At 52.8% G+C, this 115343-nt stretch carries 101 protein-coding genes, 1 other RNA gene and 9 pseudogenes (2 of these 111 running past the window's edge); 16 read left to right on the plus strand and 95 right to left on the minus strand.

The features are described 5' to 3' along the window. Nucleotides 1–99, plus strand: partial view of a prolyl oligopeptidase family serine peptidase gene (locus RJD28_11915; GenBank protein ID WNV57002.1) — the final stretch only. It extends 849 nt beyond the left edge of the window; only the last 99 of its 948 coding nucleotides appear in the window; its start codon lies off the left edge, out of view; it ends in the stop codon at nucleotides 97–99. A gap of 3 nt (nucleotides 100–102) precedes the next feature. On the opposite strand, the gene rseP is transcribed toward RJD28_11915, so the two are convergent. The 11 genes and pseudogenes from rseP to RJD28_11970 all read right to left on the minus strand — a co-directional run bounded on the left by rseP (nucleotide 103) and on the right by RJD28_11970 (nucleotide 13977). Then, a complete protein-coding gene (gene rseP / locus RJD28_11920) occupies nucleotides 103–1149 on the minus strand; it encodes an RIP metalloprotease RseP (protein WNV57003.1) in 1047 nt (348 codons plus the stop codon). Nucleotide 1150: 1 nt separating this feature from the next. After that, nucleotides 1151–2293 (minus strand): 1-deoxy-D-xylulose-5-phosphate reductoisomerase, encoded by a 1143-nt coding sequence (dxr, locus tag RJD28_11925; protein WNV57004.1) that lies wholly within the window; start codon nucleotides 2291–2293, stop codon nucleotides 1151–1153. Nucleotides 2294–2310: 17 nt separating this feature from the next. After that, entirely contained in the window at nucleotides 2311–3117 is an 807-nt protein-coding gene (locus RJD28_11930) for a phosphatidate cytidylyltransferase (GenBank protein WNV57005.1), read from the minus strand. A 2-nt stretch (nucleotides 3118–3119) separates the two neighbouring features. Further along, entirely contained in the window at nucleotides 3120–3827 is a 708-nt protein-coding gene (locus RJD28_11935) for an isoprenyl transferase (protein WNV57006.1), read from the minus strand. Nucleotides 3828–3906: 79 nt separating this feature from the next. Then, nucleotides 3907–4459, minus strand: a pseudogene (gene frr, locus RJD28_11940) (ribosome recycling factor). A 16-nt stretch (nucleotides 4460–4475) separates the two neighbouring features. Beyond that, a complete protein-coding gene (gene pyrH / locus RJD28_11945; GenBank protein WNV57007.1) occupies nucleotides 4476–5171 on the minus strand; it encodes a UMP kinase in 696 nt (231 codons plus the stop codon). A 223-nt stretch (nucleotides 5172–5394) separates the two neighbouring features. After that, nucleotides 5395–6829 (minus strand): annotated as a pseudogene (gene purB / locus RJD28_11950) (adenylosuccinate lyase). 60 nt (nucleotides 6830–6889) lie between these two features. Continuing rightward, a complete protein-coding gene (gene purF / locus RJD28_11955) occupies nucleotides 6890–8341 on the minus strand; it encodes an amidophosphoribosyltransferase (GenBank protein WNV57008.1) in 1452 nt (483 codons plus the stop codon). A gap of 83 nt (nucleotides 8342–8424) precedes the next feature. Next, on the minus strand, nucleotides 8425–9180 hold the full coding sequence (locus tag RJD28_11960) for a hypothetical protein (protein ID WNV57009.1): 756 nt from the start codon (nucleotides 9178–9180) through the stop codon (nucleotides 8425–8427). A gap of 18 nt (nucleotides 9181–9198) precedes the next feature. After that, nucleotides 9199–10470 carry a DUF5716 family protein gene (locus RJD28_11965; GenBank protein ID WNV57010.1) on the minus strand — a complete coding sequence of 424 codons (1272 nt, stop codon included), beginning with the start codon at nucleotides 10468–10470 and terminating at the stop codon, nucleotides 9199–9201. Between the two features lie 18 nt (nucleotides 10471–10488). Next, nucleotides 10489–13977, minus strand: a complete 3489-nt coding sequence (locus RJD28_11970; GenBank protein WNV57011.1) for a DUF5717 family protein — start codon at nucleotides 13975–13977, stop codon at nucleotides 10489–10491. 412 nt (nucleotides 13978–14389) lie between these two features. Here RJD28_11970 and RJD28_11975 point away from each other — a divergent pair. Further along, nucleotides 14390–15506, plus strand: a pseudogene (locus RJD28_11975) (threonine-phosphate decarboxylase). 592 nt (nucleotides 15507–16098) lie between these two features. Here RJD28_11975 and sigG read toward each other — a convergent pair. From sigG to mraZ, 21 genes and pseudogenes are all read right to left on the minus strand, one after another. Continuing rightward, the gene (sigG, locus tag RJD28_11980) at nucleotides 16099–16878 is read right to left on the minus strand and encodes an RNA polymerase sporulation sigma factor SigG (GenBank protein ID WNV57012.1); all 780 of its coding nucleotides are present in this window, start codon (nucleotides 16876–16878) and stop codon (nucleotides 16099–16101) included. A gap of 185 nt (nucleotides 16879–17063) precedes the next feature. Continuing rightward, a complete protein-coding gene (locus RJD28_11985; protein ID WNV57013.1) occupies nucleotides 17064–17942 on the minus strand; it encodes a Fic family protein in 879 nt (292 codons plus the stop codon). A gap of 114 nt (nucleotides 17943–18056) precedes the next feature. Next, a complete protein-coding gene (locus RJD28_11990) occupies nucleotides 18057–18308 on the minus strand; it encodes a YlmC/YmxH family sporulation protein (protein WNV57014.1) in 252 nt (83 codons plus the stop codon). 46 nt (nucleotides 18309–18354) lie between these two features. Beyond that, nucleotides 18355–19956 carry an MBL fold metallo-hydrolase gene (locus tag RJD28_11995; protein WNV57015.1) on the minus strand — a complete coding sequence of 534 codons (1602 nt, stop codon included), beginning with the start codon at nucleotides 19954–19956 and terminating at the stop codon, nucleotides 18355–18357. Nucleotides 19957–20097: 141 nt separating this feature from the next. After that, complete coding sequence (sigE, locus tag RJD28_12000; protein ID WNV57016.1) at nucleotides 20098–20838, minus strand: RNA polymerase sporulation sigma factor SigE; 741 nt, start codon at nucleotides 20836–20838, stop codon at nucleotides 20098–20100. A gap of 16 nt (nucleotides 20839–20854) precedes the next feature. Beyond that, complete coding sequence (locus tag RJD28_12005) at nucleotides 20855–21691, minus strand: sigma-E processing peptidase SpoIIGA (protein ID WNV57017.1); 837 nt, start codon at nucleotides 21689–21691, stop codon at nucleotides 20855–20857. Between the two features lie 266 nt (nucleotides 21692–21957). Beyond that, complete coding sequence (gene aroD, locus RJD28_12010; GenBank protein WNV57018.1) at nucleotides 21958–23241, minus strand: type I 3-dehydroquinate dehydratase; 1284 nt, start codon at nucleotides 23239–23241, stop codon at nucleotides 21958–21960. 252 nt (nucleotides 23242–23493) lie between these two features. Beyond that, nucleotides 23494–24720, minus strand: coding sequence for a cell division protein FtsZ (gene ftsZ / locus RJD28_12015; protein ID WNV57019.1), 1227 nt, complete (start codon nucleotides 24718–24720; stop codon nucleotides 23494–23496). A gap of 114 nt (nucleotides 24721–24834) precedes the next feature. Beyond that, a complete protein-coding gene (locus tag RJD28_12020; GenBank protein ID WNV57020.1) occupies nucleotides 24835–25518 on the minus strand; it encodes a cell division protein FtsQ in 684 nt (227 codons plus the stop codon). Nucleotides 25519–25572: 54 nt separating this feature from the next. Then, a complete protein-coding gene (locus RJD28_12025) occupies nucleotides 25573–25977 on the minus strand; it encodes a hypothetical protein (protein WNV57021.1) in 405 nt (134 codons plus the stop codon). Nucleotides 25978–26054: 77 nt separating this feature from the next. Beyond that, nucleotides 26055–26474: pseudogene (locus tag RJD28_12030) on the minus strand (UDP-N-acetylglucosamine 1-carboxyvinyltransferase). Beyond that, entirely contained in the window at nucleotides 26401–26745 is a 345-nt protein-coding gene (locus RJD28_12035) for a hypothetical protein (protein ID WNV59616.1), read from the minus strand. The pseudogene RJD28_12030 and the gene RJD28_12035 overlap by 74 nt, the downstream one beginning before the upstream one ends. A 165-nt stretch (nucleotides 26746–26910) precedes the next feature. Beyond that, nucleotides 26911–28009: pseudogene (locus RJD28_12040) on the minus strand (putative peptidoglycan glycosyltransferase FtsW). 223 nt (nucleotides 28010–28232) lie between these two features. Further along, nucleotides 28233–29645, minus strand: a complete 1413-nt coding sequence (gene murD, locus RJD28_12045; GenBank protein ID WNV57022.1) for a UDP-N-acetylmuramoyl-L-alanine--D-glutamate ligase — start codon at nucleotides 29643–29645, stop codon at nucleotides 28233–28235. Between the two features lie 17 nt (nucleotides 29646–29662). Then, on the minus strand, nucleotides 29663–30619 hold the full coding sequence (gene mraY / locus RJD28_12050) for a phospho-N-acetylmuramoyl-pentapeptide-transferase (GenBank protein WNV57023.1): 957 nt from the start codon (nucleotides 30617–30619) through the stop codon (nucleotides 29663–29665). A gap of 45 nt (nucleotides 30620–30664) precedes the next feature. Next, nucleotides 30665–32341 (minus strand): penicillin-binding transpeptidase domain-containing protein, encoded by a 1677-nt coding sequence (locus tag RJD28_12055; GenBank protein ID WNV59617.1) that lies wholly within the window; start codon nucleotides 32339–32341, stop codon nucleotides 30665–30667. 122 nt (nucleotides 32342–32463) lie between these two features. Next, nucleotides 32464–34602, minus strand: coding sequence for a penicillin-binding protein 2 (locus RJD28_12060; GenBank protein WNV57024.1), 2139 nt, complete (start codon nucleotides 34600–34602; stop codon nucleotides 32464–32466). A gap of 116 nt (nucleotides 34603–34718) precedes the next feature. Next, nucleotides 34719–35048 carry a hypothetical protein gene (locus tag RJD28_12065; GenBank protein ID WNV57025.1) on the minus strand — a complete coding sequence of 110 codons (330 nt, stop codon included), beginning with the start codon at nucleotides 35046–35048 and terminating at the stop codon, nucleotides 34719–34721. A 49-nt stretch (nucleotides 35049–35097) separates the two neighbouring features. Continuing rightward, nucleotides 35098–35241: a hypothetical protein gene (locus RJD28_12070; GenBank protein ID WNV57026.1), complete on the minus strand. Its 144-nt coding sequence runs from the start codon at nucleotides 35239–35241 to the stop codon at nucleotides 35098–35100. Nucleotides 35242–35336: 95 nt separating this feature from the next. After that, complete coding sequence (gene rsmH, locus RJD28_12075) at nucleotides 35337–36281, minus strand: 16S rRNA (cytosine(1402)-N(4))-methyltransferase RsmH (protein ID WNV57027.1); 945 nt, start codon at nucleotides 36279–36281, stop codon at nucleotides 35337–35339. A gap of 78 nt (nucleotides 36282–36359) precedes the next feature. Then, complete coding sequence (mraZ, locus tag RJD28_12080; protein WNV57028.1) at nucleotides 36360–36791, minus strand: division/cell wall cluster transcriptional repressor MraZ; 432 nt, start codon at nucleotides 36789–36791, stop codon at nucleotides 36360–36362. 538 nt (nucleotides 36792–37329) lie between these two features. Here mraZ and RJD28_12085 point away from each other — a divergent pair. Continuing rightward, nucleotides 37330–38118: a DUF6612 family protein gene (locus RJD28_12085; protein ID WNV57029.1), complete on the plus strand. Its 789-nt coding sequence runs from the start codon at nucleotides 37330–37332 to the stop codon at nucleotides 38116–38118. 38 nt (nucleotides 38119–38156) lie between these two features. Here RJD28_12085 and RJD28_12090 read toward each other — a convergent pair whose 3' ends face one another. From RJD28_12090 to RJD28_12205, 24 genes and pseudogenes are all read right to left on the minus strand, one after another. Beyond that, nucleotides 38157–39197 (minus strand): DUF5067 domain-containing protein, encoded by a 1041-nt coding sequence (locus RJD28_12090; protein WNV57030.1) that lies wholly within the window; start codon nucleotides 39195–39197, stop codon nucleotides 38157–38159. Between the two features lie 120 nt (nucleotides 39198–39317). Next, nucleotides 39318–40190, minus strand: coding sequence for a prolipoprotein diacylglyceryl transferase (gene lgt, locus RJD28_12095; protein ID WNV57031.1), 873 nt, complete (start codon nucleotides 40188–40190; stop codon nucleotides 39318–39320). Between the two features lie 13 nt (nucleotides 40191–40203). Next, nucleotides 40204–41301, minus strand: a complete 1098-nt coding sequence (gene ychF / locus RJD28_12100) for a redox-regulated ATPase YchF (GenBank protein WNV57032.1) — start codon at nucleotides 41299–41301, stop codon at nucleotides 40204–40206. Nucleotides 41302–41438: 137 nt separating this feature from the next. Beyond that, a complete protein-coding gene (locus tag RJD28_12105; GenBank protein ID WNV57033.1) occupies nucleotides 41439–42800 on the minus strand; it encodes an MATE family efflux transporter in 1362 nt (453 codons plus the stop codon). Between the two features lie 237 nt (nucleotides 42801–43037). Beyond that, nucleotides 43038–43433 carry a hypothetical protein gene (locus tag RJD28_12110; protein ID WNV57034.1) on the minus strand — a complete coding sequence of 132 codons (396 nt, stop codon included), beginning with the start codon at nucleotides 43431–43433 and terminating at the stop codon, nucleotides 43038–43040. A gap of 46 nt (nucleotides 43434–43479) precedes the next feature. After that, the gene (locus RJD28_12115) at nucleotides 43480–44199 is read right to left on the minus strand and encodes a thiamine diphosphokinase (protein ID WNV57035.1); all 720 of its coding nucleotides are present in this window, start codon (nucleotides 44197–44199) and stop codon (nucleotides 43480–43482) included. 81 nt (nucleotides 44200–44280) lie between these two features. After that, nucleotides 44281–44946: a ribulose-phosphate 3-epimerase gene (rpe, locus tag RJD28_12120; protein ID WNV57036.1), complete on the minus strand. Its 666-nt coding sequence runs from the start codon at nucleotides 44944–44946 to the stop codon at nucleotides 44281–44283. Nucleotide 44947: 1 nt separating this feature from the next. Beyond that, a pseudogene (gene rsgA / locus RJD28_12125) lies at nucleotides 44948–45833 on the minus strand (ribosome small subunit-dependent GTPase A). A 4-nt stretch (nucleotides 45834–45837) separates the two neighbouring features. Beyond that, the gene (locus RJD28_12130; protein ID WNV59618.1) at nucleotides 45838–48192 is read right to left on the minus strand and encodes a PASTA domain-containing protein; all 2355 of its coding nucleotides are present in this window, start codon (nucleotides 48190–48192) and stop codon (nucleotides 45838–45840) included. Next, nucleotides 48186–48872, minus strand: a complete 687-nt coding sequence (locus tag RJD28_12135) for a Stp1/IreP family PP2C-type Ser/Thr phosphatase (protein ID WNV57037.1) — start codon at nucleotides 48870–48872, stop codon at nucleotides 48186–48188. The genes RJD28_12130 and RJD28_12135 overlap by 7 nt, the downstream gene beginning before the upstream one ends. Nucleotides 48873–49017: 145 nt before the next feature. Further along, a complete protein-coding gene (gene rlmN / locus RJD28_12140; protein WNV57038.1) occupies nucleotides 49018–50058 on the minus strand; it encodes a 23S rRNA (adenine(2503)-C(2))-methyltransferase RlmN in 1041 nt (346 codons plus the stop codon). 12 nt (nucleotides 50059–50070) lie between these two features. Next, nucleotides 50071–51425 (minus strand): annotated as a pseudogene (gene rsmB, locus RJD28_12145) (16S rRNA (cytosine(967)-C(5))-methyltransferase RsmB). Continuing rightward, nucleotides 51418–52122, minus strand: a complete 705-nt coding sequence (locus tag RJD28_12150) for a zinc metallopeptidase (GenBank protein ID WNV57039.1) — start codon at nucleotides 52120–52122, stop codon at nucleotides 51418–51420. The pseudogene rsmB and the gene RJD28_12150 overlap by 8 nt, the downstream one beginning before the upstream one ends. Further along, entirely contained in the window at nucleotides 52123–53064 is a 942-nt protein-coding gene (gene fmt, locus RJD28_12155) for a methionyl-tRNA formyltransferase (GenBank protein WNV57040.1), read from the minus strand. It abuts the gene before it with no gap. Between the two features lie 27 nt (nucleotides 53065–53091). After that, a complete protein-coding gene (def, locus tag RJD28_12160) occupies nucleotides 53092–53553 on the minus strand; it encodes a peptide deformylase (protein WNV57041.1) in 462 nt (153 codons plus the stop codon). A gap of 50 nt (nucleotides 53554–53603) precedes the next feature. Further along, a complete protein-coding gene (priA, locus tag RJD28_12165) occupies nucleotides 53604–55847 on the minus strand; it encodes a primosomal protein N' (GenBank protein WNV57042.1) in 2244 nt (747 codons plus the stop codon). 1 nt (nucleotide 55848) lies between these two features. Further along, nucleotides 55849–57310 (minus strand): annotated as a pseudogene (locus RJD28_12170) (UDP-N-acetylmuramoyl-L-alanyl-D-glutamate--2,6-diaminopimelate ligase). 429 nt (nucleotides 57311–57739) lie between these two features. After that, nucleotides 57740–58672, minus strand: coding sequence for a carbamate kinase (arcC, locus tag RJD28_12175; protein ID WNV57043.1), 933 nt, complete (start codon nucleotides 58670–58672; stop codon nucleotides 57740–57742). A gap of 290 nt (nucleotides 58673–58962) precedes the next feature. Then, nucleotides 58963–59499, minus strand: a complete 537-nt coding sequence (locus RJD28_12180) for a PTS glucose transporter subunit IIA (GenBank protein WNV57044.1) — start codon at nucleotides 59497–59499, stop codon at nucleotides 58963–58965. Between the two features lie 198 nt (nucleotides 59500–59697). Continuing rightward, a complete protein-coding gene (gene carB, locus RJD28_12185; GenBank protein ID WNV57045.1) occupies nucleotides 59698–62895 on the minus strand; it encodes a carbamoyl-phosphate synthase large subunit in 3198 nt (1065 codons plus the stop codon). Next, a complete protein-coding gene (locus tag RJD28_12190) occupies nucleotides 62882–63967 on the minus strand; it encodes a carbamoyl phosphate synthase small subunit (GenBank protein ID WNV57046.1) in 1086 nt (361 codons plus the stop codon). Before RJD28_12190 ends, carB begins: the two co-directional genes overlap by 14 nt. Before the next feature lie 507 nt (nucleotides 63968–64474). Next, a complete protein-coding gene (locus RJD28_12195; protein ID WNV57047.1) occupies nucleotides 64475–65320 on the minus strand; it encodes an ATP-binding protein in 846 nt (281 codons plus the stop codon). Next, nucleotides 65301–65942, minus strand: coding sequence for a hypothetical protein (locus RJD28_12200; GenBank protein WNV57048.1), 642 nt, complete (start codon nucleotides 65940–65942; stop codon nucleotides 65301–65303). The genes RJD28_12195 and RJD28_12200 overlap by 20 nt, the downstream gene beginning before the upstream one ends. Next, nucleotides 65939–66620 (minus strand): annotated as a pseudogene (locus RJD28_12205) (response regulator transcription factor). Before RJD28_12205 ends, RJD28_12200 begins: the two are co-directional and overlap by 4 nt. 402 nt (nucleotides 66621–67022) lie before the next feature. On the opposite strand from RJD28_12205, the gene RJD28_12210 reads away from it, so the two are divergent. Beyond that, nucleotides 67023–68147, plus strand: coding sequence for a carbohydrate kinase family protein (locus tag RJD28_12210; GenBank protein ID WNV57049.1), 1125 nt, complete (start codon nucleotides 67023–67025; stop codon nucleotides 68145–68147). A 97-nt stretch (nucleotides 68148–68244) separates the two neighbouring features. Here RJD28_12210 and RJD28_12215 read toward each other — a convergent pair whose 3' ends face one another. Next, nucleotides 68245–69066 carry a 4Fe-4S binding protein gene (locus RJD28_12215; protein ID WNV57050.1) on the minus strand — a complete coding sequence of 274 codons (822 nt, stop codon included), beginning with the start codon at nucleotides 69064–69066 and terminating at the stop codon, nucleotides 68245–68247. A 167-nt stretch (nucleotides 69067–69233) separates the two neighbouring features. Here RJD28_12215 and RJD28_12220 point away from each other — a divergent pair, with 167 nt between their 5' ends. Further along, nucleotides 69234–69935, plus strand: coding sequence for a Crp/Fnr family transcriptional regulator (locus RJD28_12220; GenBank protein WNV57051.1), 702 nt, complete (start codon nucleotides 69234–69236; stop codon nucleotides 69933–69935). Between the two features lie 2 nt (nucleotides 69936–69937). Here the strand turns inward: RJD28_12220 and RJD28_12225 are convergent, their stop codons facing one another. The 4 genes from RJD28_12225 to RJD28_12240 form a co-directional block, all read right to left on the minus strand. Beyond that, entirely contained in the window at nucleotides 69938–70510 is a 573-nt protein-coding gene (locus RJD28_12225) for an isoprenylcysteine carboxylmethyltransferase family protein (protein ID WNV57052.1), read from the minus strand. Nucleotides 70511–70582: 72 nt separating this feature from the next. After that, nucleotides 70583–70897: a TfoX/Sxy family protein gene (locus RJD28_12230; GenBank protein WNV57053.1), complete on the minus strand. Its 315-nt coding sequence runs from the start codon at nucleotides 70895–70897 to the stop codon at nucleotides 70583–70585. Between the two features lie 221 nt (nucleotides 70898–71118). After that, complete coding sequence (locus RJD28_12235; protein WNV57054.1) at nucleotides 71119–72054, minus strand: Fic family protein; 936 nt, start codon at nucleotides 72052–72054, stop codon at nucleotides 71119–71121. Between the two features lie 187 nt (nucleotides 72055–72241). Then, nucleotides 72242–73015, minus strand: coding sequence for an EFR1 family ferrodoxin (locus RJD28_12240; protein ID WNV57055.1), 774 nt, complete (start codon nucleotides 73013–73015; stop codon nucleotides 72242–72244). A 161-nt stretch (nucleotides 73016–73176) separates the two neighbouring features. Between RJD28_12240 and RJD28_12245 the strand changes: the two genes are divergently transcribed. Beyond that, nucleotides 73177–73440, plus strand: coding sequence for an aldo/keto reductase (locus RJD28_12245; GenBank protein WNV57056.1), 264 nt, complete (start codon nucleotides 73177–73179; stop codon nucleotides 73438–73440). A gap of 15 nt (nucleotides 73441–73455) precedes the next feature. On the opposite strand, the gene RJD28_12250 is transcribed toward RJD28_12245, so the two are convergent. Continuing rightward, nucleotides 73456–74307: an SDR family oxidoreductase gene (locus RJD28_12250; GenBank protein WNV57057.1), complete on the minus strand. Its 852-nt coding sequence runs from the start codon at nucleotides 74305–74307 to the stop codon at nucleotides 73456–73458. Between the two features lie 175 nt (nucleotides 74308–74482). Between RJD28_12250 and RJD28_12255 the strand changes: the two genes are divergently transcribed. Beyond that, a complete protein-coding gene (locus RJD28_12255) occupies nucleotides 74483–75424 on the plus strand; it encodes a LysR family transcriptional regulator (protein WNV57058.1) in 942 nt (313 codons plus the stop codon). On the opposite strand, the gene RJD28_12260 is transcribed toward RJD28_12255, so the two are convergent. From RJD28_12260 to RJD28_12285, 6 genes are all read right to left on the minus strand, one after another. Next, nucleotides 75349–75777 (minus strand): SUF system NifU family Fe-S cluster assembly protein, encoded by a 429-nt coding sequence (locus tag RJD28_12260; GenBank protein ID WNV57059.1) that lies wholly within the window; start codon nucleotides 75775–75777, stop codon nucleotides 75349–75351. The two genes, RJD28_12255 and RJD28_12260, sit on opposite strands and share 76 nt — an antisense overlap. Further along, on the minus strand, nucleotides 75767–76993 hold the full coding sequence (locus RJD28_12265) for a SufS family cysteine desulfurase (protein WNV57060.1): 1227 nt from the start codon (nucleotides 76991–76993) through the stop codon (nucleotides 75767–75769). The genes RJD28_12260 and RJD28_12265 overlap by 11 nt, the downstream gene beginning before the upstream one ends. After that, nucleotides 76986–78053, minus strand: coding sequence for a SufD family Fe-S cluster assembly protein (locus tag RJD28_12270; GenBank protein ID WNV57061.1), 1068 nt, complete (start codon nucleotides 78051–78053; stop codon nucleotides 76986–76988). The genes RJD28_12265 and RJD28_12270 overlap by 8 nt, the downstream gene beginning before the upstream one ends. A 19-nt stretch (nucleotides 78054–78072) precedes the next feature. Further along, the gene (gene sufB / locus RJD28_12275; protein ID WNV57062.1) at nucleotides 78073–79548 is read right to left on the minus strand and encodes a Fe-S cluster assembly protein SufB; all 1476 of its coding nucleotides are present in this window, start codon (nucleotides 79546–79548) and stop codon (nucleotides 78073–78075) included. Next, nucleotides 79508–80251 carry a Fe-S cluster assembly ATPase SufC gene (sufC, locus tag RJD28_12280; GenBank protein WNV57063.1) on the minus strand — a complete coding sequence of 248 codons (744 nt, stop codon included), beginning with the start codon at nucleotides 80249–80251 and terminating at the stop codon, nucleotides 79508–79510. Before sufC ends, sufB begins: the two co-directional genes overlap by 41 nt. 84 nt (nucleotides 80252–80335) lie before the next feature. Continuing rightward, nucleotides 80336–80605, minus strand: a complete 270-nt coding sequence (locus RJD28_12285) for a hypothetical protein (GenBank protein WNV57064.1) — start codon at nucleotides 80603–80605, stop codon at nucleotides 80336–80338. A gap of 134 nt (nucleotides 80606–80739) precedes the next feature. Between RJD28_12285 and RJD28_12290 the strand changes: the two genes are divergently transcribed. Both RJD28_12290 and RJD28_12295 read left to right on the plus strand, forming a co-directional pair. After that, nucleotides 80740–81147, plus strand: a complete 408-nt coding sequence (locus RJD28_12290; GenBank protein WNV57065.1) for an RrF2 family transcriptional regulator — start codon at nucleotides 80740–80742, stop codon at nucleotides 81145–81147. Between the two features lie 192 nt (nucleotides 81148–81339). Further along, complete coding sequence (locus RJD28_12295) at nucleotides 81340–81969, plus strand: hypothetical protein (protein WNV57066.1); 630 nt, start codon at nucleotides 81340–81342, stop codon at nucleotides 81967–81969. Here the strand turns inward: RJD28_12295 and RJD28_12300 are convergent. Continuing rightward, nucleotides 81964–82299 (minus strand): hypothetical protein, encoded by a 336-nt coding sequence (locus tag RJD28_12300; GenBank protein ID WNV57067.1) that lies wholly within the window; start codon nucleotides 82297–82299, stop codon nucleotides 81964–81966. The genes RJD28_12295 and RJD28_12300 overlap by 6 nt on opposite strands. Before the next feature lie 115 nt (nucleotides 82300–82414). Here RJD28_12300 and RJD28_12305 point away from each other — a divergent pair, with 115 nt between their 5' ends. Together RJD28_12305 and RJD28_12310 are read left to right on the plus strand one after the other, a co-directional pair. Then, nucleotides 82415–82867, plus strand: coding sequence for a sigma-70 family RNA polymerase sigma factor (locus RJD28_12305; protein ID WNV57068.1), 453 nt, complete (start codon nucleotides 82415–82417; stop codon nucleotides 82865–82867). Beyond that, nucleotides 82860–83531: a hypothetical protein gene (locus RJD28_12310; protein ID WNV57069.1), complete on the plus strand. Its 672-nt coding sequence runs from the start codon at nucleotides 82860–82862 to the stop codon at nucleotides 83529–83531. Before RJD28_12305 ends, RJD28_12310 begins: the two co-directional genes overlap by 8 nt. 142 nt (nucleotides 83532–83673) lie before the next feature. Here the strand turns inward: RJD28_12310 and RJD28_12315 are convergent, their stop codons facing one another. From RJD28_12315 to gap, 13 genes are all read right to left on the minus strand, one after another. Then, nucleotides 83674–84399 carry a DNA alkylation repair protein gene (locus RJD28_12315; protein WNV57070.1) on the minus strand — a complete coding sequence of 242 codons (726 nt, stop codon included), beginning with the start codon at nucleotides 84397–84399 and terminating at the stop codon, nucleotides 83674–83676. Between the two features lie 36 nt (nucleotides 84400–84435). Further along, entirely contained in the window at nucleotides 84436–85533 is a 1098-nt protein-coding gene (locus RJD28_12320; protein ID WNV57071.1) for a hypothetical protein, read from the minus strand. A gap of 80 nt (nucleotides 85534–85613) precedes the next feature. Continuing rightward, nucleotides 85614–85956: a transfer-messenger RNA gene (ssrA, locus tag RJD28_12325) on the minus strand. 109 nt (nucleotides 85957–86065) lie between these two features. Beyond that, nucleotides 86066–86533, minus strand: a complete 468-nt coding sequence (smpB, locus tag RJD28_12330) for an SsrA-binding protein SmpB (GenBank protein WNV57072.1) — start codon at nucleotides 86531–86533, stop codon at nucleotides 86066–86068. Beyond that, on the minus strand, nucleotides 86534–88672 hold the full coding sequence (gene rnr, locus RJD28_12335) for a ribonuclease R (GenBank protein ID WNV57073.1): 2139 nt from the start codon (nucleotides 88670–88672) through the stop codon (nucleotides 86534–86536). A gap of 83 nt (nucleotides 88673–88755) precedes the next feature. Further along, the gene (gene secG, locus RJD28_12340) at nucleotides 88756–88995 is read right to left on the minus strand and encodes a preprotein translocase subunit SecG (protein WNV57074.1); all 240 of its coding nucleotides are present in this window, start codon (nucleotides 88993–88995) and stop codon (nucleotides 88756–88758) included. Nucleotides 88996–89094: 99 nt separating this feature from the next. Then, the gene (gene eno, locus RJD28_12345; GenBank protein WNV57075.1) at nucleotides 89095–90390 is read right to left on the minus strand and encodes a phosphopyruvate hydratase; all 1296 of its coding nucleotides are present in this window, start codon (nucleotides 90388–90390) and stop codon (nucleotides 89095–89097) included. Between the two features lie 70 nt (nucleotides 90391–90460). Then, on the minus strand, nucleotides 90461–91510 hold the full coding sequence (locus RJD28_12350) for a polysaccharide deacetylase family protein (GenBank protein WNV57076.1): 1050 nt from the start codon (nucleotides 91508–91510) through the stop codon (nucleotides 90461–90463). After that, nucleotides 91485–91610, minus strand: a complete 126-nt coding sequence (locus RJD28_12355) for a hypothetical protein (protein WNV57077.1) — start codon at nucleotides 91608–91610, stop codon at nucleotides 91485–91487. The genes RJD28_12350 and RJD28_12355 overlap by 26 nt, the downstream gene beginning before the upstream one ends. Nucleotides 91611–91859: 249 nt before the next feature. After that, nucleotides 91860–93401 (minus strand): 2,3-bisphosphoglycerate-independent phosphoglycerate mutase, encoded by a 1542-nt coding sequence (gene gpmI, locus RJD28_12360; protein ID WNV57078.1) that lies wholly within the window; start codon nucleotides 93399–93401, stop codon nucleotides 91860–91862. 121 nt (nucleotides 93402–93522) lie between these two features. After that, complete coding sequence (gene tpiA / locus RJD28_12365; protein WNV57079.1) at nucleotides 93523–94275, minus strand: triose-phosphate isomerase; 753 nt, start codon at nucleotides 94273–94275, stop codon at nucleotides 93523–93525. A 32-nt stretch (nucleotides 94276–94307) separates the two neighbouring features. Continuing rightward, nucleotides 94308–95498 (minus strand): phosphoglycerate kinase, encoded by a 1191-nt coding sequence (locus RJD28_12370; protein WNV57080.1) that lies wholly within the window; start codon nucleotides 95496–95498, stop codon nucleotides 94308–94310. A gap of 92 nt (nucleotides 95499–95590) precedes the next feature. Beyond that, on the minus strand, nucleotides 95591–96607 hold the full coding sequence (gene gap / locus RJD28_12375) for a type I glyceraldehyde-3-phosphate dehydrogenase (protein ID WNV57081.1): 1017 nt from the start codon (nucleotides 96605–96607) through the stop codon (nucleotides 95591–95593). A 239-nt stretch (nucleotides 96608–96846) separates the two neighbouring features. Between gap and RJD28_12380 the strand changes: the two genes are divergently transcribed. Further along, nucleotides 96847–97656: a histidinol-phosphatase HisJ family protein gene (locus RJD28_12380; GenBank protein WNV57082.1), complete on the plus strand. Its 810-nt coding sequence runs from the start codon at nucleotides 96847–96849 to the stop codon at nucleotides 97654–97656. A 141-nt stretch (nucleotides 97657–97797) separates the two neighbouring features. Beyond that, nucleotides 97798–99675 carry a sensor domain-containing diguanylate cyclase gene (locus tag RJD28_12385; GenBank protein WNV57083.1) on the plus strand — a complete coding sequence of 626 codons (1878 nt, stop codon included), beginning with the start codon at nucleotides 97798–97800 and terminating at the stop codon, nucleotides 99673–99675. A 21-nt stretch (nucleotides 99676–99696) separates the two neighbouring features. Here RJD28_12385 and RJD28_12390 read toward each other — a convergent pair whose 3' ends face one another. The 7 genes from RJD28_12390 to RJD28_12420 form a co-directional block, all read right to left on the minus strand. Continuing rightward, on the minus strand, nucleotides 99697–100722 hold the full coding sequence (locus tag RJD28_12390; GenBank protein ID WNV57084.1) for an EAL domain-containing protein: 1026 nt from the start codon (nucleotides 100720–100722) through the stop codon (nucleotides 99697–99699). Then, complete coding sequence (locus RJD28_12395; GenBank protein ID WNV57085.1) at nucleotides 100694–101611, minus strand: diguanylate cyclase; 918 nt, start codon at nucleotides 101609–101611, stop codon at nucleotides 100694–100696. Before RJD28_12395 ends, RJD28_12390 begins: the two co-directional genes overlap by 29 nt. A gap of 62 nt (nucleotides 101612–101673) precedes the next feature. Next, nucleotides 101674–102435, minus strand: coding sequence for a diguanylate cyclase (locus RJD28_12400; GenBank protein WNV57086.1), 762 nt, complete (start codon nucleotides 102433–102435; stop codon nucleotides 101674–101676). Nucleotides 102436–102469: 34 nt separating this feature from the next. Continuing rightward, nucleotides 102470–103234 (minus strand): hypothetical protein, encoded by a 765-nt coding sequence (locus RJD28_12405; protein WNV57087.1) that lies wholly within the window; start codon nucleotides 103232–103234, stop codon nucleotides 102470–102472. Between the two features lie 104 nt (nucleotides 103235–103338). Further along, on the minus strand, nucleotides 103339–103554 hold the full coding sequence (locus tag RJD28_12410; GenBank protein ID WNV57088.1) for a DUF3006 domain-containing protein: 216 nt from the start codon (nucleotides 103552–103554) through the stop codon (nucleotides 103339–103341). 126 nt (nucleotides 103555–103680) lie between these two features. Beyond that, nucleotides 103681–104577, minus strand: coding sequence for a ComEC/Rec2 family competence protein (locus RJD28_12415; protein WNV57089.1), 897 nt, complete (start codon nucleotides 104575–104577; stop codon nucleotides 103681–103683). A gap of 158 nt (nucleotides 104578–104735) precedes the next feature. Continuing rightward, nucleotides 104736–105095, minus strand: coding sequence for a hypothetical protein (locus RJD28_12420; protein ID WNV57090.1), 360 nt, complete (start codon nucleotides 105093–105095; stop codon nucleotides 104736–104738). Between the two features lie 216 nt (nucleotides 105096–105311). On the opposite strand from RJD28_12420, the gene RJD28_12425 reads away from it, so the two are divergent. Together RJD28_12425 and RJD28_12430 are read left to right on the plus strand one after the other, a co-directional pair. Beyond that, nucleotides 105312–105551, plus strand: coding sequence for a hypothetical protein (locus RJD28_12425; protein WNV57091.1), 240 nt, complete (start codon nucleotides 105312–105314; stop codon nucleotides 105549–105551). 133 nt (nucleotides 105552–105684) lie between these two features. Beyond that, nucleotides 105685–107838 (plus strand): MMPL family transporter, encoded by a 2154-nt coding sequence (locus RJD28_12430; protein WNV57092.1) that lies wholly within the window; start codon nucleotides 105685–105687, stop codon nucleotides 107836–107838. Nucleotides 107839–107865: 27 nt separating this feature from the next. Here RJD28_12430 and RJD28_12435 read toward each other — a convergent pair whose 3' ends face one another. Beyond that, on the minus strand, nucleotides 107866–108297 hold the full coding sequence (locus tag RJD28_12435) for a hypothetical protein (GenBank protein ID WNV57093.1): 432 nt from the start codon (nucleotides 108295–108297) through the stop codon (nucleotides 107866–107868). A gap of 251 nt (nucleotides 108298–108548) precedes the next feature. Between RJD28_12435 and RJD28_12440 the strand changes: the two genes are divergently transcribed. Beyond that, the gene (locus RJD28_12440; GenBank protein ID WNV57094.1) at nucleotides 108549–109880 is read left to right on the plus strand and encodes a sensor domain-containing diguanylate cyclase; all 1332 of its coding nucleotides are present in this window, start codon (nucleotides 108549–108551) and stop codon (nucleotides 109878–109880) included. Between the two features lie 71 nt (nucleotides 109881–109951). Here the strand turns inward: RJD28_12440 and RJD28_12445 are convergent, their stop codons facing one another. The 5 genes from RJD28_12445 to nifS form a co-directional block, all read right to left on the minus strand. Further along, nucleotides 109952–111850: a TRAP transporter permease gene (locus RJD28_12445; protein ID WNV59619.1), complete on the minus strand. Its 1899-nt coding sequence runs from the start codon at nucleotides 111848–111850 to the stop codon at nucleotides 109952–109954. 275 nt (nucleotides 111851–112125) lie between these two features. Further along, nucleotides 112126–113133 (minus strand): TAXI family TRAP transporter solute-binding subunit, encoded by a 1008-nt coding sequence (locus RJD28_12450; GenBank protein ID WNV57095.1) that lies wholly within the window; start codon nucleotides 113131–113133, stop codon nucleotides 112126–112128. 331 nt (nucleotides 113134–113464) lie between these two features. Continuing rightward, on the minus strand, nucleotides 113465–114553 hold the full coding sequence (gene mnmA, locus RJD28_12455) for a tRNA 2-thiouridine(34) synthase MnmA (GenBank protein ID WNV57096.1): 1089 nt from the start codon (nucleotides 114551–114553) through the stop codon (nucleotides 113465–113467). Nucleotides 114554–114556: 3 nt separating this feature from the next. Further along, complete coding sequence (nifU, locus tag RJD28_12460) at nucleotides 114557–114994, minus strand: Fe-S cluster assembly scaffold protein NifU (protein ID WNV57097.1); 438 nt, start codon at nucleotides 114992–114994, stop codon at nucleotides 114557–114559. 17 nt (nucleotides 114995–115011) lie between these two features. Next, nucleotides 115012–115343, minus strand: the 3' end of a protein-coding gene (gene nifS, locus RJD28_12465; protein ID WNV57098.1) for a cysteine desulfurase NifS. The gene runs 850 nt beyond the window's last position; 332 of the gene's 1182 nt are visible here — the last part of the coding sequence; the start codon falls outside the window, past its right edge; the stop codon is at nucleotides 115012–115014.

Genomic DNA, 115343 nt, shown 5'->3' on the forward strand with positions numbered 1-115343 from the left:
GTCCAATATCAAGAATACCCAGACATTGGCCACTGGATCTGGCTCAATGCCTGGGATGAACCCGGCCTTCTCGACTGGTTGTTTTCTGTTTCCAAATAATTTTTACCAGAAAATCTGGCGAATGTCGTTGAACATGACGAATACCATCAACGCCATGAGCGCTACCATACCGACCATATGGACAAAGCCTTCTTTTTCCGGGTCGATGCCCTTTCCACGGATGGCCTCAAGGACGAGAAAGACCAGACGGCCGCCATCCAGCGCCGGGATGGGCAGCAGATTCATGACGCCCAGGTTGGCCGACAGCAGGATCGCGATGTTGAGCATATTCAGCCACACGTAAAAGGCTCCGTCCGAACGGCTCTCCTCATACGTATCGCCGATATAGTTCACGATGCCCACCGGGCCGGACACCTCATTGGCCCCCACCTGCCCATCAAAGAGCATCCCCAGGCTTTTCAGCGTGGTGCTGATCCAGTATTTCACCTCGTAGGCACTGTATTTTAACGTGGTAACCACGCCGCCCCGGGTACGGATGCCGGAGCCGGTAAACCCAAGATAGTAATTGCCGTTCTCTGCCTGTCGGGGTGTCAGTGTCACCGTCCGTTTCTCCCCGGTCTCGCCATCCCGATAGGTCACCTCCACCGGCGCATCTGCATTTTTCTGATTCAGCTGAACGAACAGCGTCACCTCCCGGTAAACGTGGATGTTCGTGTGGTTCAAACGAAGGATCGTATCCCCTGCCTCGATGCCCGCCTCCTGTGCCGGGAACCCATCTGTCACCTTCCACACCACCGGTGCGTCATAGCCGATGCTTCCCACAATAAACAGGGAAAGGATAAAGGCAAGGATAAAATTGAAAACCGGCCCGGCTGCCACCACAGCGATCCGTGCGCCCACCGGTTTATTGTTAAACGCATTGACGTCGTCGCTGTCCTCGTCCTCTCCCACCATGAGGCAGGAGCCGCCGAAAGGAAGCAGCTTGATGGAATAGCGCGTCTCTCCCCACACATGGGAAAGGAGCCGCGGGCCCATCCCCAGGGAAAATTCCGTCACGGTAATGCCGTTTTTCTTGGCCAGCAGAAAATGTCCCAGCTCATGGAACACCACGATCAGGCTGAAAATCAGCAATGCCAGTATGATTTTCAATCTACCACCTGCTTTCTATTCTTTCATATACTTCCCGCTCCACGCCAAGAATATCCTCCACGGAAGGGGAAGTCAGCGTCAGATGACTGTCCATGCAGTCCTCGATGATATCCGTGATATCCAGATAACGGATCTTGCCGTCCAAAAATAAGCTCACCGCTTTTTCATTGGCCGCATTGTACACGGTAGGCATGGAACCGCCCTCCCGCAGGGCACGGTAAGCCAGCGTCAGGCCCCGGAACGTCTCTGTATCCGGCTTTTCAAAGGTGATCTGGGAAAGCTTCCAGAAATCCAACCGGTCGCCGGGCAGATACCGCCGCTGAGGATAATACAGGGCATATTGAATAGGAAGCTTCATATCCGGTGTGCCCAGCTGGGCGATCACCGCACCGTCATCAAATTCCACCATGGAATGAATGATGCTCTGAGGCTGCACCACCACCTGGATCCGCTCGGGATCCACGTCAAACAGCCACTTCACTTCCATGACCTCCAGACCTTTGTTCACCAGGGTAGAGCTGTCAATGGTGATCTTCCGGCCCATAGACCAGTTGGGATGCTTCAGGGCATCCTCCGGCCGGATATGCTCCAGCTCCTGACGTTTTTTCCCGCGGAAGGGGCCGCCGGAAGCCGTCAGCAAAATTTTCGAAATATGATTCTGCCGTTCCCCGTTCAGCGACTGAAAAATCGCACTGTGCTCGCTGTCCACCGGTAAAATGGACACCTTGCGCTCCTTTGCCAGCGGCATGATGATATGGCCCGCTGTCACCAGCGTCTCTTTATTGGCCAGCGCAATATTTTTCCCTGCACGGATGGCCGCCACTGTCGGACGGATGCCGATCATGCCCACAATGGCCGTCACCAGAATCTCCGATTCCGGAATCTGGGCCACCTCCAGAAGGCCTTCCATGCCCCAGACGATTTTCGTCGGCAGATCCCGCACCATGAGCCGCAGCTGTTTGGCATTCTCCTCACTCCATACGGCCGCCAGTTTTGGCCGGAACTCTCGGATCTGCTGCTCCAGCAGCCGGATATTGGAGCCTGCTGCCAGCGCCACCACCTTGATGTCCCGGTTATTGCGCACCACTTCCAGTGTCTGCGTTCCGATGGAACCCGTAGATCCCAGAATCGCAATTTTCTTCATGCTTTATCCGTCCTTTCCTACAGTAAAAACGATGCCAGCGTGAAAATGATCGGCGCCGTCACAATGATACTGTCAAACCGGTCCAGAATGCCGCCGTGGCCCGGAATGAGCGTCCCGTAATCCTTAATGTCATGATTGCGCTTGATGGCAGAAGCCGCCAGGTCGCCGATCTGGGAGATCACCGCACCTGCCGCACAGCAGATAAAAAATGCCAGCACCACCGACTGCTCTGATTCCACCAGGCCGATACGCTCTCCCACCGCGCCGTAAGCCGCACCCAGAAGGGCAGAGCCCACGATACCGCCGATGCCGCCCTCCACGGATTTCTTCGGGCTTAAGATGGGCGCCATCTTATGTTTTCCAAACAACATGCCCACCACGTAGGCACACGTATCACAGCCCCAGGCACAGAAAAATACCAGCCCCGTCAGGTACGCGCCGTTCTCCAGGCCCCGCAGCTGATACAGATAAGACAGCATGAACACCACGTACACCACGCCGAACAGCGCTTCCATAATGTCCTCCGTCCGGTATTTCGGATAGTCAAACACGTACACCGTCAGCAGGCAGATGAGAAAGCCCAACAGCAGCTCCTCGATATAGCCCTTACCGCCCACATACAGCACGGCATAGTACACGGCAGTGAACAGGTATCCCAAAATACCCAGGATATTTTTTTCCATATGAAATACCCGGTACAGCTCATACAGACCGATGAAAGAGATGGCCGCCACCACGGCAAACATCACATTGCCGCCCAGGATAATGGAGGCCGCCGCCACGATCACAAGCACAATGCCGCTGATCAATCTGGTTACAAACACCGCTACTCCTCCTTTACCCCGCCATATCTTCTGTCCCTGCTATTATATTTCTCAATGGCCTCCGCCAATTCCTCTTTTGTAAAATCCGGCCAGGGCGTATTCGTAAAATAAAACTCCGTGTAGGCCAGCTGCCACATAAGGAAGTTGGACAGCCGCAGCTCCCCGCTGGTGCGGATGAGCAGATCCGGATCCGGAATGCCTGCGGTATCCAGATAATTGGAAATGGTTTTCTCCGTCACCGAGGTGGGATCCAGTTTCCCCGCTGCCACATCCTCCGAGATGTGCCGCACCGCCCGGGCGATCTCATCCCGGCTGCCATAATTGATGGCAATGGTAAAATTCAGGCCATCGTTGTCTTTGGATGCCTCCTCCAGCTCCCGGATCCGTGTCTGGATATCGGGATCCAGACCGGTCTTGTCACCGATGACCCGCACCTTCATCCGGTTCTTCTTCGCGGTGTTCAGGCAGGTCTTCATATAATTGCGAAGCAGCGTCATCAGCGCGTCCACTTCTCCCTTGGGCCGGGACCAGTTTTCCGTGGAAAACGCATACACCGTCAGGTATTTGATACCCATTTTGTAAGCATCCTCACAGATGCGTTCCACGTTCTTGCTTCCCTGGGCGTGCCCGTAATTGCGGGGCATTCCCTTGCTCTTGGCCCAGCGGCCGTTTCCATCCAGAATAATCGCAACATGCTGCGGTACATTCATGTCTTTCTCCTCCTCATCCCTGCAATCGAAAACAAGGGGGCAGCGCATGTGTGACTGCCCCCTTACGATCTGTTCTGTCCTATACGGTCATGATCTCCTTGGATTTCTCTTCGATCTCTTTGTCGATATTGGCAATGAACTTGTCTGTCATCTTCTGCAGCTGTCCCTCCAGATCCTTGATCTGATCCTCGGAAACCTCTGTTCCCTTCAGCTTCTTGAAAGCATCGTTGCCGTCACGACGGATGTTGCGGACTGCAACCTTGGCAGCCTCACCCTTCTTCTTCACATCCTTTGCCAGCTCTTTTTCTGCGCTCCTCGGTGAGCTCCGGGAAGATCAGGCGGATCACCTTACCGTCATTGTTCGGGTTGATGCCGATATCAGACGTCATGATCTCCTTCTCAATGGCTTTGATCAGACTGGACTCCCAGGGCTGGATCTGGATCATTCTTGCCTCCGGCACAGTCACATTCGCCAGCTGCTGGATCGGTGTGGGGGTTCCGTAATAATCAACTCTGAGCTTGTCCAGCACGTGAGGGTTCGCACGTCCTGCACGGATCGCTGCGAATTCCTTCACCAATCCGTCATAGGTCTTCGTCATCTTGCTCTCATATACCGCTAACTTCTCATCCATAATAAGTCCTCCTGTTTTACACGGTCACCTTGGTTCCCGTAAATGTGCCTTTCACTGCATTGACAATGCCGTCCTCGGCGTTCAGGCCGAATACGTACATCGGCATGTGGTTCTCCATACACATGATGGACGCCGTCATATCCACCACCTGAAGCTTCTTGTCGATCACTTCCTGGATGGATACCTCGTCATACTTCTTCGCATCGGGGTTCGTCTTCGGGTCACTGTCGTACACGCCGTCCACTGCTTTGGCAAGATAGATGGCCTCCGCCTCGATCTCGATGGCCCGCAGCACTGTGGTCGTATCCGTGGAAAAATACGGATGTCCCGTGCCGCCTGCAAAGAAGGTCACGATGCCTTTCTCAAAATACTTCATCACACGATCCTTGGAAAACAGCTTCGTCATCGTACCGCATTCAAAGGGGGTGAGGATCTGGGTCTTCATGCCCACATACCGGAAAATCTCCGACACATAAATACAGTTCATCACCGTTGCCAGCATACCGATCTGGTCTGCCTTCGTCCGGTCGATGGTCTGGCTGGAACGACCTCTCCAGAAGTTGCCGCCGCCGATGACGATGGACACCTCCATGCCGTCATCCACCAGCTCTTTCACCTGCTTCGCAACGCCGATGACCGTCGCCTCGTCAAATCCTGTCTTCTTATCTCCTGCAAGCGCTTCACCGCTCAATTTCAGTAAAATACGTTTCATTTGAACAATTCTCCTGATTCTGTCATTTAATAGTTTTATTTTACCATATATTCGGAAAATTTCAACCCGCCGGAACGATTAATTGTTCATACCTGTTTTCAGGAAATCCCAACTGTTTTCCTTCCACCTGATCGTGATCGGATCATTAAAAAATCCCCGCCAGCCGCCTCTGGTTTTCACCAGTCCACAGCCATCGGGGATTTTCTTTTTTGTATCGCTTTGTTTATACGTTGATCTCTGCCTTGACGCCCAGCAGTTCTTTGTTCTCTTCCAGCACCGGGCGGACAAAGTTCTTCAAATATGCGTCTACCTGCACCTGGGATCTGCCGGTGTATTTGGACGGATCCATGGTCTTGGCCAGCTCTTCCTCGGTCATGCGGAAGGCCGGATCTGCGGCGATGAGCTCCAGCAGGTTGTTGTCGCCGCCGTTGACTTTGACGTTCTTGCCTGCTTCCATGGACAGGGTACGGATCTTCTCGTGCATTTCCTGACGGTCGCCGCCTGCTTTCACCGCATCCATCATGATGTTCTCGGTTGCCATGAAGGGCAGCTCGGCGCGGAGGTGTTTCTCCACAACCTTCGGATATACCACCAGACCGTCTACCACGTTGAGGCACAGATCCAGGATGCCGTCGATGGCAAGGAAGCCCTCAGCGATGCTCAGCCGCTTGTTGGCGGAGTCGTCCAGTGTCCGCTCAAACCACTGGGTTGCGGAGGTGATGGCCGGATTCAGGGCGTCGATCATGACGTAGCGGGACAGGGATGCGATCCGCTCGCTGCGCATGGGGTTGCGCTTGTATGCCATGGCGGAGGAACCGATCTGGTTTTTCTCAAAGGGCTCTTCCACCTCTTTTAAATGCTGTAACAGACGGATGTCGTTGGACATCTTGTGGGCGCTGGCTGCGATGCCTGCCACCACGTTCATGACGCGGGTGTCCACCTTCCGGGAGTAGGTCTGGCCGGATACCGGATAGCAGGCGGTGAAGCCCATTTTCTGTGCGATCATGGGATCGATCTTATCAATTTTTTTCCTGATCGCCGTCAAACAGCTCCAGGAAGCTTGCCTGGGTGCCGGTGGTTCCCTTGGAACCCAGCAGCTTCAGGCTGCCCAGCACATAATTCAAGTCATCCAAATCCATCATAAACTCATTGAGCCACAGGGTGGCACGTTTTCCCACGGTGGTGGGCTGTGCAGGCTGGAAGTGGGTGAAAGCCAGGGTGGGCTGTGCCTTATATTTGTCTGCAAAGTTTGCCAGCTCAGCGATGACGTTGACCAGCTTTTTGCGCACCAGCTTCAGCGCCTCTGCCATGATGATGATGTCGGTGTTGTCTCCCACGTAGCAGGAGGTTGCTCCCAGATGGATGATGCCCTTTGCCTTGGGGCACTGCACGCCGTAAGCGTATACATGGGACATGACATCGTGACGCACCAGTTTTTCCCGCTCCTGGGCCACTTCATAGTTGATGTCCTCGGCGTGGGCCTTCAGCTCCTCGATCTGCTCCTCTGTGATGGGCAGTCCCAGCTCCCGCTCGGTCTCTGCCAGGGCGATCCACAGTTTTCTCCATGTACGGAACTTCATATCCGGGGAAAAAATGTACTGCATTTCCCGGCTTGCATACCGCTCAGAAAGCGGGCTTACATATCTGTCTTTCATCATCCATTCTCCTTCTATCGTCTCATTTTCACATCAGGTCTCTTCCCGACTACTTTATCTTTCTTATCGCTGGTACTCGCCCCGGATATCTTCCGTCGGCGGTTCCATGGGATATTTTCCTGTGAAACATCCGGTACAGATGCCTCTTCCTTCCACCATCTCGCTTAAGCGCTCTACCCGCAGGTACCCCAGGCTGTCTGCGCCCAGGATCTGGCGGATGTCCTCAATGGAACGGTTGTAGGCGATGAGCTGCTCCCGCTCCGGGATGTCTGTGCCAAAGTAGCAGGGCCATAGGAACGGCGGTGAACTGATCCGCACATGCACCTCAGTGGCGCCGGCTTTTTTCAGCATGCTGACGATCTGGTCGCTGGTGGTGCCCCGGACGATGGAATCATCGATCATGATGACCCGCTTGCCGTCCACGGCTTCCTTCAACACGTTTAATTTCACGCGGACACTGGATTCCCGGCTGCTCTGCTTGGGCTTGATGAACGTTCTGCCCACATAGCTGTTCTTGACGAAAGCCGTGCCGTAGGGAATACCGGACTGCTGGGAATAGCCGAGCGCCGCCGCATTGCCTGACTCCGGTACGCCCACCACCAGGTCTGCGTCCACCGGGGAATCCATGGCCAGGTATCTGCCCGCCATGATCCGGGTGTGGTACACACTGATGCCGTCCATGATCGTATCCGGTCTTGCAAAATAAATATATTCAAACACGCAGCGCGCCTGTTTTTCCCGGTCGATGCGCAGGCTGAAATCAGACTGGATGCCGCCATCCGGGGAAATGGTCACGATCTCTCCCGGCTCCACGTCCCGGACGAATTCTGCACCCAGCGTATCCAGCGCACATGTCTCGGACACGATGAAATACGCATTGTCCCGCTTGCCGATGCAAAGGGGCTTGAATCCAAAGGGATCCCGCACGCCCATGAGCTTTCTGGGGGACATGATGACCAGGGAATAGGCGCCCTTGATCTTCTTACAGGCTCTGGACACCGCCTCCTCCGCCGTCTTGCTGGTGACACGCTCTCTGGCGATGTGGTAGGCGATCACCTCCGAGTCGATGGTCGTCTGGAAAATCGCACCGGAATATTCCAGCTCCCGGCGAAGCTCCGGCGCATTGATCAGGTTGCCGTTGTGGGCCAGACCCAGCGTTCCCTTGATGTAATTGAGCACCAGCGGCTGGGCATTTTCCCGGGTACTGCTGCCCGCTGTGGAATAGCGCACATGGCCGACACCGATGTTGCCCTTAAGGCCCGCCAGGATCTCCGGCGTGAACACTTCATTTACCAGTCCCATATCTCTGTGGGAAGACACCTTTCCCTTCGGACCGCTGGTGTCGCTCACCGCGATACCGCAGCTCTCCTGCCCTCTGTGCTGCAGGGCAAACAATCCGTAATAGATGGAAGAGGCCACATCATTGCCGTCAAAATCATACATGCCGAATACGCCGCACTCCTCATGCAGTGCATCCGAATACTCCATCTGCTCGTAAATCTGCTCTTTTTTCATTCTAACCAATGCCCTTTCGTAACGTCTCCGCAATGTCCAGTTTACGCAAATTATATAATAACTTTTTTCAAAAAGCAACAGGTTCAGCTGTTCTCCCTGTCATACTCCCGTTTCAGTTCTACCACGGGCAGGCTTTTTTTCTCCGGCACAATGGCTTCCGCCTCCCCGAGAAACGAGAAGATCTCTCCCTCCGAAAAGCCCTCGAAGGCCGCCCGCTTCGTAAACTCCTCCCGGGGGACCATCAAGTAAAGTGCCCCCAGCAGCGCCTGTCCCGACGCCTCGCTCCGGAGCTCCTCATGGGCCTTTTTCATACAGGAAAACGCCTCATCAAACAGGTACAGGGCGGCGTAGGCCAGCCCCTTATTGTTCCACACATTTCCGTAAAAATCACCGGTCAGCTCCTGGTTTTTGCGCATCCCCAGGATCTGGTTGTACATGCCGATGGCCCGGCGGTATTTCCGGTCGCCCAGAAAATAATCGCCTTTCTGTTTCAGCCGCTCCATCTCCGACACATGCTCCATGCCGTCCAGAAACCGGGTCAGCTGCTCGATCTCCGCCCGGGTGCAGTACCCGGTGTTGGTCAGCAGGATCTCCATAAAATTCCGCAGGGATTTTCCCCGGTAATACTCCGCATAGAGAAGCTTGGCAAGCCGGGGCATCAGAAGCTGCCTGTCCACCCAATCGCACAGATCCTCGCAGAAAAAGCCGCTGTCCAGCAGCCACACATAGCTGCTCACATAGTAGCACAGCTCCTCGATGGTCCAGATCCGGATGCCCACTGCTTCTATATAATAAGGCCTGGCGGCCTTTTTTTCATGGCATAAAATATATCCGCTCATCCACCCATTCCTCCTGTGCTACAGCTTCAGCCGCTCTGTCCATGTGAAATCCGAGGCCGGGAACCATTCCCCGAAGCCGCAGTCCTTCACGTCGATCCGGCACTCCCGCACGCCCGTAAAGGTGATGGACAGCCGCAGGCGGGTCGTTTTATTGGGCCGCTTGGGCAGGCCGTCCAGGGGCACCCGGATCTTTCGCGTCTCCGACCGGTCGATGGTCTGGATGCACAGCTCGATGCTTTCTTCCTTGTCCAGCAGGAACTCACAGCTCCCTTTGGCCTCGAACCAGTTCACCCCGGCGGAAATGATGCCGAAATATTCCTTTCGCCCGTTGCGGAACACGTCCATACCGATATTGTGGGTGATCTTGTGTTTGCCCATGAAGAGAAATTCCATGCCTCTGGCGGCATTGGCCTCATCCATGGCCCGGTAACAGGCGCCCTTGACGTACAGGTTTTTCCCGGAGAACACCCGCCTGCCCCGGCAGAGCAGCTTCAGCGACTGGGCATACCAGTCCGTGTCGAAGCCGTCCCCGGTGAGATATACCGTCGAAAAAATATTGGAGCGGAACATTTCCTCGATGAAATGCAGAAACGCCGCATCCTTCTCCCGATCTGCTGCCTCGCCCCGGCTCATGACGCTCTTGTCCTCCGGCACAAAGGACAGCTCCCCGGCCGGATGCACCGTCACCACCTTGGGGAAAGATTTCCGGTGCACGAACAGATCATAGGCCTCCAGATGATCCTTCTCACAGTGAAACAGCGCCACATGATACGCCCGCAGCTCCTGCTTCTGATGAATGACATAATAATAGAAGCTTTCCTGATAATCCTGGAGGCTGGCCTGCTCTTCGGAAAAGCCCAGCAGCCGGATGACCTCCTCCATGACAGAAATGATGCCCGGATGGAGATCCGGCAGGGTAAATACGATCCGGCTGATGTTTTCCGGTGTACAGTCTGTGCTCACCAGCCGCAGCGACCGGCGGATGAACAGCGCCAGCAGCTCCTTGGGATCGCCCCCCAAGGGATGCTCCTCCCCCCGGCAGCTCATCATGGCCTCGATGATCAGATTGTCCAGCAGCACGCCCCGGCCTTCCCTGGCCGCACGAAGCGCCTCCTGGCCGCACACGTATCCTTCCGTCCCCGGCAGCTTTAAGAGCACCGCCGGGATCTGAAACTTTTCCAGTCCCAGAGAAAGATCCGCCGACTCGGGCTCCTTCATTTTTGCATTATAGAAGCTGATCTGCGCCGCCTGGGCCGTCAGCTCATATCCGATGATCCACGATTCTGCCATCCGTGTCCGTCTCCTTTTTTATCGTTTCCCTGTATCTTCTGTCTTTCTGATCTGGAAGAAATGCTTCACCAGCGCCTCCTGCCCGGCGTACTGCTCCAGCAGCTCCCGGCCGGTCAGCTCGTCGTGCAGATCCTGGCAGATGAGCATGTCGTTAATGAGGTGGTATTTGTCCCGGCCGCCGCTTAAGAACACGTCGTCCCGGCACACATGGGTCTCTTCTGTCTTCTTCTCCGGCTCTCCCGGGATTTCTTCCGTGATAAAATAGTCCAGCACATCCCCGTAGAACAGGGTGAATTCCCGGTTGTAAACACCGCCGAAAACCTCCGGCAGCCGTTCCTTGCCATAGGTCTCCTGCTGCTCCGCCCCCACGGTGTTCAGCCGGAAATGCACGTACACCTGCCGTCCCGGCGCGGTGCGGTATTCCACAAAATATTTATCCGAAATGAAATAGGGCTCCAGCAGATGTCCCGGCAGCTTCTGATAGAAGGCAAACCGGTATTCCCCGCAGGCCATCTGCTCCAGCAGCTGACGCACGGCCTCCTCCTGCCGGAAGATCATGCCCGGATGCTCCGCATAATATTTGAGCAGCGCCAGGCGGCACACATCAGTAGAAAGCCCCTGCTCCCGGTACCGGGTCTCCAGCTGCTCGAACAGCCGCCGGTCCGGGTGTTTGCGATCCAGAAAATATTCCCAGGAAAGATAGGAAAGGTAGGCCCGTTCCACCATGCCGTGACCGCCCTGCTGCAGGTACTGCTTCAACAGGTCAAAGTCCGCCATATCCGCCGTCCCGGTGAACAGCCGCTGCATGAGGATCCGCTCCGTCAGGAAAAAGGTCTGCAAGTCAAAATTTTCCCCGGCATCCCGGATGCACAGCAGTTCTTCCATGCTGCCCTCGAAATAATCGCACAGATACTGGAGCACCGTCTCGTCGTATTTGTGCTGCAAAAATGCCCCGTGGCACAGCGCCGTCAGATAGGCATCCTTTTCGTATTCTTTTCGCCGGATGAGCCGCATGCACAGGCGCACCAGCAGCTTGGGAGAAACTTTTTCATAGCCGTATTCTTTTACCAGCTCGTAGGTCCGGTCGTACATGCCTCTGGAAATGTAGATCTCCACCAGGCGCACCCGGTCCGCAGCGTTCAGAGACGCCGGTGCAATATCAAACAGGCTCTCCTCCAGAAGCTCCGCGTCATAGTTTTCATAACAGTAGGCCAGAATGTCCCCCCGGATCTTTTCCCGGAATTCCGGTTCCAGGAAGGGCAGCTTCACCAGCTTTGTAAACTGCATGATATTGTCGCTGTTGATGACATAATATTCGCTTTTCCCACAGCAGCGGTACATAAGGATCATGCCGTCCTCCGGGAAAAAGGATTCACACACCGGCAGAAACCGCTCGGTATCCAAAAGCTGCCGCAGTTCGTACTCTTCCTCGTCCACGTAGATCTCCCCGTGTTCGTCAGTGAATACCAGCTTGCAGTCTTCCATATACATGTTCACATAGGCCCGCTGCTCCTGCACCGGTACCGTCTGCCAGGTGTCCACAAACTTGTGCACCGCCGTCACCCTGGAAAAATGCCGTCCCCGGCACACCACCTCGTGGAGGAACAGCATGCCTGTCAGGGAACGGGCCAGCTCCTTGGTGAGCATTTCCTCGTGGAGGAACACATTGTAAAGAAACGCCAGATTCCGGTCAATGTGCTGTTCCATGAGCTGTTCCGTGACAAATTTGTCGATCTGGGGTTCAAACTGCTGATAAATGTTGCCGTAGGACTTCCGGTACCGGTACAGGTTCGTGTAAAGGAACGCCTTGCGCCGGTAGTCCAGCGTGTTGTTGTACTGGAAATACATGACCAGCGGCAGCGGCAACCGGGAACGCACATGATCCCCCACCGTATATATGTAATACTCGTACAGACCGGCGATGTTCAGATTCCGCTCCACGCCCTCCTTATACCAGCTGAAATATTTCCGCTGCCGGAAGCCGCCCCGCATGAGGCAACTGATGATGGCACCCAGCAGCGTCTCGGAAGGAAATTTGTCATACAGGCCGGTAAGCAGCCGGATCATGGCCCGGTCGTAGTACCGGCTCTGCTGGGCCAGCGTGCCCAGCTGCATGGCCATCTGCTCGTCCACCAGGCCTTCCTTTAACGCCCAGAGGTAGATCCGCACCTCCAGCCGCGTCAGCTTTTTCAAAAGCTCCGGTTCCTTTTTCAGCAGAAAAAATCCCTCCGCCAGCAGCAGGGGACTGGCACAGCCATAGGCGATCTGCTCCCGGATATCCTCCAAAATGCGGGCAGCGCCTGCCTTTCTGTACTCCGGCATCTGCAGCAGGATCCACAGATACTGCCAGCACTCCCGATCCCGGTCATGCTGGTTCAAAAGATCGCTGCACGCTTTTTTCCGCTCTTCCTCCGAGCCGTGCCTCTGGCTGAGCCACGTATGGGCTGCTGCCAGCAGCGGATCCTTCATCCGCTTCGGGTCCTGGGCCACCCCGGAAAGGATCCGGGCCGTCTGCTCCTTCTCCCCGGCCAGATCTAGGAAAAATGCCTGTAACAGGGGATCTGCGCCCCGCAATTTTCCACCGGCTGCCAGCTCATTCATCCCTTTTTGCATCTGTTCCAGCATATGCTCTTTGGAGGATTTGCCGGTGCGGTAATCCAGCCACTGCTCCGTCATGGAAAGCCGCAGGGCAGAGAGCGTTCTTCTCTGGGCCCGGGCCTTTTTGTGCTGTTCCTCCTCCGCTTTTCTTGCCTTTACGGTAAAGGTCAGCTCCTGGGTCTTGGTGCGGATGGTGATGGAGCCGCAGTTTAACCCCGCGTGGAGACGGGACACCTCCACCAGGAACGGAAAATCACAGTATTTTCCCACAAAATCCTCGGAGGTTACGGTTTTTTTCCGCAAAATCAGAAACGGCGCATCCACAGAAATGTCCCCGTGAAGATATCCCCAGTTCTCTTTTTCCAGCGGGATGCTGCCCTGGAGCGTCTCCTTCATATCGTTCAGTTCCAGGCAGTCCTTACCCAGCCGCAGGCTGCAGCGCTTCTTTTTATGTACGCCGATAAGAAATTCCTCCATGGCCGCTCGGGTCAGCCCCGTGCGTTTCAGGCACCGATACAGCGTCTTCTGGTCATCTTCATTTTCCGAAAAAATCTGTTCAAAAGAATCGGAAATAAAAATCCGGTAGGCTTCCTCATAATCAGAGTTGGCCAGATTCGTAAAATGGAACAGATTACGCACATTTCCCATGGAGGAATCGCTTCCCAGCCGCAGGATTTTCACGAAAAACGGAACCTGCACCTCTCCGGCGTCCGTCACCAGCGTCAGGTTCCCGTTCAGCTCCTCCCCGGCATCCAGACCAAAGCTGCAGATCGTGTAGATGATCTGTGCCTGATCCTCGGTGAGGATGCTCTCCTTGATCTTCACCCGGGGTGTCGAGCTGTATACGCGGCCGTGAAGTGCCTTGTGGTTGCGCACTTCCAGCGTGATGCTCCCCCTCGTAGATCTCATTTTTGCCCATGCGGACAGAAATACACGCGTCCTCTGTATTCAGTTCGGGCCTTTCATATAGAAACTGCCCCTTCGCCAGCTGTTCTACTACCTGTCTCATCTGTTTGCTTTCCCTGCCAATTCCTGATTTGCCGATTGCTTTTTTCTTGCGTTGTGTATAAAATATGTAGATATACCATACGAATTGCTACATACTCCGTATTCTCGCAATTCTGCTCACCATTCGGATATCGTGTGGCATACGCCCCACTTTTATCCTCATATTGAGCAAGTCGCTAAGCCTCTCAATCACTTCTATGCAAGCATATCGTGATTTCAGGCTTCCGACTTTTGGTATCGTACTAGTATAACACTTTTTCCCACTGCCGCGCAACACTATATGCAATGGGACGAAAGAAATGGAGGTTTTTCTATGAGCGAACAGACACCCGTCATTGAACATAAAGACCATTTTCATGGCAGTGATCTGGAAAAGATCGAAGAAATTTACGGCATCAAAAAAGAAGATATCACCAGTTTTTCCGCCAATGTGAACCCGCTGGGCATTTCTCCGAAGCTTAAGGAAGCGCTGGCAGAGCACATCGATGTGATCACGTCCTACCCGGATCGGGAGTACACCTCTCTTCGCAAGAGCATTGCCCGGTATACCCACACCGACGCGTCCCACATCATCGTGGGCAACGGCGCCACGGAGCTGATCTCTCTTTTTATCCAGATCGAGCATCCGAAAAAAGCGCTGATCATCGGCCCCAGCTACTCGGAGTACGAGCGAGAAATTGAACTGGGCGGCGGCACGGCGCTGTACTATCCGCTGAAAGAGGCCAATGATTTTGCCCTGGATGTGCCCCATTTTCTTGGCAAGCTCAACGAAACCATTGATCTGCTGGTGATCTGCAATCCCAATAACCCCACCTCCACCGCCATCAACCGGGCAGATATGCGCCGGATCCTGGACGAGTGCAAGAGCTATGGCATTTATGTTATGGTGGATGAGACGTATGTGGAATTTGCGCCGGACACGGATGCCCTGACCTCCATCCCGCTGTCCCACATTTACAGCAACCTCATCATCCTGCGGGGCATTTCCAAGTTCTTCGCCTCCCCCGGGCCTGCGGCTTGGCTATGCGGTCACCGGTAACCAGGATCTGATCAAGGAGATCAATGGCCGGAAAAATCCGTGGACCATCAATTCTCTGGCCGAAGTGGCCGGGGAGCTCATGTTCTCCGATGAAGATTACATCCGGGAAACCCGGGCACTCATTGCAGAGGAGCGCACGCGCATCTACGGCATCCTCTCCGGCATGGATACACTCAAGGTGTACGAACCCACCGCCAACTTCCTGCTGGCCCGCATTTTAAAACCCGGCGTCACCGCCCAGGATCTGTTCGACCACGCTATCCGCAAGGGACTGATGATCCGGGACTGCTCTTCCTTCCCGTTCCTGGACGCCAGCTACTTCCGTTTCTGTTTTATGAGCCCGGAAAAGAACGATGAACTCATCGCCTGCATCAAAGAGCTGTTGGCATAAGATACAAAAATACACATGGCAGATTGGGCACTTTGCCTTTTCTGCCATTTTTTCATGCTCGTTTTGGTTAATGTATCTAAATTTATACATGTTTTTTGTTCATATTGACTACAACAATTTTTCATTTTTTCTTTTTTGACGGTAAATGGGAGAAAGGTTGGCACAGGTATTGCTTAGACCCCTTGTCTGTGATAGGATACAGGTGTCAAGAGAAATAAGACAAAAACAAAAAACAAACAATCGAAAGGAGAAATGAACAATGACGATTATCGAAAAGATCTGGGAAAGCTTATGTGCATTATCTGAGGAGATCTACGAAGAGAACTATCGCTAGTTCTGGTAGACTCCCGGTTCGATAGGCTACCGAGCCGGGAGGAAGTGACAGCCCGAAATTGCAAAGACGCAATGTAACAGGAAGATTGATGATTCAGGAAAGAATCCTCAATCTATTTTTTTGCATTTTTCTTCCAATTATTATCCTATCCCGTCAGGAATCCTTTCACGCAATCCGGTTATATTCTATCTGGATGCGTTCGATTTGGTTCCGTTCGGTCTGATCTTGTTCCGTATCACTATGTTTCTCCTGTTGTTCCTAGCTTTCTAAATACTGCCGCATCACTTTCAGTGCGTTTTTCTCCAGACGGCTCACCTGTGCCTGAGAAATCCCCACCTCTTTTGCCACTTCCATCTGGGTTTTCCCCTCAAAATACCGCAAGTTGATGATATGAGCTTCCCGTTCTCCCAGCCGCTTCATCGCCTCGCTCAACGACAGATCCTCCACCCAGCTCTCTTCCTTATTTTTCTTATCGCTGATCTGATCCATCACATAAAGCGTGTCCCCGCCCTCCGTGTAGACGGGCTCAAACAGGCTCACCGGGCTCTGGATGGCGTCCAGCGCCGTGGTGATATCCTCGCTGCTGATGCCGATCTCCGCCGCGATCTCGTTGATGGTGGGCTCCCGCAGATTCTCTTTCGTCATATGTTCCCTGGCATAAATCGCCTTGTAGGCCGTGTCCCGCAGCGACCGGCTCACCCGGATGGAATTGTTGTCCCGCAGATACCGGCGGATCTCCCCGATGATCATGGGCACTGCGTATGTGGAAAACTTCACCTGCAGTTCCACGTTGAAATTGTCAATGGCTTTGATCAGACCGATGCAGCCGATCTGAAACAGGTCGTCCACATTTTCATTACTGGAGGAAAACCGCTTGATGATGCTAAGAACCAGCCGCAGATTCCCTTCAATGAAGATCTGCCTGGCCTCTTTGTCCCCGCGGATGATCCTCTGAAACAGGGCGTCCTTCTCCTCGTTGGTCAGAAGCGGCAGCTTTGCGGTGTTCACTCCACAGATTTCGACTTTATTCACAGCCATGACAGCATCCTCCTCGTATGTTTTATGATGTATACAAGAAGGATTCTCACTATCCTCATGGAATATACGAAGGGCTGAAAAATTTCATAAAATTTCAGCCCTTGACAATTCTAACTTATGCGGTTTTTCTGAGCCAGTCATGTTACACGACATATGACCTGGTTCGCAGCTTATCGCTCCTCTCTTTATCCTCTTTTCACATACCTCTGATTTCTGCTGTTCGGTTTATCCGGGATAGTCATCTGAATGCAATTCATTTTCAGTGCCGGGCAAAGATAATTTCTTCGAAATCCTTCCTTTGCTTTTAATCCCAGTTTTTCCATCAGCGCATTGCTCGTATAGGGAATATCATATTCCATCACTTCAAGCAGTTTTTGGACGGTTTCAGGAAGATACGCATTTGTTTCATTCATTTGCGAAGAAACATCATCCAGAATTTTATCTATCTGCGCCAGCATAAATTCAATAAAAATTGTAGACTCACCGGCAGCATGGCATCTGGAAATAGCCTCATAATATTCATCCTGGAATTTCTCGATCTGGCTTTCAATAGGAATAAATTCAAATACCGGTTTCCATTTGGACAAAATAGCCGTATGCCACAACCTTGCCATTCTGCCGTTTCCATCAGAAAAAGGATGGATAAATACAAACTCATAATGAAAAACACTGCTCAAAATCAACGGATGAACATCGTCCTTCGCTTCCCTCATCCAGTCAAACAGCTCTTCCACCAGCTGCGGTACCAACCGTGCGGGCGGTGCCATGAAAATACATTGCTCTCCATTGAAAACGCCCTCTTCTCCTGCGCGAAACTCCCCGGATTCCTCCACGAGATATTTTGTCATAATCCCATGGAGCTGCTTCAACTGCCGCATGTCATACGGATCCATTCCCGAAATCCGCTCATAGGCAGCATATGCATTCTTTACTTCCTGAATTTCCTTTTGCGCACCAAGCACGATCTTTCCATTGATGACATCCCGCACCTGTCCCATCGTCAGCGAATTTGCTTCGATCTTCAAGGAAGCGTGAATCGACTTGATCCTGTTGTTCCGCCACAAATGCGGCTTTGCTTCCAGATTTCAAGTCAAAATGCAATACGACATTCGTAATAGATCAAGTGCATTTTGAACGGCAACTTTTGATTTGTTCTACTATATTTCAATTTCATTAGTCTAAAGCTTATGCTTCGCCTTTTCCGGATCCACATCCACAAGGATGATATCCGGCCCGATCTGGCAGATGCATTTCCAGGGGATGACGTATTCGAAATCATACCCAAAGATACAGAAACGGACCGGCCCCGGCACGATCAGTGCCAGGACACAGCCCGTCTTACAGTCAATGTCCAGGTCTTCCACAAAGCCCAGTCTGCAGCAGTCCTTCGCATTGACAACTTCTTTTTCTTTCAGCTCACACAGACGCATGTACGCCTCCGCACCCTTTGTTCTTCTTACCTATAATATATGACGCCTATCTGTCCCACTTGTCGCACAGAGCATGGATCTGGTTCATGAACTTGGTGAGATCCTTATTGGTGCCGCCCTCGTTGTGGGTGATGACTAGCATCAGACGCTTGCCGGCCTCAACCAGCCTTGCGTAAACATCGGATCTGTGGCGTTCCACAGGCTTCTCGCTCTTGACGTAGACCTTGATGCCTTCTTTCTCCCAGCAGGCATTGGCCAGATCGTAGATGGCGCCGCTGAACGGAGCTTCCGCGTCCAGTCCGTGTTCCTCTTTCAGGCATTTGACGAAGGATTCGCACACCAGATCTTCGCCGTGGACAACGAATACCTTCTGCGGCTTCGGGGTGAAGTGGTTCACCCATTCCAGCAGACCATTCTTGTCGGCGTGGCCGCTGATGCCGGACAGCTTGCGGATCTCCGCCTGGACTTCGATGGTCTCACCGAAGAGCTTCACATAGTTGGCACCCTCTGTCAGCGCACGGCCCAGGGTACCTGCGCCCTGATAGCCGACGAAGAGCACAGTACACTCTTTCCGCCACAGGTTGTGCTTCAGATGATGCTTGATCCGGCCGGCGTCGCACATGCCGGAGGCGGAAATGATAACCTTGGGCTCCATGTCAAAGTTGATGGCACGGGATTCATCGGAGCTGACAGCCAGATTCAGGCCGTCAAACTTGATGGGGTTGATGCCCGCGTTGATGAGCTTCATGGCATCTTCATCAAAGCATGCCCGGAAGTTCTTGTTGAACACGTTGGTGGCCTCGATGGCCAGCGGACTGTCCACGAATACCTTGAAGCAGCCGTGTCCGGTGACCAGACCTTTTTCCTTGATCTCCCGGATGAAATAAAGCATCTCCTGGGTACGGCCCACCGCAAATGCCGGAATGACCACGTTGCCGCCCCGGTCGAAGGTCTCCTGGATGATGTTGGCCAGTTCGGTCACGTAATCCGGCCGCTCTCCGTGGGTTCTGTCGCCGTAGGTGGACTCCATCACCACATAATCCGCTTCTGACAGATACTCGGGATCCTTGATCAGCGGCTGGTTCGTATTGCCGATATCGCCGGAAAATACGATCTTCTTGGATACGCCGTCCTCGGTGATCCATATCTCAATAGATGCGGAACCCAGCAGGTGTCCCACATCCGTGAACCGGATGGAAATGCCCTCCGTCAGTTCGATCTTCTGGTTGTAATCGCAAGGATGGAACAGCTCTACAGCCCCCAGCGCGTCATCCATGGTGTACAGCGGTACAAATTCTTCCTTACCTGCACGGCGGCCCTTCCGGTTGCGCCATTCTGCCTCGAATTCCTGAATGTGGGCGCTGTCACGCAGCATGATGCTGCACAGGTCGCTGGTGGCAAAGGTGCTGATGATCTCCCCCCGAAAACCATTCTTGAACAGCAGCGGCAAAAGCCCGGAATGATCGATGTGTGCATGGGTCAGCAGCACATAGTCAATCTGACTGGCCGGAACCGGGATCTCCACGTTCTCAAAGACATCCTTGCCCTGTTCCATACCGCAGTCTACCAGAAACCGTTTTCCGCAGGCTTCCACATAATGGCAGCTGCCGGTTACCTCATGATCCGCCCCGATAAAATATAATTTCATTCTGCTCTCCCCTTCCCGGATACAGATGTATCGTTTTCTTAGCATTATTTTAACACGTTCCCCCGGGGAGTTCAATTCATTTTGCCGAATATTTTTACTTATTTAATCTATTTTTTATACAATTTTACTAATATGTCGTTTTTATTCGAATCGCACGATTTCCTTGCGCAGCCGCTTCATGATCTTTTTCTCCAGACGGGAAATATAGGACTGGGAAATGCCGAGAAGATCCGCCACCTCCTTCTGAGTTTTCTCCTCCCCGTCGCCGCCGTTTAAGCCAAACCGCAGCTCCACGATGGTGCGCTCCCGATCGGAAAGCTTGCAGATGGCCCGGTTTAACAGCTTGTGCTCCACCTCCTGCTCCATATCCCGGTAGATCACGTCCTCGTCGGTGCCGAGAATGTCCGAAAGAAGCAGCTCATTGCCATCCCAGTCCACGTTCAGCGGCTCGTCGATGGACACCTCCATGCGTGTTTTGCTGTTGCGCCGCAGATACATGAGGATTTCGTTTTCGATACAGCGGGAAGCGTAGGTGGCCAGCTTGATGCACCGATCCGGATTGAAGGTGTTGATGGCCTTGATAAGGCCGATGGTGCCGATGGAGATCAGATCCTCCACGCCCACGCCGGTGTTGTCAAAGCGCTTGGCAATGTAGACCACCAGCCGGAGGTTGTGCTCGATGAGCAGCGACTTGGATTCCTGATCCCGCTCTGTCCCCAGCCCGTTGATGACTTCCTGCTCTTTTTTCGGCTCCAGCGGTGCCGGAAGTACCTCTGCCCCGCCTATGTAATGAATGTCGCCGCTTCTGGAAAACAGGACATTATGAAGATTCGAAACCGACTTTAATTTAAAATGCCCGGGCATAGATACTTTCATTAACATGTTTGACTCCTCCTACTCACTGTCTGAATTTTTCATGCAGTATCATCTGGTATGCTTTCTCTGTCGATACTGTCCCTCTGCTGATGCCGATGACCGGTGCCTGGATGACCTGCTCGCCGTCCGTCCCCTCGATGACCATACGGGTGAAAACAAGGCCGGTGAGCACGCCGGACGGGCAGCCCACGGAGCTGTATGGGATCATGTGGAACTTTAACGTTTCTGCCAGAGATTTTCCCAAAAGCTCCTCCACAGAAAACGGCAGCGCCCCTTCCTCCAGAATGCTCACAGGCCGGTGCAGCCACGGATCCTGCAGCCGGTTGCCTGTGTCCCGCAGGGCCATGACCCGCCACTGGGTATCGCCTATGTAGAGCCGCACCGGGCAGAGATCCATCTGCCGGTGTTTTGCCGCGGCAAAAAGCTTGCATCCTGCCTGTAAAACGGCATATGCCGCAAAGACGGCCAGCCAGAACCGGAAGAACATCCGCTGCCAGAAGGGATGCAGTGCCTGCAGCAGGCCCGATAACAGAAATGCCGCTGCTGCAAAGGTGATCCACAGCTGCAGGCGATCTGCCAGGCTCCGGTGCCGTCCCCTTTTTCCCGGAAAGGCGATTCCTGTCATGACCGGGATCAGCAGCCAGCCCAGAACCGGCATTGCTCCACCGCAGAAATGCCAGCCGGACAACACCCCGGCCGCCAGCAGCGCCACATGCGCCAGAGCGCCCGCCGCCGCAGCCAGCGCCGCCCTTGCGAACCGCACGCCTGTCCCGACGATCCTGGCCGTCAGCAGCACCACACACAGGTTCAGCACCCACTCCGTCAGAAACTGCACATCCAAATAGATCTTTGCCTGCATGAGGCACCCCCCTCACCTGTCCCTCACCTGTTCTTGCATTGGGTAGCCTCATTATACGTTCCCATCCCCGCAGAACCTGTCGGATTCCCGGCGCATTTTCGCATTTTTCATCATAAAAAAAAGACAGGAAAAGAACCGTTGTGACACGATTCTCTCTCTGTCTTTTTTATCTCCTGAACTGTCTATCCTTGCGTAAGCTTTAAAAAAATCCGTGATAACAGGATAGTTTTGCAGTGCCTCTCCTGTTCCGTCACCGGAATTTTCTGTCACTGCACTTCCTTTTCTGTCAGTTTCTGTAAAATTTCCCGACAAATGTCGTCTACCTGCCGCCCGTCGGTGCACACCACCACATCTGCGGCCGCCTCGTAGAAGGGCCTGCGCTTTTCCATCAGCTCCGCGATATACGCCTCGTTCATATGCCCGTTGAGGATGGGCCGCTCTTCACTGTCCTTCACCCGGCTTAAGATCTCTGCCGGACTGGCTGTCAGCAGCACGGTATAGCCGCTCTCCTTCATCAGGTGTACGTTTTCCTGGCGCATGGGCACTCCGCCGCCGCAGGATACGAGATAGCCGCCGGTATCCGCGATGAGCTTTAACAGGGCTGTCTCCACCCCCCGGAAATAGTCTTCCCCGTCCTGGGCAAAGATATCCGCGATGGGCCGGTTCTCCATGCGGACGATCTCCTCGTCCATCTCCATCTCCCGCATCCGGGTGTTGCTGCCCAGGGCATGGGAAATGGTGCTCTTGCCGCAGCCCATGAAACCGATGAGATAAATGTTGGGCTTCTTTTTCTTCTTGCCTGCCAGAAGGGACAGGATGGTGCGCAGCTCTCCCACCGGCAGCTGACCCGGTGCAGAAGCCGCAGAAGCGCTGCCAAAGGTCACGGCACTGCCTGTCAGCTCCCCGGAGATCCGGCTCACCAGCCCCAGTTTTCCCATGGACATGGTAATATAAGGGCGGTCTGCATAGCGTTCTTTCATGGCCGTGGATACGGACAGCAACCTGGTCACATCCTCGCTGTCGTGGGGCATCACTGCCAGCTTGGTAATGTCAGCGTTTGCTTTCTGCATCCGCACCAGCTTCTGCAGCATCTCCTCCGCTGCCGGTGTCCGGTCAAAGTTGTGATGGGAAAGAACGGTCAGTACCCCTGCTTTTCTGGCTGCCTCGACCAGCGTACGCACCGTCTGTTCTCCCCGCTCATACTCCACATCAATGAGCTGTGCCAGACCGAGAGACATCAGGTCTTCATACAGCGCCACGTAATCAGAGGCCGTGATGGCCTGCTCACCGCCTTCCTCTTTCGTGCGGAAGGTAAGCAGAATGGGCCGCTCGCCCAGCACCTGCCGAAGGGACGGCAGAAACTTCGATGCCGAGAACGGATCCTCCAGCCAGTCCAGCCGCCACTCCACCAGATCTGCCGGAAGGGCACTGATCTGTCTTGCCTGTGTCAGCACCTGTTCCTCATTTTTCGCCACGATCGGTACGCAGATCTTCGGGATGCCGTCCCCCAGCACCACATTTCCTGCCTTCACACTCTGCCATCTGCTCATACTTCTTTCGTCTCCCCTCTGTCACCAATATCTGCATTTCGTTTCAGTCTCGACCAGTGCATAACAAACATCACTGACACCTGCATCCTACAAATCACTCTGTTATTCACAGTGCATTCCATCACGAAGGATTCCCTCCTGTGCCATGGAAATCTGCGCCTTCGTTCAAATATCCTGCAATCAAGAGAAGGGCTGCCCTGTACATCTCGGACAGCCCTTCCCAGGGTCTGAATCTATTCTCGTTCTGTTCTCTTATTTCTTTCTTGTCAGGAAGGACGGAATCTGGATATCATTCTCCTGCACGTTGCTTCTGGGCGCTGCGGGCTTCTGGATACCCGGAATCGGTCTGGTTGCCTGCTGCGGCATACCCTGTCCCACATTCTGGGAAGGCATGGGCATTCCCTGCTGGGGTGCATGCTGCTGCATCATCGGTCTTCCGCCCTGCATACCCTGTGCGAACTTGCCCGCATTCGGATATGTAAAGTTCGGAACAACTTTACCAAGGGAAGGTGCTGCCTGCTTCTCCTCCACATCATGAAGGCCGGTTGCGATCACGGTGATTCTCGCATAGTCTGTATTCTCCGCATCGTACATGGCACCGAAGATGATATTCGTATCCTCGCCTGTCAGGTCACGGATGTAGCTTGCTGCATCGTTGGCATCCATCAGGCTGATATCACCGGAAATGTTGATGATGACATGGGATGCGCCGCTGATGGTCGTCTCAAGCAGCGGGCTCTCTACTGCCTGCTTCACAGCCTCCAGTGCCTTATCGTCACCCTTGGCCTCACCGATACCAATGTGTGCGATGCCCTTATCCTTCATAACGGTCTGTACATCTGCGAAGTCCAGATTGATCAGTGCCGGCAGGTTGATCAGGTCTGTGATACCCTGTACAGCCTGCTGCAGAACCTCATCTGCCTTCTTCAGTGCCTCGGGCATGGTCGTTCTGCGGTCAACGATCTCCAGCAGCTTGTCGTTGGGGATCACGATCAGGGTGTCCACGGACTCCTTGAGCTTCTCAATACCGGCAATGGCATTGTTCATACGGGTTCTTGCCTCAAACTTGAACGGCTTGGTCACAACGCCGACGGTCAGGATTCCCATATCCTTGGCAAGCTTGGCCACAACGGGAGCTGCACCGGTACCGGTACCGCCGCCCATACCGCAGGTAACGAATACCATGTCTGCGTGCTTGAGCACTTCCTTGATCTCCTCAGCGCTCTCCTCGGCTGCCTTCTCACCGATCTCCGGCTTTGCGCCTGCGCCCAGGCCCTTGGTCAGCTTCTCACCGATCTGCAGAGCGGTGGGGGACTTACAGAGCTTCAGCGCCTGGCTGTCTGTATTAATACCGACGAATTCCACGCCGGCGATCTGTTCATCAATCATGCGGTTCACTGCATTGTTGCCGGCGCCGCCGACACCGATTACAATAATCTTTGCAGCAGATTCTGTTTCATTTGTCATAATCTCTAACAAGGTAGTTCCTCCTTTATATATAAACCTATCCGTATTTGTCGCAATTTTCGTTAATATACTCTACTTATAATAGTATTTTTTCACCGATTAATCAATAGCAAATTTGATTTTTTTTTACCCGTCATCCCCGTCAAAGATGAGATTCTGGGTATCTTCGGTAAAGTTTTCCATATGAAGCGTTCCTTTGCGCTCTTTCAGGTCATCAACAAAGGAGGCCAGGTTGGCGATTTTCTCATCCATCATATCTTCCGTGCCGAATAGCACCCGGGCCTCGCCGAACCACAGGGTGATGCTTAAGTTGTCCGCAAACGCGATCCGATCCGGGTGGACGTCATTCTTGTCCAGCGCCTGGGTCAGATTGAGAATGATCCGAAACACATCCGGCTTGCTCACCGGCAGCTGCTCATACAGCGTCACCTCGGAAAATTTCAGCCCCGAGATCTGCGGTACCCCGTCCAGCACCTCGGTGGAGCTCTCCACCACCATACCGTCCTTGTCAAAATAGAGGTTTGTCCCCATGTAGGACACGTAACCCACGATGGTCTTCTCATATACCCGGATCCGGATGTGGCCCGCCGACAGGGCTTCCACCTCCAGGGTACTGATAAAAGGGATATTTCCGAACCCTCCGGAACGGCTCTTGGCCATCAGGAGCAGCGTATTGGAGTATCCCTCGCCCAGCACCAGCTGTTCAATCTCCGCATCCGTATACCGCTCATTGCCTTCCACCGTCACATCCCGGACAGCAAATGCATTGAAAAATATGGCCGCGCCCAGCACCAGCAGTCCCAGTACCACGGCGACGGCGATCCATTTTCTGTTTTTTTCTCTTCCTTTTCTCTTCCAAAGGCGTCACCTTTTCTCTATGTGCGCGCCCAGGGCAGACAGCACCCGCTCCGGCTGCTCGTATCCCCGGGCAATATATCCCTCATCCAGGACGGTGGTTGTTCCCCGGGCAAAAATGCCCGCCAGCAGCAGTGCCGCCCCGCCCCGCAGCTCATGGGACTCTACCACAGCGCCCGCCAGACTTTCTGTGCCGTGTACGGTGCAGTCCTGCCCGCAGATGTCCACCTGCCCACCCAGCTTCCGAAATTCTTCCGCTGCCCGGAACCGGGATTCAAAAATCGTTTCCCGCACCCGGCTGGTACCCCGGGCCCGCAGCAGCACCGCCAGCAGCTGAGACTGCAGATCGGTGGGAAATCCCGGATATTCCGCCGTCTGTACAAAGGGCAGCGCCGGAAAATGCGGTTTTCCCACAACAGACAGGGGTTCCCTTTTTCTTCCCGGACTTCCATTTCCAGCTGCCGCAAAATGCCAAGCAGGGCGTCCAGCTGGCCCACCGGCGGATTTTCAATGGTGAGGCGTCCACCGCTTCCGGCGGCTGCCAGAAGATAGGTACCGGCCACGATCCGGTCCGGCATGACCGTCACCCGGGCATCGTGAAGGCGCTTCACCCCACACACCCGGATCACCGGTGTCCCCGCCCCGGAAATGTCCGCGCCCATCCGGCCAAGCAGACGGCACAGTTCCCCGATCTCCGGCTCCATGGCCGCGCCCCGGATCACCGTGACACCTTCCGCCAGCACCGCCGCCAGCAGCACGTTTTCCGTGGCGCCCACGCTGGATCTTGCAAAGGAAATGGTCTGCCCGGTCAACCGGGATGCCGACACGTCCAGCCAGTCATCTTCCTGGGTGACCGCTGCGCCCATCTGCTCCAGCGCCGACAGATGCAGGTCGATGGGCCGCCTGCCAATGACACAGCCGCCGGGATAGCATAGCCGGGCTTTGCCCTTTCTGCCCAGCAGCGCCCCCCAGAAGCATGACGGAGGATCGCATCCGTTTGGCTTCTTTTTCCGGTACGGTCACCGAACGGATCTCCTGTGCATCAATGATCAGCGTGTGTCCTTCCCAGTTCACCGTGCAGCCCAGTTTTTCCAGGATCCGCACCATGCACTGTACATCCGAGATCACCGGGCAGTGCTCCAGCACCACCGTTCCCTGATGCAGTACCGCTGCCGCCATCATGGGCAGCACCGCATTTTTAGATCCCCTGTATGCTGACCTCGCCCACCAGCGGTCTTCCTCCGTCTATTTCATACCGTTCCACCGCCAACCTCCCTCTGAAAGCCTGCTCTTCCCTGCATCTGTTATAAATTATCATATGCAGAGACGCCTTCCTTGGTGCTTTGGCTACAGCTTTGTCCGGGCGGATACGCTTAAGGCAATGCCCATTTCCGCCAGCAGAAAACAGACTGAGGTGCCGCCGTAGCTGACGAAGGGCAGCGTGATCCCGGTATTGGGGATGGAATTGGTCACCACCGCAATGTTCAAAATGACCTGGATGGCGATGTGGCCCATGATGCCCGCTGCTAGCAGCGCCCCGAACAGGTCTTCCGCGTGCATGGCAATGACCATGAATCGCCAGATCATCAGGGAAAACAGTAGGATCAGCGCCAGGGCGCCCACCAGACCCAGCTCCTCACAGATGATGGAAAAGATCATATCATTCTGCGCCTCCGGCACGAAGCCCAGCTTCTGCATGCTGCTGCCCAGCCCCTGGCCGAAAACACCGCCGGAACCGATGGCGTACAGTCCCTGGATCGTCTGGTAGCCCTTCTCATAATTTTCCGGATGCCGCCAGATCATGAGCCGCTCCAGGCGGTAGCTTTCCATGCCGAGAAAAACCGCCACCAACCCTGCGCCTGCGGCCCCCATGAACACAAAGGGCACATACCGGGGCGTGGAAAGAAAAATCAGCAGAAACCCGATGCCCAGGATGATGACGGCGGTGCTTAAGTTGTTCGTTCCCACCAGCGCCACGATGGGCAAAAGCAGAAGCAATACGCCAATCAGAGAGCGCATTTTTTCCATCCGTCCCTTTTTTCGGTCCACCGCCCAGGCCAGCAGCAAAATCACCGCTACCTTTGCAAATTCCGCCGGCTGGAAGGACAGCGGGCCCAGGGCCAGCCACCGCTTGGAGCCGTTATACTCCCGGCCAACCACCAGCACCAGGGAGCTTAACACCAGCGACAGCCCATAGGCCGGGACTGCCAGGAACCGCAGCAGCCGGTAATCCAGCCGGGAGACCGCCACCATGGCCGCCAGCCCCAGGCTGGTGGCAAACAGCTGTTTTTTTCACATAATAACCGGCATCCCGGAACTTCACATAGCCGTTCCAGGCGCTGGTGCTGGCCAGCATCACCAGCCCGAATGCGGTAAGTATACAAACCAGCACGAACAACACGGTGTCCCGGCTTCCTCTGTGCTTCGCGTAAAACTCCGGCCGCATACGCATCCCGCTTTCCCTTATTTTAATAATGTTAGGAACAAAAACCTCGACTTTGATGCCTACGGATTGTTCCGTGCTACGCACTCCCGCAATCCTCCCCACTATTCGCATATCGTGGGATTGTCATCCCACTTTTATGCTCATATCGGGGGCGGGTCCCAAGGTCTTTCGCCCACTGATGAACAAGTTCATATGGGCTTAGACCTTTTGACCCTGGCATCATTTAAATGGACTTTACAAAGTCCTTGAACACTTTTCCGCGTTCCTCATAGTTCTTGAACATGCCCCAGCTGGCGCAGGCCGGTGACAGCAGCACCGCATCCCCGGGCTGTGCCCGGTCCTTGCACCAGGTGATGGCTTCTTCCAGGGAATCCGCATAGGCGCAGGCAGTGAACCCGCAGCGCTCGGCTGCCGCACGGATCTTCTCCCGGGTGGCACCGATGAGCACCAGTCCTTTTACCTTGCCATCAAAGGCCTGGATCCACTCCTCATACTCGGAGTTCTTGTCATAGCCGCCGCCGATGAGCCAGGTGGGCCGTGTCATGGCCTGGATGCCCTTGATGGCCGCATCCGGGTTGGTTCCCTTGGAATCGTTGTAATAGGCCACACCGTTTTTCTCTGCCACGAACTCGATCCGGTGCTCCACCGCCGTGAACCGGCGCAGAGTGCCGCGGATGCTGTCCATGGGCACACCCAGCTCCAGAGAAATGGCAACGGCTGCCATCACATTTTCATAATTATGCCGGCCCAGCAGATTTAATTCCGAAATATCGCACACTTTCTCTGTCTGCCCATCCCGGCGGATGAAAATGCTCTTACCGTCAAACCAGAGGCCTTCCTCCAGCGGCTGTACCCCGGAGAACCAGATCACCCTGGTTTTCAGCGTCTGTCCGAAAGCGCGCAGCACCTCATCCTCGTAGTTGAGGACGCAGGCATCCGCCGTGCCCTGGTTTTTCGTGATATCTTCCTTGGCCTTTATGTAGTTTTCCATGGTGTGATGCCGGTTCAGATGATCCGGCGTGATGTTGAGGATGGCGCTGACCTGGGGATGGAAGGTGTCAATGGTCTCCAGCTGGAAGCTGGAAATCTCCGCCACCGTCACAGAATCCGGACGGGTCAGGGCTGCCGTGCTGGTGTAGGGAATGCCGATGTTGCCCACCACAAACACGCTCTCGTAATAATCCTTCATGATCTCGCCGGTGAGGGCTGTGGTGGTCGTCTTTCCGTTGGTGCCGGTGATGGCCGCGATCCGTCCTCTGGCAAACCGGTATGCCAGCTCTACCTCGCCCCAGATGGGCAGGTGGGCTGCCAGCGCCGTGACAAAGGGCAGATCGGTGGGCACGCCGGGGCTTAACACCACCAGAGACAGCTCCGCCTCCCAGTCCGCCGCAAAATCCCCGAGACGGACCGCAAAGCTGCCCTCTCCCACCGTTTTTTCCGGGATCCCGGCCGCTTTTTCTGCTTCCAGCAGGGCCGCTTCCTCTGCCTGTACCTTTTCTGTCAGCGTCTGGACATCCAGACTGCCGTTTCCGTCATACAGGATCACCTGTTTTCCCTGGGATAAGAGCAGGGCCGATGCCGCAATGCCGCTCTTTCCGCCGCCTACCACCAGGACTTTTTTCTCAAATACATCCATGGAACCTTTTCCTCCTTTTACATTGCAAGAAGCGCTGCGAGACACAGCAGCGCTGTGATGATCGAAAATACTGCCACCACCCGGGTCTCTGACCAGCCACACAGCTCGAAATGGTGATGGATGGGCGCCATCTTGAAAATCCGCTTGCCGTGGGTTGCCTTGAAATAGCTGACCTGGATGACCACAGACAGCAGCTCCACCGCATAGATAAAGCCCACGATGGGGATAAACAGTGGCATCTGCATCATGTACGCCGTACCTGCCACAAAACCGCCCAGCGCCAGGGAACCCGTATCTCCCATGAACACGCTGGCCGGGTACACATTAAACAGCAGGAAGCCCAGCAGGCCGCCGGCCACCGCACAGGTGATGGGATGGATGCCGCTGTTGGTACCGATAGCCACCACGCTGAAAAAGGTAGCCACCAGAACGGTGACGCTGGAGGACAGGCCGTCCAGTCCGTCCGTGAAATTTACTCCATTTACCGTAGCAAGTACGACGATGAACAGCATGGGAATGGCAAGAATGCCAATGTTCCAGTAATAGCCGTGGGAAAACGGCACCAGCAGTGTCAGCTCCACATCGGTGTAGTGAATGAGGTAATAAGCGAAGATCGCTGTCACCACGATCTCCCCGATGAGCTTCTGCCAGGGCAGCAGACCGTCGGAGCGCCGGAGCACCACTTTCAGGTAATCATCCAGAAAACCGATGATGCCAAAGCCCAGCGTCAGGAACAGCACCGGCACGATCTTCGGATACTGCCGCAGGTAAATAAGGCAGGTGACCGTGATGCCGATGAGAAACAGGATGCCGCCCATGGTGGGGGTTCCCGCCTTCTTCAGATGGGATTTGACGCCCAGCTCCCGCTCGGTCTGGGATAATTTCAGATTCCGCAGAAACGGGATGAGCACCGGGCCTAACACCGCGCTGACCACAAAGGAGATAAATACCGGAAGGATAAATGAATAATTCATGTCGCACCTCTTATTTCTTTCGTTTTTTGTCAGTATAAAACTTTTTTATTTCTGAATGCAAGCCACCCCGAGATAGGGAAGGATATTTTCAAAAATCTCCCGCAGCACCGGGGCCGCGATGGTTCCGCCGTAATAGATGCCCTGGGGGTCGTGGATCACCACCAGCCCCGCCACTATTGGGTCATCCGCCGGGGCAAATCCCACAAAAGAGGAAATGTAGCGGTGGGCGCTTCTGGGCAGCGTCTGGGAGGTAGCGGTCTTGCCGCCGATGGCGTACCCTTCGATATAGGCGTTTTTTCCGGTGCCCTCAGACACCACCTTTTCCAGGATCGTCCGCATGGTGGCCGACGTCTCTTCGGACAGGATCTGCCGGTCGGTGTCCCAGTCAAATACCTGCTGCACCTCCCCGTCCCGGTTTTTCACACTGCAGGCCAGGTGGGGTGTCACCAGACGGCCGCCGTTCACAAGGGAACTGACCGTGGTCAGCAGCTTTAACGGAGTGATCTGGAAGGACTGGCCAAAGGAAATGGTGGCCAGCTCCACCTGCCCGATGGCATCCTTTTTGTGCATGATGGTACCCGCCTCGCCGGGCAGGTCCACGCCGGTCTTTTCCAGCAGGCCAAATTTCTGAAAATAATCATACATCCGCTCCGGCCCCAGCCGCAGCCCCACCTCCATGAAAACCGGGTTGCAGGAATTCATCGTTCCCTGGATGAAATTTTCCGAGCCGTGGCCGCCCACCTTGTGGCAGCGGATGCGCCGGTCCTCCACGATCTTGTAGCCCGGGCAGAAGAAAGCGTCCGAGGTGGACACCACCCCTTCCTCCAGTCCCGCCGAGGCGGTGATGACCTTGAAGGTGGAGCCCGGCTCGTAGGTATCGTTGATGCAGGCATTGCGCCACATCTGGTTCAAAAGATCCTGCCGCTCCTTTTCCGTCAGGGACGGGTGGGCGTCCAACGTCTCCTCCGACAGGGTGAAGGGATCATTGAGATCAAACTCCGGCACGTTCACCATGGCATAGATTTCCCCGTTCTGCGGGTTCATGAGCAGCACCGACACCCGTTCTGCCTGTTTTTCTTCCATGACCTTCTCTGCCGCCTGCTGAGCGTAGGCCTGGATGTTGCTGTCCAGGCTGACGTACAGGTCATACCCGGGCACCGGCTCCGTCCGCGCCTCGGCGGCGTTTTCGATCTCCACGCCCCGGGCATCCGTCAGTGTTCGGATCTGGCCCGCCGTGCCTTTCAGGTATGATTCATAGGCAACCTCCAGGCCGATGATGCCCTGATTGTCGCTGCCGGTAAAGCCCAGCACCTTGGAGGCCAGCTCCCCCAGCGGATAATACCGCTTGTAGTCCTCATCCACCTTTACCCCTTCATAGTGAAAAGCCCGGATGCGGTCGCCGGTCTCTTTGTCCACGTTGGAACGGATCAGCTCCCGGGAACTGACCTTTTCCACTTTTTTGCGGATGACGGCCTCGTCCATCCCCAGATTTTCCGTCAGCATGTGGATAACCCCCTCTGGATCCTTTACCTGACTGTGGATCACAGAAACGGTACACACCGGCCGGTTGTCTGCCAGCACCACGCCTGCCGCATCCACGATCCGCCCTCTGGCGGCCTTGATGTCCCGTTCCCGCTCATGCAGACGGACGGCTTTTCCCGCATAATCCTCCGCATCAAAAAGCATCAGATATGCAAGCCGTCCGCATAATCCTATCATCATGGCCAGCAGGATCAGAAAAGCTGCCAGAATCTTTTTCCGGTTCCAGGTTTTGTTTTTGTGCACTGCATATCCCCGACTTTGATATCCATACAGTGTATGCACCTTGGAATAAGTTTATGACTTTATTCCCCGGTCATGGCCGCTTCCTCGCTCTTGGTCACCGTGTCTTCCTCGCTGTCCGCCGAACCGGTGTAGCCATCCGGCAGCACGGATTCCTGATCCAGGGATTCTCCGGTGTTGGGATCCAGATTGTTGGCCGCTGCGTACTCGGGATCAATGTGCATGCCGTCGATGACCCGGCCTGTCTCTGTGACAATGACCTTGTTGTCGTTGGCGGTGTCTTCTGCCGTATCCTCCGCCGCAGTATCCTCTGCCGTGGTATCACCCTCCGCAGTGTCCTCCGGTGTGGAGGTGACTGCCTCTGTGGGATAAATGTTCATGTAGGGCAGCATTTCCTTCATGATGCTGCTGAAAATCTCCTGGGCGTAAGTACTGTGGGACTGTTCCGCCACGTTGGGCTCATCCACCACCACATACAGAACGACCTGGGGATTGTCAATGGGAGCCGCCCCCAGGAAGGAAACAACGTAATTTTTCTTGTCTCGGGGAATCTTCTCCGCCGTACCGGTCTTGCCGCCGATCTTGTAGCCTTCCACGCCTGCCGCACTTCCGGTACCGGTCATAACGCCGTCCCCGGCAATAACGTGATACAGATAAGTCCGCAGCGTCTCCGCTGTCTTCTGGGACACGGTGCGCTTCATCACCTGGGGCTGGATCGTCTCCACGGTGGCGCCGCTGCTGTCCAGAATCTTCTTCACCACATGAGGCTGATAGTAGGTGCCGCCATTGACAATGGAAGAAAAGGCGGAAACCATCTGGATCATGGTGGTGTTAAAGCCCTGTCCGAAGGAGTTGGCCGCCAGGTCGGTGATGGTCATGGCGTCCGCATCCAGCACCAGACCGGCTGCCTCGCCCGGCAGGTCAATGCCCGTGCGGTTTCCGATGTTGAAGATCGTCATATATTTTCGGAAATCGTCCACACCGATGCGCATACCCATGGTCATAAGGGCCGCGTTGCAGGACTTCATCAGCGCCTGATCTGTCGTCAGATAACCGTGGCCGTACCGGTTGGAGCAGCGAATGTCGTGCTCACCTACGTGAAGAATTCCCACACAGGTAAAGCCGTCGCCGTCCCGCACCTTGCCCGTCTCCAGACCGGCTGCAATGGTCATGGGCTTCATGGTGGAACCCGGCTCGAAGCCATCGGAAATACAGTGGTTTCGCCAGATACTGTAATATGCCTCGCCCAGCGCCTTGTCATCCATGGCCGCGATCTCTTCGTCTGTATAGAGGCCGGTCACCGAAAGATCCCGGGGATTGTTCAGGTCAAAATTGGGATACTCCGCCATGGCCAGCACCGCCCCGGTGTTGGGATCCATGACGATTGCCGCACTGACCTTACTGCCCAGACCTTCTCTCGCCTCATTGGCATGCTGCTCATTGAATTCCCGCAGCTTCGTCTCCACAATGGTCTGGATGTTGGCGTCAATGGTGGACACCACGGTCTTGCCGTCCTGGGCGGATTTTACTGTCCGTTCCAGCTCGGAATTCTCATTCAGATACCCGTATTCCCGGCCATTTACTCCATTTAACGTACTATTATAGTATTCCTCGATGCCCCAGACGCCCTGATTGCCGGACACGGTAAAGCCCAGCAGATCACTGGCCAGCGTGCTGTACGGGTAGCGGCGCACGTAATCCTTCTCGAACCAGACGCCGCTGATGTCAGGATTGTTTTTCTTATCTGCCATCAGTTCTTCAAAGGCGCTGATCTGATCCTTGGTCAGCTTCTTGGCCGCCACATAGTACTGGTTGTCCGGCTTGTCCGCCACATGCTGCCGGATGGCTGCAATGTCAATGGTGGCACCGGTGCTGTCTACCGTATCCCCGAAGCACTGGGACAGGGCTGCCAGGGTAGGTTCCAGATAGGAATCTTTCTCCAGCATCTGCTTGGCGTCAATGATCAGATTGTAGACCTCCTCGCTGGTGGCAAGGATCGTGCCGTTGGTATCGGTGATGTCTCCCCGCTTGTACGGAAGGGTGGAGCTGGAATAGCCCCGCCGGGAAAGCACCTGCTTGGCATACTGTTCTCCGTTTTCCCGCTGGATCCGTGTGATCTGATAACCTAAACCAAGCAAAGCCAGCAAAATCACGAAAAAGGTGACTGCCAGCTTTCTCTTCATTTTTCCTGTGAATTTCAAAGGTTCCCTTCTTCGCCGGGGACGCCTGCCGGATCCGTCCATCCGCTGCGGGCGCCTCCCCCGACGATGATCGTATCTGTCATCTCTGCTCACTGTTCAACACTCCTGTTTCCTGCTTACTTTCCGAAAAGTGCTGCCGCCTTGCTCTTGACGCCGCTTTCTGCGGATGTCTTCGGCACATCCTGATACTGCCGCACATAGTCCGTATCCTTGCTGTCATACAGGACAACCTGGTTCTCGTCCGCATACACCATGCCCAGTTCCTCTGTGGCAATCTTGCGGACTGTCTCCAGATCCACGGAAGACATGACCCGGTTGTACTCCGCGTCATTCTCTGCCTTCAGATCGTTCAGCGTGCTCTCCAGCTTGTTGATGTTCTCCATGGAGGCGGTCACCCGGGACTGGATCTGCAGGTACCGCACACAGCCAAACACCAGCAGGCCCATGATGCATGTCAGAAATGCCGCATACAGGGCATGCGTCCGGGTCTTCTGCTTATAGCGGACAGCGGAATGTACCTTTGCCTGTCTTCTCTTTTTTTCTTCTGACTGCCGGTTCCTCCTGCGGCAGTGTCTCTATGGTACGGACGGTGTTGCCGTCCACATAGGTGTCATAATAGCTGGTCTTTCTGGATGCCAAGATCCCACTTCCCATCTTCTTATTTTCTAAATTATTTTTATGGAGTTCTTCTCTGTTTCTCTTCTATCATTTTCCACAATACATGCTGTTGTATTCTACTTCTCTGTCCTGCGTTCGAAAATACGCAGCTTCGCACTCTTGCTTCTGGAATTGTTCTCCAGCTCTTCCTCCGACGGGAGGATCGGTTTTCTCGTGATCACTTTTCCCTTGGATTTCCGTCCGCATACGCACACCGGAAGGTTCTTCGGGCAGATGCACGGATCTTCGTTCTTGCGGAAGATCGTCTTGACGATCCGGTCTTCCAGGGAATGGAAGGTGATGATGCAGATCCTGCCATCCTCGTCCAGTAGATCGATCATATCGTCCAGCGTATCTCGCAGCACGTCCAGTTCCCGGTTCAACTCAATGCGGATGGCCTGAAAGGTACGCTTGGCCGGATGGCCGCCGGTTCTTCTGGCTTTCATCGGAATGGATTCCTTCACGATCTCCGCCAGCTCCAGCGTCGTCTCAACGGGATGCTCCTGCCTTGCCCGGACAATGTGTCGTGCAATGCTGCCCGCAAACTTGTCCTCTCCGTAATCCCGGATGATGCGGGTCAGTTCCGCTTCGCTGTATTCGTTGACGATGTCTCGCGCCGTCAGGGACTGCCGCTGATCCATGCGCATATCCAGCGGTGCATCTTCCCGGTAGGAAAATCCCCGTTCCGCGGTGTCCAGCTGATAGGAGGAAACCCCCAGATCCAGCACAATGCCGTTGACCTTCCGGATGCCCAGCTCCTCCAGCACCCGGCGCATCTCGCAGTAATTGCTGCGGACGATGGTCACCCGGTCGCCGAATTCAGCCAGCCGTTCTCCCGCTGCCGCAATGGCAGCCGCATCCTGGTCAATGCCGATGAACCGTCCCTTTTCTGATAATTGTCTGCATACATGCCAGGCATGTCCGCCGCCGCCAAGGGTGCCGTCCACGTAAATGCCGTCTGGCCGGATATGCAATCCTTCTATTGTCTCCTGAAGCAATACGGATACGTGTGAAAAACTCATGCCTGTCTGTTCTCCTGTTTCTAAATTTCTGCATCTTGCTATTCTGCTTTGGTATTCTGTCCGCGCGCGTGTTGTGTTTTACAGGGAAAGTCCGCGCTCTGCCATCATCTCGGCGATCTCGTTCATATCGTCAATATTGGTAGCCTGTTCCCAGCGATCCTTATCCCAGATCTCGATGCGCTCCATCATGCCTGCCAGAACCACATCCTTATCTATCCCCACATGTGTTCGAAGCGATGCAGGCAGCAGGATTCTTCCCTGCTTGTCGAATTCGCATTCCGATGCTCCGGCGATAAACTGCCGTTTGAACTTTCGTTCCGATTCCTTCAGCAAATTCAGGCCAGCGAACTTCTCCACCATCTTTTCCCACTCTTCCATGGGATACAGATATAGACAGGTATCCAATCCCTTCGTCACAACCATCTTGTCCCCAAGCTGTTCGCGATATTTCGAAGGAATGATCAGCCTGCCTTTTGCGTCCACACTATGCTGGTATTCACCCATAAACATATTGGATCACCTGCTCTCTGGCCGGGGGCTTGTCTTTTCCACCACAAATCCCCCCACTTGCTACCACCTTTCACCACAATTCACCACTTATGAGTTCATTCTAGTGCATTTTTCAGGAAAGTGCAAGGCTTTTTCTCAAAAACCTCACAAAAGGCCGGTGCCAATTCATGGAAAAACAATCCTCTTGCAGCTCATTTTTGCTCATGAAAAGAACATACGAGTGCACTGTAACCCGCCCAAAAGGTCTCCACCGCCACTCACTCCCACTTTTTTGACTGTAAAAACAGGGGCACAGGACATTTTGTCCCCACCTTCCCCCCACAAAGTGACGGCCACCTCCACCTGTTCCCACTCGTGAACTTCCCAATCAAAGAAAATCTCACCCTCAAACGGCGGCATGGCTGACACAACGCAGCCAAGTCCACATTTTCCACACACAGGGTTTTCTGGAAATATATTTTACGAATGGAACTGGGGAGAGGTTCATGCTATAATATAGAAGAAATACGATTTTCTTTTACAAAGGGAGGAATATGATATGAAAAAATGGATACAGGCAGGATGCGTGGCTCTCGTCACGGTTCTGATGATCGTTGTGGGCTGTGTGTCCAAGAACCCCTGGCAGGTGCTGGCCCGGTCTGTCGCCAAACAGGCCACCCTTACCGATCTGGATACCAGTGTTGCTATGGAAATGACGCTGTCCCAGGAGGGGCAGAAGGTGTCCGTCGTCTCCGACATGGATCTGAAATGCTCCGGCATCAACACACCGGATATGAAGTACGCCACCGATTCCGCCATGACGGTATCGGCTCTGGGCATCACCCAGCAGCTGGATATGCAGACCTACTATTATGACGGCTGGTGCTATACCGACATGATCGGGGAGAAGTACAAATACGCCACCGATCTGAGCACCATCATGAACTCGCTGCAGCAGAACATGAACACGTCCAATCTCACGGCTGCGCAGATGCTGGATCTGTCCATGACAGAGGAAAACGGGCAGACCGTTCTGGCCTTCACCGCAGACCCGACGCAGATGAACGAACAGGTAAAAGAAGCGCTGGGACTCATCGGCGATCAGCTGGCTTCTCTGGGAGAGATCGCCATGGATGTCCATGATGTCCACGGCACTTACACCATCAACAAGGATGGCTATTACACCGCCGCCCATGTGATCATGTCCTATGAGATGAGCATTCTCGGCATTTCCATCCCGGTGGACGCAGACATCCACATGACCTTCAACAACCCCGGAGAGCCCGTAAACGTGGAACTGCCGGATCTGTCCGCCTATAACGAAATAGAGCTCCCGGAAGCAGATTAACTGCTTTCGAAAGCTCTATAAAGATTTTTGTTCAGCTGCTACTCGAGCGTCAGCGTCATGCTGGCGCTCTTTGCGTTGGTGGGCACAAATTCCACTGCCTCCAGCAGCGCATCGGACGTATCGCTGACGGAGTAAACCTCGCAGGCTGTCACGGTAGCCCCGGGCTGTACTTCGGTCTTGTAGTTGTTCATCTCGTCATTCATCTCTGCCACGGAAGCCTTGCCGCACTCGCTGCCGTTCTGGGTCAGCTTCGTGTAGGATACGGACGGGATGGACACGGCCTGATCGCTGTTGTTGGTGAAATCATAATAAACATACACACAGGGACTGCCGTTCACATCTTCCCCCATCTCATGCCGCACATATTTGAGGGTAAAGGAATCGGTCACCAGATTCAGTGTACCGGAGGCGTCCGTACTCTGAGAAGCATCCGTGGACGTTCCGTCTGTGCCGGTCTCGCTGCCAGCCGCCGTACCATCCGCAGCCGTGCCATCCGTTCCGGTCTGGGTGCCATCTGTGGCCGTCCCGTCGCTGCTCTGGGTCTGGGTACCGTTCCCCTGCGCAGCAGAGCCTTTGACCAGCAGACAAACCACTGCCGTGAGCACCACTGTCACAACGAGAAGCACCACCGGCACTGTCAGTCCCCGCTGCCGGTGCAGACACAGAAAAACAAGGAAAAGAACTGCCAGCACTGCTGCTGCCACGGCCCACAGCTTCCATTCGTTCATCTTCGATGCATGGATGAGGCAAGTGATATCTGCCAGCAGGCAGAACAGGAACGGTGTCAGAAATGCCACCGGCGCTGCCCGGTGCCGCATCTGAATGGCCATCACGCCCCCAAAGAAGAACAGCACCGCCGGGATCAGTCCCAGCATACCGATGCCTGCGCCTTCCTTGAACACACCGGCCAGCACCGACCGGTACACAAGCCCCAGGGCAGCCAGGATACACAGTACGCCCAGCCCCAGTCTGGCTCCCGTGAACCGCGGCCCTCTGCGTCCTCTTCCTCCTGCTCTTCTGCGATGATCCTGCTGACGGCTCCCCGCTCCGCCGCCGCGACTGTTTCTCTGACTGCTCATCTTATCTTCACTCCTTCTTTATTCCAAACCCCACAGGGATTCTGTTCGACTTCTATACTACCACATTCCCCTCCGTCAGAGTGAATTTCCATAAATTTTTCACAGGTTTGTCATAAAATTTTAAGATTTCGCCTGCGTTTCTGCCTTCCTGTGCTTCCGTCCAACGAGGATGATACCAAGAGAAACAACTACCATCGCCACCGCCAGCATCTGGGAAACCGCAAGCCCAGTTCCGAAGAAAATCAGCTGGTCTGTCCGCAGGCCCTCAATCCAGAAACGGCCAATGCCGTAAAGGAGCAGATACAGGCAGAACACTTCACCGTGGAATTTCTTTTTCGGCGAATACCAGATAAGAAAAAGAAGCACACATAAATTCCACAGAGATTCATACAGGAAGGTGGGATGCACCTGAATATAATCAATACCGCCTACGTTCATGATATGTGCCGCCAGATCTGCACTGATATCCGACCGGCGCACCGCACTCACCGGCAGCTGCATAGCCAGAAGATTATCTGTATAACCGCCAAAAGCTTCCCGATTGAAGAAATTACCCCAGCGTCCAACCACCTGTCCCAGTATCAGCCCCAGCCCAGCCGTATCCGTCAGCAGGCCAAAGGGCTGTTTTTTCACTTTGGCAAACACAAATACGGTGGCGATGGCTGTCAGCACACCACCGTAGATGGCCAGACCGCCGTTGCGGATATTGAAAATACTGAGCAGGTCGTCCTTGTACATATCCCATGCAAATACCACATAATACACCCGGGCACCAATAATAGAAAGCACCACAGCGATCATGGCCAGATCCAGATACATCTCCGGATCCTGACCGGTGCGTCTGGCCTGCCACTGGGCCAGCATCAAACCACCGATGATGCCGATGCCAATAACGATGCCATAATAGGCAATGGTAAATCCGCCAATCGATATGCTCTTACCCACATGCTCCAGATAAATGCCCAGATGGGGAAAGTTGATATTCCAGTCCATAGACATCCCTCTCCTATACGTTAAAGCGGAACAGGATCACATCACCGTCTTTTACTACGTAATCCTTTCCCTCCAGACGGACAAGGCCCTTCTCTCTGGCTGCCGCATAAGCCTGGCAGTCCAGCAGATCCTTATAATTCACCACCTCAGCCCGGATAAAACCACGTTCAAAGTCTGTATGGATCTTGCCTGCCGCCTGAGGTGCCTTTGTTCCGGCCTTGATTGTCCATGCTCTCGTCTCATCCTCCCCGGAGGTCAGGAAGCTTAACAGCCCCAGCAGATGATAGCTTGCCCGGATCAGTTTCTCCAGACCGGACTCCTTCAGACCCAGATCCTCCAGGAACATGGCCTTCTCATCCTCCTCCAGCTGGGAGATCTCCTCCTCGATCTGGGCGCAGATGACAAACACCTCACTGCCCTCGCTCGCTGCATACTCCCGCACCTGCTGTACATAGGCGTTGCTTGCACCGTCGTCCGCCAGATCATCCTCGGAAACGTTGGCCGCGTAGATCACCGGCTTGTAGGTCAGCAGATTATAGGAAGCGATCCATGCCTGCTCATCCTCATCGTCCACCTGCAGGCTTCTTGCCAGCTTGCCATCCTCCAGATGGGCTTTGATCCGCTCCAGGAAAGCCACTTCCTTGGCCAGCTCCTTGTCATTCTTGGCGCCTCTGGACGCTTTTGCGATCCGGCGCTCCAGGATCTCCACGTCCGAGAAGATCAGCTCGAAGTTGATGGTCTCAATGTCCCGCAACGGGTTCACACTGCCGTCCACATGCACCACATTGCTGTCCTCAAAGCAGCGCACCACATGAACGATGGCGTCTACCTCACGAATATTGGACAGGAACTGGTTGCCCAGGCCCTCGCCCTTGGACGCGCCCTTTACCAGACCGGCGATGTCCACAAACTCAATGGTGGCCGGTGTCACCTTCTTGGAATGATACATGTCGCCCAGCAGACGGAGACGCTCATCCGGCACTGCCACGATACCGATGTTCGGGTCGATGGTACAGAACGGATAGTTGGCAGACTCCGCACCCGCCTTGGTCAGAGAGTTGAAAAGTGTACTTTTGCCGACATTCGGCAGACCGACGATACCTAATTTCATTTTATGTTTTACCTGTCCGAAAACCTTTGATTTATCGGGGTTTTCGCCTTTCCTTAGATTTCTTGTACGCCCTTTTTTCCTGCAACAAAAAAAGAGTCCAACGCAACTATATATGATAGCATAAGGACTCTTTTTTTTCAATCCAAACCGGATTTTCCCAACGACGAGTTAAAATTCATGAGCCAGAAAAAAACAACGGTAAACAGAATTCCCTTTATGACAGATGTCGCGGAAATCGCCCACCAGATCCCGGTAAGTCCGAATATACCGCTAAGCACGATGGCCAGAGGGATCCTTGCCCCGGTAAAAACAATGCTGATCACGCTGCAAAGATTGGTTCTGCCAAGCCCCGACAAAGCTCCGACTGTCGTAAGTTCAACACACATAAAGGCTTCGCTGAAACCGACAATCATCAAATATCCCACAGCAATTTCCATTGCACCGGCTTCATGGAAAAAGCATCCTGCGATCGTTTCCGGAAAAAACACAAATGCTGCCGTGATAAATAATCCCCATACACCGACACAAATGAAAGCTGCATTGTACCCTTTTTTGATCCGGTCTTTCTTTCCGGCACCGTAATTCTGTGCCACAAAAGCATTCAGGGCAGCCGCAAATCCATCTGCCGTGTTCCAGGAGACCGACTCGATCTGTCCGCCCACGCGTTGCGTTGCCACCGCGTCCGATCCATAGACGGATATCATACGGGTCAATACCATAGAAATCACACAATATGCCATTCCCTGTAATGCGCTCGGAATCCCTATCCGGCAGATCCCTTCGACATAGGTTCCGTGAATGTGGGAAAACAAATGGATCCCCTGTAAGGCATGTTCCTGTTTTTTCAGAAAAATACCGGCGATCAACAGCAGCATGACGATAGCCTGCGCCGTCACTGTAGCTATCGCTGCTCCCGCAGCACCAAGTTTCGGGCAAAAACCAATTCCCATAATCAGGAGTGGATCTAAAATCATATTCGCTGCCAGACCGACAAGGTTTGCCACAAAGGGCGTCTTCGAATCACCTTCAGCCATATACAACCCCGTCAATGTCAATGACAGAAAAGAAAATACAATGAATCCGCAGGCAATCTTTGTATAGGAAAGTGCCGCACGATAGGCTTCCGGATCCGACAACCGGAAAAATCCAACCAGTGGACGTACAAATACAAGCACTGCCAGAGCATAAACCATACCCATCATACAAGATAACTGTACTGCAGTCTGCGCATATCCATGTGCGCTTTCCCTGTCTCCCCGGCCTATGCACTGTGCGACCTGAACCTGTCCTCCCATGCGTGCCATCGTAGCCAGTCCCTGAGACAGCCAGGTAAACATGCCGCCGACACCGACACCAGCAACAGCCCTGGCCCCCAGCAGACCAATCCAGGCCATATCCGTAATATTATATAATGTTCCCAAAAAAGAAGATGCCATGATCGGAATGGCAAGTTTCGTCAATGTCTTAAAAATCGGGCCATTTGTCAAATTTGATTCCATAACTGCTTCCTGTCTCTTCAAAAAATGTTCTTTATGCACATTCCTACTTATCCGCCCTGTAAAAGCGCTCTTTTGAAAGAATATACATTTCTCTGCGTGTCTTTCCTATTATCCCTGTATTACAGCAGATATGCAAGCTTTATTTTAATGCCACAGAAAAACCGTAGCAGAAAAGGAGCTGACGCACCCGTCATACTGTGCGTCAGCTCCCTTTCTCTGCTCTTCATTTAAATTCTCTTATCTGTCCTCGGCAATTTCCTCATATACACCGCTTTTGGCATCCAGTGTTACAAAAGGAACCACCTCTCCATCTTTCTCTGCATAGACGGTATAGAATCCATCCTTGATTTCCTCATAGTGATCCACCGGAACCTTGTAAACCTCTTCAAACTGCTCTTCAAACTTGGGCTGCCAGTCTGCAAATGCAGACGTAAGCCCGTTGTCCTCTTCCTCCGTCTGCTCGTTCTCCATAATGGAGGATTCCACACCCTGCATACCGAGCGTACCTGCACTGCTGTTGCCCGCCTCGCTTGCATTGTCTGCTTTCTGACATCCGGACATAGATGCCAGCATACATACAGCCAGCAATCCTGCTGCCGTTTTCCCCATCGTCTTTACCATCTGATTCTTCATTTTCTTCATTCTCCTCTTTTACACACATAATGTAATCTATTCAGAATCAGTCCCTGGTCTCAAAGCAGGCCAGGATTCCTGTCTGAAACGAAATCATGCCCCGGTTCTCTGTCAGTTCATTGCTGACTCCCAGAGTGTTGGCACACGTCATGGTGTGCATATGCAGCGGATACTTGAATCCCTGCAGCGTAATGCCGGTCACATCTCCGCCAATGGGAAGCAGGGAAATGTACGACTTCGTACATGTCTTTCGCTCCTTCACATAGGTGCCTGGCCACAAAAGCCGAACCCGGTTATGCGCATCTACCAGTTCACAGGGGTAATCAGGCCCCAGTCCTGCCATCGCATAAATCGTGCCCAGCATATGATCCAGTCTTGTGCCGGTACCGCCCAAAATGGTAATCATATGATCTGCTGCATTTCCATCCACATAAGACACGGATGCTTCCTCCTGTGCATGCGTTATCCTCTGCTGCTCTCCTGCAGCCAGAAATTCTCTTGCCTCCTGCAATGCGATCTCAATATCCGCATCATCCTTCTCCGGCCGGAACCTGCGCACAGGAACTCCCTGAGCCTCCCATTTCTTCAGGATTTCCGGAGAAAGTGTATCGAAATCCCCGGTCAGAAGATCCGGCCGGATGCCGTTCTCCCAGCAGAACAACGCCCCTTTATCCACAGCAATTACATAATCATATTCTCTTTTGCTCAAAAAAGCAAGGGCGTATTTTGTATCTATACTGCCCCCGCTGATAATCAATACCTGCATTTTTCTCTCCATATCCTGTGCATTCCGCCATTCCGCCGATCACACGGTTTTCGGGCAATCTCTATTCCATGTATATCCGCTCTACCGTTGATTATACTCATCCAGCACAGACATCAGTGCCCGGGTCTTACCCTCGATATCACCGCCGAACACGGCAGAACCGGCCACGATGATATTGGCCCCGGCGTCCAGCACCTCCCGCAGATTGGCTGCCGACACACCGCCGTCCACCTGAATGTCGGCCTTGCTGCCCCGGGCATCCAGCATGGCTTTCAGCCGACGGATCTTGTCTGTGGAGGACGGGATGTATTTCTGACCGCCCAGTCCCGGCTGCACGCTCATGATGAGCACCATGTCCACCAGATCCAGCACCGGCTCAATCGTTTCCAGTGGGGTAGCCGGATTCAGCGTCACGCCGCAGCGCATGCCTGCCGCCCTGATGCCCTCCAGCGTTGCCCGCACATCCTTGCAGGCTTCCACATGGACGGTCATGCCGTCTGCCCCGGATTTTTGATAAATATCCGTAAACCGTCCCGGCTCCTCCACCATCAGATGTACATCCAGAAAGGCATCTGTCACGGGCCGCAGGGACGCCACGATGGGGTCGCCAAAGCTGATCCGCGGCACAAACTGGCCGTCCATCACATCAATGTGCACATATTTCGCGCCGGCGTCCACCGCCCGCTTCACATCACTGCCCAGCACCGCAAAATCTGCGGATAAAATCGAAGGTGCCAGTATATACATGCTAATATCTCCTTTTCTGTTTCAGTTCTTCATACATGAGTACATAATTGTCATACCGCATCCGGGAAATGGCCCCGACCTCCAGCGCTTCCTTCACCGCACAGCCCGGCTCATGGGTGTGGGTGCAGGGGCTGAAACGGCAGTTCCCCTCGTAGGGGTAAAATTCCGGGATATAGTCTTTCAGCTCTTCTTTTTCCATATCCTCCACATAAAGGGAAGAAAATCCCGGGGTATCCACGATGTACGTGTCCTCCCCCAGGGGGATGAGCTGGGAATGTCTCGTGGTGTGTCGTCCCCGGTCGATCTTCTGGCTCACCATGCCGGTCTCCATCACTTCCACGCCGCCCAGGGCGTTGATGAGGGAAGATTTTCCCACACCGGAAGGGCCCGCCACGGTGGTGGTCTTCCCTTTCAGGAGACCTTTCAACAGCTCCAGATTTTTTCCCTCCAGCGCACTGGTAAACAGGAGACGGCAGCCGCTGTTTTCATAGATTTTCTGTAAATTTTCCAGTTCCTCCGGTGATACCAGATCCTTCTTATTAAAGCAGATCACCGTGGGAATGTCCTGTCTGCGCATCATGAGCAGAAACCGATCCAGCAGGTTGAAGTTGGGTGCCGGACGGATGGAGGCAAAGATCACCAGCGCCTGATCCACGTTGGCCACCGCCGGACGGATGAGTTCGCTTCTCCGGGGCAGGATGTCGATAAGATTGCCGGTCTTCTCTTCCTGAGAGATCACCTCGATCTCCACATCGTCCCCCACCAGGGGTTTGCGCTTCTCTTTTTCTGAAAATGCCTCTGGCCCGGCATTCATACACGCCGCCGTCTGCCCCGGCAGCGTCCACATAATAAAATCCGCCGATGCCCTTGATAATCTTTCCCTGCATATGGTTACTGCCCTTCCTCCGGTGCCTGCGTATGATCCTGGGCCGGCTCCGGTCCAAGGCTCACATAAAGGGTGATGGTCGTCCCCTTTGCCGCTTTGGTGTTAGCTGCCACCGACTGGGATGCCACATTTCCCTCAGCCACTGTTGCATGATACTGGGTTTCTTCCTTAACCACATAACCCAGTGCTTCCAGTGTTTCCTGGGCATCCTCAAAATCTGATCCTACCACATTGGGGACTGTCGGTGCATCACTGCCGGTACTGACAACCAGATCTATGGTCTTACCCTGATCCATCTTCGTGCCGGACACCACACTCTGGCTGATGACACGGCCCTCGGTCACCTCATCGCTGGAGCCCTCGGTGATGGAACCCACCTTGAACCCGGCAGCAATGATGGCCGCCTGGGCGTCTGCCTGGGTCATCTTCACCACATTGGGCACGGTTCCGGTCTTGGTCTCCGGCCCCTGGCTCACCGTCACGGTGATCTGCTGGCCTTTCACCACATCACTGCCGGAAGCGGGATTCGTGGAAATAACTTTTCCCACATCCACCGTATCACTGTAGGCGAACTGGGTGTCCGCAGTCAGGCCCAGATCCTTCAGCGCCTGCTCCGCCGCGCTCTGCTCCTTGCCCTCCAGGGACGGCAGGCTGATGACCTCCTTGCCGCTGCACACCGTCACGTTGATGGTGGCGCCGGTCTTTACCATCTCGCCCTCGGCCACCGACTGGGTCATGACCTGGCCCTCTTCATAATTATCTGCCTCCTGGTAGGTTGCCTTTACCAAAAGCCCTAAGGAAGTCAGTGTCTTCTGCACATCGCTGTACTGCTCTCCCACCAGCTTGGGCATCTCTACCTGCCCGGAGTCCTCGGTGGTCTCCTGCTGATCCGTATTGGACTTGCTGCCAAACTTAAACAGACCGAAGGCTTTTCCGATGAGCACCAGAATGATGCAGGCAATGATCACCGCCACGATGATACCGCCCACGAACATGAGCTTCTCCAGCTTCGGGTTCAGCTCGCCCTGCTCGTCATCCTCCTCGTCCTCATACCGGCTTTTCTTCTTCCGGCTGCGGCGGTCGTCGTAAGAATCGTCATAGTCATCCTCGTCGTAGCCGTCATCGTAATCGTCGCCTTCGTAATCCTCTTCATCATAGTCGTCTTCTGCGTAGCCATCGTCGTCATAATCCCCTTCCTCGTAGGCAGGATCATAATCATCGGCGTAGCGCCCCTGTCCGCCGCCGTAAGCATCATCGGCATAACGGCCATTCTGGTCGTACCGGCCGTCTCCGGCATAGCCATCCTCACCGGCGTACTGGTCGTCATATCCGCCTTCGCCGTAGCCCTGATCGGCATACCCCTGCTCATAACCATCGGCATATCCATTCTGGGCATAACCGTTCTGGTCTGCACCGTAGGCGTCCGCATAAGCGGCATTGTCTCCATAAGCATCGGCCTTGATCTTATTCATATCTCCCTTGGTGAACAGCATGGTCTTGCCTGTCTCATCCGGGGAAATGATTTTTACAAAGGAAGCATCCGGTGTCACCAGCGACTGCTTCAGATCCTTCAGAAGCTCTGCCACATTGGCATACCGGCGCTCCTGGCTTTTCTGGGTACATTTTAAAATGATCTCCTCCAGGCTCACCGGGATCTCCGGCGCGTATACATGGGGCGGCACCATCTCTTCCTGCAGGTGCTTCACCGCCACAGTCACTGCCGTTTCCCCGTCAAAGGGCACCCGGCCGGTGATCATCTCATACATAACGATACCAAGGGAATAAATATCGCTCTTGGCATCGCTGTAGCCGCCGCGGGCCTGCTCCGGGGACGTGTAGTGCACGGAACCCATGGTCACCGAGCTGATGGTGCGGCTGGATGCCACCTTGGCAATGCCAAAATCCGTCACTTTCACCTTTCCTTCTCTGGAAATGATGATGTTCTGGGGCTTGATGTCCCGGTGCACAATGTTCAGATTGTGGGCCGCCTCAATGCCCATGGCCACCTGAATGGCAATGCTGGTCGTCTCCCGGACGGTCAGCTTGCCCTTGCGCTCGATATAATTTTTGAGGGTAATGCCCTCCACCAGTTCCATAATGATATAGTTAATGCCGTCCTCATCGCCGACATCGTACACATTTACCACGTTGGGATGGGCCAGACGGGCTGCCGCCTGGGCCTCTGCCCGGAATTTTGCCACGAAGCCCTTGTCCCCGCGGAATTCCTCCTTCAGCACCTTGATGGCCACATACCGGTCCAGCTTGTGGTCTTTTCCTTTATATACATCGGCCATTCCCCCTACGCCAATATGGGAAATCACCTCATATCTATCTCCAATAAACATTCCTTTTCTCAACAACATGCCTTCACCTCTTCTTCAAACGGTTCTACCAGGATCACGGAGATATTGTCCTTTCCTCCGTATGTATTGGCCCGGTTAATCAGTTCTCCCGCCCGTCTGGACAGTTCTTCCGGCCGGTTGACGATATCGAAAATCTCCTCGTCCTCCAGCATATTGGTCAGACCGTCAGAGCACAGCAGGATCTTATCGTTATCACGAAGCTTGTGCCCGAAAAAATCTATCTTCACGTCATACTCTGCCCCGATGGCTCTCGTAATGACGTTCTTATCCGGATGAAATCTGGCTTCCTCCCTGCGGATCTCGCCCATCCGGACCATTTCCTCTACCAGCGAATGGTCTCTTGTCACCTGTCGGATCTCCTCCCGGTTGATGACATACAGCCGGCTGTCTCCCACATTGGCAATATACGTATACCCATGCATGATACAGGCCGCCACCAGCGTCGTCCCCATTCCCTCATATTCCGGCGAACTTCCGGCTTTCTCAATGATCTCCCGGTTCGCCTGCTCAATGGCACTGCGCAGCAGCTTCACCGGATTCGTCTCATCGGAACGCCCGATGGATTCTGTGATGACCGCCACCGCATACCGGGATGCAAAATCTCCCGCCTTGTGGCCGCCCATGCCGTCCGCCACAATAAAAAGGTTGGGCAGATTGCCCACCGGTTCCTTCGACATAAAGACGTAGTCCTGATTCATGGATCGCTTTTTTTCCCACGTCTGTGATCGCTATCGCTTTCATGCGTCTTACCATGCGCCTTTCTGTATAATATCGTAGTTATCTTATCACAACCCGGGGAAAAAGAACAATCCCCCGGACACTTTAAAGTGTCTCAGAGGATTTCTCGTAGCTTCGGCGCAGCTGTCCGCAGGCGCCGTCAATATCTCTTCCCATTTCTCTTCGGATTGTCGCATTGATCCCGTATTTTTCCAGCTTATCTTTAAAATCCAGCACCGCCGTGCGGTCCGGCTGGACGTAACCCTTCTCCTTCACCGGGTTCACCGGGATCAGGTTCACATGGCAGTTCTGCCCCCGCAGCAGCCCCACCAGCGCTTTCGCATCCTCCCGGGTGTCGTTGACGCCGCCCACCAGACTGTACTCATAGGTCATCCGGCGGCCGGTTTTCTGAAAATAATACCGGCAGGCATCCATGACCTCCCCCAGGGAATAGGTGTAGGCAATGGGCATCAGCTCTTTGCGCTTCTCGTTGTCCGAGGCGTGTAAGGACAGGGCCAGCGTCACCTGCAGGTCTTCCTCGGCAAAGGCGCGGATCTTCGGCACGATGCCACAGGTGGACACGGTGATGTTGCGCTGGCTGATATTTAAACCGTTGGTGTCAGTGAGCATCCGCAGGAACTGGATGAGAGTGTCGTAGTTGTCGAAGGGTTCTCCCGTGCCCATGACGACCACATTGGACACCCGCTCCCCGGTGAGCTTCTGGATAGCATACACCTGGGCCAGCATTTCCCCCACGGTCAGGTTCCGCACCAGACCGCCGATACCGGAGGCGCAGAATTTGCAGCCCATGCGACAGCCCACCTGGGAAGAAATACAGACGGAGTCGCCGTGGTGGTATTGCATCCACACGCTTTCCACCACCTGCCGGTCAGACAGGGCGAAGAGAAATTTCTTCGTGCCGTCGATCTTTGACGTCTGCACCCGCAGCGCCTGCAGCGGCCACAGTGCATAGTTTTCCCGCAGCTTTTCCCGCAAAGCCCGGGACAGGTTGGTCATCTCGTCAAAATCATCCACCAGCCGCACGTGCAGCCACTCGTAAATCTGTTTTGCCCGGAAGGGCTTCTCCCCCAGCGCCGTCATGGCCTCTTTCAGTTCTTCCAGTGTCATGGAACGAATATCCGTCATCGTCTTCCCCTTTTATGCTTTGCGCCGCAGCTTCGCCAGGAAAAATCCGTCGCAAGGGTGTGTTCCCGGCAGCAGCTGCAGATAGCCGTTCTTTGTTGTATCGCCTCTTAGCATCTTTGGCAGCCGGTCATCCAGGCTTACCGGTTCAAAAGGAAACTGCTCCGTAAACCAGAACAGGTTCTCCTCATTTTCTTCTCTGTTGATGGTACAGGTACTGTATACCAGCGTACCGCCCGGTTTTACATAGGATGCGGCGACGCTTAAAATCTGTCGCTGCAGCGATGCCAGCGCATGCAGGTCTTCCTCCCGCACCCGGTAGCGGATGTCCTTCTTGCGGCCCAGTACCCCAAGACCCGAGCAGGGCAAATCGGCCAGTACCACATCTGCCCGTCCTTCCATGGACGGGTCAGGGATGGTGGCATCCCACTGTCTGGCTGCGATGTTGGCAAAACCGCTGCGGGCAATATTTTCTTCCAGAAGTCCCAGCTTATAGTCCGTCAGGTCTCTGGCTTCCACACTGCCGGTCCCCGACAGCAGATCTGCCAGCTGCAGACTCTTGCCCCCCGGTGCTGCACAGATATCCAGACAGCAATCTCCCTGTCCGGGTGCTGCCACATAAGCAGGCAGCATAGAGGAAGCATCCTGTACCTGGAACAGTCCTTCCCCGAAGGAAGGCAGGGCTTCCAGATAATCAAATCCTGTCAGACGCAGGGCATCCGGCACAAATCCGTCCGGCACTGCCTCTGCCCCTTCTTTTTGCAGCCGCGCCCGCAGGGCATCCGGCGAGATCCGGGAGCTGTTGCAGCGGATATAGGTCGCCGCCGGTTCCAGAAAAGCCTGAAGCATCTGCTCCACCACAGCTTCCGGATAAACGTCCAGCCATTTTTTTTCACGATCCAGCGGGGCATAGAATAGCGGACAGAAAGATAAGCTTCCCCGCTTCCCTCCACCTGTAATGCTTTGTCTTTTTCTCTTGCGATACTTCGAAGCACACCGTTGACAAAGCCCTTCAGATTGTAAAAGCCCTTGCGGGTAGCCAGCTTCACCGATTCGTTGCACACCGCCGCGTCCGGCACGCTGTCCATGAACAACAGCTGGTAGACGCCCAGCCGCAGGATGCCCCGGATCACCGGCTTCATTTTTTTCACCGGCACCTTGGAAAACCGGTTCAGCACATCGTCGATGCGGATGAGCTGTTCCAGCGTTCCCTCACACAGGCGGCTTAGGAACGCCCGGTCTCTTTTCTCCATATACTGGTATTTTTCCAGCACATTTTTCAGCACATGGTTGCTGTACTCCCCGCGGTCTGTCACCTCTGTCAGCACATACAACGCCAGCTCCCGCACGTTGGGATTGTCCTTAGTCATTTCTCCGTCTTCCTCCTGCCAGGATTAAAAGCCGCAGCAGCTGTAAAATGGATGCCGCCAGGCTTGCCACATAGGTGAGGGCAGCCGCTGTCAGCACCTTCTTCGTGCCGCCGATCTCCTGCTGGCCCAGAATGCCGCAGCTGTCCAGCAGACGGATGGCTCTTGCAGAGGCGTTAAATTCCACCGGCAGGGTCACCACCTGGAACAGCACGGCTGCCAGGAACAGGATAATACCGATGTCCAGCAGGGGCCCGATGGAAAAGATCAGACCTGCCACAAAGATGGGCCAGGACAGACTGGAGCCAAAATTGGCAACGGGCACCAGGGCCGAACGGATAGACAGGGGCACATAGCCCACCTGATGCTGTACCGCATGACCGCACTCATGGGCCGCCACACCGATAGCAGCCACAGAAGTGGATCCATACACGGAATCCGACAGCCGCAGTACCTTGCTGGACGGATCGTAGTGGTCGGTGAGATTGCCGCTGATGTGCTCGATGCGCACATCGTAGATGCCGGACTGGCGCAGGATCCGCTCCGCCGCCTCGGCGCCGGTGATCCCGGCCATACTCCGCACCCGGGAATATTTGTTGAATGTACTTTTTACTTTTGAAGATGCCAGCATGGACAGCACCACACCGATGAGTACGAGAATGTACGTGCCGTCAAACCGGTAAAAACCAAATCCATACATTTATGCTTCCTCCTGTCCCAGCACGGTGCCCGGAAGCACTTCATAGCCGCGTAAAAATGCCTCCGTGTCCATGCGTTTCTTTCCTTCCAGCTGCACCTCGGTGAGGGCCAGCACCCGGTCGCCCGCCGCCACATACAGGGCGCCGTCCGCAGATACCACTTCCCCCGGCATATGCCCGGTGGATGGCTGATCCGTCACTTCCGCACTCCAGATTTTCAATGTCTTGCCGCCCAGCTTCGTATAGGCGCTGGGCCAGGGATTCAGGCCCCGGATGAGGCACTCAATGCGCGCCGCCTCCATCTTCCAGTCGATCTGCCCCAGGCTCTTTTTGATCATGCCCGCATAGGTGGACTGGCTGGAATCCTGTTTTGTGAAAACGGCGGTGCCATTTTCCAGCTGCCGCAGCGTCTCGATGAGCAGGTCAGCGCCTGCCCTGCTTAATTTGTCAAACAGGCTGCCGCCGGTCTCTTTCTCATCCAGGGGCACCACACATTTCAAGATCATGTCGCCGGTGTCCAGCCCCTCATCCATGCGCATGGTGGTCACGCCAGTTTCTTTTTCCCCGTCAATGACCGCCCACTGGATGGGCGCTGCGCCCCGGTATTTGGGCAGCAGGGAGGCATGGACGTTGACGCAGCCGTATCGCGGCATTTCCAGAATGGACTTCGGCAGGATCTGTCCGAAAGCCACCACCACGATGACGTCCGGCTGAAAGGTGCGCAGATAGTCCACACAGGATGTTTCCCGGATCTTCACCGGCTGATACACCGGGATGCCGTGGGCCTCTGCCGCTTCCTTTACCGGTGTCGGCTGCATGGCCTTGCCTCTTCCCTTTGGTTTATCCGGCTGGGTCACGGCCAGCACCACCTCATGTCCGGCCTTCACCAGCGCTTCCAGGGTGCCCACCGCAAAATCCGGTGTTCCCATAAATACTACTCTCATCTGTATTCCTCCTCTGCCTGCGGATGGTTATTCCACGTCCATGATCTCGCCTTCGGCCTTCTCCACATAAAGATGGCCGTCCAGATGGTCATTCTCATGCAGCACCGCCCGGGCCAGAAGCTCGGTGGCTTCCAGTTCGAAGGGCTCCATGTTCTCATCCAGGGCACGCACCTTCACATAGTTGGGTCTGGTGACAACGGCACACTTGCCCGGCACGCTCAAGCACCCCTCTTCCCCGGTCTGCTCTCCAGAGGTTTCCACGATCTCGGGGTTGATAAACACCCGGGGTGTATCTCCTGTGGTATCCACCACAAAAATCCGTTTCAAAATGCCCACCTGGGGAGCCGCCAGGCCCACACCGCAGGCATCATACATTGTCTCAAACATATCCGAAATAAGGGTTTTCAGCCGCGGCGTCATCTCCTTTACCTCTCTGCACTGCTTGGTCAGTACCTCGTCTCCCATCACTCTGATCTGTCTTAATGCCATTGTCCTCTCTCCTTATCTGTACAAAAATCTCTGTTCCTGTTTTTATCCTGTCAAAAAGGATTCATCGGGTTGAAATCAAACTGGATCGCGATCGATGAAAATCCCTCGTTTGCTTCGATATATTTTTCCAGCGCCTCCCGGATCCGGGAAAGCAGGGCGCCGTCTGCATGTTTCACATAAATGTTTTTCCGGTAGCGGTCCTTCACCCGGGCCACCGATGCATCTGCCGGGCCGATGACCTGTACGCCGTGGCTGCCGCCCAGCCGTTCAATCATCTGTTTTAAATAGGAAGCACCCACCGCCAGATGTTCCTCTTCCTCACAGCTTAACAGCACCGCCATCATCTGTGCTCCCGGCGGATAGGACATCATCCGGCGAAACAGCATTTCCTGTGCATAGAAGCCTTCGTAGTCCTGCGCCGCCGCCAGGGTGATGCTGTAGTGATCGGGCTGGTACGTCTGGATCACCATTTCCCCGGGGCGCTCGCCTCTGCCTGCCCGGCCTGCCGCCTGGGTCAGCAGCTGAAACGTGCGTTCCGCCGACCGGTAATCCCCGGCAAACAAAGACAGATCCGCCGCCAGTGCCCCCACCAGCGTCACATCCCTGAAATCATGCCCCTTGACGATCATCTGGGTACCGATGAGGATATCCGCCCGGTGCTCCGCAAATTCCGTCAGGATCTTCGCGTGGCCGTCCTTGTTTTTCGTGGTATCCATGTCCATCCGCAGCACCCGGGCGCCAGGAAAGGTTTTCCGGGTCAGCTCTTCGATCTGCTGGGTGCCCGCCTTCATCTCGCTGATGTAGCCGGAGCCGCACACCGGGCACCGGGACACCTGCGCGGTCTCATAACCGCAGTAATGGCACACCAGCCGTGCCGCGCCGCCCTTCCGGTGGACGCTTAAGGACACGTCACAGTGGGGACATTTCATCACCGCACCGCAGGAACGGCAGGAAACAAAACCGGAATACCCCCGGCGGTTCAAAAACAGCATGACCTGCTCCTGTTTCGCCAGCCGGTCCTCGATCTGTTCCTTTAAGTGCCTGCCGAACACGGAACGGTTGCCCTCCCGCAGCTCCTCCCGCATATCGGTGATGGTCACCTGAGGCAGGGGCTGATTGCCGGCCCGGCGGGTCAGCGTCAGCAGCCGGTATTCCCCGGTCTTCGCTTTATCATAGGATTCCACCGAAGGTGTGGCCGATCCCAGCAACACCGAGGCGTGACACATCTGTGCCCGGCGGATGGCCACCTCCCGGGCGTGGTACCGGGGCATGTTTTCACTCTTATAGGTGCCCTCATGCTCCTCATCGATGATAATAAACCCCAATCGTAAAAACGGTGTGAACAGTGCCGACCGGGGGCCGATCATGATGTCGATCTCTCCCCGTTTGGCCCGCTCGAACTGGTCGTACCGTTCCCCTTGGGAAAGCCGGGAATTGATCACCGACACCCGGTCGCCGAACCGGGTGTAAAACCGCAGCAATGTCTGGTAGGTCAGGGCAATCTCCGGGATGAGCACGATCACCTGCCGTCCCTCTGCCACCACTTTTTCAATGAGTTCCAGATACACCTCGGTCTTGCCGCTGCCGGTGACGCCGTGGAGCAGATACGTCTGACGGATGTCCCGCCGGTAATCGTCCCATACGGTATCCACCGCCTGCTGTTGTTCCGCTGTTAGTTCTTTTTCTCCGTATTTCTGAGAAACCTGGCTCTCCGGGTTCCGGTACCGGGTCTTCCGGGAAAGGGTCACAAGCCCCTTCTCTTCCAGCTCCCGTACCGTTTTGCCGTCACTTTTCTCCCGGCCCGTCAGCGCCTGCATCGTGCAGCTGCCCCGTTCCAGCAGAAACGAAAGCACCCGGGCTCTGGCCCGGTATTTTCGCCGCAGGCACAGGTCGTAATAGGCCTGCACTGCCTGTCGGTCGGAAGACAGGGTGACCGTCACCTCTTCCTGATTTTTCACCTGGGCGCGCACGGGCAGCACCGTTTTCAGCGCCTGGATCATGGTGGAGCCGTAGGTCTGCCGGATCCAGGCCGCCAGGGCAATAAGTTCCCCTTCCACCGGCACCGCCCCGGGCACAATGCCCGTCAGTTCCTTTATTTTTGCCGGATCGTAGGAGGGCTGGTCGGTGATGTCCAGCACAAAGCCCTTCTGCTGCCGGTTGCCGTTTCCGAATGGGAACAGCACCTGCACCCCCGGGGTGATCTGCCCGGCCAGTGCCTCCGGAATCCGGTACGTGAACGTGCGGTCCAGTTTTTCACTTGTGATATCTACAATGATCTGTGCATATTGCTGCATGTTATCTGCCTGCCAGAATGTCTGCGATGAGATCCCGCTCATCCATGGGATGCTTCACGCCCCTGATCTCCTGATAATCCTCATGTCCCTTGCCCGCCAGAACGATCACGTCGCCGGGCTGGCCGTGGTGGATGGCGTAGGCAATGGCCTCCCTTCCGATCCGGGATCTCCACATATTTGCCATCGGTTTTGGCAATGCCCACCTTGATATCGTCGATGATGGCCTGGGGCTCCTCGTCCCGGGGATTATCCGATGTGATGATCGTCAGATCCGCCAGACGGCCGGACACCTCGCCCATCTCATACCGGCGCAGCTTGGAGCGGTTGCCGCCGCAGCCAAACAGGCACACCAGACGCTTGGGATTGTATTCCTTTAAGGTGGTTAAAAGACTTTCCAGGCTCATGGCATTGTGGGCGTAATCGATCATCAGCGTAAAATCATCTGACACTTTGATAAGCTCGATACGGCCCTTCACCTTCGCCTGCTTCAGGGCATAGAGAATATCCTGATCTGCCACGCCGAAATGCCGGCAGACGGCAATGGCCATCAGGGAATTGTATACGCTGAACCGGCCCGGCAGGTCGATCTCCACATCCAGATCCATGGAACCGGACACGTGATAGGCCACGCCCAGATATCCGGCGCCGTTGACCAGATGGACATTTTCCGCCCGCAGGGACGCCTCCGTGGAAAAGCCCACCGTCTCCAGACGGCACGTATGGCCCTCCAGCACCTGTTTCCAGTGAGGATCGTCCACGTTGACAATGCCCACCTTACACTGGCGGAACAGTCTGCCCTTGCACTCCATGTACTCTTCAAAGGAAGCGTGCTCATTGGGGCCGATGTGATCCGGTTCAATATTCGTAAACAGACCCAGCTCAAACAAAATCCCGGCTGTCCGGTGCAGCATGAGGCCCTGTGAGGACACCTCCATCACTGCGCAGTCACAGCCCGCATCCGCCATCTCCCGCAGATACTTCTGTACCGTCACCGACTCCGGCGTGGTATTGCTGGATGGAATTTTCTTTTCCTTAATAATCGTTTCAATGGTGCCGATCAGTCCCACCTGATGCCCCGCATGTTCCAGGATGGATTTGATCATATAGGTGGTGGTAGTTTTTCCTTTCGTTCCCGTCACACCGATGACCGGAATCTGCTCCGCCGGGTAATCGTACCAGGCCGCCGCGATAAGCGCCATGGCATACCGGGGATCCTCCACCCGGATGACTGTCACGCTGTCCGGCACCTCCACCTCTTTGGAAACCACCAGCACAGCGGCTCCCTGCTCCGCCGCCTGGGCGGCAAACTTATGTCCATCTGTCACGGCACCCGGGATACAGAAAAACAGGCAGCCCGGCGTGATCTTCCGGGAATCGTTCACAATATCCGTCACTTCTGTGTCAATACTGCCCTGTATGCATGTATAGGAAATCCGTTCCAGTAATTGATTCAGCTTCTTCATGGTCATTCCTCCCCGATACTGATATCATTTCATTACATATCATTATAACAGATTGCTCCGTGCTGTGCACTCCCGCAATCTTCCGACAGCATTCGCATATCGCGAAGCATGCGCTCCGCTTTCATGCTCATGCTGCGGGCGTGTCTCAAGTCCTTTCATCCGCTTATGAGCAAGCTCATGCGGATTCATGCCTTTCGACACTGTTATAACAATAGCATACTTCCCCCTTTTTATCAAACAGAAGGTTTTTGTTCTCTCTTCCTTCATTTTATCTTAAGATTTTTTCATTTATTTTTAGAAAACGTCCACACTTTGAACACATTTTCCCAGTATACTATGAGTCAGATAGTTGATTTACACACTCACTATCTCCCCCCTCATAAAAAGGAAACCCCCGGATGCGCTCCGGGGGTTTTCCTTTTCTCAACATCATTCGATGACTGTTCCTGTTTTTCCGAGAAGACCGTCTCTTGCCCGGTCGATGGAGGTGATGATGGCCTTTCTGCCGGGCTTTTTGCTGACGAATTCCACCCCGGCCACGATCTTGGGCTGCATGGTGGCTTCCTCAAACTGTCCGGCCACAATGGCCTTGCGGGCCTCCTCCACGGTCATGTGATCGATGGGTGTTTCGTTTTCCTTTCCATAATTCAGGAATACCTGATCCACGGTGGTGAGGATCATGAGAATGTCCGCGTCGGTCTGCTCTGCCAGACGGCCGCTGGCCAGGTCTTTCTCAATGACGGCACTGGCGCCTTTCAGACGGCTGCCCTGGGCCAGCACGGGGATTCCGCCGCCGCCGCAGGCAATGACGATCTGGTCTGCGTCTGCCAGTGCACGGATGGCGTCGATCTCCACAATGTCTCCGGGCCTGGGCGCTGCCACGACACGCTGATAGCCTTTTCCCGGCACCTCTGTCACATAATTGCCCTTGTCCTCTTCTGCTTCCGCCTCTTCTTTGGTCAGATACCGGCCGATCTTTTTCACCGGGCGATAGAACGCCTCATCGTAAGGATCCACCAGCACCTGGGTGAGCAGCGTAGCCACAGTCTTGTATATCCCCCGGGAGAGCAGCTCTGCCCGGATAGCATTCTGCAGATCGTAGCCGATATAGCCCTGGCTCATGGCAGAGCACACCGACATGGGCGATACTGTGTAATCCTGATGGGCTTTTCCAAATTCATTCATGGCCGTATGGATCATGCCGACCTGCGGCGCATTGCTGTGGGAAATGATCAGCTGGCAGCCCTCTTCTGCCAGATCAGCAATGATTTTTGCGGAGGCACGAACCCCCTCCTGCTGCTGCGGGAGGGTCGTTCCCAGCGCTCTGTGTCCAAGTGCCAGTACAACTCTTTTTTTCTCCATACTTATCCCTCATTTCTCGCGTCTCCCAGTGAAAAGAAACGCGGCATATCTATCTTTATTCTACCTTTAGTATACAAAACAATGCCAGCGGCAACAAGCATTCTCTGCGTATCTTTTCCACGATTATTACAGTTCACTCCCGGCATCATAACGCGTTTTGCAATGCACAGAATTCATCCTTGTTCAGCCTCGCATACACATTTGAACCAAATCTGTAAAAAGCTGTAAAATACAACTATATGGGATGAAAACCATCAGTTCATTTTGTGAATACGTCATTCTCGGGATTTTTACCGGCTGCCCTTCATAATGACATCCCCGACCTTCACTTTGCCCGGCGCCGCTTTTTCCACGGGCCACTCATCCGCGTTGGTGACGATCACCGGCGTCACAGTATCATAGCCTTCCCGCTTCACTGCCTCCAGATCCACACTTAACAAAAGCTGTCCTTTTTTCACCCGGTCGCCGGATGCCACCTGGGACTGAAAATGCTTTCCTTTCAGCTGCACCGTGTCCAGCCCCACATGGAGCAGCAGCTCCGCGCCATTATCGCACAGAAAGGTGATGGCGTGGCAGGTGTCAAACAGGGTGTCCACCGTGCCATCCGCCGGGGCATACATTTCCCCTTTGGTGGGACGGATGGCCACGCCGTCTCCCAGAATGCCCTGGGCAAAGGCTTCGTCGGGAACATCTTTCAGCTCGATCAGTTCCCCTTCCATAGGGCTGCCAATTTCATTTTTCGAGCCTGCACTTTTTCCTGCCACGGTTGATCCGTTCTGCTGTTGGCCTCTCTTTTCTTTTCCAAACAATTTTTCCATGAAGTTCATCGGGATCCTTCTTTCTGTTTTTTCCTCTAGTATGAACAAACACACAGAAATCATTCCCCAATGTTCCTTATATATCGCTTACCGCTGTGCAACTCTCTGTCGCTCCAGCCAATGCATAACAAATGTCATCCACACATTGCGCCCCTCAAAGCGATTTTTCACTGAATAGCATCCACTGTAACACGCAGGCTGTCGGATTTATAATTTCGCAATATCCACCAGTGTCAGATGCTGATGATCGGCATTTTCTAGGCTCTCTACCAGCGCTCTCGCGGTGTCGATGGCCGTCAGGCAGTGGACGCCGGTCTCAATGGCGCTGCGGCGGATGAGGAATGCATCCTTGCCGTGCTGGCCGCCCCGGGCCGGAGTGTCGATGATCAGGTCGATCTCGTGTCCCAGGATCAGATCCATCAGGTTCGGGGATTCCTGGGCGATCTTGCTGGTGCGGATGGCGTGCACGCCTGCGTCTGCCAGCGCTTTCTGGGTGCCCCGGGTGGCAAAGATCCGGTAGCCCAGTTTTTCAAACCGGCGACCGATGTCCACAGCCATTTCCTTATCCTCGTCGTTGACGGTCATAATGATATTTTTGTATTTCGGCAGACGGATGCCCGCGCCGATAAATGCCTTGTACAGCGCTTCCTCGAAGGTTTTCGCAATGCCCAGCACCTCGCCGGTGGATTTCATCTCCGGCCCCAGGCTGATGTCCGCGCCCTGTAATTTTTCAAAGGAGAACACCGGCATTTTCACGGCAACATAATCTGCCTCCGGCTGCAAGCCCGGCGTATAGCCCAGATCCTTCAGCTTTTTGCCGATGATGGCCCGAGTCGCCAGTCCCACGATGGGGATGCCGGTCACCTTGCTGATGTAGGGCACCGTCCGGCTGGAACGGGGGTTCACCTCGATGACGTACACATCGTCCCCACACACGATGAACTGAATGTTGATCATGCCCTTGACGTGCAGCGCTTTGGCCAGCCGCTCCGTGTAAAGCACCACCGTGTCCTTGGCTTTCTGGCTGATGGAGCGGGCGGGGTACACCGAAATGCTGTCGCCGGAATGGATGCCGGCCCGCTCGATGTGCTCCATGATGCCCGGGATGACAATGTCCTCCCCGTCGCAAACGGCGTCCACCTCGATCTCCTTGCCCTGGATGTATTTATCCACCAGGATCGGATGCTCCTGGGCGATCCGGTTGATGATGCCAATGAATTCGTCGATATCCCGGTCGTTGATGGCGATCTGCATGCCCTGGCCGCCCAGCACGTAGGACGGGCGCACAAGCACCGGATAGCCAAGCTGTGCTGCTGCCGCCTTGGCTTCCTCCGCCGTAAATACGGTGTGTCCTGCCGGACGTGGGATCTGGCACTGCTCCAGAATTTCGTCAAACAGCTCCCGGTCCTCTGCCGCATCCACGTCTTCTGCGGCCGTGCCCAGGATCGGCACGCCCATTTCCATCAGCGCTTTTGTCAGCTTGATGGCCGTCTGGCCGCCGAACTGTACCACTGCGCCGTCGGGCTGCTCCAGCCGCACGATGGACTCCACATCCTCCGCCGTCAGCGGCTCAAAATACAGCTTATCCGCGATATCAAAGTCGGTGCTCACCGTTTCCGGGTTATTGTTGACAATGATGGTTTCAAAGCCTTCTTTTGAAAAAGCCCAGGTGCTGTGAACAGAGCAGAAATCGAACTCGATGCCCTGACCGATACGGATGGGGCCGGAGCCCAGCACCAGCACCTTTTTGCGGCCGCTGGTCTTAGCCGCCTCGTTTTCCCCGTCAAAGCAGGAATAATAGTAGGGGGTGGAGGCTGCGAACTCTGCCGCACAAGTATCTACCATTTTATAGGCCGCCACGATGTCGTTTTCCAGACGGAGGGCTTTCACCTCGTCTTCCGTTTTTCCTGTGAGAGAAGCGATCACCTCATCCGGGAACTCCAGCCGTTTGGCCTCCTTTAAGAGCTCCGGTGTCAGCGGTTCTGTCTTTAACGCCTGCTCTATTTCCACCAGAATGGCAATTTTATCGATGAACCACAGATCAATCTTCGTGATGTCATGGATTTCTTCATAAGAAATGCCTTTGCGCAGCGCCTCGGCGATGACCCAGATGCGGCGGTCATCCACCACCGCCAGCTGCCGCAGCAGTTCATCCCGATCCAATCCGGAGAAATCATAGGACAGCAGGCTGTCCACATGCTGCTCCAGAGAGCGGATGGCTTTCATCAGCGCCCCCTCGAAGTTGGTGCAGATGCTCATGACCTCACCGGTGGCTTTCATCTGGGTGCTCAGCGTCCGCTTGGCCGACAGGAATTTGTCGAAGGGCAGACGGGGCATTTTTACCACACAGTAGTCCAGCATGGGCTCAAAGCTGGCAAAGGTCTTTTTCGTGATGGCGTTTGGAATCTCGTCCAGATGATAGCCCAGGGCGATCTTGGCCGCCACCTTGGCGATGGGGTAGCCGGTGGCCTTACTTGCCAGCGCGGAAGAACGGCTGACACGGGGATTCACCTCGATGACGCAGTACTCAAAGCTGGTGGGATGCAGGGCAAACTGTACGTTACAGCCGCCGGTGATGTTCAGCTCGCTGATGATATTCAGCGCCGCGCTTCGCAGCATCTGGTGCTCCTTATCCCCCAGCGTCTGAGAAGGCGCCGTCACGATGCTGTCACCGGTATGTACGCCCACCGGATCCAGATTTTCCATATTACAAACGGTAATGCATGTGCCGTTGGCGTCCCGCATCACCTCATACTCGATTTCCTTCCAGCCCGCAATGCAGCGCTCCACCAGCACCTGGCCCACACGGCTCAGCCGCAGGCCGTTGGCGAGAATCTCTTCCAGCTCCACCGGGTTGTTGGCGATACCGCCGCCGCTGCCGCCCAGCGTATAGGCCGGACGCAGCACCACCGGGTAACCGATCTTTGCCGCAAAGGCAGCGCCCTCTTCCACCGTATACACGATCTGGGACGGGGCACAGGGCTCTCCGATCTTTTCCATGGTTTCCTTGAAAAGCTCCCGGTCCTCCGCCTTGCGGATCGTCTCCGGCGTGGTGCCGATGAGGGAAACGCCGTGGGCCTCCAGAAATCCCGACTCTGCCAGCTCCATGGCCAGGTTCAGCGCCGCCTGGCCGCCCAGGGTGGGAAGCACGCTGTCCGGTTTTTCCTTTAAAATGATCTCTTCTAACACCTTCACCGTCAGCGGCTCGATGTAAACCATATCTGCAATGTCTTTGTCTGTCATGATGGTGGCCGGGTTGGAATTCACCAGCACCACACAAATGCCCTCTTCCTTCAGGGAACGGCAGGCCTGGGTGCCCGCGTAGTCAAACTCCGCCGCCTGGCCGATGATGATCGGGCCTGATCCAATGACAAGTACCTTTTTGATGTTTTTATTTTTCGGCATCTGCGCATCCTCCCATCATTTTCATAAACTCCTCAAACAAATACCCGGAATCGTGGGGGCCTGGGCTGGCCTCCGGATGATACTGCACGGTCATGATGTTCTTCTTATGATAACGAAGCCCCTCGGTGGTACCGTCGTTGACGTTCACAAACCCGATCTGTGCCACCTCCGGATCCACCGTGTCCATATCCACCACGTAGCCGTGGTTCTGGGAGGAAATGTACACCTTGCCGGTTTTCAGATCCTTCACCGGATGGTTGCCGCCCCGGTGACCGTACTTCATCTTATGGGTGTCCGCCCCGGTGGCCAGCGCCATGAGCTGATGGCCGAGACAGATGGCAAAAATCGGCACCTCCGATGCGTACAGCTTCTGGATTTCCGCAATGATGGACGTACACTCCTTCGGGTCTCCCGGGCCGTTGGAAAGCATGATGCCGTCGGGCGCATCCGCCAGAATCTCCTCCGCCGTCGTCAGCGCCGGGTAAACCGTCACCTGACAGCCCAGCTTGTTCAGGCTTTTCACAATATTTTTCTTCGTTCCAAAATCCATCAGCGCCACGTGGAAACCATCCCCCGGCACCGTGTATTTCTGCTGGCAGGTCACCTTCTCCACCACCTTTCCCGTGGTGTAGGCTTTCAGCTTCGGCAGCACCTGGGCAAGGTCAAAATCCGCATTGGTGGTGATCATGCCGTTCATGGTGCCCTTTTCCCGGAGGAGCTTCGTCAGCGCCCGGGTGTCGATGCCGCAGATGCCCGGAATATCGTATTCCTTCAGGAAATCCTGAATGCTCTCCTCGCTGCGGAAGTTGCTGGGCATTCTGGAAAGCTCCCGGACAATATATCCGTCCGGCCACGGTCTTTCGGACTCCATATCCTCCCGGCAAATCCCGTAGTTTCCGATCAGAGGATACGTCATCACCACTGCCTGTCCCGCATAGGAGGGATCCGTCAGTACCTCCAGATATCCGGTCATGGACGTGTTAAACACGATCTCGCTGATGACCTCCCGCGTGGAACCAATACTCGTTCCTTCAAAGACTGTCCCGTCTTCCAGAATAAGAAAAGCTTTCATGCAACCACCTTTGTCCTTTCATTGAAATATGTAACCGCTGATGAGCAAGCTCATGCGGGTTCCGGCTTTTCAACCCTGTATCGTATATAAAAAAAGAGAATAACCATCCCGAAGTGAGTTATGCATATGTTACGCATAAATATTCACCTTTGTTCAGAATTATACTCTTTTATACACTGATATGTCAATTTAATTTGCATCATTATTCAATTTTCCTGTATTTTATTGCGTTGTCCCGAAAAGTTCCTAAATTGCTAAAAGTCTACCACAACTGCGCTTGCTTTGCAAGGACTAATTTTGTCAAAACCAGTTCAGCGGTGATTTTCTTCAGGCGGATTTCGTGCTTGCACGAAAAGATGCCTGGGAAAGCACCGATTGAGCGCCATCTCATGAGCAAAAAGTAGCTGCGTCAGCAGCGGAAAGCATGACAATGCAATTTTGCGAATGGCGCGGCTGAGCTGGCGCGACTGAACTGTCACCCCCAAAAACGGCAATGAGCCGGACAGCTTATTTGCTGTCCAGCTCAAACCAAAATTCCACGCCATTATCCCAGTTTTTCACACCAAAAGGCTGATGCAGCGCATCCATGATGGCCTTTACAATGGAAAGACCGATGCCGCTGCCGCCGTACTCCCTGGTTCTGGCTTTGTCTACCTTATAGAATTTGTCCCAAATCCGGTCAATGTCCTCCTCCGGTATCTGTTTTCCGGTGTTGAAAACAGATACCCGCACTTTGGTGTCTTCTTTTCTCACCTTTACCTCAATGACCTTCTCAAAATCCACATGGTTCAGGGCATTGCTGAAATAGTTGGTAAACACTTCCTCGATATCAAACTCGTCCGCCCATACATAGACCGGATCCATCTTGTCCATGCGGACAGTGACCCCCTTCTGCTCCGCTATGAGAACTGATGCGGAAAGAATGCTGTCGATCAGGGCAATGATATCGAACCGCTCCATGACCACCTTCTGGTCACCGAATTCCAACTGGTTCAGCGTCAGCAGTTTCTTTACCATCCGGTTCATTTTCCCGGCCTCATCCATGATGACCTCGCAGTAAAATTCCCGGCTCTGAGCATCGTCGTTGACGCACTCCTGCAGCCCTTCTGCGTAGCCCTGGATGAGAGCAATGGGCGTTTTCAGTTCATGGGAAACGTTGGAAAGAAATTCCTTCCGCATCTCGTCGACCTTTGTTTTCTGCTCAATATCTCTCTGCAGCTCATTGTTGGCTGTCTTCAGTTCCGAGATCGCCTGCTCCAGCTTCTCCGCCATCTCGTTGATGTTATTGCCGAGAATGCCGATCTCATTCTTTTCTTTTCCCTCATACCGGGTCTCAAAATCCAGCTCTGACATTTTTTCTTGAAATGCCTGCCAGCTGCAGGATCGGCTCGGTGATCCGTTTGGAAATAAAGGAAATGATCACAATCCCCACCAGCACCACTGCCACACCGATATAGCCCAGAAACCGATTGGACACCGCCACACTCTCCCGGATGCTCTCGATGGGGCTTCGCAGGATAAAAATATCGCCGTTGTCCAGGCTGCCCCACAGCTCCAGATAGTCATTTTTCAGGAAAACGTCCCGCATCCGGCTCAATGTGTATCGATCCGAGGATTCCAGCGTCTCCCGATCCTTGGAACCGGAGCCGTAAATATTTTCCAGCAAACGGGTGCCCAGAATATTGCTTTCATTCACCGAAGAAATGACGGTGTGATAGCTCTGATCCAGCACGAGAATGGACATATTTCCCTTCGCCAGCGTATTTTGCAGTGTCACCTGAAAATCGTCCGTGTCCATGATATTCTCATTGCCCGCCGCATTCACCAGATCATAGGCCGACACCAGCGCCTGTCGTTTTTTCTGCACGTAATATTTTCCAAATAAAATGTTGTTGGCCAGCCAGCAGGAAAAAATCAGCCCAGCCATGAGGGCGATAAACAAAAGCGCCAGCTGTTTTTTGATGGAATGCTTCATTCTCCCACCTCAAACTTGTAGCCCATGCCCCAGATCGTCCGGATGTACTCTCCCTTGTCGCCCAGCTTGCTGCGCAGCTTTTTCACATGGGTATCGATGGTGCGGGCGTCGCCGAAATAGTCGTAGTTCCACACGTTGTTCAGGATTTTTTTCCCGGGAAAGGGCGATGCCCTGATTCTCCATAAAATAACTGAGCAGTTCAAATTCCTTATAGCTCAGTTCGATCTGCCGACCGTCCACCGTCACCCGGTGCGCCGTCTTGTCCACCTGTATCCCGCCGGCGCTCATCATCTCATCTTCCACCTTGCCGCCGCTGCGCCGCAGGATCGCCTCCACCCGAGCCACCAGGATCTTCGGGCTGAAGGGCTTGGAAATGTACTCATCCACGCCCAGGCTGAACCCGTTGAGCTCATCCCGCTCCTCGCCCTTGGCCGTCAGCATAATGATGGGCACCTGGGAATACTCCCGGATCTCCTTCACCACCTGCCAGCCGTCCATCCGGGGCATCATCACGTCCAGAATGATCAGATCCACATCCTTTTCTTCAAAAAACACGTCCACCGCTTCCACGCCGTCCCCGGCCTCCAGCACCGTATAGCCCTTTTTCACAAGGAAATCCTTCACCAGCTTGCGCATACGGCTCTCATCATCCACAACAAGAATCTTACACGTATCCATCTATCGTTCCTCCCTGTTCTTTTCTGCATGTACCATCACAATTCACACTTTCCGTGCCTGATGCAGCTTTGCAGCTATCATGATTCCATTCAACTCTCGTCATATGCTTTTATATTAACATAATTTCGTTTCTGTGAGACCACTATACCAGATAAATATGTTAAAATTGTGTTTTCCAGTTCAATTATGCATGTGAGAGACGGATTTCGGGCTTGCACGAAAAGCCGGCTCACTGCATGCATAAGTTGAGCGCCATCTCATGAGCAAAAAGCAGCTGCGATAGCAGCGAAAAGCACGGCAGTGCGGTTTTGCGAATGGCGCGGTTGAACTGGAAAATAATTGACAAATAAGAACGCTTTGTTTATGCTTAAAATAAGTTTTTAAATGAGAGGAATACCAAAGATGGCAGGTTTGGATGTTATATGTATAGGTGCGATCAACTATGACTACATGTTTCACTGCAGCGAGGAAGACCTGATTCAAAAGGACGACAATGTGGGCAGCGAGCATTTGAGCAATCCGATCAGTGACGTGGAGAACGATATCACGGAGCTAGTCATGAAAAATAAACAGTACACGACGCAGATCGGCGGCTCTGCTTTCATCACCCTGAAGGTGGCAAAGCACATTTTCCCGGATTTCCGCACGGCTTACGTGGGCGTCTGCGGCACCCCCACCCGGTTTGATCTGCAGTACGGCAAGACAAATCAGCTGACGGAGGAGCTGGCGCATCTGGACGACCGCCAGTGGCTGTTTACCACACAGGACCGGTTCGATGACCCGTACGACAAGGCCATCGCCAAGTCCATTGTCCGGCTGTACAACCACACCCGCAACTGCATCAAGATCGCCCCCTGTGCCAACAATACCCTGCTGGATCGGATCCAGGAGCAGGAGGAGACCACTGGCCTTTCCTTCTCCGGCTATCTGTCCCAGACCCGGTGGATCCATCTGTCCTCCCTGTCAGATTTCGACCAGTTCGAGGCCATCATGCAGTATGTCATCGAGGCCAAGGCCATCAACCCGGCGCTCCGGGTCAGCATCGACCCGGGCTTCGAATATACGTCCCTGCACAGGGATCGGCTGCGCCCGCTGCTCTCCCATGCGGATTACGTTTTCCTGAACAATTCGGAGAAAAAGAATCTGGGCGGCAATGAAAAGGATCTGCGGACGTTATACCGGAATCTGTGTGCGTATTTTGCCGACGCTGCACCGGACTGCACCCTGATCGTGAAGCACGATGACCGGCACGAGCTCATCACCTTCCAGGACGGCCACTGCCGCATCCGCACCACCCGGCACAAGAAACTGTACCATTACCAGCTGAACAACGACACCGGCGCCGGAGATTCCTTCGCAGGCGGCTTCATCAGCGGCATGCTCTGCGACCGGCTGAACAGCGATATCTCCCTGCCCATCCAGATGGGCGTCCTCGCCGCCAAGGGCCGGATGCTCAGTTTTGACTACGAAAATCCGTATATCAATATTCAGAAATTCACGCAGGAATTTTTAGAGCATTTACGATAATCATAAAGAGACTTCACAGACTTGGGAAACATCCTCTCTCCCGATTCTGCGAAGTCTCTTTTTCTTCTATCTGATGCCTTTTTCGGTTCCAGCTATCTTATTCTGACAGAATCTGTCCCTCGGCAGACACGACAGCCACATGCCAGGGCAGGAATTTTCCGCTGGCCTTGATGGCATTCTTTGCCGCCATTTCCAACCCGCCGCAGCAGGGCACTTCCATCCGCACGATGGTGACGCTGCGGATATCGTTTGCTTTGATGATGGCCGTCAGCTTCTCGGTATAATCTCCTTCGTCCAGCTTCGGGCATCCGATGAGGGTGATCCGACCCCGGATGAATTTCTGATGGAAGTTTGCATAAGCGAAAGCCGTACAATCCGCCGCGATGAGAAGGTCTGCCCCCTGGAAATAAGGCGCTGTCAGCGGCACCAGCTTGATCTGGATGGGCCACTGAGAAAGTTCGCCGCCGTCCATGTTCCAGCCACCGTTTCCAGCAGCACTGCCCGGGCCGCCTGCCACAGAACCTGCACTGTCAGCCGCCATACTACTTCCGGGCACAGAACCTGCCACGCTATTTGCTGTAGCAGTGTGCCGGGGATGCAGCATCCGGGACGCAGCACCGGGGCATCCCCCTGCCGTGGGTGTCACCCGTTTATTTTTCAGGCGCTCTTTGATCTCTTCCAGCATATTCTGGCGATTTTTTACCGCTTCCTCATCGAAATCCGCCGCTTCCCGCTGCTCAATGGTGATGGCACCGGTGGGACAGGCCGGCAGGCAGTTGCCCAGACCGTCGCAGTAATCCTCTTTCAGAAGCACCGCCTTGCCATTGATCATGCCGATGGCCCCCTCGTGGCAGGCTGAAGCACAGGCGCCGCATCCATTACATTTATCCGCATCAATTTTTACAATATTTCTAACCATAAAACTTCCTCCTCGTTTCATATTTTTTCATCACAGTTCACCCGTATGCAATCCAACAAATGGTGCCCGTGAACTGCGTTTTGTCATGTATTCCCTTGACTTACAGGACAGATCATAATACAATACAGGAAATTAATCCGTTGTATTTCCAACAAAGGAGATTTTTTATGAAAAAAGAACTACTCACGCCGGAGGACATCCGGCTGCTCTCCCACAATCCGCTGCTGCGCGGTTTTTCTGAAAATGATTGCAAGAAACTGCTGACGGCCCTTCGCGCAGCCGTCCGCTCCTATCCGAAAAATACCGAGATCCTGTCCGCCGGTTCTCCCGCCACCCAGATCGGCATTGTGCTGGAGGGCAGCGCCCAGGTCATTTCCTCCGATGTATTCGGCAACCAGACGATCTTCGGCATGATCGAGCCGCCGGATCTGTTTGCGGAGGCGTTCTGCTGCGCGGGCTCGCCGGCCATCCCGGTGAGCGTGCTGGCCGTCCGCCCCACCCGGGTACTGTTTCTGACCTATCCCGGCACCCCGACACCGAACCAGAGCCCCGCAGATGCTTCCCTGCATATGAAACTGATGGAAAATATGGTGCGTGTCCTGGCCTCCAAAAATCTCATGCTGAACGAAAAGCTCCGTTGCCTGTCCCGGCGCTCCACACGAGAAAAACTGCTGGCCTATCTGTCCTCCCGGGCCAGAGCTGCCAGCAGCCTTACTTTTTCCATTCCCTTTAACCGGCAGGAGCTGGCCGATTATCTCTGCGTGGATCGCAGCGCCATGTCCGCCGAATTGTCCCGCCTCCGCCAGGAAGGTATCCTCGATTTCGACCGCAGCCAGTTTCGCCTGCATGCGGACTGGACGGAGGAATAGGTTTATAGCAAATATCTGTTTACTTTTTTCTTATATTCCCGGTAATCGTCTCCAAATGCCGCATCCAGAAATGGTTCTTCCACCCTTACGATCTGCAGGTGAAACATGAACATCGCAGCAGCAGAAAACACCAAGAGAATCCCGTGAAAAAACATCAGCAGGATCCCAATATACACCATATCAAAACCAAGAAAGGCCGGATTCCTACTCAGCTGATAAATCCCGTCTGTAACAAGCGCCGTCTGCTCTGTTTCTGAGACGCCGGCGCGCCAGCTGTCTTTCATTGTCCGGACCGAAATCACAAACACCACATCTCCCAAAAGCGCCAGCACGATCCCCAAGTATCTGACCCATCCAGGCAGCCCGCTTATATTCCGGTAAATACTCATCAGCTCAACCAGCGGAACCAACAGCGTTGTCACTTTCATCGTCAGTTCGATGGTTCTGGCCTCTCCCGTCTTTCCTTTTCCCATTTGATCTGTCTGTATTCCTTTTCGCCGCTGGGCAAGCATTTTACTGAAATAACAGCCATAAAAGATAGCTAAAATCATCACTGCGGTTAATTGAACTGCCATTTGCGCCCCTCCTTCTCCAAGAGCAGATACCACTCACAAAATTTCATTTTCACAACTGGAAGTTATTTACTTCTACCTTTTCGGTTTCGGAACCGGCAGTTCATCATACATTGCATGAAACAAGCCTGTCAAAAATTCCTTATTATCAACTTCATTTACCAGCAACATCTCTTTTGCTCCCTCATAGGGTAATTCATACGGAGCTGTCGGCATATAACTAATTGCTGATTTTACTGGTTTAACAAGTAATCTATCATCATAGATACCGCCTACAATCTTGCCGCGATAATAAATAATAAATTCTCCCATCATAGCTCGATAAGTAATTTCTTCTAACTCAGATAGCTGTCCTAAAATAAACTCTAAGTATTCCTTGCTTGATGCCATGTTTCCACCTCAAATCCTAATTTATTCTATGCTTTCTCACTCTCATCTTCTTGCCATTCGGACAAGAAGCATCCCTCGCTCACAGAGCTCGGTCAATTCCGATTTGTTCCATTCATTTCAAACCCATCATCCTGCCCTTCGGACAGGAAGTATCCCTCGCTCACAGAACTCGGTCAATCCCGATTTTCCAGTTCTGTAAAATAGAATATTCTTTACACTCTTTAGAATGTTTTCCAGCACTTTTCTTTTAAGAATGTACTAATATCCTCAATAGTTTCACCTTCATAATAGGCAACCAATTTCTTTTTAAACTCTGGAACATGTTCTTCCGGAATTACCAAAAAGCCCTGTCCATGTGCAATAAGAAAATGATTTGCAAATATCACAGAAGCACGCTTGTTTCCATCAATAAATATTTGTGTTTTCATACTATACATGCAGAGATTGATCGCAATATCGATTGCCTCTTTTTCTGACATTAGGATCTCCTGAATGCTTTCTTTTACAAGAGTTTCAACTGGTATTGGTGGTTTATATGAACTGCCTCCGATTGTAACAGGTACTCCCCTTATTCTGCCCCCATCATGAAAAAAACCTTCATTAACTAATTTAGCTATATGACATAACAAATAGTAATCTGACTTTGCCTGTATAACATCTGTGTCCAGAATAAATTCCCATGCATGTTTTAAATTTAATATTTTTTGTATATCACTTGCCGTCATCCCACTGACTGTGCCATTATCTATAATATCTTCTGTTTGTGGAAAAGAGGTTGCAACACCTTCCAATACTGCCTGATCATATATATTGGCTTTCATATTAGCTCTGGCAAAATCCAGATTTTGAGCCACCCTTATGCTTAGATCTGTAGCCTCATATCCTAATTCTGCCAGTCTTTTTTCAATTTTTCTTATATTCTTTTTTAGTGTTCTAAGTTCCTTGGCATTTCTTAATAAAAGCTGATACAAGTCTTCCGAATAAACATCCACATACGTGGAAGTCAGTCGGCTGCCAATACGTTTTCTCATATATAAATATTTGCCACTTGCATTTTCCTTTATTTCCGGATTTCCATCATACGGAATCAGATTCATTCTTGCCTGAAAATCTGCTTTTTCCTGAAGCAACGATTGAATCTCATGAAAGCTATCCATGACTATATTCATCTCCTTTAGGGAACTTTTCTCTTGTAATTCTATCAAAAAGTTCCCTAAGAAGCAACAAAAAATAAAAGCGACATGGTGAACGGATGGAACGATAAGGAGATCAGATACGACGAGAGCAATATTTGCAGAATACAATCCACCCAGAAACAGCATTGATGGATAATACCGGCACAGGCTATATTTTTCCCTGCGAATCAAAAGAATCATGTACATACTGACCATGCTTCTTTGTATGTTTGCCATATTGAATCGCAAATTTAGGGCAGTGATGTAAGCACGCCAGGCACATGACACATTGTTCTTTCATCCATTCGGGTTTGCGGTCTTTGAGCTTAATGGCGGAAATCGGGCAGTTTTTGGCACACAATCCACACCCAACGCAGGTATCCTCCACTGAAAAATGCTTTGTTTTACGCATCGCATCATATTCGATATGGTAGCCTATCTTTGCAAGCGGATAAGGTATCTTATTTTTCATAAAATCCCCTGCGGTAAAATTCTTTATTTGCTTTATCATACCGTCGATTGCAAGCTCTGCATGATCATTGATACGCCGAACTTTTTCTTTATTGCTCAAATCAAAAATCGGCGTCCAGGTATCCGGCATTTTCACGCTGAATTTTGCGGACAAGGGCAAGCCTTTAGGAGCAAGAATATGATCTGCAAATCTCCCGGTTTGTCCCGGAGTTGTTCCATAGGTTGCAATAAAAAACAGATAGTCCGGCTTGTGGCTTACATCTAATCTTTGTAAAAATTCGGTTACGATAACAGGCAATCCCCAGGAGTATGTGGGACTCACGATACCAAGTGTTTTGTATTTCTCATCAAATGAGAACATTTGTTCTTTATAGCAATCTGTAATAGAAACGGCAAGGTCACCTGTCTCGGCTGCAATCCTTCTGGCAACATATTCGCTATTTCCGGTTGCTGAAAAATATAAAATCATCATCTATCTCCTTATCCAAGACCTGCAAATTTCACAAGAAGCGTATGTGGAATCAGCTTTGCAAGCAATCGGTAGCATTTATAAAATGCTCCGGTAGTGTAAACGGCTCTGCCTTTCTTTGCTGCTTTTAAAGATTTCAAAGCAGCAACCTTCGGGTCGATGAAATGTTTCAGGAGCCTGCGGTGCTCTCCCTTGCTGAAAAATACCGGAAAACGCCCGCGCAGGTATTGCTTCGTTTCCTGACCCAAAAGGACATCATCGTTATTCCGAGAAGCACAAACCCGGAACATATCCGGGAGAATTTTGATCTGTTTGATTTTAAACTGACCACAGCTGAAATGGCACAGCTTTCTGCTCTGGATAAAAAAGAGCCGTTGATCGGCAGACCAGAGACACCGGAGCTGGTAGAATTTTCGCTGACATGGTAGAGGGATATATCCCCCCTACCCCCGCACCGGTGAATTTTCCGGCTTGAGCGGGCCATAATAATAAGATGATGTTGCACCGCCGTCGATCAGGAAGGTAGAGCCTGTGATAAATGCTCCCTTGTCGCTCATCAGAAGTTCTGCCACATTTGCCACTTCGTCTGCGGTTCCCGGTCTTCCTGCGGGGCACTTTGCAAACATATTTTTGTAGAAATCTCCGCGCGGACCGTTGAATTCATCCACGGCAAGCGGTGTCACGATGATGCCCGGTGCGATGTCGTTTAATCTTGCGCCGCGCTTGCCCCACGCTACCGACTGTGCCATGACACGCTTCTCATTGCAGCGTTTTGCCATCTGGTATGCGTGAAGGGTATCTCTGATGTTTTCCGGCTGTAAAATCTCAAGATTTAACAGTTCTTCGGTGGGTGTCGTTGCCAGCGCGGCATCTTCCTCTGCGGTAAGCTGCGGCATTCTCCATCCGGACTGGCTGGAAATGGTCACGCCGCAGCCGCCCTCTGCGATCACCTTTCCAACTTCTTCCAGCAAAACAGCCGTGCCGTACAGATCCACTTTTAAGATTGCTTCGATGGGCGCCTGGCTCGGGGAAACACCGGCTCCGTTTACCAGCATTTTGATCTCCCCATATTCCTGTGCTTTTGCAATCAGACTTAAAATGGACGCTCTGGAAGAAAGATTCATCTCCACCGGTTCCACATCAAAACCGGCATTGTTCATGATCTCTGCGATCGCCTTTGCATTCTTTATATTTTTATCGCCCATAACGATTTTTTTGCCGTATCCCACTCTTCTGGCGATTGCCATGGAAATCTGTCCTGCACCAGTTACGATCATTACTTCTTTTTTACGCATAGCTTTCTGCTCCTCCTAAATGAATCTACATTCCTGTTGATGTTCTTTTCCTTTTGATGTCCTTATCATAATGCAATGTCACTTCTCAATCAAATCTTTATTCTTATCATATTGATTAGCTTTACTAATCGTTGTATAATACAGACAGCATGTGAAAAAAGGAGGAATACCGCTTATGCTCTTACGTCAAATGGAATATTTACAGGCTGTTATTGAAAACGGAAATTTCTATCTGGCAGCAGAACAGTGTCATGTCTCACAGTCTGCCATTTCCCAACAGATCAAAAAATTAGAAGACGAACTCGGGGTCAAACTACTGGAAAGACATAACCGTACCTTTTCTCTGACACCGGCCGGCGAGCATTTTTATCGGAAAAGCCTGATCATCTCAGGAGATCTGAAGCATCTTATCCGGGAAACGAAGAAAATTGCGAATAATGATCATGCTGTTTTACGGATCGGATATTATAAAGGATATCATGGAAATGAACTCTCAGAAGCGATCGCTCTGTTTTCTGAAAAATACCCGGCTGTAGACGTGGAAATCACGGTGGGAAGTCATGAAGAACTGTATCATGCGATGGAAAATGACTCGATCGATCTTGCAATCAATGATCAACGGCGTGCGTTTTCCGATGCCTATCGGAATGAAATACTCGCAGAAAGTAACATTTATATTGAGCTTTCTGCCAAAAATCCTCTCAGTAAACTGGACACGCTGGAAACGGATGACCTGAAAAATATGCCCTGCATTCTGGTCATCAACCAGGCAGGGCAACAGGAAGAACAAAATTATTATGAAAATATCATCGGACTGCATGGAGATTTTCTGTTTGCAGATACCATTCAGGAAGCACGCTTAAAAATCATAACCGGTCAAGGTTATCTGCCGGTTGATGTGATCGGGGAACAGGCCTGGTTTGACACCGTTGTCAGCAGAATTCCGCTGTACCGGAATAACCAGCCTGTTCGAAAAATTTACTGTGCTTTCTGGAGAAAAGATAACTCAGGGTATTATATAGAAGACTTTGCTGAAATGCTTCATTCCTGTTTTTTCAGCATCTCTTCCATGGTGTGCCATCCCAGCACCGCACATTTGACCCGGGCGGGCATATGAGAAATATCCTGCAGAGCGATAGCTTCCTCCAGCTCTTCCAGGTCTTCTTCTTTGATGGTGCCCTTGATCATCTGTAAAAACAGATCCGCCAGGTGCAGCGCTTCCTCTTTCTTCTTTCCGATGATCAGCTCCAGCATGATGTCCGCAGACGCCTGGGAAATGGCGCAGCCGCTGCCCACAAAGGAGCCGTCCACGATCTCGTCATTTTCCACCTTTAATTTCAGAAAAATATCGTCGCCGCAGCTGGGGTTGACCCCTTCCAGCACCATGTTGGCGTCCGGCAGGTCATGCTTGTGCATGGGCCGCATGTTGTGATCTGTCAAAATTTCGTTATAAAATGTTCTATTCGCCATATCCCATTCTCCTTCTCACAGAACCGACGCTCTCCACCAGGGCGTCAATCTCTTCCACCGTATTGTAAAAATACAGGCTGGCCCGGGTGGTGGAAGACACGCCCAGATAGTCCATCAGCGGCTGGGCACAGTGATGACCTGCCCGGACATCCACGCCGTCCGCATCCAAAATGGCGCTGATATCGTGGGGATGCACATCATCAATGGTGAACGTCAGGATGCCGCAGTGCTCCTCGGCTTTGTCAGAGCCCAGCACATGCACATGGGGAATGGCCTGCAGCTCTTCCAGTGCCCGGCGGGTCAGCGCCGTCTCGATAGTATGCATTTTTTCAAAACCAATGCTTTCAATATATTGGATGGCCGCCGCCAGTCCTGCTGCACCGGCGGCATTTACCGTGCCCGCCTCAAACTTATGGGGCAGCTCCGCAAACACGGCGCCCTCTCTCGTCACAGAAGAGATCATCTCGCCGCCGGTGAGGAAGGGCGGCATCTGCTCCAGCCATTTTTCTTTTCCATATAAAACACCGATGCCCATGGGCCCCATGAGCTTGTGGCCGGAAAATGCCAGAAAATCGGCATCCAGCTCCTGCACGTCAATGGCCATATGGGGCGCACTCTGGGCCGCGTCGATGACGACCACCGCGCCGCGCGCATGGGCCATCTGGATGATCTTCCGAATGGGATTTTCCCGGCCCATCACGTTAGACACCTGGGCAATGGCCACCAGTTTTGTCTTGTCGGAAAATCCGGCATCCAGCCGTTCCTGGGGGAGGCTGCCATCCATCTCACATTCCAGGAATTTCAGCACCGCACCTGTTTTTCTGGCAACCATCTGCCAGGGCAGCAAATTGCTGTGGTGCTCCATGATGCTCACCAGGATCTCATCCCCAGGCTTTAAAAAGGTCAGGCCATAGCTGTAGGCCACCAGGTTCAGGCTTTCTGTCGTATTTCTTGTAAAAATAATTTCACGCTCGGAAGCGGCATGCAAGAATTTCCGCACAGTCTCTCTGGCATCCTCGTAGGCGTCCGTAGCCGCCATGCTCAGTTCGTACAGCCCTCTGAGCGGGTTGGCATTGCTGTGCTCATAAAACTGCTTCTCCGCTTCCATCACACAGACCGGCCGCTGGGCCGTGGCCGCATTGTCCAGATAAGCGGCCTTTTCTTCCAGCAGCAGCGGGAAATCTTTTCTGTATGGATTTTCTCTGTAATCAGCCATGGAATACCTCCTCCAGGTACTTCTGTACCTGCTGGGACAGTGCTTCGTCTCCCAGTCTTCTGCTCAGGGCGTCGATCCGGGCTCTTGCCACCATTTTGCACGCTTCCTCCCGGCTCATGCCCCGGGAAACGAGATAAAACAGCAGCTCATCGTCCAGCTTGCCGATGGATGCGCCGTGGTTGCCCTCCACATCCTCCTCTGCACAGAGGATCAGCGGGATTGTCCGGTTTACCACGCCTTCATCCATGAGCAGGACGTCCTCCTTCTCGTCGCCGGAAGAGCCTGCGGAACCGTTCCGGAAATCAATGGTGCCCCGGAACAGCTTGGATGCATGATCCCACAGCACACCGGAGGCGGTCATATCACTTCTCGTCTTTTTCCCTTTATGGACAGCCTCATAGTTAAAGTCATAGCTCTGGGTCTCTCTTCCCAGATAGCCGATGTCCGCTGCCATGGAGCTGCCTTTGCCTGCCAGATCTGCCCGACATCCGGCATAGGTTTTCCCGGCTCCCAGAAACAGCTGCAGCGTCTCAAAACGGCCTTCATCCGCGCAGGACACGCCCACATCGTTGAGCTTCTGCTCCTGGCTACTTAACAGCTGCACCTGTACGAGGCGCACTTTGGCGCCTTTTTTCACATCTGCCCGGAACTGCAGGGCCAGCGTACCGCCAGCCTCTTCTTTTACCCCGGTATCGTCCACAAAAACTGTGATCTCACTGTCTTCCTCTGCGGCGATCTCCACCGGCAGGAAAGCACTCTCCCCGGGTTTTCTCTGGATGTGCAGGCGGAGCACCTGCTCTTTCACCCCGGCAGGGACGGTCACCTGTACCGGCTCCATGCTGCCCGCTTTTCGCAGAGCGTCCATATCCGGGCCCATGCCGGTCTCTATTTTTTCAAAACAGGGCAATTCTTCCCCGCGGATGCCTTCCTCAAGCCCCATGGAAAGATCTTTTTCTATGTATGCCTCCCCTGCGGTAACGGCACTGTCCACCCGGCTGTCGTTCATATGCAGCGCATTCCAGGTAAGTGACGGCAGGTGGTTTACTCTCATATTTTCCATTGTCCATTCCTCCTTTTCCTTACCCGATGCTGCCCTTCATTTCCAGCTGGATCAGATTGTTCATTTCCACCGCGTACTCCAGCGGCAGCTCCTTGGATACGTTGTCCGCAAAACCGCTGACGATCATGGCCCGGGCTTCCTCCTCGCTGATGCCGCGGGACATGAGATAAAATACCGCTTCATCGCTGATGCGGCCGATCCGCGCCTCATGACCCACATCGGCATCCGCGGTGCGGATGTCCATGGCCGGGATCGTATCCGACCGGGAAATGGTGTCCAGCATCAGAGACTGACAGGAAACGGCGGAACGGGATTTCTTCGCTTCCCCGGTGACCACCACGGAGCTTCGGAAGGTACTGATACCGCCGTCCTTGGAAATGGAACGGGTATTCATATAGGAAGAGGTTTCCGGTGCCGCGTGCACCACCTTGGCGCCCGTGTCCAGATTCTGACCCTTGCCCGCGAAGGTGATGCCGGTGAATTCCATCCGGGCACCTTTTCCCTTCAGGATACTCATGGGATACAGGTAGGAAACGTGGGAACCAAAGGAGCCGGATACCCATTCAATGGTACCGCCTTCTTCCACCAGCGCCCGCTTGGTGTTCAGGTTGTACATATTTTTCGACCAGTTCTCAATGGTGGAATACCGCAGCTTGGCGTTCTTGCCCACAAACAGCTCCACACAGCCTGCATGCAGGTTGGCGATGTTGTACTTCGGTGCGGAACAGCCCTCGATGAAATGCAGGGATGCGCCCTCATCCACGATGATCAGCGTGTGCTCAAACTGTCCGGCGCCCGGTGCATTTAACCGGAAATAAGACTGCAGCGGAATTTCCACGGAAACACCCGGCGGCACATATACGAACGATCCGCCGGACCAGACAGCCCCGTGCAGGGCGGCAAACTTGTGGTCGGTGGGTTTTACCAGCTTCATGAAATGCTTGCGCACCATGTCGGCGTACTCCCCTTTCAGGGCACTTTCCATATCGGTATACACAACGCCCTGCTCGGCCACCTCCTGGCGCACATTATGGTACACCAGCTCGGAATCGTACTGGGCGCCCACACCGGCCAGGGATTTCCGCTCCGCCTGGGGAATGCCCAGCCGCTCGAACGTATCCTTGATGTCCTGAGGCACCTCCGACCATTTGGCCGTCATCCGGGTGTTGGGACGGACGTAGGTCACAATGTGGCTCATATCCAACCCTTCGATGGACGGGCCCCACTCGGGCACCTTCAGTTCATTGTAAATCTGCAGAGACTGCAGTCGGAAAAGCTCCATCCAGGCCGGATCCTTTTTCTCCTTTGAAATCTGCTGCACGATGTCCGGTGTCAGCCCTTCCTCCAGCTTGAAGGCGTCCTTTTCCTCATCTTTGATATCGTATATGCTTCGGTCTATGTCCTCCACATAAGTCTTTTTCTTCTTTTTCCATGTCGTTGTCCTCCTGCTGCCCTTATCCAAGGAAGGATTCAAAGCCGTGCTCGTTGATCTCATCCACCAGTGATGCGTCGCCGGTGCGGACGATCCGTCCGTCCACCAGTACGTGCGTGTAATCCACATGCAGTGCCTCCAGAATTCTGGTGCTGTGGGTGATGATCAGCAGACCGCCGTCCCGCCGCTTCTGGTACTCTTCCACGCCCTCGGAAACGGTGCGTACCGCATCCACATCCAGGCCGGAATCCGTCTCATCCAGGATGGCCAGTGACGGATTGAGCATGAGCAGCTGCAAAATCTCCGCTTTCTTTTTCTCACCGCCGGAAAATCCCACGTTCAAGTCACGCTCGGCGTAGGAGGGATCCATCTGCAAAAGCTTCATGTTCTTGTTCAGCTCCCGCTGGAACTCCCACAGGCGGATCCGGCTGCTGCTGCGCTGCTCACAGGCGTTGCGGATAAAGCTGCCCAGGGACAGACCGGCCACCTCCATAGGGCTCTGAAAGGAAAGAAACAGGCCATCCTTCGCCCGCTTGTCCGCGCCCTCCTGGCTGATCTCCTTTCCCTGAAAATAAATCTCGCCGCCGGTAATATGATATTTCGGATGTCCCATCAGCGCATAGCCCAGCGTGGATTTGCCCGCCCCGTTGGGCCCCATCAGCACATGGGTCTCTCCTTTATTAATCTTCAAACTCACACCGTGAAGGATCTCCTTCTCCTCCACGTTTACGGATAAATTGTTCACTTCCAGTAATGTATTCGACATAAGTATCCTCCGTTCTGTTTTTTACCCTTTTTAACCTACTATTTTCATAGGCTGAATGTATTGTAACCCCAATTACCCACAAAGTCAATAGGTTGATTCCCGCAGTTCACTCGGATGTTCTTGTGGACAGATTTCATGCTTGCATGAAAATCTGGATACATGAACATCCGAAGAGAGCGCCTTCTCATGAGCAAAAATGAGCTGCGCAGCAGCGGAAAGCATCGCAGATGCGGTTTTGCGAATGGCGCGGGTGAACTGCGGGGCCAGCCATGTGCAAAAACCAGCTGCGCAGCGGCGGAAAGCATCGCAGATGCGGTTTTGCGAATGGCGCTCGTGAACTGCGGGGCCAGCCACAGGTTCCGCCCTTGCACAAGATGAACACATTCGCTATAATATAGAAAAACAGTTCAGCCAGATATTTGCTACGAATGACGCGGCTGAACGGAATTGCCGCTTATGAGCAGAAAAGAAAGAAGGACTCTGATCTTATGATGATATCTACCCGGGGCCGGTACGCCCTGCGCACAATGATAGACCTGGCCGAGCACTATGCCTCCGGCGAATACGTTCCGCTGAAGGAAATCGCCGCCCGGCAGGAAATTTCCGAAAAATATCTGGAGAGCATCGTCCGCCCCATGAACCAGAACGGCCTGCTAGAAGGGGTGAAGGGCAAAGGCGGCGGATATCGTCTGTCCCATCAACCCTCCGAAATCACTGTCGGCACCATTCTCCGGCTGGTGGAGGGTAACCTGATCACCGTCAGCTGCCTGGATGAGGGCCACGACTGCAACCGCCAGGAGGTATGCCGCGCCCTTCCTCTGTGGAGAAAGCTGGATGATCTCGTCTCCGGTTTTCTGGACAGTGTGACACTGGAAGACCTGATGGAAAAAAAATAATTTTTTGATGCAGCATTTTAATATGTCCAGTTGTATAGAAAGCAGAACGGTTCATCCGTTACTGCTTTTTATTTGCGCGAGCAACGAGTCAAAGTCCGTGCTTGCACGAGACCTTGACGACTGCCGCGATAACCATGAGAAACTCGCAAAGCGTGTTTCTTATGGTTCGATTTACAGAAAGGACGATAACTTATGAAAAAAACAACTGCAATGCTTCTTTGCTCCCTGCTCACCCTGTCTCTTGGCACCCTGAACGGATGCGGCGCGAAATCCACAGACAATGCTGCCTCTACAAAAGATGCGAAATCTGCAGACGCTGTCATCTCCACGGAAAATACCGAAGATCAGGCAAATGCAAACAAGACAACTGAACTCTTCAACGACAATGCCCCGGATATCATTTCCACCGACGATCAGACACAGATCCCCAATCCATTCACCGAATGTGACACCCTGGAGGACGCCGAAGCGCTGGCCGGATTTTCCATTTCCGTGCCCGCTTCCATTGACGGCTACACTCAGGAAGCCATCACTGCCATCCCCGACGAAATGATCCATGTCAGCTACGAAAACGGCGACGAAGAAATGTATTTCCGCAAGGGCACGCTCACAGATGATCTCAGCGGCGATTACAACGTCTATGCTTACGAAGACACCATTTCACTGGACGGCCTGAACATCACAGTAAAAGGTGATGCCGATCAGCAGCTGCATGTGGCTTTCTGGTCAGATGAGGAACACTCCTACGCCATCGGCAGCAGTGCTGCTCTGGATGCGGATACTATGGCTGAGTATATTCGGACACTGGCTGAGCTTTCATAAAATAACAGGCGCAAACAACGCGCCTGCACTTATGCGAGCGCACCTTACAGGAGGAATTTTCATGGAGCTATACATGCGAAAGGAATGGACACCTTTCCCTTTTCTGGCAAAATTGATCCGCCCATTGGAAGTCATTTTCCGGTCTGAAACTGGCATTTGGCCACATAGAATGAGCCGTTCCAAAATTTTATGTTCCAAAACTGCATATGATTCAGGAATCATGGCTGGATTAACAAGAATACACCGAGCAGCCACTTCCGCTTTATGGCAAGCGATTGCCAGTTCAAAAGTCATATCCCAGTCACAGGATGCTTCCTGCCCCAAAGCCATATACCGGTCACAGGTTCCTGCCTATCCGAAAGCCATATACCGATCACAGGCTGCTTCCCGCACAGATACTTCGTCCCAATCACAGTCCACAGCCCGCACCGAAACAGCATCTCGTTTGCTGGACAATTATGGCAATCACATTCTGCGGCTGGCTTACACCTATGTGCATAATCTGAGCGACGCCGAAGATATCTTGCAGGACACGCTGGTACAGTATCTGAAAACAACTCCTGTCTTTGAAAACGCCGCCCACGAAAAGGCCTGGCTGCTGCGGACGGCTACCAATCTGAGCAAAAACAGGATCAGATACAACCGGCTGCGCACCACCGACGAGCTCAACGAGGAACTGATCGCAGAGGAACGGGAGGACCTTTCTTTTGTCTGGGAAGCCATTTCTCAGCTGCCGGTGGCCCAACGGGAAATCATCCATCTGTTTTATCAGGAGGGATATTCCGCCGCACAGATCGCCGCCATCGTAGGCCGCAGGGAAAGCACCGTCCGTTCCGACCTGACCCGCGCCCGTAAGCGCCTGAAAACCATTCTGAAGGAGGCGTATGACTTTGCGTAAAACATATCAGGAAATCATGGAGAACATAGAAGTGACCCCCGACATGCGGGAGCGGATTCTGAAAAATATCCAACAGCCGGAAGTCCGGAAAGCTTCCAGCAAATACCGGGGCAAAACATTCCAGCGATGGTATCCGGCGGTAGCCTGTGTCGCCCTGCTTCTGTGCGCGGCGCTGGTACTCCCCCGCCTGTTAAGCCCCGACACCGGAACCAGTCCCGACAGTGCCAGCAGCGATACCGACTTCCCCGGAGAAGAACAGACCACCATCGTCAATGGGATGGTATCTTACGATTCCGCTGCTGCCCTCTCCGCAGCACTGGGCTTTCCGGTGGAAGATCTGGCAGAACTTCCCTTCACCCCGGACACCGTTTCCTATCTGGACTGCTGGGGTGAATATGCAGAAATCACCTATGAAAATGCCGACGCTTCTGTCACCTTCCGAAAAATCCCGGGACAGGAGGATATCTCCGGCGACTATAACGTCTACGATACCGTCACCACACAAACCATCGCAGGCGAAGAAGTCACGCTGAAAGGAGATGCAGACGGCTATTTCCTGGCCGTCTGGTCAGATGATACGTATTCCTATGCCCTCTCCTTCACACCCCAGGTAGAGGAAGAGACTGTGACCGCCATCATCCAGGCCATGTCCGCCAGTGAATAAATATGATTTTCCGGTGACGTATCTGCATATCCAACAGCCTGCAAAAATTGATGTGTAACACAAAAACGCTGTGCAAAACCACTTTTTGGTTTTGTCCAGCGTTTGTTTTTGTCTCATATAAATAAAGCCGCATGTATCCTTTTTAATTTTTCTTACCCTTGGAAGCTTTGATCTTCAAGGTCTTTAGATAAGTTTTCTGCTCCGGCGTGATCCGATAGCTTTCCACCGCCTTCTGGATTGTCTTGTTGTGTGTCCACACGGCAAGATTATGATTCTCTATGTAAGGCAGCGCCGCCTCATAGTGCTTTGCCAGCGCCGTTGCAAAGAACCAGGCAATCATCATGTTGACGTAATATTCTTCCGAACGGATCTGCGCCACCCAGTTCAGATAATCCTCCTGGAACCAGTCGTCCAGAAAATAGGTCATGAGCATCTCAATGCCAAACCGCACGGTGTACGGATGATCGCTGCACATCCAGCCGAGAATCTTTGCCCGGAATTCGCAGGGCTTCATCACAAGCGCTTTTGGCCGGAGCAGATCACAGGTCGCCCAGTTATCCACGTAGGGTAGAAATTCGTCCAATGCCCAGGCGCAGGCATCGAAATTCGGCATCCCCTCCAGCAGCATGCCGTGCAGATTATTTTCCTCATAATATCTGTGCGGCAGCTCCCACAGAAACTCTCCCAGCATGCCGGACACCTCCGGGTCATTGGCCGCCTTTTTCAGCAGCTGCTTTGCGTAAGTCCGCAGTACCGGGGTGCGCACCCCGATGATCGTCTCCGGATCCACATTGGGGATGAGTTTTCTGTGAAACTCCCGGTATTTTTTATCCTGCAGCTTCCATAAGTTCTCTTCGATCTCTTTCATCGTACCTCTCCCGTTTTCTATCTTCAGTTTTTCCTGTTATTTTTTCGCGATCATCTGTAAATGGTGCAATCTCCGGAAAAACATATCCTCATACTGCGGCAGATCCCGGAAAATAACCCTGCCGATCTCCTTTATCTGCGACAGCCCGATCTTTCGCACCGCTTCCTCTGCCGCCTGCCGCTGGGTGCCCCGCCGTCCAAACAATGTCTGGCAGTTGGCGCCGTCCTGCGTATCATAGGCCAAAAACGACTGGTTAAAATCCATCAGCGGATGCAAAGACAAGGGCCGGTTTGTTCTCGTGTCCACCAGAACCCCCCAGTTTCCCCAGTGACGATCCGTATTTCCCACCAGATAATCCATCACATTCATCATATAATATCCATGCCTGTCCAGAGAAAGCACATATTTTTCCACATCTTTGTCATGATTTGCCAGCCAAATGGACAGCGCTTCCATGGACGCGATAGAAATGGCCGGGGAAGTCATATTCTCACTGACGCTCACCTTTTCCCCGTCAAAAGTGCCTTCCTCATACAACACCTGCGCCACATCAAAGCAACGGCAGATTCTGCTGGCCAGTATCTCCCTGGCCACGGCCTCCTGACCGCCATCCTTCAGCAGCTGAAATCCCTGCGCCGTCCGCCGCCACGCTTTCGGGAAACAACCATTGGTGGACAGATCTCTTGCCAGCGCCTGGTTCTGCACACTGTACTGCCTGCCCCGCAGAGAAATATCCAGAAATGTATTTTCCAGATGATTTTCATACAAATTGATCTGCGAAAATGTCACCTTCTCGCCTTTTTTTCTCACCCAGAAAACATCCGTGATGGAAGCACACCGGTAAGTCAGCGCAATGGCCGCCCGCTCCTTATCCGTCACCGCCTGCTGCATACCAATGCTGTTCAGCAGCGCTTTCGCATATGTCCGATCCAACGTCAGCACCCGGCCGGAGCACCAGTAATAAAAATTGGTCAGGTTATTTACCAGCGTGTCAATGTCTCGCTCTTCTTTCAGAAAAAGGTTGTATGGCAGAAAAGACCGGAAATACACGCGGCTTCGGCCAGCCGTATCGACAGATGCCACCCGTCGATCCAGATGCATGATCTCGTACGTAACCGTCTGCCTATGTTCCATGACACCGCCCCTTTCTTCCATATCGCTTTGTATTTTCCAAAATTTTTCAAAAGAAAAACGCCCGGTAAACGGACGTTTCTCTATGGAGTAGACGGGATTTGAACCCGTGTCCAAAAGCCCATTCACTGTTCTTCTACTATTATAGTCCGTTATTTGGCATTCCCTCTCCGGCACGGGAACGAACACCCTTACCGGATCAGTAGCTTCATGATACTCTTACTTACGCAAAGCTTAGTAAATAAGGTTCCCTGCGGTGTTTGATGCCAGGAACCTGGCTGCAGGACACCAGGCACTGACAGCTGCGATTAGGCAGCGATTGCTAAATTATCTTCAGCGTTTGTATTTAGATACATGTTTTACAAGGTCATGTTCCTCGAATAGCTTCACCAGTTGCAGAACCCCTGTCGAAACCAGTACTACCCCGGTACTGTAATGCCGCCTACGGCTGCCTTCGCTGAAGGGTTGTTACTATATTATATGCATCGGATGCCGGGTTGTCAAGGCCTGGAAATCCCAAATTTACGTAACGTAATCACTTGATATTCCGGATCTTGAAATCCCGCTCAGCCTCTCTGCGCATATCCTTCTTCGCGATATCCTGCCGCTTGTCATAGAGCTTTTTACCTCTTGCCAGCCCCATCTCCACTTTCACCAGGCTGCCGGAAAAATACACCTTCAAAGGCACCATGGTATAGCCCTTTTCCTTAATTTTTCCCATAAGCTTGTTGATCTCATATCGATGGAGCAGGAGCTTGCGCACCCGCAGCGGATCTTTATTGAAAATATTGCCTTTCTCATAAGGGCTGATGTTCATTTTGTAAATAAACAATTCGCCTTTGTCCTCCTGAATGTAGGACTCCTTAATGCTGCATTTGCCCATGCGCAAGGATTTTACCTCTGTTCCGTGAAGCACGATGCCCGTTTCATAGGTTTCCTCGATAAAATAATCGTGATAAGCTTTCTTGTTGTTGGCAATGAGCCGTTTTGTTTCTTTTGCCATCTATCTCTCCCCCTGTTCTGCCAGTTCAAAATCAATGGTGCGGGCCAGCTCGTCCGCCCCGGCTACCCGGATGCGTACCTGCTGCCCTAACTTGTATGCCTTGCCGGTGTGCTCTCCCACCAGTTCGTAGGCGTCTTCATGAAAAATATAATAATCGTCGTCCAGACTGTTCACATGTACCAGTCCCTCAATGGTGCTGGGCAGCTCCACATACAGCCCATAGGCCGTCACACCGGAAATCACGCCATCAAAGCACTGGCCGATCCGGGCTGCCATATATTCTGTTTTCTTCTGCTTGTCCGTCTCCCGCTCGGCCTCATCTGCCCGGCGCTCCATCTCGCTGGAATGCTTGGAAACCTCTTCCAGAATTCCCTGATAATGAGCAATCCGGTCGCCATTTAACTTACCACGCAGATTTTCCTTGATGATCCGGTGGATCTGCAGATCCGGATACCGGCGGATGGGTGATGTAAAATGGCAGTAATACTGAGCCGACAGGCCAAAATGCCCGGTACAGAAGGGTGTATATTTCGCCTGCTTCATGGATCGTAAGGTCAGTCGGGAAATCAATGGCTCCTGAGTGGTGCCATCCACCTTGTCCAGCAACTTTTGTAACTCCTTGGGATGAATATCGCCATTGCCCGCATGGATGGAATAACCAAAATTATTGATAAACATACCCAGCGCCCGGATTTTCTCCGGATCCGGCGCATCGTGTGTCCGGTAAACAAAGGGAAGTTCCTGCCAGAAATAATCCTCGGCCACAGTCTCATTGGCGATGAGCATGAAATCCTCAATGATCTTGGTTGCGGTGTTTCTCTCATAAGGATGGATATCCACCGGAATTCCCCTGGTGTCCAGAATGATCTTCGTTTCCGGAAAATCAAAATCAATGGATCCCCGTTTTCGGCGCTTGTTTCTCAAAATGCCGGCCAGCGTTGCCATATGCCGGAACATGGGTACCAGTTTTTCATAGCGGCTGATCTCCGCCGGATCTTCGTCCTCCAGAATCTTTTTCACACTGGTGTACGTCATCCGCTCATCCACCCGCACCACGGTCGCTGCAATCCGATGTTCCACCACCTGTCCCTTGCCATTGATGGTCATGATGCAGCTCAGCGCCAGCCGATCCTCTCCGGCATTCAGCGAACAAATGCCGTTGGACAGCTTGTGGGGCAGCATGGGGATCACCCGATCCACCAGATAAATGCTGGTGCCCCGCTCGTAAGCTTCCCGGTCAAGGGCACTGCCTTCCTGGACATAGTTACTCACATCCGCAATGTGCACGCCCAACGTATACAGACCATTCTCTTCTGTCAAAGACACCGCATCGTCCAGATCCCTGGAATCTTCACCATCAATAGTCACCATCTGCCAGTCCCGCAGATCCAGCCGTCCCGCCATATCTGCACTGCTTACCGCATCCGGTGTCCGCTCTGCCTGATGCATCACCTTCTCCGGAAATACCTCCGGTAGATCATAGGCCCGGATAATGGAAAGAATATCCACACCGGGATCATTGATGTGCCCCAGAATCTCTGTCACCCTGCCCTCCGGGTTCTTGTCCTTTCCGTTGCCATAATCCGTGATCTCCACCATCACCTTATGGCCGGTGACAGCGCCCATGCTGCGCTCCAGCGGGATAAAAATATCCCGGGCGATTTTCAGGTTATCCGGGATCACAAACCCGTAGGTCTTATTTCGTTCAAAGGTGCCCACCATCGTGTGGATGCCGCGCTCCAGCACCCGGATGACCCGGCCCTCCCGGCGCCGTCCGCTCTGGCGGCCGGTGATCTCCACTTCCACCACATCCTGATGCAGGGCATTCTGCGCTGCCCCCTCGGGAATATAAATGTCGTCCGGCTCACCTTCCACCGTCACAAACCCGAAGCCCCGGGTATTGCCTGTATACACACCCTTCACCAGCTTCGGCTCCGCCTTGCTGTATTTTCCACGCTTGGACAGAGAAATCTTTCCTTCCTCCACAAGAAGATCCAGCACCTCCTGCAGTTCTCCCCGCTGCTCCCGGGAAACGCCCAGAAGAATCGCCATCTCCTTCACCTTCATGGGCACATAATGTTCATCATTCACCAGGCGGGTGATCATATCCGCCCGCTGCCGTCTCTGTTCTTCCGTCATTCCAGTTCCTTTCCGTCAAAATATGCAATACAACCAATTTCCTATGAAACAAAAAACACCCTCGCAAGGAGAGTGCTTTTGTATTAGAAAATGTTTAAATTCAGAACCAATGCCAGGATAATGAACAGCGCACCGAGAACGATGGTTGCTTTCACCAGATGCCCTTCCATTGACCGGCCTTTATTGCGGCTCCAGTAGCTGTCCGCTGCTCCGCTCAGGGCACCCAGACCGCCATTCTTGCCTTCCTGAAGTAATACAAGCACTGTTAATGCAATACAGTCTATTACAAACAAAATTGTCAGAATAATTCTTAAAACTTCCACTATTTAACACCTCCTGCGGCTAAACCAGTTTTTAGTTTACCATAGAGGGGAAGTTTTTTCAAGTACTTTTCACTTCAGGGTGCGGACTAGTTTCCAATACTAGTTTCCAAACGGATTCCCAAATCTGGCATTATCCCCCAGCAATTCTTCCAGCCGCAGCAACTGATTATACTTGGCTGTCCGGTCAGAGCGGCATGGCGCACCGGTCTTGATCTGTCCGGCATTGACGGCCAGCGCCAGGTCTGCGATGGTGGTGTCCTCGGTTTCACCGGAGCGATGGGAAATGACAGCCGCGTACCCGGCCCGGTGGGCGGTTTCGATGGCCTCGAAGGTTTCCGTCAGGGTGCCGATCTGGTTCACTTTGATGAGAATGGCGTTGGCCACATGGAGGCGGATGCCTGCCCGAAGCCGGTCAGGATTGGTGACGAACAGATCGTCTCCCACCAGCTGGGTTTTGTCGGAGAGGCGCTCGGTCATGTACTGCCAGCCCTCCCAGTCGTCCTCATCCAGTCCGTCCTCAATGGATACGATGGGAAAACGTTCCAGCAGTTCCTCATAGTAGGCCACCATTTCTCTTGCATCCCGGACGATACGCTCGCCTTTCATTTTGCTTTCTCCGGGAAAAGCATATACCCCGGCGCCCTCATCGTACAGCTCGCTGGCCGCCGCATCCAGGGCAAAGACAATGTCCTCCCCCGGGCGGAAACCGCTTTTTTTCACAGCCTCTGTCATCAGCTCCAGCACCTGCTCGGAGGAAGCCAGATCCGGTGCAAAACCACCCTCATCCCCCACAGCGGTAGACAGTCCCCGTTCTGCCAGCACAGCTTTCAGCTGATGATACACCACGGTACACATGCGCAGCCCCTCATGAAAGCTGTCGGCCCCCACAGGCATGATCATGAATTCCTGCAGATCCACGGTGTTGTCTGCATGCCGACCGCCGTTTAAGATGTTCATCATGGGATTGGGCAGATGAATGGCGTGAAACCCGCCCAGATAGGTGTACAGCGGCACGCCCACAAAGTCCGCGGCTGCCCTGGCACAAGCCATGGAGACACCAAGGATGGCGTTGGCCCCCAGCCGGCTTTTGTTGGGTGTCCCGTCCAGCCGCAGCATCTCCCGGTCAATGGCACACTGTTCTGTCACCGGCAGCCCCCGCAGCACCTCCGCAATGGGCCCGTTCACATTGGCTACCGCCTGCTGCACACCTTTTCCCAGATATCGACGGTCGGATGTGTCACGCAGCTCCAGCGCTTCATGGATACCGGTAGAAGCACCGGAGGGAACCGCTGCCCGGCCAAAGGCACCGGAAACGGTGTGCACTTCCACCTCTACCGTCGGGTTTCCCCGGGAATCCAGAATTTCCCGGGCATGGATTCTTTCAATTTTGCACATAAAAAAACCTCCTGTCTGTCAACATCTGTGTTAGTATGCGACAGACGGGAGATTTTATGTGTTCGAGCGCCTACCTGTAGGGCACAAATTCATATCCCGCGGCCCGGGCATCGTCAATGAACTGCCCCAGTACCTGAGTATTGGTGCTGGATACTGCGTGCAAAAGATAAATAGCGCCGGGATGCAGCCGTTCCTTTAATTTGGCCAGGGCAGCTGTCGCTTCCGGCTGGTTGTCCGGATCCCAGTCCTTATAGGCAAAGCTCCAGAAAACACTTGTATAACCCACATTCTGGACGATAGCCAGCGACTGTTCACTGAATTTGCCCGCCGGATAGCGGAACAGGGACATCTCATAACCGAAATTCTCCTTCACGTAATCGTGCAGATCCAGCAATTCTCTCTCCTGCTGCTCCCGGCTCTGGGACGGCAGTCCCCCGGACGGATGGGTAACGGAATGGTTTCCTACAATGTGGCCCTCATCAATCATCCGTCGGATCAGTTCCGGCTGCTGTTTGACATATGGCATAGTCACAAAAAACACAGCCGGACAGTTTTTCTCTTTCAGCACGTCCAGAATCCGGGAAGTATAGCCGTTCTCATATCCTTCATCGAAGGTCAGGTAAATGCGCTTCGCATCCGACTCATCGGTACGGATGAAATCCGCACTGTATTTTCCATATTTTTCCTGTGCTGTCACCGCTCCCTGTGGTCGGTTCAGACTGTCGAACTGTACGCCCTGTCCCCATCCCTGAAGCGTATTGTCCAGTGCAGAAATATCGCCGGTATATTTTGCCCGGCTGTCTGCGCCGGAACCTGCAGTACTGCTAATGATGCCGTCTGCCGTTCCCGCAGAGGCTGCCATATCTGCCTCCGCACTTCCAGTGCTTCCGGCATTAGTCGCATCGGCACCGGATCCATCCCCGGAAGTACCATCGGCAGAAGTCTGTCCATCTACACTGGCAGTATCACCAGCGCCGGTTTCCTCACCATTTCCTGTCTCATCTTTCGCATCCGGATTGTCCTTCACCTGCGCCTCCACATTGGTGGTATTGCCCGCCTGGGCTGCATTTTCCTCCTGGGCAGTATCCTGGCTTTCACGCTCCTGTGGTGCCCGGGCCATCCGATATCCGTAAAAAATGATCCCCGCACAGAGAATCACAGTCAGGCAGCCGGCCGCCCACAGTCGCCCGCTTCTTTTTGCTCCGTCTTTTTTTCTTCATCACAACTCCTCCTGACATCTTCCGATCTGATATCATATCGTTGAACTGCACCATCATAAAACATTGGCACAATCCTGTCCAATCATACTATACCCTATATTATGGTCTTTATCCTTTCCTTTTTCTGACGGAAATATTAACATCCTATGATCAAAAAGGCTGCAAAGCAGCGAAGAACGCCAAGGCTATGGAAAAGGAGCAGGACATTTTCATCCTGCTCCACATATTTTCATCATTCACGCACAGTGATTACCTGCGCACCAGAAGAGACTTGCCGGTCATCTCCTTGGGCTGCTCCATACCCATCATCTCGATCATGGTCGGAACGATGTCTGCCAGGCAGCCGCCGTCGCGCAGGGTGTAAGCCGGGTCGTAGTTCACAAGCAGGAACGGAACCGGGTTGGTGGTATGCGCGGTGAAAGGTTCGCCGGTCTTCTCGTCGATGAGCTGCTCGCAGTTGCCGTGGTCTGCGCAGATGAACATCTGGCCGTCCACTTTCTTGATGGCCTCAACTGCTCTGCCCACACACTCGTCCACTGCCTCAACCGCTTTCACTGCTGCCTCGATGATGCCGGTGTGGCCGACCATATCCGGGTTTGCAAAGTTCACGATGATCACATCGTATTTTCCACCGGTGATGGCATCCACCAGCTTGTCGCAAACCTCGTAAGCGCTCATCTCCGGTTTCAGGTCGTAGGTGGCAACCTTCGGGGATTTTACAAGGATCCGATCCTCGCCCTCGTTGGGTGTTTCCACGCCGCCGTTGAAGAAGAAGGTGACATGGGCGTATTTCTCGGTCTCAGCGATTCTCGCCTGGGTCATATGATGCGCTGCCAGGTACTCACCGAAGGTGTTGGTCACTTCCACCTTCTTGAAGGCCACGCTCTTGTTGGGGATGGTCACATCATACTCGGTGAAGCAAACGTATTTTACATTGATCCGTTTTTCCCGCGGGAAACCGTCAAACTCATCCGCACAGAAGGCGCGGGTGATCTCTCTTGCACGGTCCGGGCGGAAATTGTAGAAAATGATGGAGTCGTTGTCCTGTACGGTTGCCACCGGCTTGCCGTCTTTCACGATGACGGTGGGTACAACGAACTCATCGGTCACTTCTTTGTCATAGGATGCGGATACGGCGCACAGCGGGCACACTGCGGTCTCGCCCTCACCGGCGGTCATGGCACGGTAAGCTTTCTCCACACGATCCCAGCGGTTGTCACGGTCCATCACGTAGTAACGGCCCATGACGCTGGCAACCTCGCCCACACCGATCTCTTTCATCTTATCCAGCAGCTGCTCGATATAATCCTTGCCGGATGCCGGAGGGGTATCTCTGCCATCCAGGAAGCAGTGTACATATACTTTCTTCAGGCCGTGATCCTTCGCCATCTGCAGCAGGGCATACAGATGGGTGTTGTGGCTGTGTACGCCGCCGTCAGATAAGAGGCCATACAGATGCAGGGCAGAATCATGTGCCTTGCAGTTCTCCACAGCTGCCAGAAGCTCTTCATTCTTGAAGAAATCGCCATCCTGGATCTCTTTTGTGATTCTTGTCAGTTCCTGATATACGATACGGCCTGCGCCCATGTTCAGGTGGCCCACCTCAGAGTTGCCCATCTGGCCCTCCGGCAGTCCCACTGCCAGGCCGCTGGCATAACCCTTTACAAAGGGATACTCTTTTTCCAGGGCATCCATCACCGGGGTCTTGGCCAGAGCAACCGCATTGCCCTCTGTTTTATCACTGAGTCCGTATCCGTCCAAAATCATTAAAACAGTCGGTTTTTTGCTCATATTTTCATCTTCCTTCTTGAAACAACAGTTCAGCCATGCCTGCACTCGCTCAACTTTTCGTGCAAGCACGATTGCTGTTCTCGTTTGTCATGGCTGAACCATTTCATGATTTTACCTGTATTTATTTATCATAGTTTACAATTCTTCCAAAATCGGCTTTCAGAGAAGCGCCGCCTACCAGACCGCCGTCGATATCCGGCTGTGCAAACAGCTCCGGTGCACTTGCAGCGGATACGCTTCCGCCGTACTGGATGCGGATAGCCTGTGCGGTTGCCTCGTCGTAGATCTCGGCGATGCATGCACGGATGGCGCCGCACACTTCCTGCGCCTGCTCTGTGGTAGCCACCTTGCCGGTGCCGATGGCCCAGATGGGCTCATAAGCGATGACTGCGGTAGCCGCCTGCTCTGCCGTTACATCCAGGAATGCAATCTTGATCTGCTGACGGATCCAGTCCAGGGTGATGCCCTGCTCTCTCTGTTTGAGAGACTCTCCGCAGCAGATGATCGGTGTCAGGCCATGCTCGAAGGCTTTCTTCACCTTCTTGTTCACAGTCTCATCTGTCTCGGCAAAATATTCTCTTCTCTCGGAGTGGCCGATGATGACGTATTTCACGCCCACATCGGTGAGCATTGCCGGGGAAATCTCCCCGGTAAATGCGCCGCTCTCTTCGAAATACATATTCTCGGCACCAATCTCAATATTGGTTCCCTTCACTGCCTCAACGGCCAGCATCAGGTCAATGGCCGGAACACAGAATACAACGTCTGCATCCTTCGTCTCCACCAGGGGCTTGAGCTCCTCAATAAGGGAAAGGGCCTCTGACGGAGTCTTGTTCATCTTCCAGTTGCCTGCGATAATCTTTCTTCTTGCCATCTTCATTTCCTCCAATATTGAAAAAACGGTTCTTATTTGTCGTTGGCTGCTGCAACACCGGGAAGCTCTTTGCCCTCCAGGAATTCCAGGGAAGCGCCGCCGCCTGTGGAGATATGGGTCATCTTATCGCCAAATCCCAGGGTGTTGACTGCTGCTGCGGAATCACCACCGCCGATGATGGTTGTGCCGTCGATCTCAGACAGAGCCTTTGCCACAGCGATGGTACCAGCAGCGAAATTCGGCATCTCGAATACGCCCATCGGTCCGTTCCAAACAACGGTCTTGGCATCTTTTACAGCGTCTGCGTACAGCTTCTGGGTCTTCGGTCCGATATCCAGGCCCATCTCATCTGCTGCCAGGCTGCCCTCAACCACACGGTACGGGGAATCGTTGGAAAACTCTTTTGCTGCAACGGTATCTACCGGAAGGAGAAGCTTCACGCCTTTTGCCTTTGCCTTCTCAATCATCTCTTTTGCGTAATCCAGGTAATCATCCTCTACGAGGGATTTGCCGACTTCCTCGCCCTGTGCCTTTGCGAAAGTGAAGCACATGCCGCCGCCGATGATCAGCACATCTACCTTGTCCAGCAGATTGTTGATAACGGAAATTTTGGAGGAAACCTTGGAACCGCCCAGGATTGCCACGAACGGGCGCTCCGGATTGGTCACTGCGTTTCCGAGGAAATCGATCTCTTTCTGCATCAGGTAACCAACAACAGATGTCTTCACATATTTTGTCACACCCACATTGGAGCAGTGTGCACGGTGTGCGGTTCCGAATGCATCATCTACAAATACATCAGCCAGGGATGCCAGCTCTTTGCTGAACTCCTCGCCGTTCTTGGTCTCTTCTTTTCTGTAACGGGTGTTCTCCAGAAGGATCACATCGCCGTCCTTCATGGCTGCAACAGCTGCTTTTGCGTTGGGACCTACCACCTCAGGATCAGCAGCGAATTTTACTTCCTGGCCCAGAAGCTCGGACAGACGCTTTGCTACCGGTGCAAGAGACAGCTCCGGCTTGGGCTCTCCCTTCGGCTTGCCCAGGTGGGAGCAAAGGATCACCTTGCCGCCGTCTGCGATCAGCTTCTTGATGGTGGGCAGTGCAGCAACGAGACGGTTCTCGTCTGTGATCACGCCATCCTTCAGCGGAACGTTGAAGTCACATCTTACCAGGGTACGAAGTCCTTTTACATTAATATCATCAACAGATTTTTTATTCAGCATTTTCTCTTCCTCCTAAATATTTGAAACACTAGAAAAGGGCCCGGCCCTTTAAGACCGGACCCTGACAGGTCTTACTATCTATCTACAACGGATTATGCAAGCTCTGCAAAGTATTTGATTGTACGAACCATCTGGCTTGTGTAGGAGTTCTCGTTGTCGTACCAGGATACTACCTGTACCTCATAGAGGTCATCGGAGATCTTGGAAACCATGGTCTGTGTTGCATCGAACAGAGAACCATAGGTGATGCCTACAATATCAGAAGATACCAGCTGCTCCTCTGTGTATCCGAAGGATGCGGAGGAAGCTGCCTTCATAGCTGCGTTGATGCCTTCCTTTGTTACGTCGCTGCCCTTTACAACTGCGATCAGGATGGTGGTGGAACCTGTCGGAACCGGAACACGCTGTGCGGAACCGATCAGCTTGCCGTTCAGCTCAGGGATAACCAGGCCGATTGCCTTAGCTGCACCTGTGGAGTTGGGAACGATATTCACAGCTGCTGCACGAGCTCTGCGGAAGTCGCCTTTTCTGTGAGGTCCGTCAAGAACCATCTGGTCACCGGTATATGCATGAATGGTAGCCATGATACCGGACTGAATCGGTGCATAATCATTCAGAGCCTTTGCCATAGGAGCCAGGCAGTTGGTTGTGCAGGATGCAGCGGAAATGATCTTGTCATCCGGTGTCAGTGTCTTCTCGTTTACGCTGTAAACGATGGTCGGAAGGTCATTGCCTGCCGGTGCGGAAATAACAACCTTCTTAGCGCCAGCTGTGATATGAGCCTCAGCCTTAGCCTTGGAGGTGTAGAAGCCTGTGCACTCCAGAACTACGTCAACACCGATCTCGCCCCAAGGAAGCTTGGAAGCGTCAGCCTCTTTGTAGATCTTGATCTCTTTGCCGTCAACAACGATAGAGTCCTCTTTTGCCTCTACCTTGTCAGCCAGTGCATATCTTCCCTGAGAAGAATCATATTTTAATAAATGAGCCAGCATCTTCGGATCAGTCAGATCGTTGATTGCAACAACCTCATATCCTTCTGCTCCAAACATCTGTCTGAATGCCAGACGTCCGATACGTCCAAAACCATTGATCGCTACTTTTACTGCCATTTTTATTCCTCCTAAAGTTTTGAATTACTGCTTTTTGCAGCATACTTTAACATTTTCGGATTGCATTTTAAGCCCGTCGCAATCCACTTCTCATTCTACCCAATTTTGATAAAAATTTCAAGTAAATTTCCCATTTTTCCTTATTTTAGCCCTTATTTGGATATTTCGTATAACTATGGACTTTTTCTGATTTTTATTTTATTATTTTTTATGAAAAATTATTCGAGGAGAAATTTACCATGATTGTTACCGACTGTCATCTGCACTGTGCTTTTTCCGGCGACAGCGAGGCGCCCATGGAAGATATGGTACGTCGGGGCATCGCGCTTGGCCTGAAAACCATGTGCTTTACCGATCATCTGGACGTGGATTATCCGGACGAGGACGACGATATCTGCTTCGACCTGGATACCGCTTCTTATTATAGAGAATTTCAGCGGATCAAAGCCCTCTATGAAGGCCGGATCGAGCTGCTCTTTGGCGTGGAATTCGGCCTCCAGGAGCATCTGGTGTCCTATTTTGCCGATTATCAGAAAGCCTGGCCCTTTGATTTCATCATCGGTTCCTCCCATCTGCTGGACGGCTTCGACCCCTATTACCAGCACCATATGGAGGGACGCACCGATGCGGAAATCTACGGCAGCTATTTCGATGCCATCCTGTCCAACCTGCGGGCCTTTGACGGCTTTCAGGTGTACGGCCATCTGGACTATATCGTTCGCTACGGCCACGGCGGCGCCTCCTCCTATCACTGCAGCGACTATGCTGACATCATCGATGAGATATTAAGGACTGCCATCGAAAAAGGCATCGGCATCGAGCTGAACACCTCCGGCCTGAAATACGGTCTTGGCTTCGCACATCCGCACACGGACATTCTGAAACGTTACCGGGAACTGGGAGGAGAGATCCTTACCATCGGCTCCGACGCCCATAAGCCGGAGCACATTGCCTGGGATTTTGATGTGGTGCCCGACCTGTTAAAAGCCTGCGGCTTTCGCTACTATAGCTTATTCCGGGGAAGGAAGCCGGATTTTATTCCCCTGTGAAAATGAGATCCATTCTTCCGATATTTTGAAAAGTAATTTGAAAAGTTATCAATTTCCCGTTTTTTGAATAAAAAAACATGCTATAATAAAACAAACAACTTCGGATCACTTTCCTTTGCAGACAATGAAGGGGGGATACTTATGGGCAAGAATTGCAAAACCCTTTCCCTTATGCTTGCGATCGTGACAGTTCTCCTGTCCGGGATCTTCCTGTATCGTTATTATATCCAGCAGGCACTCTACAAAGAAAACTCAGCCCATCTGCTTGCCACTTACACGCAGGTCAACCGGACTTTCACCCTGTTTGCCCAGCGCAACTGGAATGTGTTGTCCGACTGGGATGCAAATCTGCAATACATTACAGATTCCGGAAATATAGAAACCGCATGGCGGGAATTTGCAAACCGCAAAAGCAGCTGGCAGTACAGTGATTTCTATATGTTCAACGAAAACTGTGATTATCTCACAGCCAGTGACCGAAAAGGAACTGCTGACAGTATCCGGAATGTATTTCAAAAAATGTACGCATCCGGACAGGCAGTCATCTCTGATTACACAGCCAGCAACGGAAAGCATAAGGTTGTATTTGCAGTTCCGCTAAGTAAATCATTTACACCGGATAACGTAAGCTATACCGGAGTTGCCGTAAGCTATGATGTCAGTACCGTTGAAAACATGATTTCCGATAATGTATACGGAGATAAGAGCAGCTGCTATCTGGTCAATGCCAGAGGCAGTGTCATCCTTTCCCTGGAGTCCCAGTCCACATTTCTGGCAGGGCAGGATAATCTGTTTACCTATTTAAAAAATAACGCTGTTTTTTCTGAGAATACCTTTGCCGTTATGCAGCGCAATCTTGAGCAAACGACCGAAGGAAGTGCCGCATTTCACAGCAACGGCCATTCCTATTATCTGGTTTATCAGCCCGTCGGCATCAACGACTGGAGTATTATCGGCATTGTACAGGCAGATGCTGTGAATTCTGCTGACCAGCGGATCCTGCGCCTTACGCTGGCAATGATCTCTGCCCTGGCCGTCTGTCTTCTTCTCCTGCTTTTGCGACTTGCCACATTACATACCAGTTTGAAACTGCAGCACCAGAAAGCAATGCATGAAGCACTGAAAAAGCAAAAAGAACAGACCGATCAGCTGTTTTGGGGCATGACGCAGCTTGTAGACCGCTATGCGGTGGTGGATCTGGTCAATGCGCGTTATGAATATCATGAGTACATCCGTGATGAGGATCTGTATTCCCACACCGGAGCCTATCAGGAGCTGATCGATGCAATAACCCGAAAATATGTCATATTATCGGATACGGAAAATATGAAGATAAACCAGCTGTTAGACAAAGACTATCTGCAAAAGGTTCTTCGCAAAGGAAACGGTATCCTGAAAATAGAGTATGGCGGACGCACCGAAAACGTCTATATGATCATGAATGTGGTTGCCGTAGAATGGGACGAAAATGACATTCCGCTAAAGGTCATGATGATCGCACAGGATATTGGCAAACGTCATGAACTTGAGAATCTTGCAAACACCGATGGTCTGACAGGATTATTCAATGAACGGTATTTCAGCCGCGTTCTGCATCAGAAGGAGCAGCAAAAGCTCCCCTTTGTCCTCTACTATCTTGATCTGGATCATTTTAAACCGGTCAATGATACTTACGGACACGACACAGGGGACAAACTGTTAAAAGAGGTTGCAAGACGCCTTCAGGAATGTAGCCGCAATAACGATCTTGCCTTCCGCATCGGAGGCGACGAATTTGCCCTGATCATCAGCGCCAACATGCCGGAGCCTCTTTGCAGGCAAACAAAAGACCGGATCATCCGGTCCCTGGTCTGTCCCTATATCATCGACGACAAGACATTAACGATCGGAGCCAGCTGCGGGTATGCCATCTATCCGCTGGAATCCGAAGACACCAGTAAGATCCGTATCCTTGCCGATCAGCGGATGTATGCGGAAAAGGAACAGAACCATCAGAAAACGGAGTCTCCTGCCCGGTAACGGAGACTCCGTTTTCTGCCTTTATGCTTTTTTCTGTAATAATGCCAGCAGATCTTTTTCCGGAAGCGGTCTGGAAAAATAATAACCCTGAATCATATCAACCCCCCAGCGGCTGATCAGTTCTACCTCTTCTTCTGTTTCCACCCCTTCAGAAACGATATGGTAATTCATTCTATGGAAAGTCCCGACAATACTCTGATAGAACATGGCACGCTTTTCATTGCAGCAAATATCAAAAAGAAGCGACCGGTCAAGCTTGATCGTAGAAAACGGAAGTCTCATAACTGTATTCAGATTCGCATATCCGGAGCCGAAATCATCCAGACAAAGCCGGATACCTGCAGCCGAAAACTCATCCACAACCTTTCTGATGCTTACATTGTATTCTGTCGCGACCGTCTCGGTAATCTCAAACTGGATCCAGTTATGGGGAATTTCAAATGCATCCATCATCTGGATAAAATGGCTGCTGCAATCATTTTTCATCAGATCCAAAGCAGACAGATTAACCTTCACATTCAGGAGCTGATCCATCAGCCACCTGTTCTCGCTTAAAAATCTGCAGACACGGCAGAACTGCAGATCCGTAATCTGTTCGATCATATGATTCTTTTCCGCGATCTGAATAAACACATCCGGTGCAATCCAGCCAAGTTGCGGGTGATGCAGGCGGCTCAGTGCTTCCAGCGTAATAAATTGCTTCTCTCTTGTGGAATATACCGGCTGATAGTAAATTTCAAAAAGATTCTCGGTAATTGCTGTGTGTAAAAACTGCTCTACCTTTTTATTATACAGAAATCCATTCAGTGTCTGACGGTCATCCTGTATCACTTCCGTCACACCGCTTTGAGGTGCCAAAGATTCCAGATATTCCGCATACTCCAGTACAAGGCCGCTGTCCCCCAGTTTTTCCGCATTAATGATACCGCTTAAGATCACAGGCATTGTAATATTCTTCTGTTCCACATCTGCTTTCCTGCTCACATCAAACATCTGTTTCAGCTGTGCAAGATAATACTCATATTCTTCCAGGGAACCGGTCAGCACCAGAAAACGTTTTTCCGGTAATGCGGAACACCTTTTTCCCGCATAATTCCGCAAGTCTTCCGGCCGTCAGCTGTAACATATGATCGCCGCCCTGGATCCCTGTAATTTTATTGATATGTTTCAGCCGGTAAAGATACACAGTAATAATATGGAATGCTTTTCCTCCCGCGATCAGCTCATTGCTTTTTCTGGTTAAATAAAAATGATTGTATACTCCGGTAAGGCTGTCCATATTGGCACGGGGATTGTTGATGGTGATAAACAGAGCCAGTATTCCAAGGCTCAGGCCGAATCCGGTTGTCAGGATCGGGTGATATAACAGCTGAATGACGACTCCTCCACCAGATAATACAAGTATCTCCAGCAGTACTTTAATCTTTCGCGCTCCAAGATCTTTTCTCCAGTGCATCGCAAGCATCATGGCAGCCAGCAAATGGCAGATCGTACTGTAATACATCAGCATATACCACGGCCCCTTTACATAGCCTGCTGATACATCAAAATAAAACAGTTTTCCGGTAAACGGATTGGTCAGCACAATTCCCGCAAGCACAAGCGTTGGAAATCCGGACAGCCACATTTTTTTAAGCGAAACGATTTTATGATCATGCAATGTCCGGATATAACAGATCAGGATAAACGGAAGCAATGCCTGAAGCAGATAAAAAACAGTGGTTGCAAGCGTCGCAGCTATTCCAAAATCACTGTTTTCGGATGTAATATAATAATTGCTGATAAGTTCAGCGACCACATCCATACTTCCCAAAATCGCAAAGAAAAGAAATACCTGATTATTCAGATCCTCTGCTCTTTTCTGTCCCAGAAAATACCACAGAACCAACAACAATATAACCATTGCCGCGATCAGAAAATCTATGTTATAAACCATACCTGTCCTCCACTGATTGTCATATTATTTCATGCAACATCCGGTCTGCCTGTGCCTTCCAGTCACTGACAGACTGAAGGACGCCGTCTTCTTTTCTCAGATAGCTGTATCCAAACCTCAACCGGACACGATATCTGCTTTCCGGCTCTTTTTTTCATTTCATTTTTAACAGATGTTTCCCATTCCTGCGGCTGTATCTGCGGATTGGTTATAATGACTGCAAACTCATTCCCCTCAGTCCGATAACAATCCGCCTCCTGCCCTGCAATATCCCCTGCCGTCCGAAGACAGCGTGCAGTTCGGATAACCGCTTCATCTCCCACCTGCATTCCATAACGATCATTGATGTTTTTCAGTCCTTTCATATCTACAAACAAAAGCAGTGCATTTTCAAGTAATATTGCCTCCTCCTGAATCTCCTCCAGACGGTTTTCAAATGCCTTTCTGTTTTTCAGCCCCGTCATCCGGTCTTCCAAAGACATTCTTTCATAAACAGCCTGTTCCAGACGAAACTGAATATCACCGGATACCTTATTCAGCAATCCTCCAAACAGGATAGCGATGAATAACAGAATTCCAAACCGAAATACAGCATCATACCAGTAAATAGAAAATATCCAATACAGAACAAGCGCGAGCAGGCCACTGATCCCTAACACCCCAAACGCCTTCAGGCACAGTTCCAATTCCTGCTCCCGTTCTCTTCGATATTCCTTCCACAAAAGGAGGAGCATCGCCACCACTCCGGTAAATAGCACAAGATGCGTGATAAACAGCATATGGATAAACGGAATGGCAAATACAACATGAAGGATCCCCTGCAAAATGGCATTTCCATACAACAGAAAAACCCATATTTCAGGAACCCACTGCACGTTTTTTTCTTACCGTGTTTTGTACAAAACGCAGCATGGGAACAGACATGAGCATAAACGCATAAAAGGAAATCAAGGTTCCTGCCGCAGTCTGTCTGCCATACATCTGATACATGCCGGAATCCAGTATACACCAGAAATCACATAAAATCAGAAAATATGCCACATTAAGGAATCGTTTCTCCTCAATCTGGCGGTGCCTGATATACAGATATATGATTACAGAAGCAACCCCCAGTCCCAGCATACCCAACATTATCAGAACAGAAAAGAAAGCCTCCTTCACGTGGTTCCTGATAACAGCAGCGAAGCTTCCGATTATGGGTGCCTGTATGTACAGCTGTCCATTTTTCTTGCCTTCATAGATCAGGCATACCGGCTCCTGCCCGGTCTCTTTCGGCAGGAAAACATCCGCCCAGATTTTTCCCTGCATCTGCAGGTTCTTCTGAAATTCCTGATTTCTGTATTGATAAAGAACCTGATCACCCATACAGATTTCCAGATGATGCTCTACCCCTCTTGTTGAAATAACCATCCCCACATCCAATGCGGAAAGCGTATCGTTATAAAGCATGACTTTTCCATCGGTATCTGCCATAACCGTACCAGGAAGCTGCAAATTGATCCGTTCCCCATCCCGGAGCTGATACCATCCACTTCCAAGGGAATAAACCGCACTTCGCTCATCCATTGTTTCCGGCTGATAAAATGCTTTTGCCAAAAGAGCCAGAAGCACCAGAACAATCATTATGCATATCACTTCTGCTCTTTTCCATTTTCCGCCTTTCTCCATAATGAGTCCCCTTTCTGCGGTATCTTCACTTCTTTTTTCTGTAATCCATCCATATGGTTTTATTCCTTTTTCATCCGGTCGAACCGGCTCTGCAGCTTCTGCTTCCTTGCCGCAGTTGCTGCCGGATCCGGCAGAGCCAGTATGCCGTCCCATACCACAACAGTGCCGTCCTGGGGGCGTGTCTTAAAGCACGTCACCGACAGCTCTATATTTGTGCCATCCTCCTGTTCACAGATTACCCTGTTCCCCTCTGTACGGTCTACAATTAATCGCATATGATCACCTGCCCTCTTCTGTTCTTTTGATATCGGTATCCTTTCATCTGTTTTTTGCATTCTCCCGACATTCGGGAAGCATCAGATCCTTCCCTGCACCTTCGCTTCCTGTAAAGCCGCTGCCAGCTATCTGCCTGCAGAAAAGGTCAGGCTTTTCCCGTCACTTGTGGCAACAATGGTGCCCTGTTCATCCGTGCGGAACACCTGAATGCCTCTCTTTTCAAAGGCTTCCAGCGTCTCCTTATGGGGATGTCCGTAGGAATTGTCTTTTCCGCAGGAGATTACCGCATATGTCGGCTGTACCGCATCCAGCATCTGCCCTGTATTTGAAGTGGAGCTGCCATGATGGGCCGCTTTCCACACGTCTCCCTGCAGGTTTTCACCGGAGGCAAGCATGTCTGCTTCCGCCTCTTTTTCTGCATCACCGGTCATAACGAAGCTGGTATCCCCGTAGACCAGCCGTATCCCCACAGACCAGTTATTCAACTCGTCTTTGTAGTCTTTTCCCTCACAGGGTGCGATAATTGTAAATCCCGCATCTCCCAGAGAATAGTCATCCCCCTGATGCGCCGTTGTCACAGAAAGATCCTTCTCTTCCACGGCATCCAGCACATCCTCAAAAGTCTTCGTTGTATGGATCTTATCCGGCAAAATGACTTCTTTTACATTCAGCTGCCGGATCACATCGTCCAGTCCTCCGATATGATCTTCATGCGGATGGGTTCCGATCACATAATCCAGCGTTTCAATGCCCTGTGAACGAATATAGGATACCACTGACGCTCCTGCCTCATTTGTCCCTGCATCAACCAGCATCGCAGCATCTGCGGTCTGGATCAGAATACTGTCTGCCTGTCCTACATCCAGGAAATGGACCTTCAGCTGTCCGTGCACTGCCGGAACAGAACTCTGTGCGCTGTCTTTGCGCAGGAAATCTGCCACCCCCAGCAACAGCATTATGGCTGCTGTTCCCAGCAACCGGCAAAACCACGCCTGTTTTCTTTGCTTTTGTTTTCTTCTCATTCTCCGTCGATCAGACTTCGTCCCGACCGTTCACTTCCTCCCGTCTAATGCCCACCGCTTTTCCTGTCATGCAAAAGAGCTGATTCTTTTTAAATGACCACACCTAAAAAGCACCAGCTCTTTCCCGCTTTCACCGGACTGACATTCCGGATCGATGATTATTTGTTTGCTTCTACAGACAGCACTTCCCCTTCAAACGGATCCACTTCTGATACGGTTCCTGTATAAGTTACCGTTACAGAATCCCCGACCTGTACTTTATCCAGACCTTCCGGTTTGTCTCCGCTGAACGTGAATGCATAGGAAGCGCCCTGGTCATCTGTCACAACAAACATAAAACTCTTAACCTCATCCAAAGTTCCGCTGATTGTGGATGCAGCTTCTGAACTCTCGGTTGACTCCTGCGCGGCAGTACTTTCCTGCGGTGCCTGGCTGCCATTTTGCTTTGATCCGCAGCCTACCATTGCGGTTGCACTGACTGCCATCACCAATATCATCGTTACAATTTTTTTCTTCATAATCATAGAGCCTCCTTATAGCTACTTTTTATATCTTTCTGTTATTAGACTCTGAATTATGCAAAAAAGTTTCAATTTTTAAAAAAATAATTCCAACTCTGAGATTAAGATATCATATTCCCATTCAAAAATCCAGTTCTTTATCCGTTGGAATAAAGGGTCCTACTATGGTACAATCAAAAGAAAAACAATATGCTTCAAAGGAGGTATTTACGAATGGGAATCAATCCTTTAAAACTGATGCAGCTGAAGGACGCCTGGATGCAGTTTAACCGCCGGCACCCGAAGCTGGCGCCGTTTTTCCGGGCCATCCAGGCCAAAGCGTTAAAAGAAGGCACCGTAATTGAGATGAAGGTGACCACTCCCGAGGGAAAATCTCTCGTCGCCAGCATCCGTTTAACGGAAGCAGACATGGAATTGTTCCGCCAGGCAGCTGATTCTGTAAAAAACAACTAGTTTTTCGTTATTTTTTATAAACAAATCCCGTTTTTTGTATTTCTGTTATGCACTTTTCACTTTTTTGTATATTCTAATCCCCTCTTTGTTCCCGTTAGAATAAAATTATCAACAAACACAGGGGGGGGATTTTATGAAATTTGGGAAATTTGTTGTCAAGTTTCACATACCGATTCTGATCGCTGCGCTGGTGCTTCTCATTCCGTCTGTCATCGGCATGCAGGCTACGCGCATCAACTACGATATGCTCAACTATCTGCCTGACGGCATGGACACGGTCACCGGCCAGGATCTTCTGCTGGAAGATTTTGGCAAGGGTGCTTTTTCTTTTATCATTGTGGAAAACATGCAGGGCAAAGATGTCATTTCGCTGAAGGAAAAGATTGCAGCCGTGCCCCATGCGGAGACCGTACTGTGGTATGACAGCTTTTCAGACCTGTCCATCCCCATGCACATGCTGCCCCAAAAGATTTATGACGCCTTCAATGCTGGGGACAGCACCATGCTGGCCGTCTTTTTCGATACATCCACCTCATCGGACGACACCATGGATGCCATCCGGGAAATCCGCTCCCTCACCGGCGAACACTGCTTTGTCTCCGGCATGTCCGCTCTCGTTACGGATTTAAAAGATCTGTGTGAAAAAGAGGAACCCATCTATGTAGGGCTGGCCGTGATCATGGCCTGCGCCGCCATGGTTCTTTTCCTGGACAACTGGATCATCCCTCTGATCTTTCTGGCCAGCATCGGCATGGCTATCCTGCTGAACATGGGCACAAACTATTTTCTCGGGGAGATCTCCTATCTGACAAAGGCTCTGTCCGCGGTGCTGCAGCTGGCTGTCACGATGGACTATTCGATTTTCCTCTGGCACAGCTACAATGAGCACAAGGAAACCCACGCCGACAAAAAGGAGGCCATGGCAGAAGCAGTCAACGCCACCCTGTCCTCCGTGGTGGGCAGCTCTGTCACCACCGTGGCCGGTTTCATCGCCCTGTGCTTCATGAGCTTTACGCTGGGCAAGGATCTGGGCGTCGTCATGGCAAAAGGCGTCCTGCTGGGCGTGGTGGGCTGCGTCACCACCCTGCCGTCCCTGATCCTGGTGTTTGACCGGGTACTGCAGAAAACAAAGCACCGCTCTCTCATCCCGGACGCCGCCAAGCTGGCCCGGGGCGTGACGAAGCATTTCGCATGGCCGCTGGTGATCTTTGCCGTTTTGCTTGTTCCGGCGCTGTTCGGCTACCGCAAAACCAACGAAGCTGTTTACTATGATCTGGGGGCCAGCCTGCCGGATTACATTCCCTACATCATCGCCAACGACCGGCTGCAGGAAAACTTTACGGTCGGCTCCACGCACATGGTGCTCACCGATTCGTCCATGACGGTAAAGGAAACCCAGGACATGATCCATGAGATGGAAGAGATTCCGGGCGTCAAATATGTGCTGGGCACCGATGCGGTACTGGGTCCCCGGATCCCGCGGCATATGCTGCCGGATAAACTGATGGAAACGCTGGAAAGCGAGCACTGGAAGCTGCTGCTCATCAACTCGGAATACAAGACAGCCAGCGACGAGGTCAATGCCCAGCTGGATGCCATTACCGGCGTGCTGAAGCAGTATGATCCCACAGGTATGCTCATCGGAGAAGCACCCTGCACCAAGGATATGATCGAAGTGACCGACGAAGATTTCCGGGTGGTCAACACCATCTCTATTGCTGCCATTTTCATTATCATTGCCCTGGTAACAAAGAGTATTTCCCTGCCGTTTATTCTTGTGGCAGTCATCGAATTTGCCATCTTCATCAACCTGGGACTGCCTTATTATACCAATACCTCCCTGCCCTTCATCGCGCCGATCTGTATCAGTACGATCCAGCTGGGCGCCACCGTGGACTACGCCATTCTCATGACGACCCGGTATAAGCTGGAGCGAAGCAGCGGGCAGAGCAAAACAGATGCCGTGACCATCGCACTGGCAACATCTATCCCATCCGTTATCGTCAGCGCACTGGGGCTGTTTGCCGCCACCTTCGGCGTAGCCATTTATTCGGACATTGATATCATCAGTTCCCTGTGCAATCTGATGGCCCGGGGCGCCATTGTCAGTATGTTCTGTGTTATCTTTATCCTGCCGTCCCTGTTCATGCTGCTGGATGGCCTGATCATCCACACAAGCATCGGATTCCGCCCGGCCTCCGCCACCAAAAAGGAAGCGGCACAACCGGACGGGGAGCAGCCTGTGGAAGGCATTCCTGTCACCATGACAAAAGCACATCATCTGTAACGCCGGACGGCAAAAGATCAGCTGAGGCTACTGCCCCAGCTGATCTTTGTATTTCTCGTATAATTCCATGGCCGCCTCGCTGTCCTCTGCGGAAAAATTTTCCTGGGCATACTGGATCAGCCCGTCGGTGTCTCCGCTCTCCACATAGCTCTTCACATCCTCCAGCGTCTCCTGGTCCGCGTTATCCGCAATGATCTCCTGCAGCTTCTCCTGGTCTGCCTCATCCATATTGCTGTATACCTGGCCAAGCACCGCCGCTGCATCCCCGGTGGCTGTCCCGTCGGAGGATTCCGCCGCCTGCTGGGAAATCTGCTGCAGCACTGCACCTGCCGCCTTCTTCTTCACCGTTTTACCAAGCTGTCCGCCCCAGACCAATACTGCTGCCAGAATGATCAGCAGTACCACGATCAGGGTAAATACGGCCCGAAGGCCTTTGTGTTTTTTCTTTCTTCTGCCCATTCCCTTATCATTCCCTCCTTTTCGGATTCTCTCATTCTAGCACAGAGCTTCCTTTCCCACAACTATCCTGTTCCTTACGATTTCATAAATTTTATCCATTCATTTCTTCTGTTGCTTTTTCGTTTTTATTTATATTTTTCCTGTCTCCCCTATCCCCCCCCCGATATTTTTATTGTTTTTCGACAAATTTCATCTTGTATTTTTATATTTTTTTGGTAATATATAATTAAGAATCAAAGGGAGGCGAATTTATGACAACTGAGCACCTGACCGTGCATCATTTTTTTCAGGCCTGTCTCACTGAGCGCAGCGCAGAACATACACTCGCTCTGACAGATCCTTCCATTTCTGTTATGGGTATCAGCAAAGATACCGCAATACTGGACAGAAACGGGTTCCAGAAAATGCTGGAGCATGAATTTGCCATTCACCCGGAACCGGTTACCTTCCGAATCCATAACTGGAATCAACAGCTCCTGGTTCCCGGCTTGTGGAACTGCTTTTTTATTATAGATATGGCGGCATACAGCAAAGAAAACATCCCGACTGTCATCTCTTCTCTGCCAGTCAGCATCACACTGCGACAGCAGGGAAAGGATTATCGCATATGCAGCATTCATGCCTCCATACCGTCGGACGAGCTGCCGACCATCTCAATCCCGCAGGACATCGCCTCACTGGAAGCTTCCTCCCAGAAGGATATCATCGGTCTGCTCTGCCAGCTCATGCCCGGCGGCATCATCGGTGTCTACCTGAAGAACGGTTTCCCGCTCTATATGGCCAACGATACCGTCCTGTCCTGGCTGGGCTACAGCTACCAGGAATTTCTCGACTGCACCGGCGGCTATGTGGAACGGGTCATCCACCCGGCTGACAGAAATAAGGTATCCGATGCCATTTCCCGGCAGCTGGGCCACAGTTCCTGCTATGAGCTGGACTACCGGCTGCTCAGGAAGGATGGGGACTGTCTGTGGGTCAACGATGTGGGGCGCAAGATCACACTGGACAATGGGAAAAGCATTCTGATCAGTGTCCTCATCGACACATCCAAGGATGTGCGGGATAAGAATATCCTCATGGAGCGCTCTGTCCGGGACGATCTGACCGGTCTGTACAACCGCAGAGGCGGCCAGCAGCTGATCTCCATGCGGCTGCAGGAATTTTCCAGGGCCCGGACAGATGCCCCTTATCTTTTCCTCATTATGGACATCGACAATTTCAAAGCCCTCAATGACATTTACGGTCACCACGAGGGCGATCGGATGCTGCAGTTTGTAGCCAAGCTTTTGCTGAAAACATTCCGCACCTCCGACATTGTGTTCCGTCTGGGCGGTGATGAGTTCATCATCTTCCTGCCCCACTGCCCGGATTCCGGCCCCATCTATTCCAAGATCACCCGGGTCTGCCGGGAATACCGGGAACAGGTCTGCCGGGAGTATCCCCGCAGCCAGTCGTCCCTCTCTCTGGGCGGCATCCAGAGCGGGCGCACATTTTCCTTCGAGCACCTGTATCAGGCTGCGGATAAGGTATTATATGAGGTAAAAAATACCACCAAAGACGCCTTTCATGTCATCACACTTTAAAAAAAGAGGAACCTCCCGTCAGGGAACTGGTTCCTCTTTTTCTGATCTCAGATTCTTTTTTAACCACGCGTTTACGCTGCAGCTTTTGTTTTCTTGGCATCGCCATACTGAATGACGCACACTGCACCCACCAGCACGAGGCCGATAATGTCTGTGATACTTCCCGGAATGAGCAGGGTCAGTCCACCGGCGATACACATGATCCGCTCGATGACTTTCATATTTCGGAAGATGTAACCTCCCAGTCCTGCGGCCATACCGAACATACCGATCAGGGCGGTGATGGTGATCATCACTACCTCATACCACTGGGCATCGATGAAGAGCATCTTCGGATTCAGTGCAAAAATATACGGTACGATGAAGGCACCGATGGCAAGCCTTGTGGCATTGAGCGCCGTCCGCATCGGCGGTGCTTTCGCGATGGCAGAACCCGCATAGGCAGCCAGGGCTACCGGCGGCGTGATATCTGCCACGATACCGAAATAGAATACGAAGAAATGCGCTGCCAGCATGGGGATACCGATCTCCTCATTCATAAGGATCGGCGCACAGGTTGCTGCCATGATACAGTAGTTTGCCGTGGTGGGCACGCCCATACCAAGCACGATACAGCAGATCATCGTCAGGAACAGTGCCACAATGGCTCTTCCGCCGGAAGCGGATACGATGGCACGCAGCAGCTTGGACGCCAGACCTGTGGAGGTGATACAGCCAGCCACAATACCGGCCATGGCGCAGGCAGCGGCTACCGTAATGGTTCCCTTTCCGCCGGCCTCCAGTGCATCGATACATTTTGTAAAATTGATGCGGTTATCCGCATTGATGATACCAACCGCAATGGTGACGAGAATGGCAATGGCTGCCGCACTCTGCATCGTTCTCGTTCCGTTGGATACGAGCACCACCAGAACGATCAGCGGCAGCAGCAGATAAATCTTCTTCACCAGCACGCTGAACTTGGGCAGCTCGTCACGGCTTAAGCCCCGAAGGCCCAGCTTCTTGGCTTCCAGATGCACTGCGATATAAATACCGAGGAAATACAGCACTGCCGGAAGGATGGCCAGAAGAGCGATCTTGGCATAAGGCACACCGGTGTACTCTGCCATCAGGAAGGCTGCGGCACCCATGATGGGCGGCATGATCTGTCCGCCTGTGGAGGCTGCCGCCTCAACGGCACCGGCAAACTCGCCCTTGTATCCGGTCTTCTTCATCATCGGGATCGTCACAGAACCGGTGGTTACCGTATTACCTACGGAAGAACCGGACACCATACCACACAGGGCAGAAGAAATAACCGCCACCTTGGCCGGGCCGCCTGCGGATGCACCAGCTACCGTGTTGGCCAGATCGATGAAGAAGTTGGCGATTCCCGTCCGCTCCAGGAACGCACCGAAAATAATAAATACAACAATGTACTTCTGACACACATTGACCGGCGTGTTCATCAGACCGTTGGTCGTGTAGAACAGGTCATAAATAACTTTACCAAAACGAACATTGGCAAAGGTGTAGATCAGCAGAAGGCCAACCACACACAGGATTGGCACGCCCACACTCCGGCGGCACAGCTCCACCAGCGCCAGAATGCCGATGATGGCGATCGTCAGCATAAACGGATCCTTGGAGAGCTGGTTATAGCTCTTTAACAGGATATCCTGTGCATTGAAAGCAAAATAGAAGAACGGGAATGCCCCCACCACCATGATGATCACATCATACCAGGGAACGCTGTTTGGCTTCACATGATTCTTGCGCATCGGGAAATTCAGATAACCGATGATAATGATCAGGCCGAGGAACAACGTCAGCCGTTTCTCCGGAAGACTCTTGTCAAACAGGGTCAGATACAGGCAGAACAGGGAAAATCCGGCCATGAGCCAGCGGATCACCTGTCTGGGAATGCCCTCCCATACACGGACATTGGATTCCCGGTCATATTTCTTCATGACCGCTTCCACATCCTCCATGGTTCCCGTGGAGGTATCATGTACCTCTTCCGCCGCAGACACATGGCCTGCAGCATCGTTGTCAGCTTTCTTATGTAAAAAACTCATAAGCAGTCTCTCCTTTCCGAACGATAGTAAATGAGCGCCGCAGCGCCCATCCGCTCCGGAGCGATTCGTGGATACAGAAAAATCATGTATCACGAATAAATAAAACCAAAATAAGAAAAGAAGGGGGCCGGTGTCCAGTCCCCCTCTTTATTCACATCAGTGTCACAGAAGGATTTCCGTATCCGGAATTATTTTGTCGGAACCTCAAAGCCCTTCTCCTGGAAATATTTGGCAGCGCCCGGATGATACGGTACTGCGGTTACAGAAGCTGCGAACTCAGGATCCAGTTCACTCTTCTTGTCATGTCCCAGGGTATCAATGCTGTCAAAAATACCGGAAACAACATTGTAAATGTCATCCTCAGCCACATCATCTCTTGCAATGATCACAGCGCCTACTGCAACAGTCGTTGCGTCTTCCTTCATATTATAAGCATCTGCCGGAATCACGTTCTTGCTGTAGTAAGGAGAGGTCTCGATCAGCTTCTCGATGTGCGCGTCATCCAGCTGAACAAGATATACGTCACGGGTAGCAGCCAGGGAAGTTACAGCGGTGGTCGGTGCACCTGCGGTGATGAATGCTGCATCGATCTTGCCGTCCTGCAGAGAATCTACACTGTCACCAAAGGACTGGTAAGTAGGATTGATGTCATCGATGGTCAGGTCATAAGCGCCAAGCATATCTACTGCGTTGAAATAAACACCGGAACCGGAGTCACCAACAGATACGTTCTTGCCCTTCAGGTCAGCAACGGACTTGATCTCGGGATCCAGTGTGACAATCTGTACCTGCTCCATGTAAAGTGCTGCAACGGTAGAGAAGTTGTCTACCTTTGCGCCCTCAAACAGGTTTGTTCCCTGATATGCATAAGACATAACGTCAGACTGTACGAAACCTAACTGTGCATCACCGGCATCCATAGCCTCGATGTTGGCCTTGGAACCCTTACCTACGATAGCAGTTACTGTGGTGTCTGTCAGGTCACTGATCTGTCCTGCCAATACGCTTCCGAATCCATAATAGGTTCCCTGGTCTCCGCCTGTTGTGAAGATCAGCTCCCCACCGGAACTCTTGGATTCATCGGATGTGCTTTCCCCTGTGCTGCTGCCGCCGTCAGAACTGCCGCCGCATGCGGCCAGAGAAGCTGCCATTACAACTGTCAGTAAAACTGCTGTCAGTTTCTTCCATTTTTTCATAAATAATACCTCTCCTTTACTCTCTTTTTCTCTATTTGTGCACAAATGCACTCCATCACTCTATTATAATAGAAAATGAAGCGCACCACAAGTATAAATTTGTTAATACCAGGGGCAAAAAGTCTAAATCCACATGAGCTTGCTCATATGTGGATGAAAGACCTTTTGCCCCGCCCCGATATGAGCATAAAAGTGGGATGTACATCCCACGATATGCGAATATCCGGCAGAATTGTGAGAGTGCGAAGCACGGAACAATTCGTTGGTATTATATGATAAAATCAAGTAAAACTTCAGCCCGGACAGTCATTCGTCCAGGCTGATCACAGATTTATTCTTTTTCCCCGCCGATGATGGTGCCGCCGCCCAGCACATAGCCGTCCTGGTAGATGACCAGCGCCTGTCCCGGTGCCGCTGCCCGCACCGGTTCTTTGAAGGTACAGCGGATGGTGTCCGCATCCTCCATCTCCACGGTACACACATCGCCCCGGTGGTTGTAGCGGATCTTGGCAAAGGCCTCCACCGGCCCGTCAATGCCCGGCTGGGCCATAAAGTTCACATGGTTGGCCCGCACGACCCGACCAAACAGATCCTCGGATTCCCCGATGACCACCTCGTTGGTGTCCGGGCGGATCTCGGTGACGAACACCGGATGGCCCATGGAAAGGTTCAGGCCCTTGCGCTGCCCGATGGTATAGTGGATGATGCCCCGGTGGGTACCCAGGATGTGCCCCTCCCGATCCACAAAATTGCCAGGCTGGCACGGACATCCCGTGCTGCGCTCGATGAAACCGGCGTAATCGTTGTCCGGCACAAAACAGATCTCCTGGCTGTCCGGCTTGTGGGCCACCCGAATACCGGTCTCCTCCGCCATGGCGCGAATCTGATCCTTCGTATAATCGCCCACCGGCATCAGCGTGTGCTTCAGCTGCCCCTGGGTCAGATTATACAGGGCGTAGGTCTGATCCTTGGCAGCCGTCACCGACTGGCGCACCGCCATACGGCCGTTTGGCAGCTGCTCGATCCGGGCATAGTGGCCTGTGGCAATGTAATCCGCCCCGATATCCAGACTGCGCTTTAAGAGCGCCTCCCATTTCACATACCGGTTGCAGGCGATGCACGGATTGGGTGTTCTGCCGCTTACATATTCCGCGGTAAAATAGTCCATGACTTTTTCACGGAATACATCTTTAAAGTTCATCACGTAATAGGGAATGTCCAGCTGCGCCGCCACTCTTCTGGCATCGTCCACCGCGGACAGGCCGCAGCAGCCGCCATTTTCTTCCATGACCGCTTCCTCTTCGTCCTGCCAGATCTGCATCGTCACGCCGATGACCTCATATCCCTGCTGCTTCAGCAGCCAGGCTGCCACGGAGGAATCCACGCCTCCGGACATCCCGACAACGACCTTTTTCGCCATGAATTAATATTCCTCTTCTTCCTCATGCTCGCTGATGTCAGCAACCGGCTTGTCCAGTCCCTCGATCACGATGTTGTGCTTCTGCGCATAATCCCACAGTGCGGCATGGATTGCCTCCTCTGCCAGAAGAGAGCAGTGCACCTTGACCGGCGGAAGGCCATCCAGCGCCTCCATAACTGCCTTGTTCGTTACCTGCAGCGCCTCCTGGATGGATTTGCCCTTTACAAGCTCGGTTGCCATACTGCTGGTTGCCACAGCAGCGCCGCAGCCGAACGTTTTAAACTTACATTCCTGGATGATGCCGTTGTCATCAATATCCAGGTACATTCTCATGATATCTCCGCATTTTGCGTTGCCCACGGTACCCACGCCGCTGGCGTTCTCTATTTCTCCCACATTTCTGGGATGCTGAAAATGGTCCATTACTTTCTCGCTGTACATATGCTATCTCCTCCGGTTTAAACCTGTTTTTTTACAAAATCCTCGTATAACGGGGACATACTTCTTAATTTCTGTACGATCTCTTTCAGACAGTCTACAACATAGTCCATATCTTCCTTGGTGATCTCCTCGTTGAGGGTCAGACGCAGGGAACCATGGGCGATCTCATGGGGCAGGCCGATGGCCATCAGCACATGGGAGGGATCCAGGGAACCTGAGGTACAGGCTGATCCGCTGGAGCCGCAGATTCCCTTCATATCCAGCATGATCAGCAGGGATTCTCCTTCGATGAACTGGAAGCTGAAGTTGGCGTTGTTGGGCAGACGGTCTGTCTTATGGCCGTTCAGTC

This window comes from Oscillospiraceae bacterium NTUH-002-81 (assembly GCA_032620915.1).
Lineage (GTDB): Bacteria > Bacillota > Clostridia > Lachnospirales > Lachnospiraceae > JAGTTR01.

Bases quoted from the DNA above. Each gene is read 5' to 3' on its own strand.
- priA (WNV57042.1), bottom strand. From the start codon at position 55,847: ATGCAGCAATATGCACAGATCATTGTAGATATCACAAGTGAAAAACTG.
- RJD28_12090 (WNV57030.1), bottom strand. From the start codon at position 39,197: ATGAGCAGTCAGAGAAACAGTCGCGGCGGCGGAGCGGGGAGCCGTCAG.
- RJD28_12250 (WNV57057.1), bottom strand. From the start codon at position 74,307: ATGCGTAAAAAAGAAGTAATGATCGTAACTGGTGCAGGACAGATTTCC.
- gpmI (WNV57078.1), bottom strand. From the start codon at position 93,401: ATGAGCAAAAAACCGACTGTTTTAATGATTTTGGACGGATACGGACTC.
- def (WNV57041.1), bottom strand. From the start codon at position 53,553: ATGGCATTAAGACAGATCAGAGTGATGGGAGACGAGGTACTGACCAAG.
- RJD28_12395 (WNV57085.1), bottom strand. From the start codon at position 101,611: ATGGTTTATAACATAGATTTTCTGATCGCGGCAATGGTTATATTGTTG.
- RJD28_12180 (WNV57044.1), bottom strand. From the start codon at position 59,499: ATGAACTTCATGGAAAAATTGTTTGGAAAAGAAAAGAGAGGCCAACAG.
- RJD28_12355 (WNV57077.1), bottom strand. From the start codon at position 91,610: ATGAAGAAAAAAAGACGGAGCAAAAAGAAGCGGGCGACTGTGGGCGGC.
- sufB (WNV57062.1), bottom strand. From the start codon at position 79,548: ATGAGATCAACGAGCACGGCTTTGAATCCTTCCTTGGATAAGGGCAGC.
- RJD28_12210 (WNV57049.1), top strand. From the start codon at position 67,023: ATGGCAGGTTTGGATGTTATATGTATAGGTGCGATCAACTATGACTAC.
- RJD28_12290 (WNV57065.1), top strand. From the start codon at position 80,740: ATGATGATATCTACCCGGGGCCGGTACGCCCTGCGCACAATGATAGAC.
- rpe (WNV57036.1), bottom strand. From the start codon at position 44,946: ATGTATATACTGGCACCTTCGATTTTATCCGCAGATTTTGCGGTGCTG.
- sigE (WNV57016.1), bottom strand. From the start codon at position 20,838: ATGTTAATGAAAGTATCTATGCCCGGGCATTTTAAATTAAAGTCGGTT.
- RJD28_12110 (WNV57034.1), bottom strand. From the start codon at position 43,433: ATGAAGAATCAGATGGTAAAGACGATGGGGAAAACGGCAGCAGGATTG.
- RJD28_12425 (WNV57091.1), top strand. From the start codon at position 105,312: ATGGGAATCAATCCTTTAAAACTGATGCAGCTGAAGGACGCCTGGATG.
- RJD28_12190 (WNV57046.1), bottom strand. From the start codon at position 63,967: ATGAAAGCTTTTCTTATTCTGGAAGACGGGACAGTCTTTGAAGGAACG.
- RJD28_12230 (WNV57053.1), bottom strand. From the start codon at position 70,897: ATGGCATCAAGCAAGGAATACTTAGAGTTTATTTTAGGACAGCTATCT.
- lgt (WNV57031.1), bottom strand. From the start codon at position 40,190: ATGGACTGGAATATCAACTTTCCCCATCTGGGCATTTATCTGGAGCAT.
- RJD28_12320 (WNV57071.1), bottom strand. From the start codon at position 85,533: ATGGAACATAGGCAGACGGTTACGTACGAGATCATGCATCTGGATCGA.
- RJD28_12115 (WNV57035.1), bottom strand. From the start codon at position 44,199: ATGCAGGTATTGATTATCAGCGGGGGCAGTATAGATACAAAATACGCC.
- RJD28_12315 (WNV57070.1), bottom strand. From the start codon at position 84,399: ATGAAAGAGATCGAAGAGAACTTATGGAAGCTGCAGGATAAAAAATAC.
- RJD28_12295 (WNV57066.1), top strand. From the start codon at position 81,340: ATGAAAAAAACAACTGCAATGCTTCTTTGCTCCCTGCTCACCCTGTCT.
- RJD28_12035 (WNV59616.1), bottom strand. From the start codon at position 26,745: ATGATGGCGGCAGCGGTACTGCATCAGGGAACGGTGGTGCTGGAGCAC.
- RJD28_12270 (WNV57061.1), bottom strand. From the start codon at position 78,053: ATGGAAAATATGAGAGTAAACCACCTGCCGTCACTTACCTGGAATGCG.
- mraY (WNV57023.1), bottom strand. From the start codon at position 30,619: ATGAATTATTCATTTATCCTTCCGGTATTTATCTCCTTTGTGGTCAGC.
- RJD28_12255 (WNV57058.1), top strand. From the start codon at position 74,483: ATGCTCTTACGTCAAATGGAATATTTACAGGCTGTTATTGAAAACGGA.
- RJD28_12065 (WNV57025.1), bottom strand. From the start codon at position 35,048: ATGGGCCTGCTGGTGTTTGGCTGTGTGCGGTACCTGCAGATCCAGTCC.
- smpB (WNV57072.1), bottom strand. From the start codon at position 86,533: ATGGCAAAAGAAACAAAACGGCTCATTGCCAACAACAAGAAAGCTTAT.
- RJD28_12135 (WNV57037.1), bottom strand. From the start codon at position 48,872: ATGTCGAAGGAACCGGTGGGCAATCTGCCCAACCTTTTTATTGTGGCG.
- rsmH (WNV57027.1), bottom strand. From the start codon at position 36,281: ATGAGTTTTTCACACGTATCCGTATTGCTTCAGGAGACAATAGAAGGA.
- RJD28_12420 (WNV57090.1), bottom strand. From the start codon at position 105,095: ATGAAGAAAAAAATTGTAACGATGATATTGGTGATGGCAGTCAGTGCA.
- RJD28_12225 (WNV57052.1), bottom strand. From the start codon at position 70,510: ATGGCAGTTCAATTAACCGCAGTGATGATTTTAGCTATCTTTTATGGC.
- fmt (WNV57040.1), bottom strand. From the start codon at position 53,064: ATGAGAGTAGTATTTATGGGAACACCGGATTTTGCGGTGGGCACCCTG.
- murD (WNV57022.1), bottom strand. From the start codon at position 29,645: ATGGATGTATTTGAGAAAAAAGTCCTGGTGGTAGGCGGCGGAAAGAGC.
- pyrH (WNV57007.1), bottom strand. From the start codon at position 5,171: ATGAAACGTATTTTACTGAAATTGAGCGGTGAAGCGCTTGCAGGAGAT.
- carB (WNV57045.1), bottom strand. From the start codon at position 62,895: ATGCCGAAAAATAAAAACATCAAAAAGGTACTTGTCATTGGATCAGGC.
- RJD28_12415 (WNV57089.1), bottom strand. From the start codon at position 104,577: ATGAGAAGAAAACAAAAGCAAAGAAAACAGGCGTGGTTTTGCCGGTTG.
- RJD28_12370 (WNV57080.1), bottom strand. From the start codon at position 95,498: ATGCTGAATAAAAAATCTGTTGATGATATTAATGTAAAAGGACTTCGT.
- RJD28_12450 (WNV57095.1), bottom strand. From the start codon at position 113,133: ATGAAAAAATGGAAGAAACTGACAGCAGTTTTACTGACAGTTGTAATG.
- dxr (WNV57004.1), bottom strand. From the start codon at position 2,293: ATGAAGAAAATTGCGATTCTGGGATCTACGGGTTCCATCGGAACGCAG.
- tpiA (WNV57079.1), bottom strand. From the start codon at position 94,275: ATGGCAAGAAGAAAGATTATCGCAGGCAACTGGAAGATGAACAAGACT.
- RJD28_12445 (WNV59619.1), bottom strand. From the start codon at position 111,850: ATGGAGGATGTGGAAGCGGTCATGAAGAAATATGACCGGGAATCCAAT.
- rnr (WNV57073.1), bottom strand. From the start codon at position 88,672: ATGACGGAAGAACAGAGACGGCAGCGGGCGGATATGATCACCCGCCTG.
- RJD28_12265 (WNV57060.1), bottom strand. From the start codon at position 76,993: ATGGCTGATTACAGAGAAAATCCATACAGAAAAGATTTCCCGCTGCTG.
- RJD28_12245 (WNV57056.1), top strand. From the start codon at position 73,177: ATGTTTCAGGAGCCTGCGGTGCTCTCCCTTGCTGAAAAATACCGGAAA.
- RJD28_12435 (WNV57093.1), bottom strand. From the start codon at position 108,297: ATGGGCAGAAGAAAGAAAAAACACAAAGGCCTTCGGGCCGTATTTACC.
- RJD28_12055 (WNV59617.1), bottom strand. From the start codon at position 32,341: ATGATGATAGGATTATGCGGACGGCTTGCATATCTGATGCTTTTTGAT.
- ychF (WNV57032.1), bottom strand. From the start codon at position 41,301: ATGAAATTAGGTATCGTCGGTCTGCCGAATGTCGGCAAAAGTACACTT.
- RJD28_12105 (WNV57033.1), bottom strand. From the start codon at position 42,800: ATGGAATCAAATTTGACAAATGGCCCGATTTTTAAGACATTGACGAAA.
- mraZ (WNV57028.1), bottom strand. From the start codon at position 36,791: ATGTTTATGGGTGAATACCAGCATAGTGTGGACGCAAAAGGCAGGCTG.
- RJD28_11990 (WNV57014.1), bottom strand. From the start codon at position 18,308: ATGCGTCTGTGTGAGCTGAAAGAAAAAGAAGTTGTCAATGCGAAGGAC.
- RJD28_12150 (WNV57039.1), bottom strand. From the start codon at position 52,122: ATGTATGGATTTGGTTTTTACCGGTTTGACGGCACGTACATTCTCGTA.
- RJD28_12215 (WNV57050.1), bottom strand. From the start codon at position 69,066: ATGGTTAGAAATATTGTAAAAATTGATGCGGATAAATGTAATGGATGC.
- RJD28_12240 (WNV57055.1), bottom strand. From the start codon at position 73,015: ATGATGATTTTATATTTTTCAGCAACCGGAAATAGCGAATATGTTGCC.
- mnmA (WNV57096.1), bottom strand. From the start codon at position 114,553: ATGGCGAAAAAGGTCGTTGTCGGGATGTCCGGAGGCGTGGATTCCTCC.
- RJD28_12410 (WNV57088.1), bottom strand. From the start codon at position 103,554: ATGCGATTAATTGTAGACCGTACAGAGGGGAACAGGGTAATCTGTGAA.
- eno (WNV57075.1), bottom strand. From the start codon at position 90,390: ATGTGCAAAATTGAAAGAATCCATGCCCGGGAAATTCTGGATTCCCGG.
- RJD28_12380 (WNV57082.1), top strand. From the start codon at position 96,847: ATGATTGTTACCGACTGTCATCTGCACTGTGCTTTTTCCGGCGACAGC.
- RJD28_12440 (WNV57094.1), top strand. From the start codon at position 108,549: ATGACAACTGAGCACCTGACCGTGCATCATTTTTTTCAGGCCTGTCTC.
- sufC (WNV57063.1), bottom strand. From the start codon at position 80,251: ATGTCGAATACATTACTGGAAGTGAACAATTTATCCGTAAACGTGGAG.
- RJD28_12195 (WNV57047.1), bottom strand. From the start codon at position 65,320: ATGTCAGAGCTGGATTTTGAGACCCGGTATGAGGGAAAAGAAAAGAAT.
- RJD28_12235 (WNV57054.1), bottom strand. From the start codon at position 72,054: ATGGATAGCTTTCATGAGATTCAATCGTTGCTTCAGGAAAAAGCAGAT.
- RJD28_11965 (WNV57010.1), bottom strand. From the start codon at position 10,470: ATGGCAGAATCGTGGATCATCGGATATGAGCTGACGGCCCAGGCGGCG.
- RJD28_12350 (WNV57076.1), bottom strand. From the start codon at position 91,510: ATGGCCCGGGCACCACAGGAGCGTGAAAGCCAGGATACTGCCCAGGAG.
- RJD28_12405 (WNV57087.1), bottom strand. From the start codon at position 103,234: ATGATTGTTCTGGTGCTTCTGGCTCTTTTGGCAAAAGCATTTTATCAG.
- rlmN (WNV57038.1), bottom strand. From the start codon at position 50,058: ATGACGGATATTCGTTCCATGACACTGGAAGAACTGAAAGAGGCCATG.
- sigG (WNV57012.1), bottom strand. From the start codon at position 16,878: ATGGCTGTGAATAAAGTCGAAATCTGTGGAGTGAACACCGCAAAGCTG.
- nifU (WNV57097.1), bottom strand. From the start codon at position 114,994: ATGTACAGCGAGAAAGTAATGGACCATTTTCAGCATCCCAGAAATGTG.
- RJD28_11970 (WNV57011.1), bottom strand. From the start codon at position 13,977: ATGAGATCTACGAGGGGGAGCATCACGCTGGAAGTGCGCAACCACAAG.
- RJD28_11995 (WNV57015.1), bottom strand. From the start codon at position 19,956: ATGAAATTATATTTTATCGGGGCGGATCATGAGGTAACCGGCAGCTGC.
- aroD (WNV57018.1), bottom strand. From the start codon at position 23,241: ATGAGCAGATGGCAGAGTGTGAAGGCAGGAAATGTGGTGCTGGGGGAC.
- RJD28_12085 (WNV57029.1), top strand. From the start codon at position 37,330: ATGAAAAAATGGATACAGGCAGGATGCGTGGCTCTCGTCACGGTTCTG.
- RJD28_12430 (WNV57092.1), top strand. From the start codon at position 105,685: ATGAAATTTGGGAAATTTGTTGTCAAGTTTCACATACCGATTCTGATC.
- gap (WNV57081.1), bottom strand. From the start codon at position 96,607: ATGGCAGTAAAAGTAGCGATCAATGGTTTTGGACGTATCGGACGTCTG.
- RJD28_11935 (WNV57006.1), bottom strand. From the start codon at position 3,827: ATGAATGTACCGCAGCATGTTGCGATTATTCTGGATGGAAACGGCCGC.
- RJD28_12300 (WNV57067.1), bottom strand. From the start codon at position 82,299: ATGGCTTTGGGGCAGGAAGCATCCTGTGACTGGGATATGACTTTTGAA.
- arcC (WNV57043.1), bottom strand. From the start codon at position 58,672: ATGGAGAAAAAAAGAGTTGTACTGGCACTTGGACACAGAGCGCTGGGA.
- RJD28_11960 (WNV57009.1), bottom strand. From the start codon at position 9,180: ATGAGCGGATATATTTTATGCCATGAAAAAAAGGCCGCCAGGCCTTAT.
- RJD28_12220 (WNV57051.1), top strand. From the start codon at position 69,234: ATGAAAAAAGAACTACTCACGCCGGAGGACATCCGGCTGCTCTCCCAC.
- RJD28_12385 (WNV57083.1), top strand. From the start codon at position 97,798: ATGGGCAAGAATTGCAAAACCCTTTCCCTTATGCTTGCGATCGTGACA.
- RJD28_12260 (WNV57059.1), bottom strand. From the start codon at position 75,777: ATGGCGAATAGAACATTTTATAACGAAATTTTGACAGATCACAACATG.
- RJD28_12005 (WNV57017.1), bottom strand. From the start codon at position 21,691: ATGCAGGCAAAGATCTATTTGGATGTGCAGTTTCTGACGGAGTGGGTG.
- purF (WNV57008.1), bottom strand. From the start codon at position 8,341: ATGAAAAAAGAGCAGATTTACGAGCAGATGGAGTATTCGGATGCACTG.
- RJD28_12200 (WNV57048.1), bottom strand. From the start codon at position 65,942: ATGAAGCATTCCATCAAAAAACAGCTGGCGCTTTTGTTTATCGCCCTC.